This window comes from Nonomuraea sp. NPDC049709, from assembly GCF_040674815.1.
Taxonomy (GTDB): domain Bacteria; phylum Actinomycetota; class Actinomycetes; order Streptosporangiales; family Streptosporangiaceae; genus Nonomuraea.
In genome coordinates, this window is sequence record NZ_JBFANM010000052.1 from 1 (window position 1) to 87,140 (window position 87,140).

Genomic DNA, 87,140 nt, shown 5'->3' on the forward strand with positions numbered 1-87,140 from the left:
ATCGGCGTTCACAGCGCCGTGTGGTACGGCTTGCGCCGAGACGATCACCACCTACCGGCTGGTTTCGCTGGTGGCCGTCGCCTCGAGGGCTGTCCCCGCGGTTGCCTGCCTGGCGGCCGGCGCCGCGGCGGGGGGACTCGCCACCGGGCTGGGCGGTCGTCTCGTCCTCCAGGCGCAGGGTCAGGGAGATGCGCTTGCGCGGGATGTCGACGTCGAGGACCTTGACCCGGACGATGTCACCGGGCTTGACCACGTCACGCGGATCCTTGACGTAGTTGCGCGACATGGCCGACACGTGCACCAGGCCGTCCTGGTGCACGCCGACGTCCACGAACGCGCCGAACGCGGCCACGTTCGTGACCACGCCCTCCAGGATCATGCCGGGCGTCAGGTCGGAGATCTTCTCCACGCCCTCCTTGAAGGTGGCGGTCTTGAAGGCGGGACGCGGGTCGCGGCCCGGCTTCTCCAGCTCGCGCAGGATGTCGGTGACCGTCGGCAGGCCGAACGTCTCGTCGGTGAAGTCCTGCGGCTTGAGGGAGCGCAGCGCCGCGGTGTTGCCGATCAGCGACTTGAGGTCCGTCTTGGCCGAGGTCAGGATGCGCCGGACCACCGGGTAGGACTCCGGGTGCACGCTCGACACGTCGAGCGGGTCGTCGCCGCCCGGGATGCGCAGGAAGCCCGCGCACTGCTCGAACGCCTTGGGGCCGAGCCGGGGCACGCTCTTCAGCGCGGAACGCGTGCGGAAGGGGCCGTTGGAGTCGCGGTGGCGGACGATGCTCTCCGCCAGCGTGGCGCCGATGCCAGACACGCGGGTGAGCAGGGGTGCCGAAGCCGTGTTGACGTCGACCCCCACCGCGTTGACGCAGTCTTCGACGACCGCGTCGAGCGAGCGGGAGAGCTTGGACTCGGCCAGGTCGTGCTGGTATTGGCCGACGCCGATCGACTTGGGGTCGATCTTGACCAGCTCGGCCAGCGGGTCCTGCAGCCGCCGGGCGATGGAGACCGCCCCGCGCAGCGACACGTCGAGCTCGGGCAATTCCTGGGAGGCGTAGGGGGAGGCCGAATAGACCGAGGCACCGGCCTCGGAAACGACGATCTTGGTGATCGACGGCATGTGCTGGACCAGCTCGGCGGCCAGCTTGTCGGTCTCGCGGGAGGCCGTGCCGTTGCCGATGGCGATCAGCTCGACGCCGTGCCGCTGCGCGAGCGCGCCCAGCACGGCCAGCGACTGGGCCCACTGCCGCTTGGGCTCGTGGGGGTAGATGGTCGCGGTCTCCACGACCTTGCCCGTGGCGTCCACCACGGCGACCTTCACACCGGTGCGCAGGCCCGGGTCGAGGCCCATCGTCGGCCGGGTGCCGGCCGGGGCGGCGAGCAGCAGGTCGCGCAGGTTGGCCGCGAACACCCGCACCGCCTCCTCCTCGGCCGCCTGCCACAGCCGCATCCGCAGGTCGATGCCGAGGTGCACGAGGATGCGGGTGCGCCAGGCCCAGCGCACGGTCTCGCCCAGCCACTTGTCGGCCGGGCGGCCCTGGTCGGAGACGCCGAACCGGGAGGCGATGCGGAACTCGTAGTCGGGGCTGTCGTCGGGCTCCAGGGTGACGGAGAGGATCTCCTCCTTCTCGCCCCTGAACATGGCCAGGATCCGGTGCGAGGGCAGCTTCGTGAACGGCTCGCCGAACTCGAAGTAGTCGGAGAACTTGGCCCCCGCCTCCTCCTTGCCCTCCCGGACCTTCGACATCAGCCGCCCGCGGCTCCAGAGCTGCTCGCGCAGCCCGCCGATGAGGTCGGCGTCCTCGGCGAAGCGCTCGATCAGGATCGCCCTGGCCCCTTCGAGGGCCGCGCCCGCGTCGGCGACGCCCTCCGTGACGAAGCCCTCGGCCGTCGCCGTGGGGTCGAGCGTGGGGTCGGCGAGGAGCTGGTCGGCCAGCGGCTCCAGACCCAGCTCGCGGGCGATCTGCGCCTTGGTGCGCCGCTTGGGCTTGTAGGGCAGGTAGATGTCCTCGAGCCTGGCCTTGGTCTCGGCCGCCATGATCTGCTCGCGCAGCTCGTCGGTGAGCTTGCCCTGGGACTCGATGGACTCCAGGATCGCCGTCCTGCGCTCCTCCAGCTCCCGCAGGTAGCGCAGCCGCTCCTCCAGCGTGCGCAGTTGCGCGTCGTCGAGGGCGCCGGTGGCCTCTTTGCGGTATCGGGCGATGAACGGCACGGTGGCGCCGCCGTCGAGCAGATCGACGGCTGCCTGCACCTGCCCGTCGCGTACGTCGAGCTCTGCCGCGATCCGCTGGTGAATAGAGAGCACTTGCCTGCCTTTCGATGGTCCCGCCGGTCAATTGTGCAGGACGACGCCGTCCTTCATGACCAGAGTGCGCGCAGGGTGAACGACCACCGCCTCCGCCGGCCCCCCGGCGGGGACCACGACCAGGTCGGCCCGGTTGCCCGGGGCCAGGCCGTAGCCCTCCAGCCCCAGCGCCCGCGCCCCGCCGTGGGTGGCCGCCTCCAGCGCCAGCTCGATGTCCTCGTCCCTGCGGAAGGTGCTGCGGTAGGCGACGTGCATCGCCCGCTCCAGCATGTCGCCGCTGCCGTACGGGCCCCAGAGGTCGCGGATGCCGTCGTGCCCGCAGGCGACGGTGACCCCCGCGGCCCGCATCCGCTTGATCGGAGGCACGGGGAAGCTGTAGACGGCGGCGGTCACCACCGCCACGCCCGCCTCGGCGAGGCCCTGGATCAGCCGGTCCTGGTAGGCCTCGTCGAGCTGGCCCAGCGCGTAGGCGTGGCTGACCGCCACCCGGCCGCCCAGCCCGAGCGCCCTGGTGCGCTCGATGATCAGCTCCAGCTCCCACCCGCCCAGCGAGCCGCCGTCGTGCAGGTGGAGATCGAGATGCGTGCCGTAGCTCCCGGCCAGGCCGAAGATCAGGTCGAGATGGCACACCGGGTCGCGGTCGATGCCCGCCGGGTCGAGGCCGCCCACCGCCTCCACCCCGCTCTTCAGCGCCTCCTCCAGCAGCTCGGCCGTGCCCGGGTTGGTGAGCACGCCGTGCTGGGGGAAGGCGACCTGGCGCACCTCGACGGGGGAGCCGGCCGCGGCCTCGCGCACGGCCTCCACCCCCCGCAGCCCGACGGCCGGGTCGATGTCGGTGTGGGTGCGGACGTGAGTCGTGCCCGCCGCGCTCATGCGCTCCAGCAGCGCGCCGATCCGCGCCGCGCTCGGCACCCCCAGCTCCGCCCGGCGGCCCAGGTCGTTGCCGATGCGGCCGGCGAGCGTGTCGTCGGCGGAGTGGGGCACCCACGGCCCGCCGTAGAGGGTCTTGTCGAGATGGCAGTGCGCCTCGACGAGGCCGGGCAGGACGAGCTGCCCCTCCACGTCGATGACCAGGGCGTCGCGCGGTGCCTCGATGCCCGGTGCGATCTGGTCGATGCGCCCGTCGCGGACCAGGATGTCGGCGGGCGCGCCCGGCTCCGGGGTCGCGGGCGGCCGCCGCTGCTGGGCGGCGGGTGCCGCCGGGCCCTGGGCGGCAGGTGGTCCGGGTCTCCAGGGCCGTCCGCCGCGGAGCAGCACGTCGGTCATGCCCAGCACCCTAAAGGGCGCGACCGACGATTTCCTCGCCTCCGCTGTGACGGTTCTGGAACAACAGCCGCGAGGCGGTCAAATGTCACTGAGGTGGGTGACGTTCGCGACGTCCGCGTCATCCGTGCTCGGCCGGCCCGCCAGCCAGGCGTCCAGGATCTCGTCCAGCACCACGTCCGACGTGAGGCGGAGGCTGAGGGCCAGCACGTTGGCGTCGTTCCACTTGCGGGCCCCGTCGGCGGTGTACGCGTCCACGCACAGGGCCGCGCGCACGCCGGGCACCTTGTTCGCCGCGATCGACGCGCCCGTGCCGGTCCAGCAGCAGACGACCGCCTGCTCCGCGCGCCCCTCGCTCACGTCCCTGGCGGCCACCTCCGAGGCCCACGCCCAGTCGTCCCGCTCGCCGTCGTTGAGCGCGCCGTGGGTCACGACCTCGTGCCCCCGCCTGCGCAGCTCCGACACGACCCGCTCGGCCACCCCGTCCCTGCTGTCGGCGGCCACCGAAATCCGCATGTGCCCTCCCGGTCGATCTCCTTCACATCTACCACCCGCGCCCGGCCGATCGGCCTCCCCCCAAAGTTTTCTCCGCGGTCGCGGTGGCGGCGGGAGCGGGGCGGCCGGAGGGCGGGAGGGAGGGTGGGACTGGCGCGAGGGGCTGGTATGTGCTTGGTTGTGGCGCCATATGAGTATTGACGTAAATGACATTTCGGCCCTCGCCCGGGGATGCGCCGTTCTGGGCACCGGTGGCGGGGGCGACGTGCGTACGGGATCGCTGGCCGCCGTCCGGGCGATCCGCGAGCACGGCCCGGTCCCACTGGTGGAGCTGGGCGATCTGCCCGGGGACGCGCTGGTCGTGCCGCTGTCCGGCATCGGGGCGCCCACCGTCAGCCACGAGATGATCCACGGCGAGGACGAGCCCAAGCGCATCGCCGAGGAGGTCGAGCGGATCTTCGGCCGGCCGCCGAGCGCGATCATGTCCTCCGAGATCGGGGGCGCCAACGGGGTCGCGCCCGTCGCCTGGGCCGCCCAGCTGGGGGTGCCGCTGCTCGACGCCGACGGCATGGGACGGGCGTTCCCCGAGGTTCAGATGGTCTCGATGTACGTGGCAGGGCTACCGGCCGACCTCGTGGTCATGTCCGACGTCGCGGGCAACGTGGTGACCATCCGCCCGATCGACGGGCTCTGGTCGGAGCGCCTGGCCCGCGCCGTCTGCGTGGCGGCCGGGTCACACGCGCTGATGGCCGACTACGTGCTCACCGCCGAACGGGCCAAAGGCGCGGTCATCGAGGGTACGGTCACCCGCGCCCTGGAGATCGGCCGCGCCACCGAGGGCACGGCGGACCCGCTCGGCTCGCTCCAGGACCGGCTCGGCGCCGCCAGACTGATCACCGGCAAGCTGACCGACGTGGAGCGGCGCACAACGGGCGGGTTCGTACGGGGAACGGCCACGATCGAGGGCACCGGCGCGGACCGGGGCCGCCGCCTCACGCTGGAGCTGCAGAACGAGAACCTGGTCGCCGTCGAGGAGGACCGGGTCCGCGCCATGGTCCCCGACCTCATCACCGTCGTGGACACCGAGACCGCCGCCGCGATCCAGACCGAGGCCCTCAGGTACGGCCAGCGCGTCACGGTGCTCGCCTGGCCCTGCGACGCTCTCTGGCGCACCCCCAAGGGCCTGGAGACGGCCGGGCCGAGGGCGTTCGGATACGACCTGGACTACGTACCCGTCGAGGAGCTGATGGCGCGTGGCTGACCTGCGAATCGGGATCGACGTCGGCGGCACGAACACCGACGCGGTGGTGCTCGACGCGGGCGGCCGGGTGATCGCCAAGGCCAAGCGGCCGACCACCTCCGACGTGACCGGTGGCCTGCGGGCCGCCCTGGACGCCGTACTCGCCCAGGTGGGGGACAGGACCGGCGTCAGCCGCGTCATGCTGGGCACCACGCACGCCACGAACGCGATCCTGGAGCGGCGCGGGCTGGGCCGGGTCGCCGTGCTGCGGCTGGGCGCGCCCGCCACCACCGCCGTGCCCCCGCTCTCCGACTGGCCCGCCGAGCTGCGCAAGGCCGTCTCGGCGGGCGAGGCGATCGTGCCCGGCGGCCACTACGTGGACGGCCGCGAGATCAGCCCGCTGGACCTGGGCGCCGTGCGCCGGTTCCTGGACGGCGTGCAGGCCGACGCGGTGGCCGTCACCAGCGTGTTCAGCCCGGCCGGTGGGGAGCACGAGCAGGCGGTCGAGGAGCTGGTCAGGGCCGAGTACGGCCTGCCGGTGTCGATGAGCCACGAGATCGGCTCCCTCGGCCTGCTCGAACGCGAGAACGCGACCGTGCTGAACGCCGCCCTGTACGGGGTGGCCGCCCACGTCACCGGCGCCCTGGTCACGGCGCTGGCCGAACGGGGGCTCGGCGCGCGGCCGTACCTGGCGCAGAACGACGGCACGCTCATGACCCTGGAGCACGCCGCGCGCCTGCCGGTCTCCACGATCGGGTCCGGGCCGGCGAACTCCCTGCGGGGTGCCGCGTACCTGTCCGGCGTGGCGGACGCGGTCGTGGTCGACGTGGGCGGCACCTCCACCGACCTGGGGGTGCTGGCCGGGGGTTTCCCGAGGGAGTCGGCGGCGGCGGTCGAGATCGGCGGGGTGCTGACCAACTTCCGCATGCCCGACATCCTGGCCATCGCGCTCGGCGGCGGGACCGTGGTGCGGGGCGGCGGCGTCGGGCCCGACTCGGTCGGCTACCGGATCGCTCAGGAGGCGCTGGTCTTCGGCGGGGCGACGGCGACGATGACGGACGCGGCCGTGGCGGCCGGCCGGATCCCGCCCGGGGCCGAGGGCTGGCGCGAGCGCCTGCGGGCGGCCATCCTGGCGCTCGGGACCGGCGGGCAGGACCCCCGTGAGCACACGCCCGGGGAGGTGGGTGACATGTCGGAAAGAATCGGAGACATTCTGGAAAGCGCGGTCACCCTGTCGGACGAGATGGTCATCGACGCCGTGGACCGGATGACGCTCGGCCGGGCCGACCGTCCCCTGGTGGCGGTGGGTGGCGGGGCGTTCCTGCTGCCTGATCACATCCCCGGCGTGAGCAGGGTGATCCGGCCGGAGCACGCCGAGGTGGCCAACGCCGTGGGCGCCGCCATCGCACTCGCGAGCGGCAGAGTCGATACGATCTTGCCTGCAGGAGAAAGCCGGTCACAAGCGATCGAAAGCGCCAAGGAGGAGGCGCGGGCGCGAGCCGTGGCGGCGGGGGCGGATCCCTCCGGCGTCGAGATCGTGGACCTCCTCGAGGTGCCGCTGAGCTACCTCTCCGAGCCCGCCGTGCGGGTACACGTCAAAGCAGCCGGACCCCTCGCCCGGTGACACATCGAAAGGACCCCCCACCATGCGCTGGCACAAGCGTCTGCTCGTCGCCGGTGTCGCCGGCGCGCTGGCCCTGACCGCATCCGCGTGCGCGGGCGGACAGGTGCGCGGCGCCGGTGGCACTCCTCAGCCCCAGGCGAGCAGCGGCAGCCCGGCGGACCAGGCCACCGGGCAGGTGAACGACAGCACGTTCGTCTACGCGCCGAACCTCGACGTCGTCACCGACTGGGACCCGGCGACCTCCTACTCCAACGAGATCGTCGCCCTGTCGAACATCTACGAGGGCCTCACCAGGTACGACTCCGAGGCCAAGAAGGCCGTGCCGCGCCTGGCCACCGAATGGACGTCGGCGGCGGACGGCAAGGAGTGGACGTTCAAGCTCCGGCAGGGCGTGAAGTTCCACTCGGGGGCCACGATGGACGCCGAGGCGGCCAAGAAGGCCATCGAGCGGACGATCGAGAAGAAGGGCGGCGCGGCCTACATCTGGGACCCGGTGAACTCGATCGAGGCCGTGGACGCGAGCACGCTGAAGTTCACGCTCAAGTACGCCGCCCCGCTCGACCTGGTCGCCTCCTCCGGCTACGCCGCCTGGATCTACGACGTGGACGCGGTGGACGCCGACGGCAAGAAGACCGCCGGGACCGGCCCGTACACGATCGACTCCTGGCAGAAGGGCAAGGAGACCGAGCTCACGCTGAAGGCGTACGAGGACTACTGGGGCGGCTGGAAGCCGGAGCAGTACAAGAAGGTCGCCTTCCGCGTCACGCCCGAGATCACCACCGCCTGGCAGCTCCTGCAGAAGGGTGAGGTGAACTTCGTCGAGCGCCTGAACCCGCAGCTGTTCGCCCAGGCCGGGACGACCGGGACCGTGCAGACCACGCAGTCGCCGTCGTTCCAGAACCTGCTGGTGCTGTTCAACACGGCGGCGGGCGCGACCAAGGACGTCAAGGTGCGGCAGGCGCTGCAGCTCGCGATCGACTACGACGGCCTGGCGGCGGCCCTGGAGGGCTCGGGACAGAAGGCCAGCGGCCTGGTGCCGCAGGGCCTGCTCGGCCACGCCTCCGGCATGGAGCCCAAGCAGGACCTGGCCCGGGCGCAGGAGCTGCTGGCCGAGGCCGGGTACGGCCCCGACAACCCCGAGCTCAAGCTGACCCTGACCTACGGCCAGGGCGACGAGGACCAGAAGCTGCTGGTCACGCTGCTCAGCTCGGCACTGAACAAGCTCAACGTGACGTTGCAGGCCAAGCCCATGACCTGGAGCGCGCAGTGGGACCTGGGCAAGAAGCAGGGCCAGGACATCTTCGTCATGTACTGGTACCCGGACTATCCGGACGCCTACTCGTGGTTCCTCAACGTGTTCAAGAGCGCCGACAAGCCGCAGTTCAACCTGTCCTACCTCAAGAACCCCGGCGTCGACGCGGCCATCGACAAGCTGCCCGAGCTGACGGCCACGGACCAGCTCGCGGCCGACCAGCAGTACAAGGAGCTGCAGCAGAAGATCATCCAGGAGGAGGCGGCGGTGGCGGTGCCGTACGTGCAGAAGTATCAGCGCGCCCTCTCCTCGGACGTCCAGGGCTACGCGGACAACCCCGCCTATCCCAACGTGGTCTTCTTCTACGACCTCAAGCGCGCAAGCTAGCCAATGGTGCGTTATCTGGCCCGCCGGCTCGGCCAGGCCCTCCTGGTCGTGGCCGGCGTGGTCGTGCTCACGTTCGTGGTCATGCGGCTGGTGCCCGGCGATCCGGCGGTCGCGTTCGCCGGTCCGAAGGCCACGCCCGAGCAGCTCGCCGCGGCCCGCGCGCGGTTCGGGCTGGACGATCCGCTGCCGGTGCAGCTGATGAACTACGTGCGCGACCTGGTCACCGGTGACTGGGGAGTCAGCCTGCGCACGCGGCAGCCCGTGCGCGACGACCTCTACCTCGCCTTCCCGGCCTCGCTGGAGCTGGTCGGGGCGGCGCTGGTGATCGCGGTCGTCGTGGGCATCCCGCTCGGCGTGCTCGCCGCCCGCTACAAGACGAAATTTCCGGACTTCGGGGTACGGTTCGGCAGCATGCTGGCCGTCTCCGTACCGGTCTTCTGGCTGGCCCTGGCCCTGCAGACGGTCTTCGCCAGCAACCTCGGCTGGTTCCCGATCGCCGGTGAGTACGACTCCGCCCTCGACACCACCAGCCCCCTCACCCTCTGGACGAACATCACCGTCGTCGACGCCCTCATCACCGGCAACTGGCCCATCTTCACCAGCACCCTCGAACACCTGGTCCTGCCCGCCCTCGTCGTGGCCGCCTACCCCGCCGGGGTCATCGCCCAGATGGCCAGGGCGGCGCTCATCGAGGAGTCCGGCCAGGACCACGCCCGGCTGGAGCGCGCGCTCGGCTTCGGCGAGACGGCCATCCTGACCAGGTTCGCCCTGAGGCCGGCGCTGAACCCGGTCCTGTCGCTGATCGCGCTGGTCTTCGCGTACGCGATCGTCAACGGCTTCCTCGTCGAGGCCGTCTTCAACTGGCCGGGCCTGGGCCGCTACGCCGCCGAGTCGATCCGCTCGCTGGACACCCCCGCCATCGCGGGCGTCACGCTGCTGGTCGCCCTGGTGTACGTGCTGGCGAATCTGGTCGTGGACATCCTCCAGGGCTTCGTCGACCCCCGGGCGAGGGCCCGATGACCGACGTGCGACCCGTGCCGCTGCGCCGGACCCTGCCGCGGATCCCCGACCGGTTCGCCGCGCTGGGCGCGGTGCTCATCGTGCTGATCGTGCTGGCGGCGATCCTGGCCCCGTGGCTGGCGCCGTACCCGATGGACGACCCCAGGCCGCTGGAGCGGCTGCTGCCGCCGAGCGGCGCGCACTGGTTCGGCACCGACCAGGTCGGGCGGGACGTGCTCACGAGGATCCTGTACGGCGGGCGCACCTCGCTGTTCATCGCGGTGGCCGTGCTGGCCGTCTCGGCCGTGGTCGGGGTCACGCTCGGCGTGGTCGCCGGGTACGCGGGCGGCTGGGTCAGGGACGTGATCATGCGCGTCACGGACGTGTTCCTGGCCTTCCCCGCGCTGCTGCTGTCGCTGGCGCTGGCCGTCGTGCTGCAGCCCAGCGTGAACACCGTGATCCTGGCCATCGCGGTGACCTGGTGGCCCTGGTACACGCGGCTGGCCGCGTCCGTGGCCGCCTCGATCTCCACCCGCAGCTACGTGGACGCCGCCCGGTGTCTCGGCGTGCCGGCGCCGCTGATCATCCTGCGGCACGTGCTGCCCAACTCGCTCACTCCGGTCCTGGTCCAGCTCTCGCTGGACGCGGGCGGTGTGATCCTGACCTCGGCGGCGCTGTCGTACCTGGGGCTGGGCGCGCAGGAGCCGACGGCGGAGTGGGGGTTGATGGTGCAGCAGGGGCAGTCGCTGTTCACCACGAACTGGTGGGTGGTGACCTTCCCCGGGCTGGCGATCCTGGTGACGGCGTTCGCGTTCAACGTGCTGGGTGAGGGGCTGCGCAGCGCGATGGATCCCCGGAGCGAAGGAGCTCGGCGGAAGTGAGCGACGAAGGAGCCGACGAGTGCCGAAGCGGTCGCGACCATGAGCACGAGGGCGGTCACGTGATCGAGGTACGCGATCTGCGGGTGAGCTACGGCGGGCGGCTGGTCGCGGACGTGCCGGAGCTGGACGTGGGCCCGGGGGAGTGCGTGGCGATCGTGGGGGAGAGCGGCTCGGGCAAGTCCACGACGCTGCTCTCGCTCCTGGGCCTGACCCAGGATGCCGAAATTTCGGGACACATCAGGGTGTGCGGGGTCGAGGTGCTCACGGCCTCGCCGCGCGCGCTCCGCGAGATCCGGGGCGCCAGGGTGGCGCTCGTGATGCAGTCGCCACAGGCCGCGCTCAGCCCCGCCACCCGCCTCGGCGTCCTGATGCGCCGGGCGCTCAAGCTGCACGGCAGGTCCGGCGTGGAGCGGGCCATGGCGGACGCCGTGGAGGCGGTCATGCTCGACCGCGAGATCCTGCGCCGCTATCCCCACGAGATCTCCGGCGGCCAGGCCCAGCGCTTCGCGATCGCGCTGGCCATCGCCCTGGGCGCCGAGGTGATCCTGGCCGACGAGCCCACCAGCGCCCTCGACGTGACCGTACAGGCCGAGGTGGTCGGCGTGCTGCGCAGGCTGCGGGAGGAGCGGGGCCTGGCGCTCCTGCTGGTCTCCCACGACCTGGCCCTGGTCTCGACGATCGCGGACCGGGTGCTCGTCATGAAGGACGGCGCGGTGGTGGAGTCGGGTCCCGCCGCCGCCGTACTGGCCGAGCCCGCCCATCCCTACACCCGTGAGCTCCTGGAGGCACTGCCGTGACCCAGCCGGAGGCGCTGCTGAGGGCGGAGCGGGTGACACTCGGGTACGCCCGCCGTCCGGTCGTCCACGACGTCAGCCTGGACATCACCGAGGGCGGCGTGGGCCTGATCGGGGAGAGCGGCTCGGGCAAGACGACGCTGGCGCGCGCGTTCCTGGGCCTCCTCACCCCCATGTCTGGAAATATCTGGTACGGCGATCAAACGCTCAAAAAGGCGGACATGCGGAAGTTCCGCAAGGACGTCCAGCCCGTCTTCCAGGCCGAGGCCCTCGACCCCAGGATGCGCGTCGGCAACTCCATAGCCGAGGCCCTCCCGCGCGTCGCCCGCCCCCGCGTCAAGGAGCTGCTCGAACAGGTCGGCCTCGACCCCGACCTGGCCACCCGCCGCCCCCACCAGCTCTCGGGCGGCCAGCGCCAGCGCGTGGTGATCGCCCGCGCCCTGGCCGTGGGCCCCCGCCTGCTTATTTTGGACGAGCCCACGAGCGCGCTCGACGTCACCGTCCAGGCCAGGATCCTCGACCTGCTGGCCTCCCTGGACACCGAGCGCCTGCTCATCACCCACAACCTGGCCGTCGTGGAGCGGCTCTGCCGCACCTCGCACGTGCTCTTCGCCGGCCGCGTCGTCGAGTCGGGCCCCACGTCCGGCCTCCTGGACAACCCCGCGCACCCCTACACCCGGGCCCTGCGCGACGCCGTGCCGAAGCTGGGCGGCGCCCCGCCCGAGGCCAGGGGCCGGACGGAGGCCGTGCCCGCGGCGACCGGCTGCGCGTACCGGCTGCGCTGCCCGCTGGCCGTGCCGGAGTGCGAGCGGACGCCCGCGCTGCGGGACGTGGGAGACCGTCAGGTGGCCTGCCACCGCGCGGAGGACGTCCTGCTCACGTGACGGCCCCGCTCAGGTGACGGCCCCGCTCACGTGACGATCCCGCTCACTTGATGACGAGGCGGGCCCTCATGCGCTCGCACAGGTCGTCCGAGAGCTTGCTCATCAGCCGGGACAGCTCCGCCCGGTCCGCCGCGGACCAGTCGGCCAGGGCGCCCTCGAACCACTCCGTGGTGACCCGGCGGCACCTGCTCGCCACCTCGGCCCCCTCCTCGGTGAGCACGATCTGCCAGGCCCGGCCGTCGTCGGGGTCGCGTACCCGCTCGAGCAGGCCGCGCTGCTCCAGCGCGGCCACGTGTCGCGTCACGTGCGGGCTCTCCACCTGCAGGTTCTCGGCGATCACGCCGATCCTGCGCGGCTCACCGGCGTCCAGCAGGTGGACGAGGATCTGGACGTCCGGCCGGTCCAGCCGGACGCCCGCGGCCTCGGTCAGCCGCTCGTGCGTCTTGCCGCGGTTGATCGTGGTCACGAGCCTGCGAAAGGCGGCCACCGTCGAGTTGAGATCTTCGTCCATCCGTTTGCTTACCTAACTTACGTATGTATTATCGTGCCCTGTTACTTACCTAAGTTATCCAAAGGAGCCGACATGGCGACAGTCGTCGCGCCCGCGTCGCGCGAGACGTCGAGCAAGAACCCCTGGCCCGCAGTGGTCTCCCTGGCCTTCGCCGCCTCCATCGCCGCGTTGCAGAACACCGCGGTGGTCCCGTTGCTTCCGGTGCTGCAACGGGAGCTGAACGCCTCCTTGACCGCCGTGTCGTGGACCCTGACGCTGAGCCTCCTGGTCGGCGCGGTGTCCACGCCGTTGTTGTCGCGCTTCGGCGACATGTACGGCAGGCGCCCCATGATCCTCGGCGCCCTGGCCCTCCTGGTGATCGGCTCCGTCATGGCCGCCCTGGCGACCTCGCTGACCTGGTTGATCGTGGCACGCGTGCTGCAGGGCTTCGTGGCCGCGCTCGTTCCCCTGTCGATCGGGGTGGTGCGCGACACCCTGCCCGGGAACCAGCTCGCCACCGGCATCGGCGTGCTGAGCGCCACGATGGGCTTCGGCAGCGGCGGCGGCATGATCCTGGCCGGGCTCGCCTCCGGCGACTTCCACCTGGTGTTCTGGATCACCGGCGGTGTCTCGCTGGTGGCGGCGATCGTCGTGGCCTTCCTCGTCCATGACGCCGCCCCGCCGGTCAAGGGCCGCCCCGACCTCCTCGGGGCCGCGCTGCTGACCGCGTGGCTGGTCGCCCTCCTGCTGGCCATCAGCGAGGGCGGCTCCTGGGGCTGGACCTCTCCGGGCGTGCTCGGGCTGCTCGGCGCGGCGGTCGTGCTGGCGGTGATCTGGGTGCTGGTCGAGCGCCGGGTGGCCGAGCCGCTGGTGGAGATGGCGATGCTGGTGCACCGGGGCACGGTCGGGGCGACGGTGTCCTCGATGCTGCTCGGATTCACCTTCTTCACCCTGCTGACGGGCATGTCCAGCTTCGCCCAGGCGCCGGTGGGCTTCTCCGCCACCACCCTGGAGGTCGGGTTCTACCTGCTGCCGAGCACGCTGTTCATGCTGGTGATCTCGCTCTTCGCGGGCCGGATCATGCGCCGCTTCGCGGCCTCGTCGGCGGTGGCGGCGGGTTCGCTCATCACGGGTCTGGCCGCGGCGTGGCTGGTGATCGAGAACGACGCCCCCGCGCACCTGTACGTGGCGTCCTCGCTCATGGGCATCGGCCTCGGCGTCAGCTACGCGGCGCTGGGCACCATGGCCGTCGAGCACGTGGCCCCGGACAAGACGGCCCTGGCCGCGGGGGTGAACGCGCTCGTGCGCATCGTGGGCGGCAGCACGGCCGGCGCCGCGATCGCGGCCATCCTGGCGGCCGCGCCGGGCGCCGGCGGCTACCGGTGGGTCTTCGGGACAGCCGCCGGGGCGGGCGCCGTCGCCGCGCTGTTCGCGGCCGGGTTCGGATATCTCAATCGCCGGGTCGTCACAGCGCCTTCAGCCCGCTGATCACTTCCAGCAGCACCTTGGCGTCCGGGGCGGGCGGCGGCAGCTCCACCTGTACGAGATGCTGGGCGTGCAGGTCGCCGACCAGCACCCGGACCACGCCGATCGGCAGGTTCAGCTCGGCCGCGACGTCCACGAGCCGGGTGGGCTGGGTGCACTTCTGCAGGATGATCAGATGCTCGGGGTCGAGGCCGCGCGGCGGCGTCAGGCCACCGGCCGTGATGATCACCGCGATGAGGTCGATGGCCTCGCTCGCGGGCACCGTACGGCCCCTGGTCAGCAGGTAGGCGGGGACGATCGGACCGGCGTCCTCGTCCAGCCAGCGCTCTTCACTCACTTCGCACCACCCGCATGGGGCGATCGGGCTCCTTCGGAGCCGGGCTCTCAGCCTCGGCCTCTGGTGCGGCCACGTGCTCTTCCGGGATCAACACGATCGCGGTGGTCCCTCCATATGGTGAACCGCGCAACGTCACGCGGATGTCATGCCTGGCGGCCAGGCGGGAGACGACGAAAAGGCCGAGCCGGTCGCTGTCGGCCAGGTCGAACTCCGGCGGGCTGGCCAGCCGCTCGTTGTAGTCGGCCAGCTCCTCTGCGCTCATCCCGAACCCGCGGTCCTCGACCTCGAAGGCGAAGCCGCGGGCCGCCGCCTCGCCGCGCACGATGACCGAGGTGTGCGCGGGGGAGTAGACGGTGGCGTTCTCGATCAGTTCGGCGATGAGGTGGATCACGTCACCGACCACCGGTCCCGCCAGGCGCTGGCCGGACATGGGCTCGACGACGACCCGCTGGTAGTCCTCCACCTCGGCCGCGGCGCCGCGGGCCACGTCCAGCAGCGGCACCGGCCGGCTCCAGCCGCGTCCCGGCGTCGCGCCCGACAGGATGATCAGGCCCTCGGCGTGGCGGCGCATGCGGGTGGTGAGGTGGTCGAGCTTGAACAGGTCGTCCAGCGCCTCGGGGTCGGTGGCCCGGTGCTGCATGTCGGCCAGCTGGATGCGCTGGCGGTGCAGCAGGGTCTGGCTGCGCCTGGCCAGGTTGCGGAAGACGTGTCCGACGCCCTCGCTGAGTTGCGCCTGGCCGACCGCGGCCTCCACCGCCGTCTGCTGCACGGTGGAGAACGCCTGGCCCACGTCGTCGATCTCGACCGTGGTGCTGGCCACCGACAGCTCCGGCAACTCGACCGTCTCGCCCTTGCGCAGCTTGGCGACCACGTGCGGCAGCCGTTCCTGCGCCACCTCCAGGGCGGTCAGCCGGAGCGCGCCGAGCTCCTTCGACAGCCGGCCGCCCATCCGCAGCGAGAACGCGATCGACACGATCACCAGCCCCAGGGCCGTGCCCGCCAGCAGGAACGCCCTGGACAGCACCTCGTCGGCCACCGGGTCGGCGCGCTCGTTCAGTATCGTGCTGGCCCGCATCTGGGCCTCGTTGAACGACTTGGCCAGCGCCTCGGTGATGGTGAGCCAGCCCTGCGGCATGCCGCCGGCGATGATCTGGTCCTCCAACATCCGCATCCGCTGGTAGGCGGGGGAGGTGATGAGGGCGACCTGGGGATCGCGCAGGACCGGGTCGAGCTCGGCCAGGCCCTGGTCGAGGAGGAAGCGCCGGTTCCCGGCCAGCCGGGTGAACAGCCTGCGCTCGGCGGCGGTCAGCGCGCCGAGCCCGATGGCCTGCTCCCTGGTCAGCAACTCCTTGGCGTAGCCCATGTCGATGACCACGCGGGACTGCTCGTAGATCGGGATGTCGTCGATCAGCGCGACCCGCCGGTGCAGCCCGAACAGGGTGTCGATGGTCGAGCTGTAGGTCTCGACGGCGTGCAGACGGTCGGACAGGCCCGCGTCGATCTCACCTCGGACCGCGTCGAGCCTGTCGATTGCTGTGTACACCGCGTCCACCTGTGTGCGGATCTCTTCCGATCTGTCCTTGGAGTTGCTGGAGAGCTGCCTGAACGCGTCACTTGCGGCATCGGTGCGGGTGCGCTGCGTGGCCACCGCGGTCTTGTCCGCCGTGTTACGCAGGAGTCTGGCCGAGATTAGACGTTCACGCTGGATCTCGCTGATCAGTTTGTACGCGGGAAGACGGAGGTTCGTCCAGTCTGTCTTGTATTGACGGAGCTCCAAGCTCTCGCTTGCGGTGACGGCGGTGATGACCCCCCACAACACCACCATGGAGGCCAGCGGCACCAGTAGTAGTCCGATGATCTTCATGCGGATCGTTCGGCTACGACCCATGGCACCTCACTCCGGTCGGTCCCCTGCTGGCAACCCCGGACGGGACAAGCCCCGAGGATAGCAATTCGATCACCGAAATGCCCAATTTTTCGGGACTTTTGGACACCTGGGCGCTCCTCGGCTTGATCTTGGAGTAGGTTTCCCGGATACATCGGCGACAGAGGGAGACGCGTTGCGCCGTCGACTCGCAGCGGCCGCCGCGCTGGTCCTCCTCGCGGCCTGCTCGGCGCCTGCGGAAGTACAGCAGGCCCCCTCGGGGGAGTCGCCGTTCGTCTACGTCAAGAACACCGACATCGTCACCGAGTGGGACCCCAGCCGCTCCTACTCCAACGAGATCATCGCCTTCCAGAACGTGTACGAGACCCTCACGCTCTGGAACCCGGTCACCAAGAAGTCCGTGCCCCGGCTGGCCACGTCGTGGCGGTCGTCGGCCGACGGCCGGACGTGGACGTTCAGCCTGCGTCCCGGCGTGACGTTCCACACCGGCCGGCCGCTGGACGGCGAGGCGGTCAAGGCGTCGATCGAGCGCACCATGCAGGCCAGGACCGGCGCCTCCTACATCTGGGACGCCGTCTCCTCCATCAGGGTCGAGGGGCCGCGGACGGTGACGTTCGCGCTGAAGTACCCGGTCCCGCTGGACCTGGTGGCCTCCGCCGGGTACGCGGCCTACATCTACGACACCAAGGCGGCCCCTGACCTGGGGAAGTGGCTCCAGGAGGGCAGGGACGCGGGGTCGGGGCCGTACACGGTGGTGAAGTGGGACAAGGGCAAGGAGGAGGAGCTCACGCTCAAGGCGTACGACCGGTACTGGGGTGGCTGGCGGCGGCCGCACTACAACACGATCAAGTACCGGGCCGTGCCCGACCGGGAGCGGGCGTACCGGATGCTGCAGCGCGGCGAGGCGAGCTTCGTGAACCGGCTCGATCCGAAGCTGTTCGCGCTGGCCTCGGCCGCGCCCGGCCTGCGCACGTCCGACCGGCCGTCGTTCACGACGGCGATGATGCTCTTCAACACGGCCGCCGGGCCGATGAAGGACGTACGGGTGCGCAAGGCGGTGCAGCGGGCCGTCGACTACCGGGGCCTGGTCAAGGCGCTCAAGGGCTCCGTCATGCCGGCCAGCGGAGTCATCCCTGAAGGGCTGCTCGGTCACGTGCCCGACGACGTGCCGAAGCAGGACCTGGCGGCGGCCTCCCGGCTGCTGCGGCAGGCGGGCTACGGGCCCGGCGGCCGGCCGCTGCGCCTTCGCCTGACCTACGCCGAGGGCGAGGCCGACCAGGAGGTGCTCGTCAGGCGGCTACGGGCGACGCTGCGCACGCTCAACGTCACCCTGGAGGCCAGGGCGATGCCCTGGAACGCGCAGTGGGAGCTGGGCAAGAAGCGCGGCCAGGACATCTTCGTCATGTACTGGTGGCCCGACTACGCCGACGGCTACTCCTACTTCGGCCAGGTCTTCCGCAGCGCGGACCCGCCCGTGTTCAACCTGTCGTACATGAAGGACCAGGGCCTCGACGCGCTGCTCGACCCGGTGCCGGAGCTGACCGTGACCGACAAGCCCGCGGCGCAGCAGGCCTACGAGCAGGCCACGACCCGGGTGATCGACCAGCGGGCGGCCGCCGCGCTGCCGTGGGTGACCAAGTCGCAGCGGGCCTATCTCGGCGGGATCCAGGGCTACGACGACAACCCCGCCTACCCCGACGTGGTGTTCGTCTACGACCTGCGGCCCTCGGCATGATCGTCCTGCTGCTCGCCGACGCGTTCGCGCAGCCGCGACCTGATCTCCTCCGGGGTGTAGGCGCGGCGGCGCCGCTCGGCGCGCGCGATCACCACCCCCGTGGCCGCCACTCCCATGATTCCCGCCAGACCGAGCATCTTCCACCAGCGCATGTTGCCTAGGCTAGCCCTGTGCTGACTCTCGACGAGGCCGTGAAGGTGACGAGGACCGGCGACCTGTGGGTCTTCCGCGGGCGTTCCGTGCCCGACCGCGCCATCCAGACGATGACCAACAGCCCGGTCAACCACGTGGGCATGGCCATCGTGATCGAGGACCTGCCACCCATGATGTGGCACGCCGAGCTGGGCAAGTCGCTGCCCGACCTGTGGGCGGGCACGCACCACCGCGGGGTGCAGCTGCACGACCTGCGCGCGGCGGTGACGACGTGGGCCGACCGCTACGACCAGCGCCCCTGGCTGCGCCAGCTGGAGCCGGAGGCCACTCAGGAGATGGAGGACGCCGCCCTGCGCACGGTGGCCAGGCTCGACGGCACCCCGTTCCCCTCCACCGCCCGGCTGGCGGCCCGCTGGGCCAAGGGGCGCGTCCCGCGCAGGAACCGCAAGGAGCAGACGCTGGAGAGCGCCTACTGCGCCGAGGTCGTGGCCGTCACCTACGAGGAGATGGGGCTGCTGCCCGCCGGGCGCCGCCCCAACTGGTACGACCCGGGCAGGTTCTGGAGCGGCGACGACCTGGAACTGCTCCTGGGCCGCCGGCTCGGCAACGAGATCACCGTGGGGGTCGAGCGCACGCGCCGGCCCTGATCCGGGGTCTAATTCGGGCATGACTTCTGTGAACGTCGCCGTGGTCGGTGTCGGCAACTGCGCGTCCTCCCTGGTGCAGGGCGTCGAGTACTACCGTGGCGGCGACGCCCCCGGGCTGCGCCACCCGGTCTGCGCCGGCTACCCGATCTCCCAGGTGCGCTTCACCGCCGCCTTCGACGTCGGCGCGGGCAAGCTCGGCCGGGACCTGTCGGAGGCCATCTGGACCGAGCCCAACAACGCGCGCAGGTTCGCCGGCGTACCTCACCTGGGGGTGCCCGTCGTGGACGGCATCCTGGCCGACGGCGTGGGCCCCCGCTCGGCCGGGGCGATCGACCCGCGGGGCGATTCGACGCCCGCCGAGGTCGCCGCCCACCTGAGGGCCACGGAGAGCCACGTCGTGCTGAACTTCCTGCCGGCCGGCGCCCAGCGGGCCACCGAGCTGTACGCCGAGGCGGCCATCGAGGCCGGCTGCGCCTTCGTGAACTGCATGCCCGCCGTGCTCGCCCGCTCCCCCGAATGGCGGCGCCGCTTCGCCGAGGCCGGGCTGCCGCTGGTGGGCGACGACCTGAAGAGCTCCTTCGGGGCGACGCTGGTGCAGCGCGCGCTGGTCGAGGCGCTGACCGGGAGCGGGGTCCGGCTCGCCGACGGCTACCAGCTGCTCGGCGGCGGCAACATGGACTTCGTCAACCTGGAGGACGCCGACCGGATGAAGAGCAAGAAGGCCACGAAGGCGACGGGCGCCGGGATGGCCACGCACGTCGGCGCCCAGTACATGCCCTTCATGGAGGACCGCAAGATCGCCTACATCCGGCTGGCCGGCGAGGGGTTCGGCGGCTCCCCGCTGGAGCTGGAGCTGCGCATGGTCGTGGAGGACTCGCCCAGCGCCGCCGGCAACGCCCTGGACGCCGCCCGGCAGGCCAAGGCGGCCATGGACCGGGGCGTCGGCGGGCTGCTGGAGGAGGTGTCCGGCGCGCTGATGAAGGCGGTCTGACGCCTCACGCATGCACGGCCGCGATGGGCATCCGCGCGCCCGGACCGGTCGAGGTGCGCGACGGACGGCGCCTCGTGGACCCGGTCGCTGACCCCTCCTTCTTGCGGGATGCTGGGCGGATTTCCTGCGGGATGCTGGGCGGATGCGAAATCCGGTGAACGCGTTGACCGCCCGGTGGGCGGTGGCCTGCTCGGGCGAATCGGTCGCCATGTCGGGGGCAGGGGTGTGGCCGCTGCTGGCCTACCTCGCCTCCGCCGCCGACGGGCCCGGGCGGGCGGAGTTGCAGGAAGCCATCGGGATCGACGCCGGCCGTGCCGCTCAGGCGGCGGCGAGCGTACTGGAGAGCCTGACCGGGCCGGCCGTCAGGTCGGCCGTCGGGCTGTGGTTCGCCCGCTCGTTACGGCTGAACCCGTCCTGGCTGTCCGCCCTGCCCGACGGGCTGCGCGGCGAGCTGTCCGGGGACCCGGCCGTGGACCGGCCCCGGCTCGACGCCTGGGCGGCGGAGCGGACCGGCGGGCTCGTCCCCGCCATGCCGGTCGGGGTCACCGAGGACACGGAGCTGGTGCTGGCCGGCGCGCTCACCGTCAGGACGGCGTGGCTGCGGCCGTTCCAGGAGGGGGTCGGGACGTTCTGGAGCGGGCCCTGGGCGGGGACGGAGCTGGCGATGCTGTACCGCAGCACGTCGGTGGTCGACCGGCTGAGGGTCGTCGCCACGCCGTCGGGGCCGCTCACGATGCTGCGCGTCATGGGCACGGGCGGCATCGACATGCACCTCGTGCTCGGCGAGCGGGACGCGCCCGGCGAGGTGCTCGCCGGCGGCATCGGCGTGCTGGACGGCGGCCGGCCCGTTGTCATGCCTCCGGAGGAGGGCCCCGGGGTGACCGTCGTCCGCGAGCCGGCCTCCGAGCCCGGCGACCGGCTGAAGGTCACCGTGCCCCGCTTCACCGTCTCCGCCCGGCACGACCTGCTGCGCCTGCCCGAGGTCTTCGGCCTGGCCACGGTCACCGACGCGAGCCGCGGCCACTTCCCCGGCATCAGCCCCGAGCCGCTGGCGATCGGCGACGCCGCACAGGTCACCGTGGCCGACTTCAGCGCCACCGGGTTCGAGTCGGCCACCATCACGGCCTTCGGCGCCGTGGGCGGGGGGATGCCGCGCCTGCCGTACCGGGCCAGGCACGTGCACGTCGTGTTCGACCGGCCGTTCGGCTTCCTCGCGGCCGAGCGGCGTACCGGCCTGATCCTGACCGCGGGCTGGGTCGCGGACCCTCAACCGGCGGAGCCGGTGGCAGGCTAGGGGAATGCGCCTGGCAACCTGGAACGTGAACTCGGTCAAGGCACGCCTGCCCCGCCTGCTCGAATGGCTGGCCGAGATCGAGCCCGACATCGTCTGCCTGCAGGAGACGAAGTGTCCCGCGGAGGCGTTCCCCGTCGCGGAGGTGGGCGCGCTGGGCTACATGGTCGCGGCCCACGGCGACGGCCGCTGGAACGGCGTCGCGCTGCTGTCCAAGGCCGGGCTGTCGGACGTGACGCCGAGCTTCCCCGGCGAGCCCGGCTTCGGGGAGCTCGACGGGATCGGCGCGGCCCGTCCCGAGGCCCGCGCGCTCGGCGCGACCTGCGGCGGGATGCGGGTGTGGTCCCTGTACGCGCCCAACGGCCGCACGGTCGACTCGCCCCACTACGCCTACAAGCTCGACTGGTTCGCCGCGCTCCGTGACGCCCTCGCCGCCGAGCTGGCCGCCGGGCCGGTGGTGGCGTGCGGGGACTACAACGTGGCGCCCACCGACGCCGACGTCTGGGATCCTGCCCTGTTCGTCGGCGCCACCCACGTCACGCCCGCCGAGCGGCAGGCGCTCGCCGACCTGCGCGCGCTCGGGCTGGTGGACGTGGTGCCGACGCCGATGAAGGGTCCGCATCCGTTCACGTACTGGGACTATCGGGCCGGGATGTTCCACCAGAACAAGGGCATGCGGATCGACCTGGTGTACGCGAGCGCGGACGTGGCGGGGCGGGTGCGGTCGGCGTACGTCGATCGCGAGGCCCGCAAAGGGAAAGGCCCATCCGATCACGCGCCGATCGTGGTGGACCTGGAGCCATAATTGCCGTCACAAACCGCTGTCGTGCGCGTATTCTGTGTTCTCAGCCATTCGGGGGGCATTGGGTAGCTTCGAGGACCACAGGGGGGATTCCCGTGGAACCTGCCGACGGCCGCGTCATCCTGTTCATCATCATCGGGCTCGCCGTGTTCGCCCTGGGGCGGCGCTTCCAGACCATGATCCTCATGCGTCAGGTGTGGAAGCAGAGCGCCAGGCAGGTCACAGCCAGGAAAGAAGTCGCCCACAACGCCGCGAAGTCGATGATCGGGATCACCCTGGTCGCGGTGTTCGTGGTCTGGCTCGTGCTCAACCTGAACCGGGTCATGTGAGGCCGGGGCGGTGAGGACGACCTCGCGAGGGAGTCCTCACCCGCGCCGCGTACGGTGACGTGGGCGACCCGCACCAGCCGGCTCTTGGCCGCGTCTGCCGGGCGGTCGGCCCGTGGGCCCGCGTCAGCCGGCGGTCGGCTCGGTGGGTCCGCGTCAGCCGGCCACCGCGCCTCTACGGTCTGCCGTCGTCGCGCTTCCACGGTCTGCCGCCGTCCCACGTCCACGTACCGCTGTCGCGCTTCCACGGCCCACTGCCCTCCCTGCGACGGGTCATCGGGGAGCCGCCGCGCCACTCATCGGGGGGCCGCCGTGCCGCGGAGAGCCCGGAGCGCCCAGGCGGTGGCGACGGCCGCGCCGGCCGCGGCCAGGCTCACCGCGCGGGTCAGGCGGACGGCGCGCCGGATGTCCTTGACGTCCGGCCTGGGCCCGTCGCCCATCGTGGGCCGCTCCTCGGTCCGTCCGCCATAGACGTTCCGCCCGCCCAGCGTCACCCCGAGCGCGCCGGCGAACGCGGCCTCGCATCGGCCGGCGTTCGGGCTGGGGTGCCGGTGCCCGTCCCTGCGCAGCACGGCCCGCGCCCGCACCGGATCCGGCCCGGTCAGGACGGTGAGCACGCCGGTCACCCGTGCCGGTACGTAGTTCGCCACGTCGTCGAGCCGCGCGGCCGCCCAGCCGAAACGTTCGTAGCGGGGGGAGCGGTGCCCGATCATCGCGTCCAGCGTGTTGATCGCCCGGTACGCCAGCAACCCCGGAACCCCCGCCACCGCACCCCAGAACAGCGGCGCCACGACGGCGTCGGAGGTGTTCTCGGCCAGCGACTCCACCGTGGCCCGTGCCAGCTCGGGCGACTCCAGGTGGCGGGGATCCCGGCCGCAGAGGTGGGGAAGGCGGGCCCTGGCGCGTTCCAGGTCGTCGTGTTCGAGGGCGTCGGCCATGTGGTCGCCCTCGCGGGCGAGCGTGGTGCCACCGAGCACGGCCCAGGTGGCCACGGCCGTCATCGCCGTACGGGCGACGGGGTTGCGGACCTTCCGCATGGCCAGCCCGCCGAGCGCGGCCACGCCGCCCACGCACACGGCCACGTGCAGCACGCCAGGTGGCCTGCCGTCCGCGTACAGGGACTTCTCCAGCCTGCCCGCGGCGCGCCCGAACAGCGCGACGGGGTGGGCGGAGCTCTGCGGGTCGGCGAGGAGCCGGTCGAGGGCCACGCCGAGGGCGAGCCCCAGGGGGTCATACCAGATGGGCATGAAGCTCATCTTCGTGCACGTCCAGCCAGGCGCCGGCACGGCGGATGCGTTCGCCGGCGCCGCCCGCCCACATCCTCGCCCAGTTGCCGCCGGCCGTGGCGCGGGTGCGCATGACGGTGTAGGAGCGGTGGAAGCGCAGCCTGGCCAGCTCGAGGAGGCGGCGGCGCTCGCGGGGCGGCACCCCGTACACGTCGCAGAACAGGCGCAGGCGGGCGCCCACGTCGACGGTGCGGAGGAGCGGGGCGCGGTCGACGGGGTCGGAGATGGGGGCCCAGTGGCGGAGGGTGGTGACGATGTCGAAGAGCCGGGTCGTCGGACGGGCCAGATCAAAGTCGATCATCGCGTACGGGGTGGGGGAGTGGCGCCCCTCGACCCGAAAGATCACGTTTGCCGGCGTTAAATCACAATGCCCGATCACTTCTGGCGCTCGGTCGTCATTCGACCCGCCTTCCCACCCCTCCCGCGTCAGCGGGAACCCGGCCGTCGCATCGTGATACCGGCGCAGCAACCCGGCCAGCCCGGCCAGCGCCTCATCGGTCACCGTCTCGAGCCGGAGCCCGGTCGTACCCGGGAGGAAGGTGAGGATCTCGCGACCGAGCTCGTCCGTGCCGATCACCCTGGGAGCACCGCCGAACCCGGCCGCTTCCAGGTGTCTGAGCAGGGCGTGCACGGCGGGTGTCGACGTACTGGCCGGTCTGCGCACGGTGTCTCCGACGCGCACCACCCCGTCTGTCACGTCCCCGCCCTGCAGGGGAATCTCATGCAGGAGCGTCGCGAACATGCCAAGACAGCTTAGACCTGTTTGCCCCACCCCCGCCCGGCGTTTTTCCAACCGGAGAACCGCGCCTCCGGCCCGCCGGCCTGGCGATTCATGCCGATCCTGCTGACGCCGGCGGCGTTCCTCATGACGCCGCTCGGCGGGCTGTCCGCCGACTCGCGTCGGCACGCGCCGCACCTCGCCATGGGGTTCGCGGCCGACGTGATGCTGGGCGTGGTCGCCTTTCGACCCCGTCCCCGAAGCCCTCGCCCTCGTCCTCGTCCTGGCCCCTCGCTCTGGCCCCTCGCCCTCGTCCTGGCTTCGCTCTGGCCCTCGCTCTGGCCCCTCGCCCTGGCCCTCGCCCTGGCGCCCTCGCCTCACCCCGGGCGCACAGACGTACCCCTGCCCATGCTCATGGTCGCGCTGGCGTTCCTGGCCATCCACATCGTGGGAGCGCTCGATGGGCATGCACGACGCCCACGAGGGCGACTACGCCGCCCACCGCCACACCCGAGCCAGCGTCGGCCTCACCGCGGGCTCGGCCCTGATCATCCACAGTCTCCTGGGCGGAGCGGTCATCGGTGCCGCCAACCAGGCGGACGCGCCGCTGGCCGCGGCGGTGGCGATCGGAGTAATCGCTCACGTTTTCACGGACGGCTTCAACGCGTACACGATCACGTCCCTGCACGGCAACGCCCGCCGCCGCGCCCTCATCTTCCTGACCCCGGACGCCCTCGCCCCGCTACGGGAGCCACCTCACCGCCCTCCACACCATCCCTGACGGAGTCCTGGGGGCGTACCTCGGGCGTTTCTCCGGTTTCCTCCTCTACTTGGCCACGTCCGATATTCTCCCTGAGACCCACACGCCGAGACACGCCACGGGCTGGACGCGGTCGGCTACCGTGCTGGGGACGCTGTTCATGTGGGGTGTGACCGGGTTGACAGGCTGACACGGGGAAAACGTGTGCATGACATGTCGCCGGATCATGCACAATAAGGCGGGAGCGCCCTTAGCTCAGCTGGATAGAGCACCGGACTTCTAATCCGACGGTCGCAGGTTCGAATCCTGCAGGGCGCGCTTTGATCATGGTCTGACCTGCGGCGATGTGGGATCGGACTCGTTCTAGAATTTTCGTCTAGCGGTTGCGTGCTCTATACGTGCTCGCCCGCACCAACCCCGCACACACCATGATCCATTCGCCACCTCCGACTGCTGGAGCAAGAGCAGCGGCCCCGCCTCGCCGCGAGCAGGCGGCGAATGCGGGGCCGGATGCTTAATCCGACTGTCAACTCCTCAGCGAGATGAGTTTCCCAGCCTCGGCCTGGTCTTCCTCACCGAACAGCAAGGCAGCCGTCTTCTCGGCCGCGGCCGTGGCCACCTGCGGGTAGACGGAGGTGTAGGTGTCGGCAGTGAAGGCGCTGGACGTATGGCCCAGGGTCTCCTGCACGACCTTCATCTCCACCCCGGCCGCCAGCATCAGCGAGGCCGCGCCATGGCGGAGATCATGGAGCCGGATGGGTGGCAGGCCGGCGAGGTAGGCCAGCCACAGGAACTGGTCGGAGACATGCTGGGGATGCAGCCGGTTGCCGTCCGGTTGGGTGAATGCGAATCCGGTGTCGGTCCATGCCTCGCCCATGACCAGCCGTTCCTGCAGTTGCTGTTGCCGGTGGGCGCGCAGCACCTGTGCGGTGTCGGTGTCCAGGGCGATGGTTCGGACCGAGGCGTCGGTCTTCGGGGTGCCTTCATGCACCTCCCAGGCCAGCTGTACGAGTTGCCAGTTCACGGTCAGGGTGTGGCGGTCGAGGTCGACCTCCTTCCAGCGGAGCCCGCACGCCTCGCCCCGGCGCAGGCCGCGCAATGCGATCAGCTGGTAGAGCGCGAACAGCCGGTGCCGTCGGGCTTCCTCGAGGAACAGGCGGGTCTGGGCGGGCGTCCACACCATCACCGATGAGGGGCGCGGCACGCTGGTGTAGGCGTCGATCGGATCGACCCGCCGTCCACCCCGGCGTTGCTTCTCCCTCTCACGGTAGATGCGGTAGTCGGTCTGCCAGGCGCGGACGCGGTCCTCGGTCCACACCAGCGGCTTGGGCCGGGTGTAGGCGGCCATCTCCAAGACCGCGGCGGGGTTGAAGTCGATCAGCCGGTCTTGCCGCATGGCCACGTTGAGCGCGTGCCGCAGAGTGGCGCGGATGCGGTGCATAGTGGCGACGCTGATCGGCCGCCGGTACTTCACGGTGGCCCGGACCTTCGGGTCGGGGTCGGTGCGGCGTTCGGCGATGGTGTCGTTGAACTCCTCGATCTGCTCGAACATCAACGCGATGTCGCTGACCTTGAGCTGATCCAACCGCAGCCGCCCCAGATAGGGGGTGAGGTAGAGGCGGATGTGGCCCTCGTAGGAGCGGCGGGTGGTCTCCTCGATCTTCCGCTTGCGGTTGAGGAACTCGGCCAGCCACTGCTCGACGGTGATCTCCTGAGTCAGATGCTGCCCACTCTTGACCTTCCGGCGAACCGTGTCCGCGTCCGGCAGCGTGTCGGTCTCGGCCAGCGTCCGCTTGATCAGATCGGCGATCTGGGTACGGGTCGCCGGCTCGCGTGGATCGGCCAGCGCCAGCAGGTCACGCACGCGGCCGAGTTCGTCCTTGGCGGCGTCCAGGGTGGCGAAGCCTCCGCGCCGCAGCGGCCCGCGCCGCTTACCGTCAGGTCCTGGCGGGAGTTCGATCTGGTAGTTCCAGATGCCGTGCCGGTAGCTCCATCCGCCGTCGGCACGGCGCAGCTTGGGGCATTGCTGCCCAAGTGCCTTGCCGTCGCGGTCGCGGCAGGAGCAGCGTTTGAAGGTGCGTCCCTCGGCCATGGTGGTGCCTGTCCTATTCTCTTCGGTGCTGTTGGTCGGGGCCGGTGTGGTGGTGAGCAGGGGCGGGGTGGCGCTCAGCTCTGGAAGCGGCCGGTGAAGGGACTGATCGCCCTGTTCGAAGGGCGTGCCTTCCGGTAGACCTGTTCCAGACACGCACCCCGCGCTATCCCGTTCAGCCATGGCCCTGGTGGTGGCTGGCTACGGGCGCACGGCGGTTCCTGTCGCCCGTGCCGCCGTCTGTACGGCGTGGAGCGCCGGGGCCGCGTGCTCGTCCGGCCCGGCCGATGCGGGTGGCGTGATCGGGCGAGCACGCTCGTGGTCATCACCCCGCCGCATCGATGGCCGTGCCGGACAGGGCGTATCGACGCCCACCTGGATGGCGTTGGTCAAGGCCGAATCCGACGGTCAACGCCGGGCCGGGGTTCCGGCGGTCTTCGCACGGCGTCGCCGTCGGCTCAGTGCTCTCCGCTTCGAGGCGCCACGGAGCAAGGACGGTTGTCACCGCAGGAATGCGCCCATGTGTGCGAGCGAGATGAGAAGCCGTTTCCAGGGTGCTGGCCTGGAATGACCGTGCAGTCGCTGCCGGCCCGGTGGGGCGCTTCGATCGGCAGATGAGCACCGTCGGTCGTGCTGAACGGTATGGTCCGCGGTTCGCGTGGTACGGCGGACAATGTGGTTCGGTGGTGTTGCGGAGTCGTGCGGTGAAGTCATGGCGGTGTGGCCGGATCACCTGGACCACCTGATCCCTGTCACCTTTATAAATACCTGCGATCAGGCCCGGCTTCGGACCGCGGGCAAGGCAAAGGTTCGATCGTGATTACCAGACAAAGCGCCCGTATCCGGCGCACACTCCCCGTTTCCTCGACTGGCGGTTGCCTGCTTCGATCTGGCGAGCGGACGGTTATGGCGGCCAGCAGGATGTGGGCGACGGTCGTTGGTAGCTAGCGCGCCTGCGGATTAAAAGTCGGCAGCTCTTGTGCTGTCCTCTACCGCAGCGTATCTCAATGTATCGCTCTGTCCACAAATACGGTTGCCAAAAATGTCCAAGAATCGCACCCGGTGTTCGCCGGTGCCGTTGGCCGAAGAGCATGTGACGAGCATGTGGATGCGGGGCCCGCGGCCGCCCGCCATAGCTTGTGGTGAGCCCTTGACCGTTCGATTTGTTCCGTTATGGCCGTATTGTCATTCGCCCTTTGTTGGGTGCGATTCCGGAGAACCGAGGTATTCGAGGAGAGTGTCGAACGAGGCGACTCAGCAGGCTCATCTGCGACAGGCCGACGGCATGCGGTCCATCGAACTGGCCAGGCTAAAGCGGCGTCACCAGCCCGTACCCACGTCAAGCTGGCTGAGGGGCAGACAGCAGCGCTGGTCGCGTCTACCTTCGAATTCGAAGGGAGCCCGCCACGGGCAGGCGCGACAATAAGTCGGATGGGATGACATGATGCCTCGCTATACCACCCTCGCTCTTGTCTCCATCGCTGTCATCACAGCAGGCGTCGTCAGTGCCCTGTACCAGAAGATGGCTGAGCGTGCCGACGTCCGGCGCTTTCCTCCGCCTGGCCGACTCGTCACCGTTCGAGGTCGCCGTGTCCACGTGTGGGCGGAGGGTGAGGCGGGGCCGACCGTCGTCATCCTGCCTGGCATGACGGACAACGGTTTGGGCTGGGTCAGAGTGCGGCGGGGATTGGTCCCCGGCCGGCGGGTGTGGCAGTACGACCGGGCGGGACTCGGCTGGAGCCAGGCCGCTCCGTGGTGGGAGTGGCGCGGCTCCCTGGCGCTGGCTGATGAGCTGCATGAGGTGCTGGAGGCTTCAGGAGAGCCCGGCCCGTTTCTGCTGGTAGGTCATTCGATGGGCGGAGAGATCGCGCGCGTCTACGCAGCCCGCCACCCTGACCAGGTCGCGGGAATGGTGCTGGTTGACGCGCCCTCTGAACGCATGACCTGGATGGTCGACGAATTCGGTTGGCGGCGATATGGGCCCCTGAAGCACTGGAAGAAGGCGCTTGTCTACGCCTTGATGCCCTGCGGCCTCGTTCGCGCGCGGCTGCGTCTGGCGATCCTGCGGGGGCAGGAGCCGGAATTGCTGCACAGAATGCGGCAGCGAGTCCCGGCCGAGCTGGTGGAGTTGGCTCTGGCACTGGAGCTGACGAGCGGGCAGCGTCGCGCCGAGGTCATGGAGGATCTCGGGCGGACAGGGGTGGCCAAGGCCCTGGAGGCCGAACGCTCGCATATGGGCGATCTGCCGCTGACGGTCATCTCCAAGGCGCCGCACCCGGCCCCGGGCACCTACTACTACGAATACTTCGCCAGCAGGCCACCGGACGTGGCGGAGCGCTATAACCGGGTCTGGGGACGCATTCAAGCGGATCTGGCCCGCTTGTCCAACAACAGTACGCTCGTCGTCGCCGAGCGAGCCGCGCATAACATCCAGGTCGATGAGCCCGAGCTGATTATTAAGGCCATCGCCGAGACGTGTGCGAAGGTGCGGGCGGTGGATTGGGGCGGCCGCGCCTGATCTACATAGGTTCGTAATTGTGCCGGACTGGCGGACACATTATATTACCGAAGCTGAACGTCTTCTTGGTCGATTCGCGGGAGGCGAGGTCGGTTAGAATCGGCGACCGTCCACGTCCTTCAAGTGAAGCGGCTGTCCATGTCTACTGGCGATGAGCACCAATACTCCTTTGACAGTTCTCCCGCTCCGGTGTTCTCGAAAGAACTCGAGCGCAGGCTGATGAAGGGTCCGACAGATCCGACGTTTGCGCGCGCAGTCGTCAAGCGGGCCCATGATGGTAAGCTCACGTTGAAAGACCTGCGATTGCTTCTTTTTGGGCCTCGTCGGGATGAGAGCTGGGAGCAGCCGCGGAGATCTGCTTTCGAGGTCCTTGAAAGAAGACCAGAATTCGTCAGGTCGATCATAGCCATGCAGCAACAGATTGCTGGCTTCCAGATCCCGGACCTGGCCGATGAAAAGCAAGGCCCAGACCATGCCCCCTCATTTTTGGCGCGGGGGTCAATTACGATAGACGGCAAGGTCCGATACGGACATCCTCGCGCGGCGAAGTCACTCAAAGCAGCCAGGCAGAAGGCGCTAGTCAGTGTGGTGGAGTGCGTAGCTGGACTTGAGTCGTTCGCAACTCAACCGGACACGGACTCTCCGACTACGAGCAGAGAGGAAGTCGCTCAAGTATGTAGGTCAACTTTTGACAGCGACGGCTTCTTTCGCAAGTTGAGAGAAGAGGTGGCTAGGAAAGATCCTGCCAGCGAGTTCCTGGCATGCGTCATCGAGCGGGCCCGCTGCGGCGTTTTGGATGCTAGAGAACTCAGGCTCATCATGATGGTTGCCAGGGGAAAGGCATGGCGACCCGCTCGCGTTGCTGCCCTTTTTGCTACCGCCTGGACTCCTGGTGTGATGGCAGAGATTGTTGCGCTAGATTCAGAGGATCTGCCTGAACCTCGATTTGTTTGTGGAGGAGCCTCGGTGGTGGCTGCTGGCGCCGGGTTCACCGCAGAGGCGGTCTTGGATGTAGAGGGAGTGGTTCTGCGTAGCCGTCCTCTGGTCACCGCGTCCAAGAAGCAAGCGCGAAAGATCGCCCTTCTTGACGTTCTCGCGCAACACATCGGAATTGACGATTGGATTTCGCGATCAAATAGTGAGCGAAATCCTTGGCGGGCCGCGGTGAACCAGTACAGCGACAGAGTCCCCACCAAGGTGCTTATGTCCTACGCGCGGGAAGGGCTTATAAGTAAACTTGTCTATGTACCGAATCCTGGCGGGTCGTACACCGGCTCCTGTACACACTTCGGAACGGATCTTCAGGTCCACGGGTTGGCATCGACAAAGGCCCAGGCAAAGTTTGCTGCCACCAAAGAGATGATCGTGCTGCTCAACCGTCTGGTAGAGAAGAGTTCCCTGCCGGAAGCTGAGCAGCATGCCCCGTCACCGCCTTGCCCTGCTGCAGCAGTCCCAGTCCCCGCTCCGCGAGCAGAAAGCGATCCGCTTCCACCCCGGGAAAAGAATCCAACGATCACCAGCGCTCCCCACTCCCTGTGGCAAGAGGCCCTGGAAGATGGGTGGGCACTGACTTTCGATCCGGCGCCGTTGCCTGAGCAAGCCTGCTTCTTGGTATACCGCCCCCCGGGAGCGCCGATCAAAGCGGCGGAGTCGCGGGCTGCCTGCTTGGTGGAGCGGGCGCTCATGTCGGACCAAGGTCGTATCAGAACAGAATGCCTGATGGTTGACCCTGTGGCCATGGCAACAGCGGTGGCGACGCATGCTGTGACCCTGACAGGCGTCACGGGCCACGCTTGGGAGGCGATCATCCGGCTTGGCCTCGACCTCCTGGCCGAGGAACTGCCGTATCCAACTCTCGACAGTTCTGGCTACCCCACGTGGAGCCTGGCTATCCTGCCCTCACCGTGGCGTGAACGAGTCCAAGACATGGCCGAGCACCTACCTCACGATGCCTGCTGTGTCCCCAGGCCGAACTCCTCCGCGATGGAGGTGGTGCAAGCATTTCTTACCGCCTTGGCCAACGGCTTCGTGTCCTCACCAGGTGCATCCCTTCTTCTGGGCGACGCGCCATTCGCGTCAACCTCCTCACGGCCGCATGCCTATCTACGCCAGTGGGCGGACGCCATCGAGGAGAAGCTGGATGCTGGCCTCACCCCTGGAATCGTTCTTCACGTCCAGCCGCCCATCAGCGAGAGCACACCGCGGCTGTCGGTCGCATTGCGTCTACGCCGACCGGAAGAGCCCATAGAACAGGCAGTTGACGCTGCCGCTATCTGGGCTGGGCAGGTCTCATGGCCCGAGCCACGGGCTGTTCTCGCTCAGCGCGTACGGCGGAAGCTTCGGGCCGCGGCCGAACATTGCCCGCCCTTGGCGCGGCTGGCTGCCCATCAGCACCTCACCGCACTGCTCATATCCGCCCACGCGGCTGCAGAGCTTGCCGGGCTTGCTCGGCAGGAACTTGAAAAGCTTGGTGTCCATATCGAGTTGCAAGGTGAGTGGATTCAGCACCTCGATGCCCGTGTCATCGTGGGCGCTAAGTCACCCTCTCCATGGGAAGAGGGGCTGTTCACACTGGGCTCGTTGATCGACTGCCGTTGGCACATTGCCGCGGACGGCAGCCTACTGACGGACGCTGAGATGCAAGCTCTTGCGGAAGCGCAACGTCCGCTGATGAGACTACGAAATCGGTGGATCCTCATCGATCCAATGATCCGTAAACGAGCGCGCAATCCTGAGATCCGCCGCCTTCGCGGGCCAGAAGCGCTCCTGCACATCCTGCAAGGAAGCATCTCCATAGAAGGCCACCCCCACGCCTGCGAACCAGTCGACGGAGTCGCTGAGCTCCTTCACCGTTTGCAGAGGAAGGACCAAACCCGCAGCCTTCTGCCCCAGCCCGAGGCCCTTGAAAGACCACTTCACGATCATCAGCATCGAGGCCTGAACTGGCTAGCCGATCTGTGTGCTTTTGGCTTTGGAGCTTGCTTGGCCGATGCCCCAGGAACCGGAAAGTCCGCGATCGCCATTGCATTTCACCACTACCTCATGGCGCAAGGGGTTCCGCATCCGACACTCCTTCTTTGCCCGACGAGTCTGATTGCGCAGTGGGCGCGTGAGTTCGAGGACTTCGCCCCGGGCACGCCAACCATCCGGTATCACGGCGGTAACCGCTCTCTCGGCAAACTTCGATCAAACTCCGTTGTGATCACCAGCTATCACACTCTCGCGGCCAGCCATGACGATCTCATCACCGATCGTCAATGGGGCTTGGTTGTTGCAGACGAGGCGCAGACAATCAAGAACGGCAGCACCGGCAACGCGCGCTTCGCACGTTCAATTCACAGCATTACTCGCCTCGCGCTCTCTGGCACTCCCTTGGAAAATACCGTCGAAGAGCTCTGGACTATCATGGACTGGGCCAACCCCGGACTCTTCGGCGACTTGTCGCAGTTTCGCCGACTGCATGGTAGCCAGTCTGACCGTCACGATCGCGAGGCCATCGCCCGCGTGCAAAGCCTGATTCAACCGTTCATGCTGCGCCGCACTAAGAGTGATCCGGCAATCAGCGTGAACTTCACGAATAAGATCGAGATCACGCACGTGGTGACGCTGTCGGATGAACAGCGAGGCATGTATGAGAATCACGTCCAAGACGCATTTGCGCAAGTTGAGCAGTCGACAGGAACAAGCTCTCGCGGGACGTCCGTTCTTGCATTGATTACCGGCTGCCGGCAGATAGCCAACTCGCCCGCACATTTCTATGAGGCGTCACCCAGCTCGTTTAGCGATCCTCGGATAAATGCTGCGCACTCGCCCAAACTCGCGCGACTAGAGAACATCATGAGCGATATTCGAGACCGCGGGCAGGCCGCTCTCGTCTTCACCAGTTACAAGGTGATGGCTAAACTCCTCGAAGCCCACCTTGCAGCGTGCGGATATCGAGTCATAGTATTCGATGGCGATGTGCACGCACGAGACCGAGAGACTCTCGTCGATTCATTCCAGGCAGGCGATGGTGACGTGATGATTCTTACCAAGAAGACCGGCGGAGTCGGGCTAAACCTAAGTCGAGCCAACCACGTGATCCACTTCGATCCGTTCTGGAATCCAGGAGTTGAGGATCAAGCCACCGACAGGGCACACCGACTTGGCCAGGCTCACGACGTGACAGTTCATTATCTCATCGCACGAGGCACGATCGAAGAGAAAATATTCGCCCGCGTCGTCAACAAGCGGTTGCTCGCGGCCAAGATCCTTCCTTCAGGCGAGCATGATCCTCGAGAATTTGACAACACGGAACTTCTCAACCTCGTAGGTTTGAGGTGCCGTTGATGGCCTGGAACATGCTGGATTGCGTCGAAGAGAACAATATCCCTGAGCCGCCGCCACAGGCGCCCACGCTGAGCATGCTGGCGCTCGTTATCAAAGACTCGGGTCAACGAGCGCGCTCCCTACGCGAGGGGAATGTTCCTGCCTCGGTTGATCCTGTCCTGGACCTTGTGCGGCTGCTGAACGACGTACCAGAACTCCCCCAAGAACACCTCCGTGTGGCGGCGGAGCGGGCGCAAGTGGCTCTCGCCCAACTTGCCCGCCTGCGCCTCGCCTACCGATACGGCGGCCTTGTTGGCGCACAAGTGGCCGCGTATCCGGCAGAAGCCCCGTCCCAGCGTCTGCACCAAGCAGCCGAAATGATTAACACTTTGAAGATCACGCCAAGACCCGATCTCAAAGTCCATCAGAACCGCATCACCGACTTGGCTAACGGGATTGAGATACGACTCGGCCCAGACGATCGTTGGTATCCCTTCACCATTCAGCAACATGAGTGGGCTCCTGCACCAGAACACAGCCAAGACGCCGTCGCAGCCTACCAAGCAGCAAGGGTCAGACGCTCCAGGAGACGGTGATGTCTGGTGCGCGCAACAATCAGTGCCTAGCGGCCGTGTCGGCTCGAGCGATCAGAGCGACATAGTGGTCGTACTGCTCGTCGACGTGCGCTTTGTCGCGGACGAGTGTTCCTTCCTCTGGTCGGTAGGTATGCGTGGGTTGGTCGCGGAACGACAGCCAGTCGAAGCCGCTGCTCACCCAGGCGTCGTCGAAGATCAGGATGTTGGGGTGCCGTTCGGCCACGTGAGCCACTGTGAGCTGGGGGTATCGGCGGGCTAGCGTGCGCAGCCGACTGAGAGCGCTCTTGTCATTGTGGGTGAGGTCGCTGCCAAGGCCGTAGGCGATGTGGGCGGTCAGGGTCGATCGGCGCAGCAGGGTCTCCATCTTGGCTATGAAATCGCCAGTGACTACGGCATCTCGCACGAACGGGGTGGCCAGCAGGAATCTAGTGCGGGCGGTCTCGAGCGCGGTCATCAGTAGTTCTCGGTGCTCGAACAGCGGCACTGAGCGGACTGTGAGGGCGTCCAGTTCGGCGCGGGCGGTGACGCTCTCATGTCTCTCGGTGTGCGACAAGACCGTGGAGGGTGTGCCATCGTCGGCTGGCAGCGGGGTGTCGGCCCGGCGTTGCAGGTCGCGAACGACGTCGTAGGGAGTGCGCTGCTGACGTAGCGGTGCCGGCAGGTCCGGCTCGCCGGCGGCGGGCGCGATTTCTATTTTAGTCCGTTCGAGTCCGCCGACCAGGTGCAATGCGCTGTCGTGGGGCTCGCTGAGCGTGTCGTCGACGACAAGGTTGAAGCGCTGGTCATCGGCCGTGTCTGAAATGAAGACCAGCAGCACTGCGGGCAAGTAGAGCCGCGGCTGGCGGGTGATCGCCTCGACACTAAGAAGTTCGATTTCCGGGCTGCCGTTGTCCTGCTGGGCCTGATGCAAGAGCTGATTGAGCCGCCGTGGGGTCACATCGCTGGTGGCCACTTCCGCAGTGCGAGCAGACGGAAGAATCAGCATGCCGAGCGCCTCGGCGTCGGCCCGGCTAACCAGATCGGATCGGCTATGCGGGGTCGGTTTCCACAGCAGCCGGTCGAACGCCGACTGGTACTCGGTGCGTTGCGGGGTAACCGTGGACAGTTCCTCGACCGCGCGCTGGCCGCCATAGGTAAGCAGGACCTTGTGTCCGCTCAGGCTGTCCGGCCGGTATTCGATGGTTTCGGCCGACAACTGGTGCACAACAGCGTCCGAGACAGTCGGCTCATCGATGCCCAGCACGGCCGCCATATTGCTGATCTTGTGGATGTCGTGGACAGCCAGTCGCAGCACGAACTCGTCCACCAGGTGGAGCTTTTTGCGTTGCTGCGCCACCACGTCGAGCGTGAGTAGAGACATCGGCACGGCCGCTTCGCCAGCGTAGGCGAGCTGGTAACCGGGGTGCTGGTCGCTGTAGCGGCGTGCCGCGATGATGGTGGTGTCAGCCATTGCTCGCGTCTCCGATCCTACAGGTGGCGCCATGTCGCCGAATGTGGGTCAGTACCTTGCTCAACGGGCCGCGTACCGATTCGCAGAATGAAGCGTCGCCGACGATGACCAGGCCGTATCGTGACCGGGACATGGCGACGTTGATGCGCCGCCAGTGCAGCGGTCCGAGGAACCCCAGCTTGCGCTGATTGTTGCTGCGGACCACGGAGTAGAGGGTGACGTCGGCTTCGCGTCCCTGCACGGCGTCGACGGTATTGACCTCGATCTCCAGCTTCTTCGATCGTAGACCGGCGGCAGCGTGTTGTAGCCGTTCCCTCTGCTTGCTGTAGGCGGTCAGCACCAAAACCCGCAAGGGTCCCCCGCCCGGCGGTGTGATGACGTCCTTCTCCAGCGCCGCTCGCAGGGTGGTGATTGTGCGGCGGATAACGTGTACTTCACGGTGGTTGACCATGCTGGTGCCGTCGGCTTGTTCGCGCCGATCTGGCATCGCGCCGGTGTCCAACCAGGTGACCGGCTTGTACAGCATGTCCCAGCCAGGCAGTGCATCTGTTGGCATTGACACTAGCTGACCTTCGTAGAAGCAAGCTGACACGAGGTCACCGATTCCGGGGACCATCCGGTACTGCTTGGTCAGCTGGTATTGGGCGGCGGCGGGCGCGTGGTCCAGCAGTCGTTGGAACAGGCTCTGCTCGATGTCAGCGCGTTCGAGGCCATGCCGCTCCATCAGCTCAGGATGGTCGAGGACCTCTTCTTGCATCGGCGGAAGCTGGTTGGAGTCGCCGACCAGCACCCATCGTTTGGATCTCGACAACGGCACCAAGGTTTCGGTCGCGGTCGCCTTCGACGCTTCGTCCAGGATGCACAGGTCAAACTGGAGGTCTCGGACGGCGGGGTGCGACAGGAATCCCAGACAGGTACCAGCGACTACCCTCGACGCGCGCAGCACCACGCCCTCCAGTTCGCGACCCGATTCGATCCGCTGGAACCACTCTGCTTGCAGGGTCAGCAGGTCGACGAGTTTGCGTAGCTGCTCATCCTCGCCAACGACGGCGTCGAAGGCGTCTCGGGCGATTTGCAAGGTCAATTTCTGCGGGAGGTCCAGATCACCGCCCAGGGCCAGGTTGGCCCGCTCGCGCAGATTTTCGATGCGGTCATCAAGCGCTTGGACACGATCGTTGAGCGAGGCAGTCTGCGCTTCGGCGTCCTGCTCTTCAGAATCGGGCAGTTGGCCATGCATGCTGCCAGATCTCGCATCGAGGCTGTCCAGCCGGGCTTGGGTATTGTCGAGTTCTCGCAGCGCCTCAATCAGTTCCAGGATCGCCGCCGCACCTTCCACATGACCGAGGTCGACGCCAAAAGCTGTGGCGCGTCGTTTCAGTTCAGCCTCGGCCCGCTGCCGGACCTCACGGATCATCCCGGGCATCTTCTGGTCGAGCAGATGCTCGCGGGCCTCAGCGGCGATCCGCGGGTCGTCGTCCTTGCCGAGCCTGACCAGATGGTCCACGCCCGCTTCGGAGAGTCGTACAAGTGCGTTGTCGACCGCGACGTGGGCCTGGCTGACCAGCAGGATCCGTGCGTCAGGCTTGCGCGCCAGCTCCTGCTGCACCAGTTCGGTGATGAAGCTCGTCTTGCCTGTTCCCGGGGGGCCCTTAAGTAGGAAGAAGTCGGCGCTGCCCATCGCGGTCATGACGGCGGTCTTCTTGTCGTCGTCCAGCGCTCTGCTCGACCACTTGTCGATCTTTCGGGCGATCGGGATAGCGATTCGCGTGGGGTCAAGCAGCAGCGAACGCAACTGCGGACGGACCGAGATCCCGGCGCGGACGTTGGCGACGGCCTCGCGCTGCCGACGCAACGCCGACGCAGTCGGCGCGGAGTGCCGTGCTAGCTCACCGGAGGGCGGTAGGCTCTTGATCTTTCTTGGGTAAGCGAGCGTGATGGTCGTGTCGTCCTGGGCGATTACGACGCCGGGACCACCGACGGGTCGTCCCGCCGGGCCGCGGCAGATCCGCTCCTTCCCCAGAAGGTCGGAGTCGCTGGTCTCGCGGAGGTGGAACCTGACGCGACGGCCATCGATGTCGATCGACTTGTACGCCAATGGCGTCTCCCGCTCGAATTCCAAGTTTTCCTTGGCTTCGAGCAGGTCGATCCATTTGTCGAACATCACGTTCTCGGCCCGACGGTACTTCTCGTCGTCCAACCGGATGTAATGGTCGTCGACGCCAGCAAGGACCAATTCTTTGGCCGCCATGGCCGCTGCGGGCGGCTGGGGGCGCGACGTCCACACGATCTGATCGCTGACCGGCCAGCCCCGCCGGCGCAGACCCTCAAGGACCGATTCAGCGGCGTGGTTGACCTTGGCCAGGACGAACTCGGGTCGGTCAGGCTGTACCGCGAGCCGCAGGCGACGCTCTCGGCCGATGAGTTCCAACGTGTCGATCGACACCTTACCGACGCTGTCGGTGTACCTCAGTAGATGAGCGCCTTGGGCTAGCTCACGCGTAAGGGCTTGCTCGATCGCATCGGAGTCGCGGTCCAGCGGCGGCGCGGCCAGTCTCCGCGCCGCGTCCTCGCTAACCCGCAATTGCAGCCGGTGGATGTACGTCGAGAAACGACGCTGACGGCTGGACTGGATCTCCCGTAGCCGGCTGCGCAACACCACCGCGTTCTGCGGCCTGGCCAGAGGGTCCAGGCTGGTGCACTGGGCGAGGAGCTTATGGACCTGTGGTGGTACGTCGAGGTCGGCCAACGCCGCCGGGATGTCGGGATAGTCATCGAACGGGCCGCTGGTTAGGCAACGCAAGGCGGTCGCGGCGAAACCCCACACGTCTCGGCTCGCGCTGGCCATGCCCCGCAGATCCGGTGGCGCGTACGGACGCGAGAAGTGCTCGACGAGCGTGAGCCCCGCGACCATCTGGCTACGGATCTTGCTGATACCGAAATCGGCTAGCTTAGGGGTGCCGTCCTCGGCGATCAGGATGTTCGCAGGCTTGACGTCGCGGTGAACGACGTCCCGTTGATGCGCGTGGGCAAGCGCCTCGACCAGCGGGAGCCCCCACTGGTCCGCAAAGTCGTCCCAACCCAGATCGCCATCCGCAGGCAGGACCTCGGGCAAATTCTTGTCCAACCAGGGCATGACTAGGTAGAACGCGTCCTCATTCTCATCTTCGCCGAAAGCGCGCAACGAGACGATGTTCGGGTGATCCAGCAGATAGAGGGCCTCTACCTCGCGGCGGAAGTACTCTTTTTGGATCTCATCGGCGTCGCGCCGCGAAATGAGCTTCAGGGCGACCTCGGTTCTATCCTCCCCGTCGATCGCCTTAACGATCTTGCCCTGGCCGCCGATGCGCTCGGCGTCGCCGCCGACGACATACCTGTTCGCCACAAGACGCAACGTTGAGTCCCCTCGCCGTGTTCGGGCGCAGGAAGCATATCGAAACCTAGGTCGAGCTGAACAGCCGTTCGAAGGCTGAGCGTGTCTGCTCAACACCAATCTGGCTCGTCGAGCCCATCACCTGACCATCACACCACCCCGAACGCCCGACCAACCTGGCGTTCACTACCGGCTGGCCACTGAACCACCGATTGTCGGATCAGCGCCGCGTAAGCGTAGGTTCGCCGCGCCACAGTTGGCGATCTCTCTCCTTCAAAGAGTTAAGACGCATGGATGAGCGTGTGGAATTCTGCGAGCGGGTTGTTGATTTCTCGCGAAGCGTCCCTTGGGGCAAGAGCGCTTCATCGCACAATGGGCCCAGCTCTTTCTCACCGAGGACGATCGCTGCGACGAGCGCTCGGCGGAGGATCGATCTGACCTGTGTGGCGGCTGCGCTCAGCTTGCGCGGGTGTGGATCGCTGCCATGGGCGATGATGCTGCGAACATTGTAGGCGTCCTTTACACAACGGAGTGTGCGCAGGCGGTCGTCGTCATCTTCGCCGATAAGGACGACGGCGCGTTGTGCCGTCCTGCGAGGGAGATCCGCGTGGTTCTCACCGCCGCCAGAAAGCAGGTTCTCGAGCGACGTCATGTAATTGAGCACCACCTGCGGGCTCGTCATCGGAGAACGTCACATCTGCGCGGTAGGCGACTATGTATGACGTGCTCAGGAACCGCAGCGCACTACGCCGGATACGGTCGTGGAGCTTGGAGCCAAGTTCCCGCTCGGTGAGCCGGGTAGTGATCTCCGTCAAGAAGCGGATCAGCCGCTCGCTGTGTCTGTTGTCCACGTGAAGCGGCCCAAGCAGGGGGACCTCGTACTCATCGCCTGGTGATAAGGAAGGCGCCCATACCTCCTGATCGACCGCGCGTAGGTTCGGCTCCTTCTTGGTGCCGGTGCCTGCTGCGCTGATCCCCTTCAGTTGGCCGTCTCCGGTCATCGAGATGTCAACCGCGATGGCCTTGTTGTGCTTCACCCCGACCAGGACCACGTCTGAGAGGTCGACGTCGGCGCTCCACGAGGACTCGGCGATGACCTTCTCCAGGAGCCGGAGGAAGATCGAGAGCATCTCCATGTATGGGTCGCCGTAGTTGAGGATCTGGCTCATGAAGTCGTAGAGCCGAACGTAGGTGGAGACGTCCTTGCGGAAGAGGTCGAGGGTGTTGAGGGTGACCTTGTCCTCCGCCTCGATCGCTGCCGCGTAGCGACGCCGGAAGTCGTGCTGGGCCGGGCTAATGGCCGCTGCTGCAACGGGCAGGCCCCGCCCGGGGGCGAATGAGGAACCCAGGCGGGGCCATAGTAGAGATGTTAATCGGAGCCCATGGGCCCTGGCCGGGATGAATGTGGCCTGAGCCAGGCGACCAGAGCTCCAGCTCCAGCCGGGGAGGTCGCTGGAGAATCTACGCCCCGGCCAAGATGCGGACCGGCCGAGATAGGAACAGAACTAAATCAGCCGGAGGCTGCCTGTGCCGCGAGACTGGCGGCGATGGATGACGGCCCTCCACGGTTTGGAAGAGTCTTCATCTCGCCGGGCCCGATCCCTTCTTCGGCCTTTCCGCTGTCACCGTAGTCGGCCCCTCTGATACGAAGAAGGCTCTAGTAGTGTCGGCTGGCGTGGTGCGCTCAGAGTCGGATTTTCGCGGGTGGTACTGGTGGGCATTGGTCGCCACGTCCGTCCTCGTGCCATTCGTGGCCATCGCAGTGGTCGTGTTCCTCGTCTCTCAAGGCCGCGAGTACGCCGACCAATGGGCCAGCATTTTTAGCTTTGTCGTCACCGCCCTCGTCGCCTCGGCGGCGATGATTGGCTGGTTACGACAGCGGGCCAAGAGCAGGGGCGATCTCGGTACGTTGGACGTGGCCGAGCCTGGGGCGGACGCTGTTGTGGCGTGTGCTGAACGGCTTGCCGCTAACGTGGAGCAGGTATGGAAGTCGGAGGAGCTGCGGCAGCGCCTCTTGGACCCGGAGCCTCTGCCCGTCACCTGGCGTACGGTCGGCCCGCCGGTCAGCGACCACTGGCGAGTCATCGGCGGCAAGGACATGCCTATCGACCTCGACGGCAGCCTGGACGACATCTATCACATGGTTCACACCAAACTACCCCGGACGCGCTTGGTCGCCCTCGGTGAACCCGGCGCAGGCAAAACTTCGCTGGTGATGCGCTTCGCCCTGGCCGGTCTGGCCGCCCGCGAGCAGGCCGACCCCGTCCCCGTCATCCTGCGGCTCTCGACGTGGACTCCCTCCAACCAGCCCGTCATTGGCTGGATCTACGCCCGCCTGGTGGAGGACTACGACTACAACTCCGCCGAACCGCTGCCTCTGGATCGGCTCCTGCTCATCTTGGACGGCCTCGACGAGATGCCCGCCCCTGAACGAGAGCAGGCTCTCATCCAGATCAACGCCGCCTTCAGCGCAAGGCATCCCCTTGTCCTGACCAGCCGTACCGCGGAGTACCTGGCCACCATCGAGTCTCATCGGGCAGACGTCCTCACGGCAGCAGCCGCCATCGAGCTCAAGCCGCTCGACGCCGCCGCCATCCGTGACTACCTGACCATCACCACGAAACCCGCCCGGCTGCCCGAATGGTCCAACGTGTTCGCCGAACTGACCGCTAACCCGGACGGCGAACTCGCCCGCGGGTTATCGACTCCGCTGGCCCTCTCCCTAGCCCGCGTGGCCTACGCCGAACGGGCGGCGGACCCCGACCACTTGCTCACCTTCACAACCAGACGCGATCTTGAGGCCCATCTTCTCGCTGAACTTGTGCCCGCCCTCTACTCCGGCTCCGTCGGCCACCGCGGGCGCGGCCCATCCGGCTACCCAAGTCGCTCCGGCCGCTCCAGCGTACGTGAGCAGCCCAGCCTCGCCTGGCGCGCGGACGCCGCGCATCGCTGGTTGTCCTTCCTGGCGCGACACTTCGGTCGGCGGGGCATCTCCTGGCCGGGACTGATCGACGTCGTGCCACCCTGGGTCTACGGCGTGCTCCTCGGCCTCCTGGCAGGACTGTGCGCCGGCACGGCCTTCGGCGTCGCAGCAGGATCCGCCGGGGGTGCCCTCCTCGGAACGGCCATGGCCATGGCCACCTTCGCTTACGTTGTCGCTAGAGAACCTCGAGAGCCGCCCCTCACGAGTGGAGCGCTATCGTGGATCGCGATATTGGCCCTCTTCGCCGTCGTCCTCGGTCTTCTCACGATGGGTGCTGATCTGAGAGCCGGTCAGGCGGTGGTCATCGCGCTAGGGGCCGCGCTCTGGCTCCAGGTGACGCTCTCCCGCGGCCTGATCGCCGTGCAGGTAGGGCTGCTTGACATGACAGTCGTGCACACGGCCGTCACCCGGCCGTCCGTCTCTCCGTACACGCTCACCCTGGCCGCCCTCGTAACCATTCTTGCTGTATCCGTCCTGTCCGCCTCTCGCCTCCGCTTCTTCTTGGCCCGCGCCATGCTCGCCACGTCCGGTCGACTGCCCTGGCGGGTGGCCACGTTTCTCAAGGACGGTCACCGGCGCGGTGCACTCAGACAAGTTGGCGACCTCTACTACTTCCGTCACGATCTCCTGAGAAAACAGCTAGCCCACAAGAAATAGCCACAACAGTGCATGAGCCGCTTTGACCGGGTCTTGTCGTACCTGGGCGGCTGACTGCGGGCGAGCACTTCGCCAGGCTAGGCGGCGTCTATGGAGCTAACGATGTCTTGAGCGAGGGCCAAGCTGGAGGCGGCCACAAACTTCTGTCGTCTGTCCATGGCCTTGTTGATATCGGTCATGCTGCCGAATTGGTAGTCCAAGGGGATGGGGTCGCCCTCAAGATCGAGGACTACGCCGCCCGCGGCGTTGAGGATGTAGTGCCCTGGCGCCAGATCCCAGACGGCGAAACCCTTGGCGAACTCAATGGTCGCGTCGGTGAAGCCGGCCGCGACGTGGCACAGGCTGACGGACCCGAAGTCGACTCCGATGCGACCACGAATGGCGCCGTCAGCGGAGGGCCGGCTCAGCGCGTTGATCAGGCGGGTCTGCCGGCCGAGCGGTTGCAGCCGTTCAGCGGGTTTCATGAGGTAGTTCGTGATGAGTGCCTCGCGCAGCCCGGCGAAGCGGCGGAGCTTCAGCTCGTATGCCTTGCCGTCCTGTGTGTAGACGAACGCCTGGTCCTTGCCGTCTTTGTCGCGGGCCGCGAGGTAGATCTGGAGGTGGTGGAAGATGTCGCCCACGACCGCGGCGATGGGGCGGGCGAGGCTGCGGGAGTACACCATGACGTGCGTATAACCGTAGAGGGCGCGGACGGCCAACTCGCTGGTGTCGAGCGGATCGACCAGGACGCATAGGTCCGGCTCTGGGTCGGCTCCGATGACTTGCGGGTCGGCCTCTTCGGAGGCGTAGACGTACGAGGGAATGATCGGAGTCAGAAGCTCCCGGTAGCGCTCATGCATCCACAGATCATGGGCGGACAGGAAGTTGTCGGAGTGGCGCAGGTTGGCAGCCTCTGATCGTTCACCTGAGAGCGCGGCCCGGATCAGGCGTGGCCGAATCTCCCCGATCACCTGAGCGACCAGCTCGGCGAGGCTCTGGGCGAGGCCGGGGAGGGTAGGAGAGGTTGTCACGACGGGACCTCCGTACTGTTCAGCGCAGCTCCAGCGGTGGCTCTATTCCTGGAGGGCTCATCGTCGCAGCGACGAACACCGCCTTGAAGTTTGCCGCTCGCATGATGCCCGCGCCGGTCAGATCGTCGAAATCACTGACGTCGAGCTTCCCCTTGGTCATCGCTCCGAACACCGCGAAGTAGATCTGCGCGCCGGGATAGTGGTTACGGATTTCTCGCGAGATGAATCCGACCACATCGGCATGCTTCACCTCAAAATCGCACAAAACGATCTCCGGGGCGTCTGGCAGCTCCGGGAACATCGACGCCTTGTCAAGGCTGAGAAACTCGCGGCTTTTGTTGCATTTGAGGTATCCGATGGGGCAGCGTCCAAATTGGGCTGATGCGAGGAAGGTGGCCATGACGAGGCCGGCCTCGTTGATCCCGAAACAGGCGTCTACATCAGTACGGCGCCCAAGGTTCTTGATCTGGTGGATGAGGCGCTCGATGCCGTAGCCGAAGGACGTCCAACTGAGGTTGAGGAGTTGGCCAGGGGCGGGGTTGGGCAAGGAGTAGACGAGTCTGTCCGGGTTGCCATATTCGACGGTTGGAGCAGCGATGATGAAATCGTGGCCCATGGTGTCGGATTCGGCCGATGTCGCTCTTGGGGCCGGTGCGGTTCCTTGCCCCTCTGCTGCCGGCGCCGTCGTGTCCGGCGGGCTTGTGGAGTTGATGGTGGCGTACCTCTTCAGCGCGAGTTGGTCTTCCACAGCCAAGCGCTCGTACGCTTCGGCGACCAGATCGCCGGGGGAGATATCCTCCTCGGCGACACCTGTGGGGCCACCTCCGTAGGCGGCGGCGAGGATCAGCAGGCTGGTGAAGCTGGGAGGAGATCCGGCCCTGCTGCGTTCACGGGCCCAGGTCTCCCACGCATTGATCGACGTACCGCCCAGGCTGGTCTGGTGGCCGGTCATCTGGTTGTACCGGACGGCGGCTTGATCCTGCGAAAGGCCACACGCATACCGGTGCGCCTGCAGGCTGCAAATGACCGGATAGCGGCGCATCAGTTCCGTAGCTGCCTTCTTGACCGATCCGGTCTCTAGCCACAATTCATTGCCGATTCGCGCCAATCGGCGCCCTCGTGCCTGCGGACTCGAGTCCTGACTCTGCTTCGACATCTCACTTCCCCCTCCCGGAAGCGCCATCAGATTACCCATTGGCATGGGTAATGGCATGTGGCTTCCGAGAATGAGCAGGTGAGGGCCGCCCAGAGACCGGGGTGATTGCAGACTTACTCCGAGGTGTAAGAGATCCGCACCCGTGGCTACTGTCAATTGTCATGCCGCTGGCACAGCAACCGCTTCGGAGACTCCCGATGACCAAGCATGATGTAGAAGCCACAAGCCCCAACCGCCTCGCCGTTCGCCGAGTGGCCCGGTCGACCACGGTCCAGATGTGCGACCTGATCGACCCTGAGGACATTGCGACGATGGGTCCCAAATGCTGGCTTGATCTCCTGCACGACATTCGGAACGACAAGCTCCGCCTACAGCTGGACGGTGAGAACATCATCATCGAGATCCACGATGCGGCCGCAGGTCAAAGCCCCCACCTGGTGCGCACCACCAAGCGGGCGTACACCGAATTCCAGAAGGCCGCCGTAGATGGCCGATTCGATGGGTTGAAGCCTGCGCCGTTCGGCCTGGGGTTCGGCCCGTGGATCTGGGCCGAGAGTGTCGTGGAGGAGGCGGTGGCCAAGGCTCTGGACGGAGTCGCATGAGCTACCCCCGGGTCGGGTTCCGACAGGGACTCGCCGGGGTGGTTCACCGGAACTACTCAGACAGCGGGGCTCTCGGCCGCGCCTGCCCCGCAGTGGAGAAGGTCACGCCCCCTCCAAGCTGGTGACCTGCCAGCCGAGAACCCCCCATGAAGACAGCCCGGGCTGAGACATCGGTGCGACGCGACTCCACAGGTCCGTACCACAGCCGGGGCGTAGGTCCCCAGCGACTCTTCCCGTGGGCTGGGGCCGGGGCTCTGGCCGTCCTTCCGCATGCCCGTGCAGATCGGCCAGAGCTCCGTACACATTCCGCTTCGACACGAGGGAGTAACGATGGCAGCCGAGACCGCCCCCGAGACGGTTGCTGTCGAGCCCGAGACCGAGGACGCCACCGAGGCCCTTCAGGCCCAGGAGGAGTTCGAGGCCGAGGCCGCGCTGAGAGCTCGGTCAGGTCAGTCGGCAACTCGCCAGCCATCGCCGCAAGGAGGGACTTGAGCTCTTTACCCAGACTTCGAGATCTCCTACATCGCGAGGTCAGGCAAGGCCGGCCCGGCTGAGGAGACCCCCGGAGGCATCGCATACCTCAAGGCGCAGACAAGGCGCCAGGCCATCAAGAGGAGCAGCGTGGCCCGGCCCGAACCCCCATTCGCGCTACCCGCTGGAGCCGGCCGCTCTCCCTCCCTTCAAGAACACCAACACAGGACAGGAGCAGAAGCCAATGAGCACTCCAACCATCGAGCAGGGCATCGAACAGGGCATCGAACAGGTGACCGCCGTCGCCAGCGCGGAAGCAGCGTTCGACCCGTTCAACCTCGACATCAAGCTCACGGAGAACACCCCGGCGGCCAACACGTCGCTGAGGTGCGGCACCGGCGACACATGCGGGAGCTCCTGCCCGAGCGCCTGCACCACGTCATAACCCCACCGGCCCGGGTCCCTCTCGACGAATCTGGGCCTTCCGCCCTTCCCAGACGGTGAGCAGGAACGGAGTGAACACGATGACGCGGACGCGGATCAGACGGTATCGGCGCACCGGCGCCGGGATGCTGCGCGCCACGGTGCATCTGTCTCCTCCTACGCTTCCGGATTGGCCGAAAGCTGGCTGCTCGATCGAGCAGTGGCGGTCGTGGCTGTCCCCGGTGTGGGCGGATGAGTCCTTCCGGCAGGCGGTCACCCATGCCAGTCCGGACCTGGCCCGCCAGGTCCGGGCCGTGCTCGACGGGCAGGTGGACAACCCCCGCCGGGCCCGACGCGCTGCGCTTGCCGTCGCGCGATACGCCCTGCGTTACGCGCACCGCTCCACACCGTTCGGCTTGTTCGCCGGTGTCGCCCTGGTCGAGTTTGGCGACAGGTCCCTCGTGCACGTCGGGGAGGCGCACGAGGCCGTCACCCGGCCCGACCCCGCAGCCCTGGACGCGGCGATCACCGCGTGGGAGACCGGCGGAGAACGGGAACGGATGGCCGACGTTGAGGTGTGCGTCAACAACCTCGCCCGCGTGCGCGACGGCCGCGTCCATGTTCCGGCCGAGGGCGCGGACGAGTTCTCCTTGGCATTGACGGCGGCGGTGGAGCTGGTGCTGCAGGCGGCCGGCTCTCCGATTCCGCATGCGGCCCTGCTGGGAAAGCTCGCCGCCGAGTTCCCGCACGTCGAGCCCTGCCGCCGGGCCGAGCTGGTCGCTGAGCTGCTGCGCACGCGTCTGCTGCGCTCCCGGCTGCGTGCCGCCGCCACCGTCACCGACCCGGCCGCCGTCCTACCGCCCGCACTCCTTGGCACGTGCGAACGCACAGCGGTGGACGTGCGGTTGGACGCCGAAGTGCGGCTGCCCGAAACGGTCGCGGTCGAGATGGAGACCGCGGCGACCGTGCTGGCTCGGCTCGCGACCCATCCCGCCGGTACGCCGGCCTGGCGGCGCTACGCCGAGCGGTTCCTCGACCGCTTCGGCGAGGGGAGCGAGGTGCCCGTGGAGCAGCTCACCGACCCCGGTAGCGGATTGGGGTTGCCGGATGGGTTCGGCCTGCCGTCGGAGCCGCCGCGACCGATGTCGCGCCGCGACCGGCTGCTGCTGGACCTCGCCGGGATGGCCGCCATCGAGAGCAACCGGCCGGTGATCTTGTCGGAGGCGATGGTCGAGGACCTGGAAGCCGCCGCGGCCGAGCCGTTCACCAACCTCGCGCCCGCGCCCCACTTCGAGCTGTGCGCCCAGGTTCAGGCCCGCTCGATCTCCGCTCTCGACGCGGGCGACTTCCGGCTGCGGGTCCATACCGTCTCCCGCGCGGCAGGCGCCATGTCCGGACGGTTCTGGCATCTGCTGCCGGACCTGGCCGCGGGGTATGCCGCCCTGCCCACCGTCGCGCCCGGCGCGGTGCCGGCGCAGTTGTCGTTCCACCCCACGCGGGCCGAGGCCGACTTGCTCACGCGGGCACCACACGTCGTGCCGAAGCTGGTCAGTGTCGGCGAGTACCGAGACAGCGGGCAACAGGACGTGCTGCATCCGCGCGATCTGGTCGTCGGCGCCCGGGACGGCCACCTGTATCTGGCGGTGGCCGCGACCGGGGAACGCCTGGAGCTGCTGGCACCCACGGCGATCAACTTCCTCTGGAACAACTACACCCCGCCGCTGGTCCGGTTCCTGGCCGAGATCAGCCGCGCCGCCACCGCGCAGGTGACGTGGTTCGACTGGGGCGCCGCGTGGACGTTGCCGTTCACCCCGGCCCTGCACTACCGGCGCACCGTCCTGGTTGCCGCCCGCTGGCAGCTCTACGCTCGGACGCTGCCCGGCCGTACGGCCCACCTGCAGGAGTGGGCCGAGCGGCTGCAGGCCTGGCGCTGCCGTGCCGGGGTGCCTGAGCGGGTGCTTCTGGCCGTCGATGACCAGCATCTGCCGCTGGACCTGACGCGGGAGATGGACGTGGACCTGCTGCGCGCGCACCTGGGCGGGACGCCGGTCGCGGTGTTGTTCGAGGCGCCGCCGCCGGATGCCGATGGGTGGATCGACGGGCGGGCGCACAGCATGGTCGTCTCGCTGGAGTCGAGGCGGTGAGCGCCGTCGCGACGCAGGCACTGGCTGAGGGCGCGCTCGGGGCGGCGCTGCTGCACATCGAGCGCGCCGACCTCGCCACGGCGCGCCGTCTGCTGCAGGAGGCGGTCGCCGGCGGGGTCAGTACCGGGTCCAACGCCAGCCTGTATCACGGCGCCCCGGCCCTGGAGTTCGTTCTCGGCCGTGCCGGCCGCGTCGATCGCGGGGTTCAGGCAGGCGTCGACCGGGTCGTGGCCGCCCGCCTGGCCACCGCCCGCCGGCGACGGCTGGCCCGGCACTTGCCAACACTCGCCGAATTCGACCTCATCCGCGGACTGACCGGGCTGGGAGCACTCCTGTTGGCCCGCCCCAGCCCCTCGCCGCTGCTCGAAGACATCCTGGACCATCTGGTGTCGTTGGCATGCCCGGTCGAAGCTGAGGGCCGGGTGTTGCCCGGGTGGTGGTCGCCGGACAGCCCCTCACACGAGGTGGACATCCTCGGCGGTCACGGCAACAACGGCGTCGCACACGGTATCGCCGGGCCGCTGACACTGCTGTCCCTGGCCGCCCGCCGCAGCATCCGCGTCGACGGCCAGAGCAGCGCCATCACCACGTTCGCGACCTGGCTGGAGCAGTTCGGCAGCTCCTACTGGATCACCGTTGACCAGCTCGCCGCCGGCGAGCCTTCGCGGGTGCCGCCGCTGCGGCCGTCCTGGTGCTACGGGGACCTGGGGATCGCCCGCGCCCTGCAGCTGGCCGCGCTCGCGCACGGCGATCCCGCTCGTGGGCAGAAGGCCGAGGACATCGCCCTGGCGGCCCTTGCCGACGCAGACCGTCTGGATCGGGTGAGCGATGCCTCCCTCTGCCACGGCTGGGCCGGAATCCTGACCGTCACCACCGCCCTCGCCGCCGACAGCGCCACCCCCGACCCACGCCCGCCTCGGCGTGATGCCCGAGTGAGTCCGGCCGCTCCGTCGTTGCCCTCTCCGTCACCTGCGTGGACTCGATCATCTCCGTCGCCTACGGCGACTGGCGGTGAAGGCCCTGCGCAGAGGCAGCGCGTAGAGAGTTCGTCTCATGTGGGGCGGCCGCTCGGCGCTGCGCTGGTGTTCGGGCTGGTGATCATGCTGCTGGGCGCCGCGCTGATCGTCCGCCAGCGCTTTCGGCCGGGCTTGGCGGTTGGGGGCTCTTCGGGAGGCCCTGCTGGCAGGCGCTCTGCTGGCAGTGGAGACAGAGACATGGTGACTGCTGTCTCGGCGGAGGCGCCGTTGATAGACCCCGCGGTGGCGGGGTTCGTTGCTGGTGACTGCCGCACCGAGGAAGCAGATGGGAACGCCGAAGGGGAGGCGGAAGTCGATGTGCCTCGGTCGGGCAAGACCGAGGCAGACGCTGGCGAGATGGGCATCGCTGAGCCGGAGGGGGCGGCAGTAGCCTCTTCTTCCGCGGCGCTGATGGCGTCCGGGTTCGTGGCGGCGCCGGGGAAGGCAAAGGCCGAGGTGCTGGGGGTGCCGCGGTTGTCGTACGGCGGGGCGGAGGTCTCTTTCGGTCGTACGGTGGCGTCCGACCTGTTCGCGTTGCTGTCGACTTCGCCGGAAGGGTTTTCGACGCAGAGCATCATCGACTCTCTGTGGCCGGGCGATGGTGATCGCGGCAGTCGCCTGTTGGAGTCGGCGGTGCGGCAGCTCAATCAGGTGATGCGGCAGGCGTCTGGTCTTGCGGCGGGGGTGAAGTTCGTGGTGAAGGCCAGGCAGCGGCGGCAGTTGGCGGCGGCCTATTTCGATGTGGATTATTGGCGTTTTGAGGAGGCCTTCGTTCGGGCGGGCACCGCGAAGGAGGAACCGGCTCGGCTCGCTGCGTTGTCCGAGATGCTGGATTTGTATCGGGGGCCGTTGCTTGCTGGGCGTGATGCTTTGTGGGTGCTTCCCCTGCGCCAGGCGGCACAGACCCAGGCTGTCGATGCCGCCGCTCGGCTGGCTGAGTCGCGGCGCAAGGCTGACCCGGATCGCGCGCTGGATGCGCTCATGCTGGCGGTGGAGCGTATCGACCCGTACAGCGAGATGTTGTGGTGTCAGTTGATGACGATTCAGGGTGAGCTGGGCCGTCAGCTTGCCGTGCGGCGCTCGTTCGGGCTGTTGAAAGACCGGCTGGCGGAGATTGATGCGATGCCGAGCCGGCAGGCCCGGCAGGTTTACGAGCGGTTCGTGCGTTAGCCAGGGGCTGAGGGCGGCGAGCTGTCGGCGTACTTTCTGGTGTGCAGGAGCGAGCACGAGCTCGGTCATGAACCGGTTCTGCTCTTGAGCGTGTTCGCCGGCACGAGCGGGCGATCGTGAGGCCCTGATCGTGCGACCAGGGCTCTACTGGCTGTCTCCTCGGCGGAGGGTGTGCTGGTCGTGCGGGGTGTAGGTGGCCAGCATGGCGGGGGTGAGCAGGTTGGCGGGATGGGTGCCGTAGATGCGGGCCAGAAGGCGCAAGGTGTGGACGGAGGGGCGTCGACCTGTCTCGGGCCAGGTCTCGTGGTCGTAGAGGCGGGATTCCCGTAGTCCTGGGCTGGTGGTGTCGGCGAGCCGGTGGAAGGCGTTGACCGTTTGCGCTGCGGTGAGGCCGGCGGCGTGGCGGTAGAGGCGTAGTGGGGTGGCGGGGTGGTCGAGGGCGAGGATGGTGACGATCTGGTCGATGGTGAAGCCGTGCTGGCGTAGGTATCGGCCGCGGCGGCGGCAGTCGAGGAGTGTCTGGTAGCCAGTGCTGGACATGCGGTGAGATGTCCTTTCCGTTCTGGTTGTGGCGGTGTGTCGCCCCAGTGGGTGCGGGGTCGAAGGACGGTAGGCGGGCTGGGCCGAGGGGTTCAAGCTCCTGCGTGGGGTGATCGCGGGGGATGGTGCGGATGTCTGGTGGGCGTGTGGGCGGCGTTGGTGCTGGTCGGCGCGGTACAGGGGTGGGTTTCGGGTTGGGGGTGTGATTCGGGCGGCGAGGTGAGTGATGGTGCTGGCCGTTCCCGGATGCGCCGGGGCGTGACCGGAAGGGACAGTCAGCATGGATCACCGCACGCAGCACATCTCAGCCGAGCCGAGCCGCCCTCTCGGACTGCGGACGCCCCGGCAGCCGCTGGGGGAGGAGTTTCCGGATCTGGCGCCGGGGCTGGTGATGTCGACGTTCCATTCCCAGCAGGTGTGGGGTGGGATGGCGTGGCGGCAGGCGTTTCCAGGGCGGGGGGATCAGTCGGCTCCCGCGCGCCGCATGGTGGGGTGGTTGCTGGCCGACACCGGCCGGAGAGGGGATGCGGAGTGGGCGACGGCCGAGCTGGTCAGCAACACATTGCGGCACTCGCGTTCGGGGCAGGCACGGGGGTTCTTCGTGGTGGAGGTGCTGCGCGGTGCGGACGTGGCGCGCATCGTGGTCTATGACCTGGGCGGAGGCGCGATTCCGGACTTCTCTCAGACGCCGGGCTCGGTGCCGGTGTTGGCCGAGCACGGGCGCGGGCTGGCCGGAGTGGCACAGCTGGCGATCCGGTACGGCGTTGCGGGTGATCCGAGCACGGGGCACGCGGTGTGGGCGGAACTGGCCCTGTCCGCGGAAGTGGTTCTGGCTGTCCCAGCCGGTGATGCGGCCGTTGCTGGCGAGGGAGAGCCGAAGCCGGGGGGTTCGCACGAGCTGATGCCGATCACCTCCGGGGTGGCCACGAAGGAACTGGGGCGCGTGGTCACCGGTGTCGGTCCCTCGCCGGTGGACTGCGGAGGAACGTCCGGTGATCTGGTGGCTGGCCTGGATCGCTCCCTGTTTGGGGAGGGGGCGTTGGGCCAGGAGGTGGACCAGGTGTCGGCGTTCGGTCAGGAGCCGTGGGCGCAGCTGGCGCTGGCCGGGCTGCGCCGGGACTGGCCCGATTGGGCCTTCCTGGTGGTGCGGTATCGCTGGCTCGCGATGCGCGGCCCGCAGGTCGTGATCAGCGCGGCTGGTCCGGAGGAGCTGCGTCAGGCCCTGCCACCGATCCCGCGCAACCCCATCCCGGCCGAGGGCGGTTCGGCTGCATCTCCATCTGTATTGGAAGAACACGCTGCGGCGGAGCCGGCCCCACCGGTGCCGACCTTGTCCGAACTGCTGGGGACGCAGCCATATGAGGGCCGGACGGGGCCGGGCACGTCATCGCCACCGGCGTCAGCGTCGGCGTGGGGGGCGGGCATGGGCGGGGTACACGGGGGAGAGGGTGCCGGGACGGGGCTGAGCGGCATGCTGGTTGCGGTTGCGCCGTCGTCAGCGGTGGTGGCCGCCGAACGGTCTGGGACGGGCACATGGGCGGTTGTCAACGCTGGTCCACCGCGGGTGACGTGGTGGCCGCACGGGTGGCCGGTGTGGCGGCGGGGCAGTGGCCGGGGCCGCTCGCGGGCAGGAGCACGAGTTCCTGAAGGCGGCCGCGGTGCTGGCCTGAGCGGGCTACCTGGTGAGAGCGGGCCCCGTCATCGCCGGGTTCGGTCGAAGCCCCTCGCAGTGGCCGCCGTCATCGCCGCCTGAGGCCGGGCATCGTCGGCGTGATGCTGGGCTTGACACCTGGGGCGCAGATGGGTGTCGATACCGGTCCGTCCGCCCGGCGTGGAGCGGGCGCTGGACGGATGGACGGGACCCGAGAGGGTCCCCTCTGTGGCGAGGCGGCCCGCCGCCTGAGACGGGCAGACGACCGGCGGTCCATGCGGAGTGTTGCGTTCGCTGTTGCGGGTTCATGGGCGGGGTGTTGTTCGGTGTTGTCTTCGGTGTCGCGTTTTGTTGTCGCGTTCGGTGTCGCCGCTGAGAGCGCCTCACCCGTCGATGCGTCGTTTGCTCAGGTCAGACGGGTCTCGGCTGTTGCGATGGCCGCCCCGAATCGCCTTAAGGCGACTCCTGGAATATGTGTGCGGGTACGTTGGCGTGCTGCGTGGTCCTACGCCGGCGTGGTCCCCTTCATCGGCTGCCTTCCCGTCTCATCTTGCTGAACTTCGAGCTGGGGCGCGCTGACGGGTGGTCGGCTGGGCCGGCCCTGGTGAGGCTCTTGCCGAGAAGGTCCTGGGCGAGCAGGTTCTTCCCGCCGTCCGCCGTCCGCCGTCCGCCCGCGTGATCAGGTGTGGTGGGCGCTATACGCGGGCATGGGCGGGGCCCCGGCGCCGCTGTAGAGCGGTGCCGAGGCCGGTTGGTGTGTTGTGGGGGCTGGGTTAGGCGCGGGTGGGCGTGTCGGCCATGTCAGCGCCATCCATGCCGTCTACGCCGCTCGTGGTGGGGGTGGGCGGGTGGATGGCGAGGTGGGTGGTGATCAGTGCGGCCACCTCGGCGGGCGGGGTGTCGGCGGGTAGTTGGGTGGCGGGAACGGGTGCGTTGAGGGGACTGGTCGCCGGTACGGGGTTGCGGGCCGGTCAGCGTGATCGTGATGGGGGCGATCGCGTCGCGGTAGCACGGCATGGTGACCGTGGCGGTCGCGCCGGTGGGGGCGATCCGGTAGTCGGTGGTGATCTGGTGGCCATCAGGGGCGGGGTGACTGTCCTGGCGGCGGTGGATGCCGTGGGGGCGTAGGGCGGTGGTGTAGGGGCCGGTGACGGCCATCATCTTCTTGAGGGTGTGCTGCCATGGGCTGAGGCGGGTGCGGGCCTGGCCGGTGATGTCGGCGGCGATGGTGGCGGAGTCGGCCGGTTGGCCACGCCGGGCGTGCGCGTCGTGGATGGCGGTGAGGCCGTCCCAGTAGATGATCTCGAAGACGGCCCCATGGTCGGCGATATCGGCGGGGGCGGCGAACACGTCGTGTCCGTCCCACATGAGCGCCCATCCGGGGCCGGTGGCCATCAGGCCGCGTAGGTGTGCGGCGTCCACGGTGATGTCGTCGGTGACGGTGATTGCTGGCGTCATCGGCAGGCCCTTTCGTTTCCCCCGGTGTGTTTGTCGGCGGCGGTTCATCGCCTAATTCCATGGACGCTCGATCGCGTATGAATGTCAACCGGGACGCGGCTTTATCTGCGAAGTTCTACTCGTCGGGAATCGGGCAATTGGGTGTCGTTTACCGTCGTCCGGTGAAATACGTGAAAAGCTGGGCCGGCCGCTGATGTCAAGCCGATATGGCGAGCCACTTGCGAGATGTTTTCGCAGATCGACGGTCGATTTTTTGGGTAAGCCTTCCCAGCCGTTGCGGTGATGGAAATTGTTCCCGGATCGGCTTGCCAGGCGTTTGTTATGCGAGGGATGGTCGTCGCACAAACAAAACACCGGCCCGGAACGGGGCCGGGAAACGCGACCGGAAGGGCATTGCATCATGGCTATCACCGCACCGGAAAACACCACCGCCGAAAACATCGCCACCGACACGGACGACGCCATTAACAACGCGGCCGCCACCGCCCCGGCCGCCGACGCCGCGCCGGTGGCGGCCCCTGACGGCCCCGCCACCGCCGCCCCGGACATCGACCCCACGACGGGCGCCGATGCCCGTGAGGGGGCGGTGTGGGCGGCGCTGAACGCCGAGCCGGGCGCATCGGCCACGGTGATCGGGGCGGCGGCCGGGCTGAGCCGGATGGTAGCGGGCAAGATCCTCAACCAGCTCGAAGCCGACGGGCGCGCCCGCCGCGAGCCGGGCATGAACGACGGTCAGGCGCGGGGCCGCACCGCTGACCGGTGGTACCCGATCACCGCCGACACCACCGACCCGGAGACGTCCGTCTCGGACGCCCCGGATGTCGAAACGCCGAGCACGGCGCCCGCCGTGCCCGACCCTGACACCCCCGAGGGTGACGCCGTGCCCGCCTCGGATGAGGAAACCCTTCCGACCGCCATCGATCCGGCCGATCCCACTCCGGTGGCCGAGCCGACCGACGAAGAGCCTCTGATCGAGGAGGCGCATGGTCAGCCGGAGGGTCTAACGGGCGACGAAGCGCCCAGTGAGGGCCCGGACCGGACCCACAGCGAACTCATCTCGGTTCCCGACGCTAATGCGTGCGAGCCGGTGTCTGAGCCGGTGGCGGATGATCCGGAGTGGGCACGGGTGCGGGCCGAGCTGGCGGAACTGAGCGATCTGCTCGGCGGGGTCGCCCTGGCAAAAGACGAGGGGAACGCCGTGATGGCGTTGGGGTGCCTGGAGATGGCGATGGCGAGGGTCGCCTCGGTGCACCGTAACGCGCGGGCGGTGTTGACCGGTATCGACGCCGCCCCGGCCCGCGCCGGGACCGCTGTCCGGTCGGGCACCAGTAGCGGCACGGCCGGTGGGGTGCGGCCGGGGGCATTGCGGGACCGGGTACACGCGCACCTGACCGAGTACCCGGACAAGGACTTCACCCCGTATGAGATCGGGAAGGTGCTGGACGCCTCCTCCGGTGCGGCGGCCAACGCGTTGGACCGGCTCGTCAACCTCGGTCACGCGGTGCTGACCTGTGAGCGGCCCCGCCGGTTCGCCCTCGCCCCCACCAACAACCCCACCGGGGCCCCGTCCACGCACGCTGAGGGCGCGGACACCTACACCGGCTGAGCCCGGGTCCGGGCGGGCCACCCATACCGGCCCGCCCCGGCCCAAACCATCGATCACCGGTCCACCGGCCCCGACGCTGAGGACCAGACCCGACCACCGCATCCGTCATCGCGTCTGTTTCGCATGCCCGCACAGCAGAACAACCCGCATCAGAAAGGCACTGTCATGGCTCACGAAATCGAGATCTTCGCCAACGGTTCGGCCGGATTCGCCGCCGCCGGTAAGCCCGGCTGGCACGGGCTCGGCTACACCGCGCCCGGCCCGATGACCGCCGAGGACCTGCTGTCCCACGCCCAGCTCGCCGGGTGGAACGTGCGCAAAGTACCGGTCTGCCAGGTCACCGACCCGGTCACCGGACAGCCCGTCACCACGGACGAGGACTTCCTCGTGGTGCGCACCAACCCCGTCACCGGAGAGCCCGAACGGCTCGGCCGTGTCGGCAAAGAGTACGAGGTGCTGCAGAACGAAGACGTCACCGCGTTCCTGCAGACCCTCGTGGACGAATCCGGGGCGGTGTTCGACACCGGCGGATCGCTGAACAACGGGCGAAGGATCTTCGTCACCATGCGCCTGCCCGAGCCGCTCATGGTCGGCGGGTTCGATCAGGTCGACCTGTACCTGGCGGCGTTTTCCCGGCATGACGGGTGGGGGTCGTTCGTCACCGTGGCGACCCCGGTCCGGGTGGTGTGCGCCAACACCGAACGAGCCGCGCTGGCCCATCACGCCTCGAAGTTCACTGTCCGGCACACCGGCCGGATGGCCGGGCGCATCGCCGAGGCACGCGAGGCGCTGCAACTGACGTGGCGGCACGGTCAGGCGTTCGCCGCCGAAGCCGAAAAGCTCCTCGCGGTGCCGATGGATGTGAAGGAGTTCCGGCAGTTCGCCGCCCGCCTGCACCCCCTGCCGTCCGACGCGAAAGAGCTGGCCAAGCGCAATCACGACCTGACCATGCGGGATTTGGAGTACCTGTTCGCACAGGCGCCGACTCAGGAGCCGATCCGCAACACGCGGTGGGCGGCGTACAACGCGGTGACCGAGCGGCTGGACCACAAGAGCCCGGTGTTCGGCAGCCGCGATGTGGCGACCGTGCGGGCGGAGCGGGCGCTGCTGGATGACCACGACAACGCCAAGCTCAAGGCGCGCGCGTTCCGGCTCCTGGCCACCGCCTGACCCCCAGTCCCCGGCATCCGGTGCGGCCCGTTCCGGGGCCGTACCGGACACACACCGGCCCGATCCCCGGAACCCGCTGCACAGACCGCCCGCCCTAACCCCGGCGGCGCCCGGCCGACGGCGGCCCCCGGCCGGGGCTGCCCGATCGGCCGACCCCGCCCACCCCGCGTACGTCAGCGACCGATTACGAAGGAGATCGTCATGGGACGACTCGAAGACCTGGCCATTCACCACGCCACCGCCGCCCGGTGGGAACTCGGCGAGGCGCTCAACCGCATCGCCAGCCTGGACGACGAGGGCACGTTGCACGACAAGGACCTGGGCCGCATCGCCTACGCCTACCAGCGGATGACGTGGTGGCAGCAGGTCACCGACCTCACCCACGGCCGCGAGGAGAGCGTTGACGGCGCGACCGCACTGCTCACCGTGCGGCAACGGGCCCAGGACCTGCTGATCAACGCCCGCCCGGTGAACAACGGCGGCTTGTTCGCCCTGGCGATGGCCGAATGCCGCAGGGGCGGCGCGCGCGCCTTTCTCGACGCGACCGAGAAACTCGTCGACGCGCTGGCCCTCCTCACCGATCACGACACCCGCCCGGCCGACGAGACCACGCCAGCCACGCCCGCGACCGAGCAGGCCCCGGGAGAGGGGCGCCGTCCATGACGCCATGCACCGGGGCGGCGTCGAGCTGCCGATCAGGCGGCCACCCCATGACCCTCATCCCTCACCAGCCCTGTCACTCAGCGAAAGGACAGCACCCGATGGATGACCCCTACCAGCCCGACCCCCTGCCGCCGCCCCGTCCGCCCAGCAGCATCACCCCCGCGCAGGACACCACCACCACCGGCCAGAACGACCAGGCGTGGCCCTCGTGCGATCAGCTGACCACCGAGAAGATCACCGCCACCCGCCACGCCTGCTACACAGCGGCAGCCAAAGCGATCTTCGCCTTGCAGAACGGGCAACGCCTGACCGGCGAGCAGCTGTTCGTCACCGTCCACGCCCAGGCATCACGCGCCTGGTGGGATCTGGTGGAGGAGGAGATCACCGGGAAGGAGCTGACCTCCGATCACGCGGTACGGCGGGTGCGCTCCTGGGCCCGCCACTACCTCACCGGGGAACCTCCAGCCGCCCGGCCGGGCACGTTGTTCGATCACGCCCTCGCCCACGCCGCCCGCATGGCCGCCCGCGACTTCCTCAGCGACAGCGGCCACCTGCTCACCCAGCACCTCATCCACCAGGCAGCCAACCCGGTCACGGCCACGGCCGCCGACCACGACCACTCCGACGGCTCGGCCGCAACGACGACGCCCGTAGCGCCATGACCGAGCAGCCGACCGCGCGAGCGCATCCCGGCGCTGGCAACACCCCCGAAGGAAAGGACACCAAGGTCATGAAAAACTCCCCGCCGCATCCTGCTACCGGCGCACCACCCGACGGAGTCCCGGGCCGACTGGAGGCGATCACCGAGCATGCCCGCAGCGTCCGCCAGCATCACACCGATGACCTGTTCCGGCGTCTTGGCCGGGGCGAGCGGCTGACCGCCGAGCAGATCTACGACATCCTGTATGCGCAGACCCTCTGCACGTGGTGGCATCTGGTGGCCCGGCACCTTGAATACGCCGACGGCGGCGGCCTGCGCCCAGCTCAGGCCATCGCCAGGTTCATCTCCTGGATCGCCCCCTACGCCAACAACCCCACCCCTCCCGAACCCGCGATGCCCGCACCGGCGCCCAGGGTGGACAGCGAGCGCGAACTCGCCCTCGACCACCTCAACCGCAGCCTGGCACTCATCCGGCAAGACGCCGCCCGCACCTTCCTCGCCCAAGCCGAGACACTCGCGCCGGCCTGCTCCCGCCAGCAGACCCCCAGTGCTTCGACCGGGCAGGAGGCCACGGCATGACCCACCCCCACCCCCACTGCACTGGCACCAGCGAGCCCACGGCCCTCGCTCCCGAGTATCCGGCCACGAACGGGCCGGAGCCGAAGCGGACGGATCGATCTCGTCTGGAGTTCTTCCAGATGCTCGGCTGGAGCTGGGACATCACCGCCGCCAAGAAGCTCACTCAGGGCCGGGCCCCGGAGGGGGTGATCGTGACCGAATGGTGGGCGGCCATGCTCAACCTGGTCGCCATCGACGCCGAGCACGCGGCCCAGGTGGATCTGTCCGAGCCGCTGATCGCGGCCACAGTCCCGACCGGCGGCATCCTGATCATCGACGGTTGGCACCGCCTGTGCAAGGCCGTGACCATCGGCCTTCCTGAGCTGCCCGCCGTGGTGCTCACCGCCGAGGAGGAACGCGCCTGCCGCATCTGCGGCGGAGAAGAGCTGGTAGCGGAGGAGGACATGGCCGGTAGCGCCTGAACCGGTGGCGTAGGTGGCATGCCCGTCCAGCACAGTGAAAGTGTGCTGGCCGGGGCATACCTCCTGCACCACCGGATCAGGCCGGTCTGCTTGGATCTTTCCCCATGACCCGAGGGTGTTTGCCCGCCATGATGAGCGCGACCTTCTTCCTCACCTTTTCGGGTGTGGGGTTCCGCATCAGGTACGGATTGGGCCCCAGGCCGAGCGGACTCACGTAGGGGGCGGGCTTGACCGGCCTGGGCTCAGGTTTGATCGGCTTGAAGAGCGGGCCGCCGCCGTCGGAGGCGTCGGCGGGGAGCGGGTAGAGGGTGTGTCCGATGAGCCGGAGCACGGACTCGATGGGCAGCAGGTAGTCGATGAGGCTGGTCTCGTCGTCATCGGACAGGGTCGGGTCGCGGGGCCGGTTGCGGTTGCGCAGATCGACTTGCCCGGCCTTGACGAGGTGGTCGTAGAGCCGTCCTTCCAGCCACCCGGCCTCGCTGCTGTTGAGCGTCTCATCCTCGTTGGACTCGTAGCGGATGAGCAGGGCTCGGTACCAGTGGTCGCGGTCCTTGAGCTGCTGCAGCACGCGGTGGCGCAGGCCGGGTGTGGTGGCCTTGCCGACGTAGGCTCCCCACCGGCCCTCGTGGTCGGGCCGGTCGAGCAGGAGGTAGACGCCGGGCACGTTCCAGCCCTTTTCGAGGCGGTTGGCGTGGTCGCGGTCGAGCAGAAGCATGCCGGCGACCTTGTGCTTGGCGCGGATCTTCATCGGGTTGTTCAGGTCGTAGGAGAGGCTGACGATGAGCTGGGACGGGGCGAACCGCATCGCGCACACGGGGCGTCTCCTTCACCTGGTGCCGCTGGAGAACCTTCCGAACAGTATCGGACACATCGCTCTGTGTGACTACGAGTTTGGGGAAGAAACGTGCAGCTCACCCGCCGGATAGGCAGTCCACGGAGTGTCGGACGACGCTATGCCGGATGCGGCTATGGCCCCCATTGTGGTGTCATCCCGGGCGGACCGGCCGGGTCATGGCCGGGGCTGGCGGTCCTGTTCACGGTCCGAGAGCAGGCACGGCGGCCGGTGCGACGTGCCATCCCGTACGCGGCAATGCTGTCGCTGTGGCCTACGGTCAGCGTGGATCAGGCTGACCGATGGTGGGGTGGGCGACGGGGCGGGTGAACCCGATCAAGTCGCTGCGCTGATAGGTGTCGATTCTGACGACGCTGCGCCGGTTGGGGGCGTGGATCATCTGCCTGTTTCCGATGACGAGGCCGACGTGTCCAGGGCCGTCGGCTTCCATTCGGAAGAAGGCAAGGTCGCCGGGCTGCTCCTGGCTGAGCGGAACGGGAGGCCCGTGCCGCCATTGGTCGGCTGCTACTCGTGGGATGGAGATTCCGGCGGCTTGGTAGGCGCGCATGGTCAGGCCGCTGCAGTCGAAGGCGGCCGGTCCTTCGGCTCCCCACAGGTACGGCTTGCCGAGTTGGGCGTGGGCGTAGGCGATGATGGCGGCGACCTGCTCGCCGGGGATGACGGTCACGCAGCTTCCGGTGAGGGCATCGACGGTGCGCTGGGCGAGCTGCTCCCACGGCGCGTAGGAGTCTGGGAAGCCGGATCGCTGCACGGTCTGAGCGGCTCGGGTCAGCGGGAGCCGCTCCCAGCGCGGCACCTTCACGAGCCGGTCGTAGAAGGTGTCGGTGGCGTGACGGGGGTCGAGGATCTGCTCGGGTGTCCCCCAGCCTTGCGAAGGGCGCTGCTGGAACAGCCCAAGGCTGTCGAGATGCCCGTGGCGCAGGTTACGCAGCTTGGACTCCTGAAGGGCGGTGGCGACCGCGATGACGGCTGCTCGCGCGGGCAGCCTGCGCTCGATGGCGACCTGGACGATGAGCGACGCGTGGGCCTGCTGCTCGGCGTCCAAGTCCGGCGTCGGTGCCGTACGCGCTGACGCCGGAGCCGCGACCGGCCTGCCCGCCATGCTGCTCGTGGTGCTGGGTGTGATCGCGCAGGCGATGCCGCCGGGTGTGGGTGAGTCGGTCAGGATGCTGGTGGCGGCTGCGACGAAAGCCGGGGCGATGAGCAGCAGGAAGGCGGCGCCGGCCGCGGCCGCCTTCACCTGCTCTCGTCCTCCTTGGGAAATAGGCCGTCGAGGTAATCGTCGGTGGCGGGGGGTTGTTCTGAGGTTCGGCCGAGGGTGAGGTGGGGCCAGGCGTTGATGAGTTCGGCGAGCCTCATCCGAGGCTGACCTGCCCGGCTGGGAAGGGGGAGCCAGCAGGGTCCGGCGGGGCCGTCGTCGAGGTCGGTTTGGACGGCGGTGGCGACGGGCATCTCGGTGGCCTTGATGACGGCGCGGAGATTGGTCTCGCGGGTTCGGCTGGGTAGCCAGAACAGCACCGGGGTGGTGATCTGGGTGGCCTCGGTGAGATCGGCGTAGGTGGCGAGTTTGTCGGCGACCTTGGCCAGGGTCATGCTGCCGGTGTCGTGTTCGAGGAAGAAGTCGATCTGGCGGCCGTTTTCGTACCAGCAGCCGAAAGCATCGGGACGGGCCAGGCCGCCCCAGATCGTGGCGCACTGTCTTTCCGACAACCACTCGCGCAGGCGAGCCTCAGGAGCGTGGCGGGCCCGGTAGCGCAGGTCGACGAAGAAGTCGTTGACGCCGAGCTGGTGACCGCTCTTGGCCGAGACGGAGATCGACATGGCCAGGTCGGGGTGGTAGCCGAGCTCTTTGGTGGTGGTGTGGCTGCGCAGGGCGAGGAGCTCGGCTCCCACGCGGCCGAGCACCCAGTGGCAGGGGGCGGAGCCGCCGTAGGGGGTCCAGGGCCGGTAGCGGGTGATGGTGTGGAGCTTGCGCAGGATGCCCAGGCGGCGGCGGGTGGGCTGCGGCTTGGTGAAGAACAGCCGCTCAAGCTGGTGAGTGGTCAGCACGCGGTGGTGCAGGAGGTGCTCCAGGATCTGGTAGTCGCGAGGGGTGAGCCGGGCGGCGGCGGTGGCCATGGCGTCAGCGTCGAAGCGCGGCAGGCCGAGTGGGATACGAGTTGCGGGCATAGCGGAATCTCCTGAGGGCATAGGGCGCCGGTGGTGGACCGGTCGATGGGCTGGTTGGCGGGTCAGGCGCTCTCGTCGTGGCCGGGATGCCCGTTGCGGAGGCCAGTGCGCAGGTCGGGTCCCAGGCTGGTGTGGCGGCGTGGCCTGCGGGCGGGCCGCTGGGCCGCGCTGTCCGGCTGGGTGAACTGCTCGCGTGATGCCTGCCGGATCTCTTCTTCGCGGCCCTCGATCGCTGTTGGGAGAGGGCGGGTGCGCAGAGTGAACGCGGAGGTTTGCTGCCCGTCGATGACGAGGCGGGCGGCGGCCTGGTAGGCGCCCAAATGGGTGAGGTCGTGTGGGCTGATCAGCGGCGCAGTGTGGTGCTTCAACTCGTTCGCGTCTTTGGGGGAGGCGTTGAAGTAGATCTTGTTGCGGGCGTCAGCCGAGAGCGCTTCGCGCAGGTCGTGAGGGAGTTGGTCGAGGTGCTGGTGAGCCAGGACCAGGGAGAGGCGGTAGCCGCGCGCTTCGGCCAGGACGTCGTTGATGCGGCCGGGCAAATTGAGGAAGTTATGGCACTCGTCGATCACCAGTGAGGCGTCGGGCCGGTCGGTTTCGGCAAGGTGGGTGCGGCGGGTGGTGGCTTGCCAGGTGTGGGCGAGCAGGATGGAGCCGAAGAGCCGGGCGGCGTCGTCGCCGAGGATGCCCTTCGGGAGGCGGGCCAGGACCAGGCCGCCTCGGTCGAGGAGCCGACCGATGGGGACGGTGGTGTCCGGGCTGGCCAGCGCCTGTCGGACGAAGGGGCGGAGCAGGACGGCGCGGAGTTTGTTCATGACCGGGCCGATCACGGTTGCTTGCCCGGCTGGGGTGAGGGCTTCGTAGGAGTCCCAGAAACCGTTCAGCAGGTTGTCCTCCAGCCGGGCGACGATCTGGGTGCGGAAGGCCTGATCGGTGAGCAGCCGAGGTACCTCGGCGAGGGTGGCCTTGGGGCCCAGGACGCTGGTCAGGGTGAGACAGGTGGAACGGAGCAGGTCGTCCACACGGGGTCCCCAGGCTGTGGAGAAGCAGCGGTGGAAGATGGTGACGACGGAGTCGACGGCGAAGGCGGGGTCGTGCCCGGCGAGGATGTTGATCGAGGGTGGCGGGGCCGGGTCTTGCGGGTCGAAGACGACGGTTCTGCCGATCGCCCGCTTGGGCAGGCGGTTGAGGATGTCGGTGATCAGGTCGCCCTTGGGGTCGATGACCAGGGCGCCCCGGCCTGCGGCTGCGTCAGTGAGGATGAGGTTGGCGAGCAGGGTGGATTTGCCGACGCCGGTGCCGCCCAGGACGTGGGTGTGGTGGCGTCCGTCGGCCACCGGTAGCGCTACGGGCCGTGGTGGGCCGCTGTCGGCGTTGCCCAGGATACGGGCGGTTCCGGCCGCCGTGGTGCGGGGTACGGCCGGGGAGGGGGCGATGGGGCGGGCTCCGGCGCGGGTGATGCCGGGGGCGTCGATGTCCCAGGGCAGGTGCGCGAGCGCCGCCAGCTCGGCGACGGATAGCAGGTAGCCGGAGTCGAGGCGGCGCGAGTTGACCACCCGGCGGGCGCGCCAGAGGCGGGCTCGGCGCAGGTATTGGTGGCTTCCGGTGTACAAGGCGAAGACGCCGGCCAGGGTGTGCGCGTGCCCGCGCAGCCAGCCACGGACCAGATCAGCAGACTCCGGGCGGACTGTCGCGGCGGCGGTGGAGAGGGGTTCGCGACTGGTGGCGACGGCGTAGCGGATGGCGACCGCGTAGCGTGGCTGGCCTGCCTTGGCCAGGACGGCGCGGACTTGTTCGGCGCGTTCGGGGAAGTCGCGGGCCAGGTCGCTGGGGCGGTGGTGGTCGCGGGCGTCGGGCAGGGGGAGGACCTCGTCGAAGACGCGGCCGAGGAGGCGGCGGCTTCCTCCTCCGCGCAGATGAGCGGCTGCTCGGTAGGCGCGACGCAGCCGCCTGCCCGTCGTCGGGCGGGCCAGCACCTGGACCACGGCGTGCTCGCCCTCGCGCAGTCCGCCCATCGCCTCCAGCAGGGAGCGGACGGGGTCATGGTCGTGGTCGGTCTTGAGCGGAAGGTGCTCGGGCGCGGCCAGCACCAGCCGGCCGCCCGCGACCTCGGCCTCCACCGGCAGGGGCGAGGTGGCGGGACTGGTCGTGGTGGTAGCTCCCGGCCAGGCGGCGTGGATGGCCTTCTCCACGATGCCTGGCGGGATGGTGCCGGGCACCCACAGGCGGATACGGACGCCCGCGTTGCTGCCGCAGTACTCCCACACCAGGTGCGGCTGGCCGGTGAAGGTGCGCTTCCACGCTGGGCGGAGCAGGCCGATGAGTTGCCGCCACAGCACCAGCGCGCCTTCGGGATCACTACGCGGCGGGCTAGAGATGTCGACCACGCGTGCGCCGGGGGTCATGTCGGCATGGTGGAGCCAGCCGAGCAGGTAGCGAACGGCGGCAGCCACCGCCCAGATGACAGTGAGGGCCAGGGCGATGCGGGGCCCGTAGGCGAGGGCGAGTTCAGGCAGGCGGATGGGCAGCTCGGCGAGGAAATCGAGGACGGTCTGGACATCGTGGTCGTCGATATCGCAGAGCAGGCACGGCACGCCTTGATCGAGTGACGGGTTCCTGGTCATAGCGGGTCGCTCTCCTCGTCCTGGTGGTGAGCGCCGATCTGAGTGGCGCCGGATAGAACAGGTGGTTGTGGTCGCGGGTCGTGTTGGCCGAGCTCGGCGAGATGGGCTGGGTCCGTGGTGACCAGCACGGTTTCCGACAGGGAGGCGACAACGCTGAGGGCGACGCGGCTGGCGGGGCCGGCGACCAGGAGAGCCTCGCCGCGTTCGGCGGTGAGCAGGAACTGGCGTTCGCCGTCGGTCAGGTCGAAGGCGTCGCCGACGGCGGCGATGGCTTGCGGGGCCTGGCGGAGCAGGATCTGGCTGGCGGCGTTGGCCACGATCGCCTGGCCCAGTTCGGAGCCGAGCAGGTCGGCGGCGTCCTGGGTGACGACGGCGAGCCCGGCCCAGTGCTTCCTGGCCGCCTTCGCCATCCGGAACAGGAAGCGGGCACCTTCGGGCTCCTTCATCAGCAGCCAGGCTTCGTCCACGACGACCAGGCGCTTCTTGCGGTCGCGCGGGTTGGCCACGCGCCGCCAGATCGCATCCAACGCCAGCAGGGTGCCGACGGCCTTCATCTCCTCAGGCAGGTCGCGGAGGGAGAAGACGGTCAGGTGCCCGGCTGGGTGGGTGGTGGTCGGGCCGTCGAACAGTTCCCGGTAGGAGCCGGTGACGTAGGGGACCAGCTGCGCGGCCAGCTCTGCACCCGCCTGCCCTCCAGATCCTTTTCTGGTAAGTGCGGTGACCAGATCGGCGAGGAGCGGCGCGGGCCGGGTCCAGGTGGCAGGATCGCGGGTGATCCCGGCGGCCTGGTAGGTGGCGATGATCGCGGAATCCAGAACCGCGCGTGTCTGCGGGGTGAGCGCAGTGCCGCCGAGCATGGTGGCGATCAGGGTTTGCAGGAACATGGCCCGCCGGGACAGCACGTCGTCGCGGGGGCCGTGGCTGGCGGGCAGGCCGAAGGGGTTCCACCGCACACCAGCGGCGCCGAGGTGCAGGCAGGTGCCGCCGACCGCGTGCGCCAGGCGTGCGTATTCATCTTCGGGATCGACCACGGCTACTTCGACGCCTTGGTAGAGCAGGCGCAGGGCTTCGAGTTTGGTGAAGAAGCTCTTGCCCGCGCCGGAGCGCGCGAGGACGACGGAGTTGTGGTTGTCCTGGGCGTAGCGGTCCCACACGACGACGCCGGAGCTGCTGGCGCTCAACCCGTACAACACCCCGCTCTGTCCGACCGACGTGGGCAGGTCGGGCGAGGTGAACGGGAAGGCCGCCGCCAGCGCGGTGGTGTCGAACGTCCGTGTCGCGCCGAGAGAATCGACGCCGAGCGGGAGGCTGGTCGTCCAGCCTTGCAAGGCGCGGAACGTCGCCGGTTGCGCATCCAGCAGCAGGGACGAGGCCAGCGCCCGGACCCGCTCCACCTCGGCGGCCAGCTCGGGTTCCGTAGCGGCGTTGACGGTCAGGTAGAGGCCGACCTTGAACAGGCGGCCATGACCTCGGGCGAGGTGCTCGGCCAGATCGGTGGCGTCATCGGCGGCGGCTTCGGCAGCGAAATCGGCGAGCCGGCCGTGGGCGGCGTCGGAACGGCTGGCCGATTCCAGACGGGCGAGCTGGCGGCGCAGCCGCATGGCCGCGACCTGCTGCGGGATCGGCTCGACGTGCAGGGACACATCCAGGTGTCCGGGGTAGGTGAGCAGCGGCTCCAGCCATCCCGCGCCGACCTCGCGCGGGTAGCCGGTCACCACGAACGACGCGCAAACGGCGTCGGGCAGGGTCAGGGTCCGGGCGCCGACGAGTGCCGACCCGGGGTGGGAGAGGGTGCTGGGCTGGTGCTCGCGGTTGCGTCGGCACAGCTTCACGGCGTGCTCCTGGTGGCGGTGATGGGTTCGTCCGGCAGTGCTTGGCCGAGCGGGTGCAGGCCGCCGGGGTCGAGACATTCGGCCAGCACCTGGCTGGCGGCGTCGGCGTCCAGAACGCGGGCGGCGACACCGAGCGCGGCCAGGCTCCGCTCGGCCTCGGCGGCCCGCCGCAAGACGACGGCAGCGCAGGCGTCACGGCGTACCGAGCGCCGTCCCTTCGTGGTGGCGGGGTGGTCGCGCAGCACCACGAGCACCTGACGGGCCAGCAGCTCACGGGAGCTGTTCAGCTCGATCAGGTAGTCGGCGTGCTCTCGAGCGGCGTTGGCCAATGCGGCGTGCGGGAGCACCTCCGCCTGCTGCTCGACGGTCACGATCAGATGGGACAGGTCGGCGGGGCGGGCACGGGCGAGGATCTGCACGGGTGCCTCCAGCGAGTTCAGCCACCGGCCGAACGCCCCGACCAGGGCCGCCTGCTCGCTGGTCGTACGCAGGTGGAAGGACAGGGTGCTGGTTTCGACGAGGACGGCGACGCCTCCGTCGGCGAGTTCGAGGGCGCCGTCGGTGCGGATCGCCCGTACCGGCAGGCGTAGCGGGGCGGGCAGTTTGCCGCGCAACCGGCACCACCGGGGCGGTTCGGCGACCTCGTCGGGCGCGGACACCAGTTGCTTGCGGGCGCGGGCGTGGAGCAGGACGGCCAGGGCGAAGCGGTCCAGGCTGAGTCCGTCGCGTCGCCCGAGCGCGATGGTCAGGCCGAGCGCCACAAGCGGCAGGACGATGGCCGCGAGGATGATCACGGGCAGGAGCTGATGGAACAGGTAATAGACGGCGGCGGCGACGCCGCCGGTCAGGGTGACGATGAGGATTTGACGAAAGGTCAGCCCGTAGGCGATCTTGTCCGGGCAATTGATATCGGCGGGAATGCGCGCCACAAGGGGCTCCGGCTCGTTCATCGGCCGTCTCTCCTGCGTGCGCGGCTCGGCGGCGGATCAAGGCGGAGCAGAAGTTGCCGTGGCCGGGCCGGACGGGTGGGCATGCCGGGCAGCATCGGCTGGGTCCAAGGCGGTTTCGGCCGGATCCACGGGCCACTGCGCACGGTCGGAGCGGGCGGCGTGGGCGGGCGTGGCACGCGAGTGACCGGGAACGGCAACACGAGCTGGCGTCCCCGTCCGGCTGCGGATCCCGTCCGCCGTGCCCCCGTTGTCGGTGTCGGCGGAAGATTGAGGGGGAGCTGGAGCTGCTGATGGCCGCGCTGGCCGGGCGGGTTGGGCGTGTTCACCGGTGTTGTTCCTCCCGTGGTGGGTCGGCCCGTCGGTCGCGCTCCCGCTGGTCCGCCATGCGGTCGGGCAGCGCGGCGGCGTGCCGTGCCTGTGGCGCCGGGCGGCGGACGGCGCCTGCTCGAGGCGCTCTTCGCAGCGCGGGCCGCTCTGCCGTTCCTGGCCAGGGCGGTTTTGGCCAGGCCCATCGTTTTGTAGACGATCAAGCCTTTGACCAGGCGAGTGAGTAGCTGGGGCTGGGCGGGCTGCCAGACAGAGCGGGCCACCCAGCCGGGAATCTTGATCAGGATGAACAGCAGCCCGATCAGCATCAGGGTGTCGATCGCGCGTGTGACGATCGGCTTAACCGCCGCCACGACGGGCTGATCGGGGCCGGTGGTGAAGGCGTCGGTGGAGTCGGTGAAGTACACCTTGAACGCCAGGATGAGCACCAGCGCCTGCAGCACCTGCATGACCAGCAGCCCGGTGAAGGCGCGCCACCACAGCCGGGCGATGTGCTCGGTCTGCGGCAGCGCGTGACACAGCAGCGCCAGCGGCGCCGCGATCATCAGGAACAGCAGCAGCGCGACGCGCACGATCGCGATAAAGGCCAGGAGCAGGCCCATCACCACGGCCAGCCCGATCATCCAGATCAGGAACATCTGCGGGCTCTGCGCCTGCCCGACCGGATTGGCGAGCTTGTTGGCGATCAGGTCGCCGGCCCGCTTGCCGTCCACCCCGTCGCCGAGCAACGCCGCGACCAGGCCGTTGGCCAGATCGATGGCGTGCTGGCAGACGGTGAGCGAGAAGTTGAGCGCGATGGCGGCCACCACCACCCGAGGCGCGACCTCAGCGGCGGTGGTGGAGGTCTGCACGCTGCCGTAGGCCATCACGATCACACCGCCCGCCAGGACGAACAGCGCCAGCAGCGCGTTGGCCACCACCCGCACGTGCGCCGACAGCTCCTGCACGCGGGCGAGCATGGAGGGTGGCGGCGCGGACAGCAGCAGCGTCCCGACCACCCGGAAGGCCGGCTGGATCGCCTCGGTCACGATTCCGCCGAACCAGCCGTTCAACGCCTGGTTGATCTTGCAGCCGAAGTCCAGCCAGCCGCAGTCGTGCGCGCCGCCCTCCTGCGGCGCCGGCTCTGACGCCGGCACCGGCACCGGGACGGTGGGCTCGGTGCCGGGATGTGGGTGTGGCGGTGGCGTGAGCATCGGCCCGGTCGGCATCGTGGGCGTCGAGGTCGGAGCGGGCGTGGGTATGACGGGCGGAGTGGGCAGCGGATTCGATGTTGGTGAAGGGACGGACGGCGGGTCTGGCTCGGCGGCGGCTTGGACGGTTGTGACGGTGAGCGTGATGGCGGTGATGGTGATGAGCTGCGCTAGGCCGCGTCTGACGGTCGCGAACGTGCTCGCGATGGGTGGGCGTGGCGGTGGGTGGCGGGTCACCGTCAGGCTCCGACGATGCCTTTGAGGACGGTGACCAGCAGCGGCGCGAGCACCGCGATGCCGTAGCCGAGGGCGGCGTAGCGCAGGGTCTTCTTGGCCGCTTCGACCTCGCCGGGGTCGCCGCCGGCCAGGATGTAGCGGACCCCGCCCACCGTGAGGAACAGGGTGGCGAGGGCGACCAGCAGGCCGACGATGACGTTGCGCAGGTTGTCGATCACCTGGTTCAGCGAGCCGGCGCCCTTGCCGCCGTCGGCGACCGCTTCGAGGGACAGGCCCGCTGCGGTGGCTTGAGCGAAGTGGGCCAAGGCGAGTTCCAGCAGGGTGCCGAGCGTCACGGCGGCGACGATGACGGCGGTGATGAGCAAGGTCTTGCGAGTGGTGAAGCGGGAACGCGGGATCACGACTGCCTCCCCGGGCAGATGGACGCGAGGTTGGGTGGGAAAGGTGGCGCGGAGGCCCGGGCCCGGGCGAGGCCGGGTGGGCGTCCTCCTTCAGCGATGGGTGCGGGTGGCGTTCCGGTGGTGACAGGAACCGGTGGCCGGGTGCGACCCGTCCCGGGTCCGGTGCCGTCCGCGCTGCCTTTCAGCTGCTAAAAGACCGGGGTCAAGGGCCGAAATCAGACACCGAGACCGGCGGAATTTGCCCGTTCATGACCGTCCGGCCCCGACGCATGACGACGGCCGGAGTGCTGGTTCACTCGGCGTTGCCGGACAGCTCGCCGCTGAGCAGGGCCTGCCGGAGGCGGGCTTCGGCGCGCTGGCGGCGTTTGAGCTCGGTGCAATACAGCAGACCGCGGGCGCGACAGTAGGTGCTGAGCGAGATGGCCTCCAGGCGGGTCATCGAGATCAGCTCGGCCGCTTGGGCGGTGATGACGCCCAGCTCAACCGCCCGCTCCAGCAGCAGGTCGGCATGCCCGTCCGGGTAGCGCAGCGCACGTTGCCCGTCGCTCATGTCCGGCTCGGGCAACAGATCGGGCCGGTCGATGGCGTGGGCGCGAAGGACGGCGAACTGGGTCAGCCGCGACAGCCGCAGCACCGGATGGGACCAGGACAGCTCCACCCGGCACAGCGCCTCCATGAAGCAGGCCAGCACCTCGGCCTCCAACTCCTCGCGCTCGACGGGCAGCGTCTGGGTGAGGGTCTTGAGCAGGCGGCGCAGCATGGGGGCCGCCAGCGCGACGGCGCCCACCATCCAGGCATCGCGATGAGTGCGGGCCTGTTCGATGAGGTGCCGCCAGACCTCGTCCCGGGTTGCCCGGCTGCAGGACGGGTGCAGGAGGAGGGCGCGCAGCTCATCCAGCGGAATCGGCCGGGCAGGGAGACCGAGCCCGAGGGCGGCTCCATCGACCGCGAGCGGCTGCCGTCCCTGCATGAGCAGCATGAACGCGTGCTCGGCCAGATCCAGTGGACGCGCCTGCGCGGATGCGGTCGAGGTGCCGCTCGAGCAACCGGGCGACTTTGTGGTCCTGGCAGGGCCGGTTTCGCGCGTGGTAGCGGCGGCGGTCGGAGCCGTGGCGGCGTGAGAGCGTGTGTCGTACATGGCAGCCCCCGAAATGCAGGTGAGCGGATTGGGATGCTGCTCATGCCGCCAGAGGCCGCGTACAGGAACCGGACAGCGTCCGGGCAGACCCCGGCCTCAGCAAAGATCACCACAAGCCGGCGCGACGTTTCCAAACCGCGTCCGACCTCGCCAAACGCGGTTATGAAAGGTGTCCGGCGGCCAGAGAAGGCTCCGATTCAGCCGGTGTCCGCTTCGCGACCGGAAGGGCTCTGACCTGCGTAAACAGCGCCGGAGCGGCTCTGATGAGTCAAAGATGCGCAAACTCCGCCGCACCTGTTGTGGCAGGCCGAAGAGTGTTACGAGGCCACCGGACCGCGCGCCGGGAGATCTCTCATGCGCGGCCGTCGAAATTGATGCAGCCGGCTCAGCGCTCGGTCGCGGCACTTGCCTGGTCGACATGATCGTAGGTGCACACCACTGGCCAGGAGCCGGTGATCTCCAAGATCCGGGCCACCCGGGGCTGCAGTCCGGCCAGGTGTAGGGCGGCGCCATGAGCCTTGGCGAGGGTCGCGGCGGCGAGCAGCACGGCCAGGCCGGAGCTGTCCAGGAAAGACAGCCGGCTGGCGTCGATGATCAGATGCTCGTCCAGGCTGCGGCGTACGCGATCGATGTAGGTCTCCAGTTCGCCGGAGGCGGTGAGGTCCCGGCATGGACAGCGGGCCGAGGTGATCGGCCGGGCTGGCCGCCGAGCCGCGGGCCCATGGCAGGCGCCGCTGCCGCGTCGGTGTCGTGTTCGCGCAGGTGCAGGGCCATGGACAGCATGGCGTCATCGGTGACGGCGGCGCCGCCCTTGGTCTTGCCTCGGCTGCAGGCGGATTCGTGGCCTTCCAGGGTGCGGTCGCGGATGTACTCGCGTTCCATTCCCGACAGCGCGGCCAGCACGGTGAACACGACCCCGGAGGGGTCGTGTTGAGCCCTGCAGCTCGCCGGGTGAGGAACTCCAGGCCGAGGCCGGCGGCGCGCAACTGCTCGGCCAAGGCGGCCAGGTCGAGGCCGCGGCCGAGCCGCTTGTCCTCGTGCACCACGAGCGTGACCGCGACTCCCGCGGAGCGGAGTTCGCGGGAGAGGGCGACGGCCTGGTCGAGTTCGGGGCGGGTGGTGGCGCGGGTGGAGATCCTCTCGGAGAAGATGCGGGTGACGCTGGCTGCCTTGAGCGCGTCGAGCTGGGTGTCGAGGGACTGGCGGACGGTGGAGGCGCGGGGGTAGACGATGCGTACGTACCCCGCCGGTCCGGCGCCGGCCGCGGCGGGGCGGGGCAGTTCGATCCAGAGCGTGCCCGGCTTGCGCACGGCCGGGGTCGCCACAGTGAGCGTCTTGGCGAGTGCAGGCACGAGCCGGAAGCGGGCGGTGTGGTATTGGACGGCCACCTTGCCCTTGCCGGTCTGGCAGGGCGAACCGGCTGGGGTGGCGCAGGAGGTCATCGGGCATGCGTGTGCCTCCACAAGGGGGTACGCGTCGCCCCTCGGGATCGTTTCATAGGAGTGTTTCACACCGCTACTCATTTGCACCGACCTATGAAACGGTGTTCGCCCTGGCCGTGCCTCGCCGCGAGCGGTGATTCATAGGCGGCCAGGCGGTCGCTTATGAAACACCAAGAGGAGGCACGCCAACGCCGACGCCGTCTGTCGGATCGTCTCTGGTACTCGATCATTTCCGAGAACGAGCAACGGTCTATTCCTGACCGGCCGCCCATTCGCGCAAGTACGCCAGATCGTGGCGGGTGGTCAGGGTGTCGGGGTGCTCAGGGCCCAGCATCCGCTCCTGGTCGCTCAGCAGCTCTTCAGCTGCGGCGACAGCCCCGGCCGCGTCCCCCGCCTCACTCCGCCAGCGCGCCAGATTGTGGCGGGTGGCCAGGAGGTCGGGGTGATGGGGACCCAGCACCCGCAAGCGGTCGGCCAGCAGCTCCTCAAACGCGGCGACCGCACCCGAGGTGTCCCCCGCCCGGCCCCGCCAATATGCCAGATTGCCGCGCATGGCCAGGGTGTCGGGGTGATCGGGGCTTAGCACCCGCTCGTAGTCGGCCAGCAGTTCCTCATATGCGGCGACAGCGCCGGCCGCGTCCCCCGCCTCACCCTGCCAGTCCGCCAGATTGTGGCGGGTGGCCAGGGTGCCGGGGTGATCGGGGCTCAGCACCCGCTCGTAGTCGGCCAGCAGCTCTTCAGCTGCGGCGACAGCCCCGGCCGCGTCCCCCGCCTCCCCCCGCCACCGCACGAGTTTTTGGCGGGTGGCCAGGAGGTCGGGGTGATCGGGGCTCAGCACCCGCTCGTAGTCGGCCAGCAGCTCTTCAAACGCGGCGACCGCACCTGTCACATCTCCTGCCCGGCCCCGCAGCCCTGCCAGATTGTGGCGGGTGGCAAGGATATGGGGGTGGTCCGGGCCCAGCACCCACAGGCGGTCGGCCAGCAGTTCCTCATATGCGGCGACAGCGCCGGCCGCGTCTCCCGCCTCACCCCGCCACCGCGCCAGATTATGGCGGACGGTCAGGATGTCGGGGTGGTCCGGGCCCAGTACCCGCAAGCGGTCGGCCAGCAACTCCTCAAACGCGGCGACCGCACCTATCACATCCCCCGCCTCCCCCCGCCAGTCCGCCAGATTGTGGCGGGTGGCCAAGGTGTTGGGGTGGTCGGGGCCCAGCACCCGCAAGTGGTCGGTCAGCAGCTTCTCCAACGCGGCGACAGCCCCGGCCGCGTCCCCCGCCTGGCCCCGCCATCGCGCCAGATTGTGGCGGGTGGCCAAGGTGTCGGAGTGATCAGGGCCCAGCACCCGCTCCTGGTCGGCCAGCAGTTCCTCGCCTGCGGCGACAGCCCCGGCCGCGTCCCCCGCCTGGCCCCGCCAGTACGCCACGTTGTGGCAGGTGGCCAAGGTGTCGGGGTGGTCGGGGCCGAGATGCTGCAGGCAGGCGGTGTACAGATCGCTGCTCGTGGCGATGGCGGCGGTGACCTGCCCAGCGTTACCGAGGCTGGCGACGGCGTAAGGCAACACAGGATGCACACCGATGCCGGGGTGGCTGAAGAGAGCAGCTCCGGTGGCATGGCGTAAAATGGAGGTGTTGGCGCGCAGGATCTGACCGAGATGGTCGCGCTCGATCGGCGGCCACAGGTGCAGCAGAGCGTCCGCGGCAGTGCAGGCGACTTCGGCGAACAGGTGCGGGCCGAGGTCTGGCCGGGCGGTGAGATTTTCCCGGGCGGCACGCTGGATGAGTTGATGGATGCGGATCTCACGGTGGCGGGCGGTGCGGTTGTGGTCCACGAGGCTGTGCCGGTGCAGCACCCGCAGCACCTCATCCACCATGGCCTCATCGACCCCTGCCGCCTCCCCGATTGAGGAGTCGGCTGCGAGGTCGGGCAGGTAGCTGGCCAGGTACTCCCGGGCGGGCGGGCTGGTCAGCACCGCTTGCGGGATGCCCGCCGGGTCCAGGACGCTGGCCAGATACAGCACCGGGCGGGCGAGCCCGGCGGGTGCGGCCTGGTCGGCGTGGTCGATGGACAGCTCCCAGGTGGTGGTGACGATCCGCTGATGGCCGTCGGGCAGGTAGTCCTCGCCCGGTACGGCGTGGGCTAGCAGCCGGGTGGCCAGCCGTTGCCGGTAGGCGGCGCAGGAGATGGCGGCGTTGATGATGTAGGCCGCCGCCTGAGCCAGCGCCAACGGCAGTAACCCCAGATCGGCGGCCAGAGCGTCCAGGTCGGCGACCGGGTCCTGGCCGGCGAGCTTGGCCGTCAGATAGGAATGGGCCTCGGCTTCGGTGAAGGTGTCGATGTCGACCGTGCGCCGATCCGCACCGGCCAGGGCCGCTTCTCGCAGCCGGGTGGTGACCAGCACCCGACCACCCACCGCCGACGTCGCCGCCGGCGGCCACAGCCCACTCAGATCCTTGGGACGTTGCACATCGTCCAAGACCACCAGCCAGGGCCGGCCGGTGGTCTCGGCCCAGACCAGGAACTCCTGCGCCGCCTGCTCGGGATCATCGCGATCGGCCGGCGGCAGGCCCAGGTGCGCCGCTGTGTCGGCGTAGGCGGACACGATGCCGTCGCGGGTGGCGGCGTTCACCCACACCAGCACCTGCACCCCTTGCTGCCAGGCGCGGCGGGCGTAGGCGGCGGCCAGCTGGGTCTTGCCGACCCCGCCCATCCCCGCCAGCACCTGGGTCAGCACTACCGTCTCGCCCACACCGGCCGCCGCCTGCACGCGTTCGGCGACCTGGCGCTCCTGGAAGCAATCGGCCGGCTGCGGGATCACCCCCACCCTGACCCGCTCGACCACGGCGGCCTGCCCGGACCGGTCGGCATCGGCGGGGGCCGCAGGAGCCGGGCGGGCCCGGTCGGCAGCCATCAGCCGACCCCACTCACGCGCCGATAGAGCAGGCTCGTTCGCCCACTTGGCCAAGGCCACGCCGACCTGAACCAGCTGATCCAGATCACGGGGCTCCGCGGCACCCGTCGCCCACCCGTTCACCGTCGAATGCGGCACACCCGAGACCTTCGCGAGCTCCTTCTGCGTCACCCGGCCCGGGCTGTGGACGCGGGCCTGGTCCCACAGCCGGGCCAGCTCCGCCAGAACCTGGGAGGTCGACCCCTCTGGCCGGAACTCCGCCACGCCCCCCGCCTCCTCACCTGCCAGAGACCGCCATCCGGATCCGAGACGGACCGGTCCGGATCCCCGCTCACCGGCAGCGTAGCCCCACAGATCCGGACCCATCCGGCATACCTTCAACCCCGTCGGCATCTTGGATGTCATGCAGCCATGACCCACACCAACACCCCGGCGCCCCACAGGATCCTGCCCTCGGCGCGACGCCGCTCGACCGGCGTCCGCCGTTTCCGTCGCACCATCGGTATCGCCTTCGCCCGTGGCGCCGCCCATGCCACCGGCACCGGCCTCATCGGCCTGCTGTTCTGGTGGATCACCCACCGCTAAGCCACACATCCCACCGAGTGGTCTGCACATCCGCCGCGGGCGTGCAGACCACTCCGTACATCCGTGCACTCGACTTCGGAAACTGACAACGATCGTGATCACGCTCGCGCCGGGCAGGTAGTGCTGAGTCAGGCTCGCATCAGCCTCCGCAAGCGCGGCGCCGGTACAGGGGAGCTGAGCAGTGCCCTGATCGTCGAGTCTGCGCTGGGATGGATGTTGAAGGCGTCCCACAGTTCGGTGATCTGCAGCACGCGGGCGGGCAGATCCCGCACGGCGGCCAGGTGTAAGGCGCTGCCTTGGTTGCGCACCTTGCTGTGGACGCGGAGCAGGACCTGCAGGCCAGTGCTGTCCATGAAGGTGAACCCGCCCAGGTCGAGCACCACGGGCTGACCCGGATGCCGCATCCGGTCGATGTAGGTCTCCAGAGGGTCGGCGTTGGTGGCATCGAGCTCGCCGGCCACACTGATCACCACGCCGCCGGCGAGCGGGCGGCAGCCAAGATTCAAGGATGTCATGGTGACCTTAGCGTGGGTCAGGTCGGAGGAGCTGAGCAGCAACGATCATGACCGCCTTGGAGAAAGCCCGGTTAGGTGCGGCGGCGTCAGTGCCGCCAGGCGCAAGACTATGGGCGAACGCTGGCGCAAGAAAGCCAGGTTGTTATCCGACCCCCTAGAGAGCCAGGTGTATCCGTTCCGCATATCCGGAATATCCAGCGAAAAGGATTCATAGAGTCATGAGTGATTCCGAAGGTCCGTCGGCATAAGCGAATTTTTCTCGGAATCATGCTGGCGTTCTGGCGAGACCGCTACAGCCTCAACCTCCATTAGCAATTTCGGTGGCAGATGCCGATGGACGGTTTCTGTCCGGGTCTTGTCCGGAGTGTGTACGGAAACCCAGCGGCCCGGACGCGCAGGCCCAGGAGCGGACGAAGGAGACAGCGCAGGCCCAGAGGTAGCCGGGGGTGCGATAACGCGGACCCGTTGCTCTGCCCGGATGCGCGGTGGGGCGGCCTTCCGCGCCAAGCTTTGAGTCCGGGAGCGACGGAATCTTTGCCTGTCGTTGTGTCCCAACTCGGTCCTCAGCGCCGGTATTTAGACAGGTGACAGGGACCAGGTGACCCGGATGATCGGGCCACACCATCGTGACAGCACCCACGCACTCCGACCGCTCCATCATTGTCCGCTCACGCGTTTCCGCCCGAACCGCTCGTGAGGTGGACGCACGCCATCTGCCGTTGAGCGTCTGGCCGGCAGCTGCCGACACCGAAACCGTTCTCACCTGCCGCAGCGGTTGCTGCGTCCCGGTGAGCGGGCCGCTGGCCCGCCACCTGATCACTGCATGCACCCGGCTCGGCGACCTGGTGATCGACCTGGATGCCGCCGACCACCACGTCATCTCCACCGCCCTCACCATGGGCTGCCAGGCAGCCGCTACCATCACCGACCCCGTCCGAGCCCGGGCCATCGGCAGGGCCCTGGCCATCAGCCACCCCGAGCACGATCTGGAGGTAGCCGACCTCCGGTTCACCCGTCCCGACACCCTGCTCACCGGCATCAGAGACCTGACCGGGGCTGCCGCCTTGGTCGTGCTCACCTACGCTTGCCCGTCTCGGCGAAACGAACTGGCGGAAACGGCGGACACGGCGGCCCAGCCGGCCCAGCTGGCCGACACGCGCGGACATGCGCCGCTCGATCTGGCCGGATCAGCGGCGCTGCTGAAGCCCGGAGGACACCTGGTCGTCGTCACCGGCCTGCACCGCAGCGAGCAGAATCTCACCGACCCGGGCCCGGCCCTGATCGCAGAGACCCAACGGGTGGGACTGCTGTACCTGCAGCACATCGTCGCGCTGCGTACACCGATCAATGGCCAGCAGATGGAGCCACCCCTGACCTGGGGTGTATCGAGAGCGGGCGCCCCCATTCCCGGCGTGCCCGCCAGCGCCCGCGTGCACAGTGACGTGTTCATCTTCACCAAACCGCGAACCGAGGACGCCGGCGTTCGAGGAGATCATCCGATGCTGGGCGATCAGGCATGGCTGGAAGGAGAGCAGGCATGACCAAGGGGACGACATCGGTGTGGGCGACCGGCCAGCAGCCGTCCCGCTCCCAACGGCAGAACCGGTACCTGCCGGAATCCATGAAGCACCCGGGCAAGATGCTGCCCGCCATCGCCGCCCAGGTAATCGACACCTACACCCAGCCAGGCGACTTGGTGATCGACCCGATGTGCGGGATCGGCACCACCCTGGTCGAAGCCGTCCACCTGGGCCGCAACGCGGCCGGGGTGGAGTACGAGCAGGGCTGGGCCAAGCTCGCGGTCGCCAACCTCGCTCACGCCCGCCGCCAGGGCGCCACCGGTTCCGGCACCGTGCTTGTCGGAGACGCGCGCGGCATCGCCGGCCTGCTGCACGGCCTGGCTGGCCGGGCGGCGTTGGTGCTCACATCGCCGCCGTACGGGTCGGCCACGCACGGCCACATCCGCTCCACCCGCGACAGCGGCGAGCCCGGCATCCGCAAGCGCAACCAGCGCTACTCCCGCGACCGCGCCAACCTCGCCCACCAGCCTCTGCCGGTGCTCCTGGATGGCTTCGCCCAGATCCTCGCCGGCTGCACCGAGCTGCTACGGCCCGGCGGCGTGGTCGCGGTGACGGTGCGCCCGTACCGGCAGCAGGGCGAGCTGGTCGACCTGCCCGGCCACGTACAGAAGGTCGCCGCGCGTGCCGGATTGGCGTTCGCCGACCGGATCGTCTGCCTGCTGTGCGGGCTGGGACGCGGCAGGCTGCTGAACCGCGCGTCGTTCTTCCAGATGCACGAGGCCCGCAAGGGTTGGGCCCGCGGGCTGCCCATCCACGCCACCGCTCACGAAGACCTGCTCATCTTCACCAAGCCGTTGAAGCCCGGGGGTTCACGGAAACTGAAGGATCTTCAGCAGGAGCCCAAGAGGCCATCGGGGGACACAGCCCGAAACCCGTCCGGCCAAGGTCGGCACCTACCTGCCTGTCCTGGGGGCGGCCGATGAACGACCAGACACACACGATGGAGACTGGTCCTGAGGTGCTGCATCGGCCGGATCCGCGTGCGGTAGGGGCGGCGCCGAGCCAGCAACTCGTGGTGGGGCTGATGGAAGCTGCTCGGCTGCTCGGCATAGGCCGGACCACGGCATATCGGCTGGCTCATCGGTCGCGAACGCAACCGTCACAAGTCGTAATCGACATGGATCAAGACGTTGCTACCGCTTACTGCTGAGCAGTTCCTCCCCGACGCCCGGGTCCACGTTGAACCGGGCGGCGAGCCAGGTGAGCACGCGGCGGCGGGGGGCCGGGTCGAGGGGTTCCAGAAGATTGGCCACGGCCTGAGCGACGTCGATCTCCGGAAGTACGTTCATGGGGGGCTGATCCCGGCACGGCGGTGTCGCGCTTTCTGTCGCGCTGCCGGATGAGGTTCGGGGTGCCGAGGAGCATACGGACCCTAAGCAACCCTTGGGCGTTTCTGTATCAAATAGGGGTTTTGTCCTGTTCGGCTGGCCGATAGAAACCGGCCCATGGCCATGCCTTCCGACCAGCGTAAACACGCCCGAACCCGGCTGCGGACCCCGATTGAGCCCATGCTGGCGACGAGTGTGGACAGCTTCCCTCCGGGGCGGCCGGGCACATGGGCGTTCGAGCCCAAGCTGGACGGATTCCGCGCGCTGGCCATCATCGACTCCGACCGCGGTGTCCACGTGCAGTCCCGGCGCGGCGCCCGCCTCAACGAGACCTTCCCCGAGGTGACGTGGGCCGCGTTCGAGCACCTGCCCGCAGGATCGGTCCTGGACGGGGAGATCGTCCGCTGGTCGCCCTCCGGCCGCCTCGACTTCTCCTCCCTGCACCGTCGCAACGTGGCCGGACACCGCCGTGCCGCTGCCCTTGCACGCGAAGAGCCTGTCCACTTCGCGGCCTTCGACCTGCTGCGGCTGCGCGGCCGGGACGTGACCAGCCTCCCGCTCTGCGAACGTCGGGCGCTGCTGGAGGAGTTGTTCGCGTCGATCCCGGCCGCCGGCGTTCTCGCCCTCGGAATGCAGACGCTCGACGAGGCCGAGGCCCGCATCTGGTACGACTCGCTGCACGCGGTCGGCGTGGAGGGCCTGGTCATCAAGCCGACCCGCTCGACCTACACCGGCGGCACCCGGGGTTGGCAGAAACTCAAGCGGAGGACGAGCTGCGACGCAATTGTCGGGGGGTTCGTCGGCTCGCCGCGGCGGCCCAGCGGCCTGCTCCTCGGCCGCTACGACCAGACGGGACGGCTGCGCGTCGTAGGCCGCACCACCCAGCTCTCCGCACAGGCCGCGGCCGAGATCGCGCCCCTGCTCACTCCCGCGCACCATGGACATCCGTGGCCGGCGACCCTGCCGCCGGGCTGGGCATCGAGCCCTTACGGCGAGCGCGACCCCATCAGCTACACGCAGGTCCAGCCCAAGGTGGTGGTCGAAATCCTGGCGGACATAGCCACCGACGCGGGAAGACACCGGCACGCCGTCCGGTACCTCCGCGTGCGAACCGATGTTGACCCTACGCACGTAGTCGCGCAGCGCGACGCCGTCGCGTGAGCTCCAACCGGCCACCCGGCCTAAGAGCTCCTGACACAATGAGGTGATTCGGAGCTTTTAGCAGGCTTGAATCGGCACAGCCGGCGGCTGCCACTCTCGCCTAATCAACCCGAACACCCATGAGTCGGACACCTCGCCGTTTACGATGCAGTCTTCCCGCAACGTCCCTTCACGTACGAATCCGATCTTCTCCAGAACCCGGGCAGATGCCACGTTGCGCGTAACGGTCTCGGACTGAACACGATTCAGGTCCAGTGTGTCGAATGCCCACCGCAGCAACGCGTGCGCGGCCTCCGTCGCGAAGCCGTGGCCCCACATCGCCTCATCGAGGCAGTAGCCCAGTGACGCACTACGGTAGTCCGGGTTCCATCCCGGGGTTGAGGAACCAGCGGACAGCAGTTATCGATGAGAACGATCTTGCAAGGGGGTCGAAGGGCAGAAGCGGGATACGGGTGGGGTAGCTGCTGGTCAGCGTCCCGCGAGTGCCGCGTAGGCGGTGGAGCGGCCGATTTTGAGGGTGCGGGCAGCCTCGGTGATCGAGACGCCGTCGTCGACCAGGCGGCGTAGTGTGGCCAGTTCGGCGGGGCCGATGACGTGGGGACGGCCGGTCTTCTTCTTGCCGGGCAGCATGGCGCCGGTGGCTTCGCGGCGCTTGGCGGCGGCGATTCCCTCGGCCTGGCGCCCGGCGCGCAGCTCCAGCTCGTATTCGGCGGCTGCGGCCAGGACCGCGAACTTGAACCGGCCTTCCTTGGTGGCCAGATCGAAGTTCTCCGTCAGTGACACCACGGTGATGCCGCGGTCGCGGAGCTCGTTGACGGTGGTCAGCACGTGCCCCGCCGAGCGGCCCCACCGGTCGGACTTCCAGAACTTCAGCGTGTCGCCCGCCTGGGGCAGCGCCAGGAGCGCCTCCCACGCCGGTCGCGCGACACCGCGATTGCCCGACTCCTTTTCTATGACCAGTTCGTCGTAGCCGCTGGCCGCCAGGGCGTCGAACTGGAGCTGCGGGTTCTGGTCACGCGTCGAGACTCGTGCGTACGCCCAGACGGTCATCAGCCACCCTTCCCGGCGATGTCCAGAAACGTCCACCTTTTCGGACACCCTATCGAGCTGGGGCAACTCCGGCCAGAAACCTCCATCCAGAAAGTCGATGCGAAGGCAGGGCGGCGGGTCGCAGCGTCATTGCGCCGACTCGGGTCGGCGCCATGAGCCCAAAGGAGCGCTGAATAGAGCCGAGTGAGAAACCTCGATCGTGCCGGCATAGATCGAGGTGCTGCCCGCGTCCTTGGCTGTGAGCATCACGAGGAGGATTGGGTGGATCCAGGATTTGAGGCGGCCTTCCGGCACTTCGTCGCCGACCGATCGGGGGCGTTGTTCCGTACCGCGTACCTGCTGACCGGTGACCGGCACGCCGCCGAGGACCTGGTGCAGTCGGCCCTTGTCAAGACGGTCGCAAAGTGGCGCAGTCTGCGCGATCCGGTCGCCATCGAGGGATACGTCCGCCGTGTCATGTACCACGAGCAGGTGAGCTGGTGGCGGCGACGCTCACGCGTCGCGGAGGTGTCCACCGGATGGCTGCCCGACCAGATCGGTGACGGGCACGCCGACGGTGTGGACCTTCGCATGGTGATGCGCGCGGCCCTCGCCCGGCTTACACCCCGGCAGCGGACCATGCTCGTGCTGCGCTACTTCGAGGACCTCTCCGAGACCGAGATCGCGCGACTGCTCGGCGTCAGGGTGGGGTCGGTACGCAGCCAGATCTACCGCTCGCTGGAACGTCTGAAGAAAACGGCACCTGAACTGACCACCGTGAGGGAGTTCGGATGAACATCGAGAACCTGCTGCGTGAGACCCTCGCCGACATGGCCGAGGAAGAGCGGCCACCCGCGCCGGGTCGGTACCTCCAGGTCCGCGAGCGCCGACCCCGCCGCCGCGGCCTGGCCCTGGTGGCGGCGTCGGCCGTCGCCGCGCTGGCCGTCGGATCCACAGTCGTGGTGCAGGGGATGTCGTCGCAGGCCCCCAGTGATGTTGCCGGGCAACAGAACGCCGTCCCGCACCTGGCCCCCGAGCGCCGACCGGCCGTCACCGTGACCGTGGTGGAAGGGATGCGGCTCTCGCAGCTCTTCAAGGTGCTGTCGTCGCTCACCGGCAGGCCGGTGGCGGAGTTCGAGAAGGCCGCCAAGGACGCTACGGTGCTCGGCCTGCCGCCCTATGCCAAGGGGATACTCGAAGGGTTCGCCTTCCCCGGCACCTATGAGCTCTCCCCCACCATGAGCCCGGGCGAGATCCTTAGGGCGATGGTGGCCCGGTTCGGGCAGGCCGCCGAGGACACCAACCTGGTCGACGGCGCCAGGCGTGCCGGCAGAACGCCGCTGGAGATCCTGACCATCGCCAGCATCGTCCAGGCCGAAGCGGGCAGGGACGAGGACATGCCCAAGATCGCCCGGGTCATATACAACCGGCTGAACCGGAAGATGCGGCTACAGGTGGACAGCACGGTCTTGTACGGCCTGGGCAAGTACGGTGCCAGCGCAGTGATCGAGGACCTCAAGAGCCAGTCGCCGTACAACACCTACAGGCGTTTCGGCCTGCCGCCCGGCCCCATTGGCAACCCGGGGGACGAGGCCATCAGGGCCGCGTTGAAGCCGGCCTCCGGCCCTTGGCTCTTCTACGTGACGATCGACCCGAAGAAGGGCATCACGAAGTTCGCCGCCTCCCACTCGGACTTCACCAAACTGGTCGAAGAACGCGACAAGAAGCACCGAACCCGGTGATGTAGCCGAACGGCCATCGCGATGATCCTTTGAGTACCGACCGCCGAGATCACTCCAGGTTTAGACGCCGTCTTCATCCACGACGACGGAAGAAGCGTCCTGGGACAGCGCCGCCGCTCCGAGCGGCCGCAGGCCCTTGTCCGGGGCTGACGAAGCGATCGCGTAGCGGCCCAGGACGTTGAGGTGGGCGTGGCCCAGCGGGGACAGCCGGGCCACGTCCTCGTCCTTGACAGGCACACTGCCTGGGCTGGATCGAGTCCCTCGCCGAGGCGGCGACGGACAAGACTGGCAGGCCGCTGGGCGCGGTCACCCGGATCCAGCGCATCTCTGGGTTGTCGCAGATGTTCCGTGACACTGCCGCCTGGGAGTACGACGATGTCCCCGGCTATGCGCCCATCACCTCCCGGGACGCGCCCAAGCTACCGCAGCGCATCCCGCGCTTCATCTCCGACCACGAGCTCGACCTGGTGATGCCCGTCATCAACGACATCTCCTGCCCGTTCCAGCGGGCAGCACTGCTGGTCGCCCGCCGGCGACCTGCCCGATCATCTGGCCGCCCGCGCTGGAGACCAACCTCGGCGAGATGGTCCCGCTCATCCGGGACGTCCTGGACCGCGCCAGCCGTACTTGATGTTCTGCTGCCGGTTCATGATCCGGCCGGCCGCGTCGTAGGCGGTCACGGTGACGGGAGGGGTGTCGAGAACGCTCGTGGGCGCGCCCGGTTGGTCCTTGGGTTTGTTCTTGACGGGCACGGACTTGGTGGGCCTCCTGCCGATGAAGAAGCCGTTGGCCACGACGGCGTTCACCCGTCCTCCGCCCGACCAGCCGATCGACACGCGCCGCACGTCGGGGGCGACCCGGCCGGCGACGACGTTCGCGTAGTTGTCGTATGACGCGCCCTTGCCGGACCAGTAGGTCACCTCGTACACGTCCACGCTGAGCTTCCCGGGGAACCCGGCGAGGTTCCCCGGGGCCTTGTCGCCCCAGTAGGTGAACACAGGAGGGTCGGGCGTGTCTTTGCTCGGCGTGCACAGGACGAAGCCCTTGGCGCTGCCGACCAGGGCGGTGACGCCGTACTTGTCCCGGAATTCCGCTAGCACGCGGAAGTCCGCCACTGTGCCGTGCGCCGGGTCGCGCCAGTTGGGGTTGACGTTAACGGACGGGCCGCCGGCGGGCATGCAGTCGCCGACCAGCTTGAGCTGCTCGGGGGTGTTCGGCGGCAGCTCGCGGACCGGCGGCTCGGCGACCTTCGCGGTCATCTGCGGCCCGTTGAGGAGGACGACGAAGCCGAGCCCGGCGGTCAGCGCGGCGGTGGCGGCGAGGGACCACGACAGGCGGCGGCGGCGCGCCGATCGGGCGGTCGCGCGGGCGGCGTAGGCCGTGGCGTTCACCGGGCGGGCCTCGCCGGCCATGCGGCGCAGCTCCTCGGCGATGGTGCGCTCGTTCACGGTCGTCATGTCAGGCCTCCAGGGTGACGGGTTCGCCGACCAGCTCACGGAGCCGGGCGATCGCCTGATGCGTCTGGCTGCGTACGGTGCCGACCGAGCAACCCATGATCTTGGCCACCTCCGACTCGGGGAGGTCCTCGTAGTAGCGCAGCACCAGCACGGCCCGCTTGCGCGCGGGCAGCGCGCGTAACGCCTGGTCGAGAGTGATGCGGGTCTCGACCTCGGCGGTACGGTCGCCGGCCGCCCGCTCGGGCACCGCGGCCACCATGCGCTCGCGTCCCCATCGCGGACTCCGCCACCGGCCGACCTGTTCGTGGTACATCACCCGCCGCACGTACGCCTCCGGGTTGCCGCGGATCCTCCGCCAGTGGCCGGCCGTCTTGGCGAGCGCGGTCTGCAGGAGGTCCTCGGCGGCGTGCTGGTCGTCGGTGAGGACGTACGCGAGCCGGATCAGGCTGTCCGAGCGGGCGGCCACGAAGTCGGCGAAGTCACGTTGCTGGTCTGGATGCACGAGTCTCCTCGGGACGGGGGTCTCGCCCTGTTTAGACGCATCCGGGGCCGCGTTTCTATGGCGTCCCGGCCCTCGGGGAGTAATGGAACGATCAGTGGCGCCAGCGTGTACAGGAAACTGCACACTCGTTTGGGTCTGGTCGCGGCTATGGAAGCGGTGCAGTTCAGCGGCGCTCGAAGGGATTGGATCCCCACGGATCGTGGTGCGGCTCGCCGCGTTCGCCCAGCTCGATCTGGTAGGCCCGCCAGATGTCGGCCTCCGTCGGCGGTGTCGGGGCGCGGTAGCGCAGTGCTCCGGATCGGGCCCGGCGATGTGTCGATGTGCACGCAGCGCCGTTCGTCCAAGAGGTATGGCCTCCCGGCAGGGGAGGAGAACTCACACCCATATGCAGGGGGAATCATCGTGCACGCCAACGAAGAACTCGCCACGATCCCGATCCGGCGCGGCCTGGCCGAGCGGCGGGCCCATGCTCGAGACCGGCTCGAAACCGGCTTCCAGATGTGGCTGGCCACCGGCAGCGACGGCCATGGTGCGCATCTGATCCCCGTGGCCTATACCTGGGACGGCTCAGCCCTGTATACCGCGACTTTTGTTAAGAGCCGTACCGTCGCCAATGTCAAAGGACACCCACAAGCGCGAGTCGCTCTCGGCGACACCGCGAACGTCATCATGATCGACACTAGTGCGTCGCTCGTGGATGTCCCCGACATCGGCACCGGTATCGCCGAGCACTACGCCAAAGTCTCAACAGACCCCCGTACCTACCCGGAGGGCACGTTCGTCTACCTACGCCTGCACCCCCGGCGCATCCAGGTCTGGAACGGCCTTCACGAATTCGTCGGGCGCACCGTCATGCGGGACGGTCAATGGCTGGATAACCCTGTCGACTGAGCACGTTCCATGCTGAATTCGCTGGTGGCGGGGGTTGTTGGGGCGGCCGACGCGGTTCCGGGGATGGCGGACAGATTTCGCGCGCGGAGAATGTCAATAGCGTTCCCGCCACGGTCAAAGGACGCTCATAACGCGTGCGACCAGTGGAAATACCGGGCACCGCGGCGACATGCCAAGCCCTGACTTTGTCGATGAGAGACGGCTTCGGTTGACAGTCGGCTGGTGCCGCCGGGCTCGTCCTCGGGACATGCGCGAAGGCCGGCAGGTGCCGCCTATCCGTCAGGCCGGCGCTGCGCCGAAGGCGGCGGCGTGGTCGGCGACCCACTGTGCGTAGGTGAAGGGCGGTCGGCCGGTGACCTGTTCGACCGTCGGCAGGACCTCTGTGGGCTTGCCGACTCTCGCGGTGAGCAAGGTGACGTAATCGTCGATCCCCGCAGCGGGCATGCCGTGGCGGGCCATCTGGTCCCGGAACCAGTCCTCGGATTGCTCCTGCCACCGCAATGGTCGCC

At 68.6% G+C, this 87,140-nt stretch carries 76 protein-coding genes, 1 tRNA gene and 2 pseudogenes; 40 read left to right on the plus strand and 39 right to left on the minus strand.

Going from position 1 to position 87,140, the window contains the following annotated elements; translation table 11 throughout:
• The 3 genes from AB0J69_RS40290 to AB0J69_RS40300 all read right to left on the minus strand — a co-directional run.
• On the minus strand, positions 1-2,299 hold a 2,299-nt coding region (locus AB0J69_RS40290; protein WP_364129041.1), incomplete at its 3' end, for a Tex family protein.
• Positions 2,300-2,326: 27 nt separating this feature from the next.
• Positions 2,327-3,565 carry an amidohydrolase gene (locus AB0J69_RS40295; RefSeq protein WP_364129044.1) on the minus strand — a complete coding sequence of 413 codons (1,239 nt, stop codon included), beginning with the start codon at positions 3,563-3,565 and terminating at the stop codon, positions 2,327-2,329.
• 78 nt (positions 3,566-3,643) lie between these two features.
• Positions 3,644-4,078, minus strand: coding sequence for an RpiB/LacA/LacB family sugar-phosphate isomerase (locus AB0J69_RS40300; RefSeq protein WP_364129047.1), 435 nt, complete (start codon positions 4,076-4,078; stop codon positions 3,644-3,646).
• Positions 4,079-4,247: 169 nt separating this feature from the next.
• Here AB0J69_RS40300 and AB0J69_RS40305 point away from each other — a divergent pair, with 169 nt between their 5' ends.
• The 7 genes from AB0J69_RS40305 to AB0J69_RS40335 are packed head-to-tail and all read left to right on the plus strand — an operon-like array spanning position 4,248 to position 12,118.
• Positions 4,248-5,318, plus strand: a complete 1,071-nt coding sequence (locus tag AB0J69_RS40305; RefSeq protein ID WP_364129049.1) for a DUF917 domain-containing protein — start codon at positions 4,248-4,250, stop codon at positions 5,316-5,318.
• Positions 5,311-6,921, plus strand: coding sequence for a hydantoinase/oxoprolinase family protein (locus tag AB0J69_RS40310; protein ID WP_364129052.1), 1,611 nt, complete (start codon positions 5,311-5,313; stop codon positions 6,919-6,921). Before AB0J69_RS40305 ends, AB0J69_RS40310 begins: the two co-directional genes overlap by 8 nt.
• A gap of 22 nt (positions 6,922-6,943) precedes the next feature.
• Positions 6,944-8,560 carry an ABC transporter substrate-binding protein gene (locus AB0J69_RS40315; protein ID WP_364129055.1) on the plus strand — a complete coding sequence of 539 codons (1,617 nt, stop codon included), beginning with the start codon at positions 6,944-6,946 and terminating at the stop codon, positions 8,558-8,560.
• A gap of 3 nt (positions 8,561-8,563) precedes the next feature.
• Positions 8,564-9,580 carry an ABC transporter permease gene (locus AB0J69_RS40320; RefSeq protein WP_364129057.1) on the plus strand — a complete coding sequence of 339 codons (1,017 nt, stop codon included), beginning with the start codon at positions 8,564-8,566 and terminating at the stop codon, positions 9,578-9,580.
• Positions 9,577-10,440 carry an ABC transporter permease gene (locus tag AB0J69_RS40325; protein WP_364129059.1) on the plus strand — a complete coding sequence of 288 codons (864 nt, stop codon included), beginning with the start codon at positions 9,577-9,579 and terminating at the stop codon, positions 10,438-10,440. Before AB0J69_RS40320 ends, AB0J69_RS40325 begins: the two co-directional genes overlap by 4 nt.
• Positions 10,437-11,237 (plus strand): ABC transporter ATP-binding protein, encoded by an 801-nt coding sequence (locus AB0J69_RS40330; protein WP_364129062.1) that lies wholly within the window; start codon positions 10,437-10,439, stop codon positions 11,235-11,237. Before AB0J69_RS40325 ends, AB0J69_RS40330 begins: the two co-directional genes overlap by 4 nt.
• Positions 11,234-12,118 carry an ABC transporter ATP-binding protein gene (locus AB0J69_RS40335; protein ID WP_364129065.1) on the plus strand — a complete coding sequence of 295 codons (885 nt, stop codon included), beginning with the start codon at positions 11,234-11,236 and terminating at the stop codon, positions 12,116-12,118. Before AB0J69_RS40330 ends, AB0J69_RS40335 begins: the two co-directional genes overlap by 4 nt.
• A gap of 43 nt (positions 12,119-12,161) precedes the next feature.
• On the opposite strand, the gene AB0J69_RS40340 is transcribed toward AB0J69_RS40335, so the two are convergent.
• A complete protein-coding gene (locus AB0J69_RS40340) occupies positions 12,162-12,629 on the minus strand; it encodes a MarR family transcriptional regulator (RefSeq protein WP_364129067.1) in 468 nt (155 codons plus the stop codon).
• Positions 12,630-12,701: 72 nt separating this feature from the next.
• Between AB0J69_RS40340 and AB0J69_RS40345 the strand changes: the two genes are divergently transcribed.
• Positions 12,702-14,096, plus strand: coding sequence for an MFS transporter (locus AB0J69_RS40345; RefSeq protein ID WP_364129070.1), 1,395 nt, complete (start codon positions 12,702-12,704; stop codon positions 14,094-14,096).
• Here the strand turns inward: AB0J69_RS40345 and AB0J69_RS40350 are convergent.
• Together AB0J69_RS40350 and AB0J69_RS40355 are read right to left on the minus strand one after the other, a co-directional pair.
• Positions 14,074-14,430 (minus strand): DUF742 domain-containing protein, encoded by a 357-nt coding sequence (locus AB0J69_RS40350; RefSeq protein ID WP_364129073.1) that lies wholly within the window; start codon positions 14,428-14,430, stop codon positions 14,074-14,076. The genes AB0J69_RS40345 and AB0J69_RS40350 overlap by 23 nt on opposite strands.
• Positions 14,423-16,294, minus strand: coding sequence for a nitrate- and nitrite sensing domain-containing protein (locus AB0J69_RS40355; protein WP_364129075.1), 1,872 nt, complete (start codon positions 16,292-16,294; stop codon positions 14,423-14,425). The genes AB0J69_RS40350 and AB0J69_RS40355 overlap by 8 nt, the downstream gene beginning before the upstream one ends.
• Before the next feature lie 196 nt (positions 16,295-16,490).
• Here AB0J69_RS40355 and AB0J69_RS40360 point away from each other — a divergent pair, with 196 nt between their 5' ends.
• Positions 16,491-18,050: an ABC transporter substrate-binding protein gene (locus AB0J69_RS40360; protein WP_364129078.1), complete on the plus strand. Its 1,560-nt coding sequence runs from the start codon at positions 16,491-16,493 to the stop codon at positions 18,048-18,050.
• Here the strand turns inward: AB0J69_RS40360 and AB0J69_RS40365 are convergent.
• Complete coding sequence (locus tag AB0J69_RS40365; RefSeq protein ID WP_364129233.1) at positions 18,026-18,202, minus strand: hypothetical protein; 177 nt, start codon at positions 18,200-18,202, stop codon at positions 18,026-18,028. The two genes, AB0J69_RS40360 and AB0J69_RS40365, sit on opposite strands and share 25 nt — an antisense overlap.
• 21 nt (positions 18,203-18,223) lie before the next feature.
• On the opposite strand from AB0J69_RS40365, the gene AB0J69_RS40370 reads away from it, so the two are divergent.
• The 5 genes from AB0J69_RS40370 (at position 18,224) to AB0J69_RS40390 (ending at position 22,263) form a co-directional block, all read left to right on the plus strand.
• Positions 18,224-18,850: a hypothetical protein gene (locus tag AB0J69_RS40370; protein ID WP_364129222.1), complete on the plus strand. Its 627-nt coding sequence runs from the start codon at positions 18,224-18,226 to the stop codon at positions 18,848-18,850.
• Positions 18,851-18,869: 19 nt separating this feature from the next.
• Positions 18,870-19,841 (plus strand): inositol-3-phosphate synthase, encoded by a 972-nt coding sequence (locus tag AB0J69_RS40375; RefSeq protein WP_364129080.1) that lies wholly within the window; start codon positions 18,870-18,872, stop codon positions 19,839-19,841.
• Positions 19,842-19,983: 142 nt separating this feature from the next.
• Positions 19,984-21,135: a serpin family protein gene (locus AB0J69_RS40380; protein WP_364129082.1), complete on the plus strand. Its 1,152-nt coding sequence runs from the start codon at positions 19,984-19,986 to the stop codon at positions 21,133-21,135.
• Positions 21,136-21,139: 4 nt separating this feature from the next.
• Complete coding sequence (locus tag AB0J69_RS40385) at positions 21,140-21,937, plus strand: exodeoxyribonuclease III (protein ID WP_364129084.1); 798 nt, start codon at positions 21,140-21,142, stop codon at positions 21,935-21,937.
• Between the two features lie 92 nt (positions 21,938-22,029).
• Positions 22,030-22,263 carry a hypothetical protein gene (locus AB0J69_RS40390; protein ID WP_364129087.1) on the plus strand — a complete coding sequence of 78 codons (234 nt, stop codon included), beginning with the start codon at positions 22,030-22,032 and terminating at the stop codon, positions 22,261-22,263.
• 293 nt (positions 22,264-22,556) lie between these two features.
• On the opposite strand, the gene AB0J69_RS40395 is transcribed toward AB0J69_RS40390, so the two are convergent.
• A complete protein-coding gene (locus AB0J69_RS40395; RefSeq protein ID WP_364129089.1) occupies positions 22,557-23,507 on the minus strand; it encodes a cobalamin biosynthesis protein in 951 nt (316 codons plus the stop codon).
• A complete protein-coding gene (locus tag AB0J69_RS40400) occupies positions 23,491-24,288 on the minus strand; it encodes an aminoglycoside phosphotransferase family protein (RefSeq protein ID WP_364129091.1) in 798 nt (265 codons plus the stop codon). Before AB0J69_RS40400 ends, AB0J69_RS40395 begins: the two co-directional genes overlap by 17 nt.
• A gap of 436 nt (positions 24,289-24,724) precedes the next feature.
• On the opposite strand from AB0J69_RS40400, the gene AB0J69_RS40405 reads away from it, so the two are divergent.
• Together AB0J69_RS40405 and AB0J69_RS40410 are read left to right on the plus strand one after the other, a co-directional pair.
• The gene (locus AB0J69_RS40405; RefSeq protein ID WP_364129092.1) at positions 24,725-25,045 is read left to right on the plus strand and encodes a hypothetical protein; all 321 of its coding nucleotides are present in this window, start codon (positions 24,725-24,727) and stop codon (positions 25,043-25,045) included.
• A 223-nt stretch (positions 25,046-25,268) separates the two neighbouring features.
• Positions 25,269-25,342: transfer RNA gene (locus AB0J69_RS40410), tRNA-Arg, on the plus strand.
• Positions 25,343-25,550: 208 nt separating this feature from the next.
• On the opposite strand, the gene AB0J69_RS40415 is transcribed toward AB0J69_RS40410, so the two are convergent.
• A complete protein-coding gene (locus AB0J69_RS40415) occupies positions 25,551-27,116 on the minus strand; it encodes a tyrosine-type recombinase/integrase (RefSeq protein WP_364129095.1) in 1,566 nt (521 codons plus the stop codon).
• Between the two features lie 1,519 nt (positions 27,117-28,635).
• Here AB0J69_RS40415 and AB0J69_RS40420 point away from each other — a divergent pair.
• From AB0J69_RS40420 to AB0J69_RS40430, 3 genes are all read left to right on the plus strand, one after another.
• Positions 28,636-29,631, plus strand: a complete 996-nt coding sequence (locus AB0J69_RS40420) for an alpha/beta hydrolase (RefSeq protein WP_364129225.1) — start codon at positions 28,636-28,638, stop codon at positions 29,629-29,631.
• 123 nt (positions 29,632-29,754) lie between these two features.
• Positions 29,755-33,960 carry an SNF2-related protein gene (locus tag AB0J69_RS40425; protein ID WP_364129098.1) on the plus strand — a complete coding sequence of 1,402 codons (4,206 nt, stop codon included), beginning with the start codon at positions 29,755-29,757 and terminating at the stop codon, positions 33,958-33,960.
• Positions 33,960-34,535 carry a hypothetical protein gene (locus AB0J69_RS40430; RefSeq protein ID WP_364129101.1) on the plus strand — a complete coding sequence of 192 codons (576 nt, stop codon included), beginning with the start codon at positions 33,960-33,962 and terminating at the stop codon, positions 34,533-34,535. The genes AB0J69_RS40425 and AB0J69_RS40430 overlap by 1 nt, the downstream gene beginning before the upstream one ends.
• A 19-nt stretch (positions 34,536-34,554) precedes the next feature.
• On the opposite strand, the gene AB0J69_RS40435 is transcribed toward AB0J69_RS40430, so the two are convergent.
• The 4 genes from AB0J69_RS40435 to AB0J69_RS40450 all read right to left on the minus strand — a co-directional run bounded on the left by AB0J69_RS40435 (position 34,555) and on the right by AB0J69_RS40450 (position 40,524).
• Entirely contained in the window at positions 34,555-35,985 is a 1,431-nt protein-coding gene (locus tag AB0J69_RS40435; protein ID WP_364129103.1) for a hypothetical protein, read from the minus strand.
• Positions 35,978-39,367, minus strand: coding sequence for an AAA domain-containing protein (locus AB0J69_RS40440; RefSeq protein WP_364129105.1), 3,390 nt, complete (start codon positions 39,365-39,367; stop codon positions 35,978-35,980). The genes AB0J69_RS40435 and AB0J69_RS40440 overlap by 8 nt, the downstream gene beginning before the upstream one ends.
• A 208-nt stretch (positions 39,368-39,575) precedes the next feature.
• The gene (locus tag AB0J69_RS40445) at positions 39,576-40,007 is read right to left on the minus strand and encodes a hypothetical protein (RefSeq protein ID WP_364129108.1); all 432 of its coding nucleotides are present in this window, start codon (positions 40,005-40,007) and stop codon (positions 39,576-39,578) included.
• A complete protein-coding gene (locus AB0J69_RS40450) occupies positions 39,970-40,524 on the minus strand; it encodes a hypothetical protein (RefSeq protein ID WP_364129110.1) in 555 nt (184 codons plus the stop codon). The genes AB0J69_RS40445 and AB0J69_RS40450 overlap by 38 nt, the downstream gene beginning before the upstream one ends.
• Before the next feature lie 581 nt (positions 40,525-41,105).
• On the opposite strand from AB0J69_RS40450, the gene AB0J69_RS40455 reads away from it, so the two are divergent.
• A complete protein-coding gene (locus AB0J69_RS40455) occupies positions 41,106-42,995 on the plus strand; it encodes an NACHT domain-containing protein (protein WP_364129113.1) in 1,890 nt (629 codons plus the stop codon).
• Between the two features lie 77 nt (positions 42,996-43,072).
• Here the strand turns inward: AB0J69_RS40455 and AB0J69_RS40460 are convergent, their stop codons facing one another.
• Both AB0J69_RS40460 and AB0J69_RS40465 read right to left on the minus strand, forming a co-directional pair.
• Positions 43,073-44,005 (minus strand): inositol monophosphatase family protein, encoded by a 933-nt coding sequence (locus tag AB0J69_RS40460; protein ID WP_364129116.1) that lies wholly within the window; start codon positions 44,003-44,005, stop codon positions 43,073-43,075.
• A 19-nt stretch (positions 44,006-44,024) separates the two neighbouring features.
• Positions 44,025-45,161: a hypothetical protein gene (locus AB0J69_RS40465; protein ID WP_364129119.1), complete on the minus strand. Its 1,137-nt coding sequence runs from the start codon at positions 45,159-45,161 to the stop codon at positions 44,025-44,027.
• A gap of 197 nt (positions 45,162-45,358) precedes the next feature.
• Here AB0J69_RS40465 and AB0J69_RS40470 point away from each other — a divergent pair, with 197 nt between their 5' ends.
• The 5 genes from AB0J69_RS40470 (at position 45,359) to AB0J69_RS40490 (ending at position 50,987) form a co-directional block, all read left to right on the plus strand.
• Positions 45,359-45,763 carry a hypothetical protein gene (locus AB0J69_RS40470; protein WP_364129121.1) on the plus strand — a complete coding sequence of 135 codons (405 nt, stop codon included), beginning with the start codon at positions 45,359-45,361 and terminating at the stop codon, positions 45,761-45,763.
• Positions 45,764-46,093: 330 nt separating this feature from the next.
• Positions 46,094-46,255: a hypothetical protein gene (locus tag AB0J69_RS40475; RefSeq protein WP_364129124.1), complete on the plus strand. Its 162-nt coding sequence runs from the start codon at positions 46,094-46,096 to the stop codon at positions 46,253-46,255.
• A 223-nt stretch (positions 46,256-46,478) separates the two neighbouring features.
• Positions 46,479-46,679 (plus strand): FxLD family lanthipeptide, encoded by a 201-nt coding sequence (locus AB0J69_RS40480; RefSeq protein ID WP_364129126.1) that lies wholly within the window; start codon positions 46,479-46,481, stop codon positions 46,677-46,679.
• Positions 46,680-46,758: 79 nt separating this feature from the next.
• Complete coding sequence (locus AB0J69_RS40485; RefSeq protein ID WP_364129129.1) at positions 46,759-48,801, plus strand: lantibiotic dehydratase family protein; 2,043 nt, start codon at positions 46,759-46,761, stop codon at positions 48,799-48,801.
• Positions 48,798-50,987 (plus strand): lanthionine synthetase LanC family protein, encoded by a 2,190-nt coding sequence (locus tag AB0J69_RS40490; RefSeq protein ID WP_364129131.1) that lies wholly within the window; start codon positions 48,798-48,800, stop codon positions 50,985-50,987. Before AB0J69_RS40485 ends, AB0J69_RS40490 begins: the two co-directional genes overlap by 4 nt.
• Positions 50,988-51,131: 144 nt before the next feature.
• On the opposite strand, the gene AB0J69_RS40495 is transcribed toward AB0J69_RS40490, so the two are convergent.
• Positions 51,132-51,527, minus strand: a complete 396-nt coding sequence (locus tag AB0J69_RS40495) for a helix-turn-helix transcriptional regulator (protein WP_364129134.1) — start codon at positions 51,525-51,527, stop codon at positions 51,132-51,134.
• A 280-nt stretch (positions 51,528-51,807) separates the two neighbouring features.
• Here AB0J69_RS40495 and AB0J69_RS40500 point away from each other — a divergent pair, with 280 nt between their 5' ends.
• Positions 51,808-53,280 (plus strand): ATP-binding protein, encoded by a 1,473-nt coding sequence (locus AB0J69_RS40500; RefSeq protein WP_364129136.1) that lies wholly within the window; start codon positions 51,808-51,810, stop codon positions 53,278-53,280.
• Between the two features lie 699 nt (positions 53,281-53,979).
• On the opposite strand, the gene AB0J69_RS40505 is transcribed toward AB0J69_RS40500, so the two are convergent.
• Positions 53,980-54,636, minus strand: coding sequence for a hypothetical protein (locus AB0J69_RS40505; protein WP_364129138.1), 657 nt, complete (start codon positions 54,634-54,636; stop codon positions 53,980-53,982).
• 289 nt (positions 54,637-54,925) lie between these two features.
• Between AB0J69_RS40505 and AB0J69_RS40510 the strand changes: the two genes are divergently transcribed.
• The 6 genes from AB0J69_RS40510 (at position 54,926) to AB0J69_RS40535 (ending at position 59,776) form a co-directional block, all read left to right on the plus strand.
• A complete protein-coding gene (locus AB0J69_RS40510; protein WP_364129141.1) occupies positions 54,926-56,242 on the plus strand; it encodes a hypothetical protein in 1,317 nt (438 codons plus the stop codon).
• 165 nt (positions 56,243-56,407) lie between these two features.
• Positions 56,408-57,412: a DUF932 domain-containing protein gene (locus tag AB0J69_RS40515; protein WP_364129143.1), complete on the plus strand. Its 1,005-nt coding sequence runs from the start codon at positions 56,408-56,410 to the stop codon at positions 57,410-57,412.
• A gap of 201 nt (positions 57,413-57,613) precedes the next feature.
• The gene (locus tag AB0J69_RS40520) at positions 57,614-58,075 is read left to right on the plus strand and encodes a hypothetical protein (protein ID WP_364129146.1); all 462 of its coding nucleotides are present in this window, start codon (positions 57,614-57,616) and stop codon (positions 58,073-58,075) included.
• 98 nt (positions 58,076-58,173) lie between these two features.
• Positions 58,174-58,737, plus strand: coding sequence for a hypothetical protein (locus AB0J69_RS40525; protein ID WP_364129148.1), 564 nt, complete (start codon positions 58,174-58,176; stop codon positions 58,735-58,737).
• Positions 58,734-59,315: a hypothetical protein gene (locus AB0J69_RS40530; protein WP_364129151.1), complete on the plus strand. Its 582-nt coding sequence runs from the start codon at positions 58,734-58,736 to the stop codon at positions 59,313-59,315. Before AB0J69_RS40525 ends, AB0J69_RS40530 begins: the two co-directional genes overlap by 4 nt.
• The gene (locus AB0J69_RS40535; protein ID WP_364129154.1) at positions 59,312-59,776 is read left to right on the plus strand and encodes a hypothetical protein; all 465 of its coding nucleotides are present in this window, start codon (positions 59,312-59,314) and stop codon (positions 59,774-59,776) included. Before AB0J69_RS40530 ends, AB0J69_RS40535 begins: the two co-directional genes overlap by 4 nt.
• 76 nt (positions 59,777-59,852) lie before the next feature.
• Here AB0J69_RS40535 and AB0J69_RS40540 read toward each other — a convergent pair whose 3' ends face one another.
• The 7 genes from AB0J69_RS40540 to AB0J69_RS40570 all read right to left on the minus strand — a co-directional run bounded on the left by AB0J69_RS40540 (position 59,853) and on the right by AB0J69_RS40570 (position 69,472).
• Positions 59,853-60,590, minus strand: coding sequence for a hypothetical protein (locus tag AB0J69_RS40540; protein WP_364129157.1), 738 nt, complete (start codon positions 60,588-60,590; stop codon positions 59,853-59,855).
• Positions 60,591-60,888: 298 nt separating this feature from the next.
• Positions 60,889-61,869: a C40 family peptidase gene (locus tag AB0J69_RS40545; protein ID WP_364129159.1), complete on the minus strand. Its 981-nt coding sequence runs from the start codon at positions 61,867-61,869 to the stop codon at positions 60,889-60,891.
• Complete coding sequence (locus tag AB0J69_RS40550) at positions 61,866-62,798, minus strand: replication-relaxation family protein (protein WP_364129162.1); 933 nt, start codon at positions 62,796-62,798, stop codon at positions 61,866-61,868. Before AB0J69_RS40550 ends, AB0J69_RS40545 begins: the two co-directional genes overlap by 4 nt.
• A gap of 62 nt (positions 62,799-62,860) precedes the next feature.
• Positions 62,861-65,416, minus strand: coding sequence for a type IV secretory system conjugative DNA transfer family protein (locus AB0J69_RS40555; RefSeq protein ID WP_364129165.1), 2,556 nt, complete (start codon positions 65,414-65,416; stop codon positions 62,861-62,863).
• Positions 65,413-67,248: an ATP-binding protein gene (locus AB0J69_RS40560; protein WP_364129167.1), complete on the minus strand. Its 1,836-nt coding sequence runs from the start codon at positions 67,246-67,248 to the stop codon at positions 65,413-65,415. Before AB0J69_RS40560 ends, AB0J69_RS40555 begins: the two co-directional genes overlap by 4 nt.
• Positions 67,245-68,198, minus strand: a complete 954-nt coding sequence (locus AB0J69_RS40565) for a PrgI family protein (RefSeq protein WP_364129170.1) — start codon at positions 68,196-68,198, stop codon at positions 67,245-67,247. The genes AB0J69_RS40560 and AB0J69_RS40565 overlap by 4 nt, the downstream gene beginning before the upstream one ends.
• Positions 68,195-69,472, minus strand: a complete 1,278-nt coding sequence (locus AB0J69_RS40570; protein WP_364129172.1) for a hypothetical protein — start codon at positions 69,470-69,472, stop codon at positions 68,195-68,197. Before AB0J69_RS40570 ends, AB0J69_RS40565 begins: the two co-directional genes overlap by 4 nt.
• A 10-nt stretch (positions 69,473-69,482) precedes the next feature.
• Between AB0J69_RS40570 and AB0J69_RS40575 the strand changes: the two genes are divergently transcribed.
• The gene (locus AB0J69_RS40575) at positions 69,483-69,977 is read left to right on the plus strand and encodes a hypothetical protein (RefSeq protein WP_364129174.1); all 495 of its coding nucleotides are present in this window, start codon (positions 69,483-69,485) and stop codon (positions 69,975-69,977) included.
• Here AB0J69_RS40575 and AB0J69_RS40580 read toward each other — a convergent pair.
• The 6 genes and pseudogenes from AB0J69_RS40580 to AB0J69_RS40605 form a co-directional block, all read right to left on the minus strand.
• Entirely contained in the window at positions 69,955-70,353 is a 399-nt protein-coding gene (locus tag AB0J69_RS40580; RefSeq protein WP_364129177.1) for a pilin, read from the minus strand. The two genes, AB0J69_RS40575 and AB0J69_RS40580, sit on opposite strands and share 23 nt — an antisense overlap.
• A 292-nt stretch (positions 70,354-70,645) precedes the next feature.
• Entirely contained in the window at positions 70,646-71,332 is a 687-nt protein-coding gene (locus AB0J69_RS40585; protein WP_364129180.1) for a hypothetical protein, read from the minus strand.
• A 544-nt stretch (positions 71,333-71,876) separates the two neighbouring features.
• Positions 71,877-72,182, minus strand: a complete 306-nt coding sequence (locus AB0J69_RS40590; protein ID WP_364129228.1) for an STAS domain-containing protein — start codon at positions 72,180-72,182, stop codon at positions 71,877-71,879.
• Complete coding sequence (locus AB0J69_RS40595; protein WP_364129236.1) at positions 72,086-72,403, minus strand: hypothetical protein; 318 nt, start codon at positions 72,401-72,403, stop codon at positions 72,086-72,088. The genes AB0J69_RS40590 and AB0J69_RS40595 overlap by 97 nt, the downstream gene beginning before the upstream one ends.
• 92 nt (positions 72,404-72,495) lie before the next feature.
• A pseudogene (locus tag AB0J69_RS40600) lies at positions 72,496-73,014 on the minus strand (recombinase family protein); the annotation flags it as partial.
• A gap of 169 nt (positions 73,015-73,183) precedes the next feature.
• A complete protein-coding gene (locus AB0J69_RS40605) occupies positions 73,184-76,105 on the minus strand; it encodes a tetratricopeptide repeat protein (RefSeq protein WP_364129182.1) in 2,922 nt (973 codons plus the stop codon).
• A gap of 147 nt (positions 76,106-76,252) precedes the next feature.
• On the opposite strand from AB0J69_RS40605, the gene AB0J69_RS40610 reads away from it, so the two are divergent.
• Positions 76,253-76,426, plus strand: a complete 174-nt coding sequence (locus AB0J69_RS40610; RefSeq protein WP_364129185.1) for a hypothetical protein — start codon at positions 76,253-76,255, stop codon at positions 76,424-76,426.
• Between the two features lie 128 nt (positions 76,427-76,554).
• Here AB0J69_RS40610 and AB0J69_RS40615 read toward each other — a convergent pair whose 3' ends face one another.
• On the minus strand, positions 76,555-76,983 hold the full coding sequence (locus AB0J69_RS40615) for an STAS domain-containing protein (RefSeq protein WP_364129187.1): 429 nt from the start codon (positions 76,981-76,983) through the stop codon (positions 76,555-76,557).
• Positions 76,984-77,660: 677 nt separating this feature from the next.
• Here AB0J69_RS40615 and AB0J69_RS40620 point away from each other — a divergent pair.
• Together AB0J69_RS40620 and AB0J69_RS40625 are read left to right on the plus strand one after the other, a co-directional pair.
• Positions 77,661-78,482 carry a hypothetical protein gene (locus AB0J69_RS40620; protein ID WP_364129189.1) on the plus strand — a complete coding sequence of 274 codons (822 nt, stop codon included), beginning with the start codon at positions 77,661-77,663 and terminating at the stop codon, positions 78,480-78,482.
• Positions 78,479-79,444, plus strand: coding sequence for a DNA methyltransferase (locus tag AB0J69_RS40625; protein ID WP_364129192.1), 966 nt, complete (start codon positions 78,479-78,481; stop codon positions 79,442-79,444). The genes AB0J69_RS40620 and AB0J69_RS40625 overlap by 4 nt, the downstream gene beginning before the upstream one ends.
• A gap of 210 nt (positions 79,445-79,654) precedes the next feature.
• Here AB0J69_RS40625 and AB0J69_RS40630 read toward each other — a convergent pair whose 3' ends face one another.
• Positions 79,655-79,810 (minus strand): hypothetical protein, encoded by a 156-nt coding sequence (locus AB0J69_RS40630; protein ID WP_364129195.1) that lies wholly within the window; start codon positions 79,808-79,810, stop codon positions 79,655-79,657.
• 219 nt (positions 79,811-80,029) lie between these two features.
• Here AB0J69_RS40630 and AB0J69_RS40635 point away from each other — a divergent pair, with 219 nt between their 5' ends.
• The gene (locus AB0J69_RS40635; protein ID WP_364129197.1) at positions 80,030-81,010 is read left to right on the plus strand and encodes an RNA ligase family protein; all 981 of its coding nucleotides are present in this window, start codon (positions 80,030-80,032) and stop codon (positions 81,008-81,010) included.
• 57 nt (positions 81,011-81,067) lie between these two features.
• Here AB0J69_RS40635 and AB0J69_RS40640 read toward each other — a convergent pair whose 3' ends face one another.
• Positions 81,068-81,409 carry a GNAT family protein gene (locus AB0J69_RS40640; RefSeq protein ID WP_364129230.1) on the minus strand — a complete coding sequence of 114 codons (342 nt, stop codon included), beginning with the start codon at positions 81,407-81,409 and terminating at the stop codon, positions 81,068-81,070.
• Positions 81,410-81,478: 69 nt separating this feature from the next.
• Positions 81,479-82,060: a recombinase family protein gene (locus AB0J69_RS40645; RefSeq protein WP_364129200.1), complete on the minus strand. Its 582-nt coding sequence runs from the start codon at positions 82,058-82,060 to the stop codon at positions 81,479-81,481.
• Between the two features lie 261 nt (positions 82,061-82,321).
• On the opposite strand from AB0J69_RS40645, the gene AB0J69_RS40650 reads away from it, so the two are divergent.
• Positions 82,322-82,834 carry a SigE family RNA polymerase sigma factor gene (locus AB0J69_RS40650; RefSeq protein ID WP_364129203.1) on the plus strand — a complete coding sequence of 171 codons (513 nt, stop codon included), beginning with the start codon at positions 82,322-82,324 and terminating at the stop codon, positions 82,832-82,834.
• Entirely contained in the window at positions 82,831-83,781 is a 951-nt protein-coding gene (mltG, locus tag AB0J69_RS40655) for an endolytic transglycosylase MltG (RefSeq protein ID WP_364129206.1), read from the plus strand. The genes AB0J69_RS40650 and mltG overlap by 4 nt, the downstream gene beginning before the upstream one ends.
• A 60-nt stretch (positions 83,782-83,841) precedes the next feature.
• On the opposite strand, the gene AB0J69_RS40660 is transcribed toward mltG, so the two are convergent.
• The 3 genes from AB0J69_RS40660 to AB0J69_RS40670 form a co-directional block, all read right to left on the minus strand.
• Positions 83,842-84,018 carry a hypothetical protein gene (locus AB0J69_RS40660; RefSeq protein ID WP_364129209.1) on the minus strand — a complete coding sequence of 59 codons (177 nt, stop codon included), beginning with the start codon at positions 84,016-84,018 and terminating at the stop codon, positions 83,842-83,844.
• Positions 84,019-84,374: 356 nt separating this feature from the next.
• The gene (locus AB0J69_RS40665; protein WP_364129212.1) at positions 84,375-85,238 is read right to left on the minus strand and encodes a hypothetical protein; all 864 of its coding nucleotides are present in this window, start codon (positions 85,236-85,238) and stop codon (positions 84,375-84,377) included.
• 1 nt (position 85,239) lies between these two features.
• Positions 85,240-85,740, minus strand: a complete 501-nt coding sequence (locus AB0J69_RS40670) for a SigE family RNA polymerase sigma factor (protein WP_364129215.1) — start codon at positions 85,738-85,740, stop codon at positions 85,240-85,242.
• 402 nt (positions 85,741-86,142) lie between these two features.
• Here AB0J69_RS40670 and AB0J69_RS40675 point away from each other — a divergent pair, with 402 nt between their 5' ends.
• On the plus strand, positions 86,143-86,631 hold the full coding sequence (locus AB0J69_RS40675) for a hypothetical protein (RefSeq protein ID WP_364129219.1): 489 nt from the start codon (positions 86,143-86,145) through the stop codon (positions 86,629-86,631).
• A gap of 279 nt (positions 86,632-86,910) precedes the next feature.
• Here AB0J69_RS40675 and AB0J69_RS40680 read toward each other — a convergent pair.
• Positions 86,911-87,140 (minus strand): annotated as a pseudogene (locus tag AB0J69_RS40680) (nucleoside-diphosphate sugar epimerase); the annotation flags it as partial.

Coding starts and splice junctions, on each gene's coding strand:
- AB0J69_RS40495 (WP_364129134.1), bottom strand. CDS start 51,527: ATGTCCAGCACTGGCTACCAGACACTCCTCGACTGCCGCCGCCGCGGC.
- AB0J69_RS40305 (WP_364129049.1), top strand. CDS start 4,248: ATGAGTATTGACGTAAATGACATTTCGGCCCTCGCCCGGGGATGCGCC.
- AB0J69_RS40435 (WP_364129103.1), bottom strand. CDS start 35,985: ATGGCTGACACCACCATCATCGCGGCACGCCGCTACAGCGACCAGCAC.
- mltG (WP_364129206.1), top strand. CDS start 82,831: ATGAACATCGAGAACCTGCTGCGTGAGACCCTCGCCGACATGGCCGAG.
- AB0J69_RS40420 (WP_364129225.1), top strand. CDS start 28,636: ATGGCTGAGCGTGCCGACGTCCGGCGCTTTCCTCCGCCTGGCCGACTC.
- AB0J69_RS40485 (WP_364129129.1), top strand. CDS start 46,759: ATGACGCGGACGCGGATCAGACGGTATCGGCGCACCGGCGCCGGGATG.
- AB0J69_RS40525 (WP_364129148.1), top strand. CDS start 58,174: ATGGATGACCCCTACCAGCCCGACCCCCTGCCGCCGCCCCGTCCGCCC.
- AB0J69_RS40470 (WP_364129121.1), top strand. CDS start 45,359: ATGACCAAGCATGATGTAGAAGCCACAAGCCCCAACCGCCTCGCCGTT.
- AB0J69_RS40520 (WP_364129146.1), top strand. CDS start 57,614: ATGGGACGACTCGAAGACCTGGCCATTCACCACGCCACCGCCGCCCGG.
- AB0J69_RS40430 (WP_364129101.1), top strand. CDS start 33,960: ATGGCCTGGAACATGCTGGATTGCGTCGAAGAGAACAATATCCCTGAG.
- AB0J69_RS40565 (WP_364129170.1), bottom strand. CDS start 68,198: ATGAACGAGCCGGAGCCCCTTGTGGCGCGCATTCCCGCCGATATCAAT.
- AB0J69_RS40365 (WP_364129233.1), bottom strand. CDS start 18,202: ATGCGCTGGTGGAAGATGCTCGGTCTGGCGGGAATCATGGGAGTGGCG.
- AB0J69_RS40625 (WP_364129192.1), top strand. CDS start 78,479: ATGACCAAGGGGACGACATCGGTGTGGGCGACCGGCCAGCAGCCGTCC.
- AB0J69_RS40445 (WP_364129108.1), bottom strand. CDS start 40,007: ATGACGTCGCTCGAGAACCTGCTTTCTGGCGGCGGTGAGAACCACGCG.
- AB0J69_RS40405 (WP_364129092.1), top strand. CDS start 24,725: ATGGGCATGCACGACGCCCACGAGGGCGACTACGCCGCCCACCGCCAC.
- AB0J69_RS40505 (WP_364129138.1), bottom strand. CDS start 54,636: ATGACGCCAGCAATCACCGTCACCGACGACATCACCGTGGACGCCGCA.
- AB0J69_RS40550 (WP_364129162.1), bottom strand. CDS start 62,798: ATGCCCGCAACTCGTATCCCACTCGGCCTGCCGCGCTTCGACGCTGAC.
- AB0J69_RS40395 (WP_364129089.1), bottom strand. CDS start 23,507: ATGCCCATCTGGTATGACCCCCTGGGGCTCGCCCTCGGCGTGGCCCTC.
- AB0J69_RS40480 (WP_364129126.1), top strand. CDS start 46,479: ATGAGCACTCCAACCATCGAGCAGGGCATCGAACAGGGCATCGAACAG.
- AB0J69_RS40450 (WP_364129110.1), bottom strand. CDS start 40,524: ATGAGCCAGATCCTCAACTACGGCGACCCATACATGGAGATGCTCTCG.
- AB0J69_RS40355 (WP_364129075.1), bottom strand. CDS start 16,294: ATGAAGATCATCGGACTACTACTGGTGCCGCTGGCCTCCATGGTGGTG.
- AB0J69_RS40340 (WP_364129067.1), bottom strand. CDS start 12,629: ATGGACGAAGATCTCAACTCGACGGTGGCCGCCTTTCGCAGGCTCGTG.
- AB0J69_RS40515 (WP_364129143.1), top strand. CDS start 56,408: ATGGCTCACGAAATCGAGATCTTCGCCAACGGTTCGGCCGGATTCGCC.
- AB0J69_RS40385 (WP_364129084.1), top strand. CDS start 21,140: ATGCGCCTGGCAACCTGGAACGTGAACTCGGTCAAGGCACGCCTGCCC.
- AB0J69_RS40610 (WP_364129185.1), top strand. CDS start 76,253: ATGACCCACACCAACACCCCGGCGCCCCACAGGATCCTGCCCTCGGCG.
- AB0J69_RS40325 (WP_364129059.1), top strand. CDS start 9,577: ATGACCGACGTGCGACCCGTGCCGCTGCGCCGGACCCTGCCGCGGATC.
- AB0J69_RS40630 (WP_364129195.1), bottom strand. CDS start 79,810: ATGAACGTACTTCCGGAGATCGACGTCGCTCAGGCCGTGGCCAATCTT.
- AB0J69_RS40380 (WP_364129082.1), top strand. CDS start 19,984: ATGCGAAATCCGGTGAACGCGTTGACCGCCCGGTGGGCGGTGGCCTGC.
- AB0J69_RS40295 (WP_364129044.1), bottom strand. CDS start 3,565: ATGACCGACGTGCTGCTCCGCGGCGGACGGCCCTGGAGACCCGGACCA.
- AB0J69_RS40400 (WP_364129091.1), bottom strand. CDS start 24,288: ATGTTCGCGACGCTCCTGCATGAGATTCCCCTGCAGGGCGGGGACGTG.
- AB0J69_RS40500 (WP_364129136.1), top strand. CDS start 51,808: ATGGATCACCGCACGCAGCACATCTCAGCCGAGCCGAGCCGCCCTCTC.
- AB0J69_RS40375 (WP_364129080.1), top strand. CDS start 18,870: ATGACTTCTGTGAACGTCGCCGTGGTCGGTGTCGGCAACTGCGCGTCC.
- AB0J69_RS40665 (WP_364129212.1), bottom strand. CDS start 85,238: ATGACGACCGTGAACGAGCGCACCATCGCCGAGGAGCTGCGCCGCATG.
- AB0J69_RS40530 (WP_364129151.1), top strand. CDS start 58,734: ATGACCGAGCAGCCGACCGCGCGAGCGCATCCCGGCGCTGGCAACACC.
- AB0J69_RS40320 (WP_364129057.1), top strand. CDS start 8,564: ATGGTGCGTTATCTGGCCCGCCGGCTCGGCCAGGCCCTCCTGGTCGTG.
- AB0J69_RS40415 (WP_364129095.1), bottom strand. CDS start 27,116: ATGGCCGAGGGACGCACCTTCAAACGCTGCTCCTGCCGCGACCGCGAC.
- AB0J69_RS40315 (WP_364129055.1), top strand. CDS start 6,944: ATGCGCTGGCACAAGCGTCTGCTCGTCGCCGGTGTCGCCGGCGCGCTG.
- AB0J69_RS40555 (WP_364129165.1), bottom strand. CDS start 65,416: ATGACCAGGAACCCGTCACTCGATCAAGGCGTGCCGTGCCTGCTCTGC.
- AB0J69_RS40575 (WP_364129174.1), top strand. CDS start 69,483: ATGGAGGGTGGCGGCGCGGACAGCAGCAGCGTCCCGACCACCCGGAAG.
- AB0J69_RS40585 (WP_364129180.1), bottom strand. CDS start 71,332: ATGCTGCTCATGCAGGGACGGCAGCCGCTCGCGGTCGATGGAGCCGCC.
- AB0J69_RS40345 (WP_364129070.1), top strand. CDS start 12,702: ATGGCGACAGTCGTCGCGCCCGCGTCGCGCGAGACGTCGAGCAAGAAC.
- AB0J69_RS40645 (WP_364129200.1), bottom strand. CDS start 82,060: ATGACCGTCTGGGCGTACGCACGAGTCTCGACGCGTGACCAGAACCCG.
- AB0J69_RS40475 (WP_364129124.1), top strand. CDS start 46,094: ATGGCAGCCGAGACCGCCCCCGAGACGGTTGCTGTCGAGCCCGAGACC.
- AB0J69_RS40535 (WP_364129154.1), top strand. CDS start 59,312: ATGACCCACCCCCACCCCCACTGCACTGGCACCAGCGAGCCCACGGCC.
- AB0J69_RS40300 (WP_364129047.1), bottom strand. CDS start 4,078: ATGCGGATTTCGGTGGCCGCCGACAGCAGGGACGGGGTGGCCGAGCGG.
- AB0J69_RS40465 (WP_364129119.1), bottom strand. CDS start 45,161: ATGTCGAAGCAGAGTCAGGACTCGAGTCCGCAGGCACGAGGGCGCCGA.
- AB0J69_RS40635 (WP_364129197.1), top strand. CDS start 80,030: ATGCTGGCGACGAGTGTGGACAGCTTCCCTCCGGGGCGGCCGGGCACA.